Origin of the sequence: Dickeya aquatica (assembly GCF_900095885.1) — a bacterium.
Taxonomy (GTDB): domain Bacteria; phylum Pseudomonadota; class Gammaproteobacteria; order Enterobacterales; family Enterobacteriaceae; genus Dickeya; species Dickeya aquatica.
Genome location: NZ_LT615367.1, coordinates 2,364,282 through 2,479,624, shown reverse-complemented (window position 1 = coordinate 2,479,624; position 115,343 = coordinate 2,364,282). Strand labels below are relative to the sequence as shown.

Here is a 115,343-nt window from a genome sequence, read left to right as displayed (position 1 = left end):
ACGGTAGCAAAGATGTGTTCGTGCACTTCTCTGCAATTCAGGGCAATGGCTTTAAAACACTGGCTGAAGGCCAGAACGTTGAGTTTGAAATTCAGGATGGTCAGAAAGGCCCTTCCGCTGTGAACGTAGTGGCGCTGTAATTTCAGCTCACGCCATAAAACCCGCCTGGTGCGGGTTTTTTGCTTTTCTGAATGTTGTTTCGATTTACTCAAGAGTGTTATGCAAAATTCTTCCGTGCCTTATCAGTGCCCTTTATGCCAGCAGCCCTTACATCATGCGTCAAACCGCTGGTCGTGTGGTCGTCATCATTTCGATTGTGCCCGTGAAGGGTATGTCAACCTGTTACCTGTGCAGTTTAAACGTTCAAAACAGCCTGGAGACAGCGCCGCGATGATGCAGGCGCGTCGGGCATTTCTTGATGAAGGGCACTATCAGCCTCTGCGTGATAGGGTGTCGATATTGATAGCCGATAACCTGCCATCCTCTGCTGCTGCGCTGCTGGATATTGGCTGTGGGGAAGGGTATTACACTGCCGCACTGGCGCAAGCGGTGGCATCACAAGGAGCCTCGGTGTATGGGCTGGATGTTTCCAAAACGGCCATTCAGCGGGCAGCCAAACGCTATGCGCAGGTCAGGTTCTGTGTGGCATCCAGTCAGCGACTTCCGTTTACTGACACGGCGTTGGCGGCAGTATTAAAAATCTATGCGCCCTGTAATCCTGATGAGCTTGCCCGGGTCATTCATCCAGGCGGAGTGCTGGTGACGGTTACCCCAGGGCCGAATCATTTACTGGCGTTAAAGGCCCGCATTTACAAGGATGTCAAACCACATCCTGAAAATGATGAGTCGTTTGCCGGGTTTACCCTTGAGGCTCAAGAGCGTTTGCAATATATGATGCCACTGAATGGCGTTTGTGCTGCAAACCTGCTCCAGATGACGCCATTTGCCTGGCGTGCGACACCTGAAGTGAAAGCGACACTGGGTGCAGAAGCCCATTTTTCGTGTGAAACCGATTTCTTAATTCGGCTGTATCGACGCAACGCATAGGCTGGTGCGGGGGATCCCCGCACCGGTTATATCAGGCAAGGTCCAGCAGGTGTTCGTAGAGAATATTGCAGCCAATACCGATAAGCACTAATCCACCGATTATCTCTGCGCGCTTACCAAGGATGGGGCCGACATATCGGCCAATCATCATGCCAAGGGTGACCATTACCATCGTGGCACACCCGATAGCCATCGCGGTATGCACGATATTGACTTGCAGGAAGGCAAGCCCGACGCCAATTGCCATCGCATCAAGGCTGGTGGCGATAGCCGTGCATACCAGAATGAAAAAGCTGTGACGGGAGATTTTCTCGCCATCACTGCTGCTTTCACTTTTGAAACCTTCCAGAATCATGCGCCCGCCTAAAATCAATAGCAGGCTGAATGCCACCCAGTGATCCCAGGCGAGAATGAAGCGGCTGGCATAAAATCCGAGCGCCCAGCCAATCAACGGTGTCAGTGCTTCCACCAGGCCGAAGATAAGGCCAGTACGTAGCGCTTCACGAAAACGGGGATTGTGCAGAGCGGCACCTTTGCCAATAGAGGCAGCGAAAGCGTCCATGGACATGCCAAAAGCAAGAATAAGCGTAGCAGATAAGTTCATATGTAATAGCCTCGGCTGGGCGGTTCTCCATATCCACGCAACCCACCCCCAACCAGACGGCAGATAGCGTGTCTATGGTCTCGCCTGCTCGTTGGCCGCCCGCACCACGTTCAGAAAAGAACGAGTATGTTGATACGGGCATCCCTGAATTAAACTATTTCAGGAATCGGCTACTCCCCAATGACGGCGCAAAGATACCATATTACTTTGCCGTGAAACAACTATAAATAATATGGAAATTCTTCATGAAATTGAGAATTATTATCATCTTTTAGCGGAAAACTGATTGCCCGAAAATACATCAAGTATTGTGTGGTTAAAATAACAACGTTATTTTTAAGGGGAAGGATAACCGCGGGTACATCGGTTCTTTATTGTTAATTCCCGGATTTTTTATCATGAAATAATATGGTTTTTCATCACCACCAAGCGGTGTTGCCTCAGTAAATAAACGTCTATTCTCATTAATTTTTTTATCAAAAACCGGCTGGTATGCAATGCTTTTTTTAACACGAGAATAAACAATATGTTCAGGGATATATAATGAGATCTTATTTCTTTAAAAAACCATATGTTGGATAACGGATAAGGTTGGATAATACATCATGAATATTCAGCTGATGAGCACCCGCCGGGTGACGAGTGTTTCCGGTATCATACTTTTTTTATATCTCAGACGGACATCAGTGTGCGGAAAATCAGGACACTCGGGCGAGGCTTTGGTTGTAGCCGAGCGTGAAGGCGCAGTGGGCCATTATGGTATACCTCGTTGTGCCTTACGCTGAGGCGTCATGCGGGTGTAGCGTGTGCGACACATTTCGCAGGCTGATAAAATCGTTGTGGAAAATGCTATTAACTCTGTTAAAGTTGTCTTCCCTTTTATTACAGAGGAGTAACGGGCAAACGCCCTTCCCATGGACTGTCACCGACGATTCATTTCTCTTACCCCGGCGTTGCCCGGCGGTGGTTGTGATATAGCAGGCGCTTTACGCCATTCCCTGATCGGTAGTGATATTTCTTTATCACGTATTTCTTTATCACGTATTTTATTATCGCACCCCTCTCTTACACGATTACCGCACAATGCCACGGCATTGATGGCGTTCGCGCGTTCATTTTTCGGAGTCTGACATGGAATTTCTGCTGGATCCCTCAATCTGGGCAGGCTTACTGACGCTGGTAGTGCTTGAGATTGTGCTGGGTATCGACAATCTGGTGTTTATCGCCATTCTGGCGGATAAATTACCCCCTAAGCAGCGCGATAAAGCGCGTGTTATCGGGCTGTCGTTGGCGTTATTGATGCGCCTTGGTCTGTTGTCGCTGATTTCGTGGATGGTGACGTTAACACAACCCCTGTTTCATGTGGGCGAGTTCAGTTTTTCCGGGCGCGACCTTATCTTGCTGGCGGGCGGGATATTCCTGTTATTTAAAGCCACGATGGAATTACATGAACGGCTGGAAAACCGCCCGCATGATGCCAACACGAACCGTGCCCATGCCAGTTTCTGGGCCGTGGTCATCCAGATTGTCATTCTGGATGCGGTGTTCTCGCTGGATGCGGTGATTACTGCGGTCGGTATGGTTAACCACCTCGGGGTGATGATGACGGCCGTCGTTATTGCCATGAGCATGATGCTACTGGCCTCCAAGCCCTTAACGCGCTTTGTGAATGCGCATACCACGGTCGTGGTATTGTGTCTTAGCTTCTTGCTGATGATTGGCCTGAGCCTGGTGGCTGAAGGGTTTGGTTTCCATATCCCGAAAGGCTACCTGTATGCCGCGATTGGCTTCTCGATTCTGATTGAAATGTTCAACCAGATTGCCCGTCATAACTTTATGAAACATCAATCTCACCGGCCAATGCGTGAGCGCACTGCCGAGGCGATTTTGCGCCTGATGGGTGCACGCAACAAAGCCAGCGATGATGACGAGCAGACCCAGCCCAAACAGCCGCCGCAAGAGACGTTTGCCGAAGAGGAACGCTACATGATTAGCGGGGTGCTGACGCTGGCATCGCGCTCGTTGCGCAGTGTGATGACACCGCGAACCGATATTTCCTGGGTAGACAGTGAGCGTTCGGTGCAGGATATTCGCCTGCAATTGCTCGATACGCCGCACAGCCTGTTTCCTGTTTGTCGCGGGTCACTCGATGAGTTGGTTGGGGTGGTGCGCGCCAAGGATTTGCTGGTAGCATTGGATGAGCACATGGATGTTGAGCAGTTTGCTGCCGCTACGCCGCCTATTGTGGTGCCGGAAACACTGGATGTGATTAACCTGCTGCCGGTGTTACGCCGCGCCAAAGGGAGTCTGGTGATGGTGAGCAATGAATTTGGCGTGGTTCAGGGACTGGTTACGCCGCTGGATGTGCTGGAGGCGATTGCCGGTGAGTTTCCTGACGAAGATGAAACGCTGGATATCACTCAGGAAGGTGATGGCTGGCTGGTGCGCGGTGGGACAGATTTACACTCGCTGCAACAGGTTCTCGACATTCATGAACTGGTTGACCCAAAAGAGGATTACACCTCGCTGGCGGGGTTGTTGCTGGCCCACAGTGATGAATTCCCGAAAATTGGCGATCACCTGGTGTTGCATGGTTTAAATTTCCATATTCTTGCCGCATCCGATTACCGTATTGAGCTGGTGCGGATCACCCGCGGGCAAGAGGCGGCGATGCGAATGGCGTCATCATGACGCTTTGCCCCGGTGTACCGGGGCAAAAACGTTTTCGTGACAGGCCACCCGTGAGCGAAAACGCAGGATGAACGCGGTCAATCTGCGGCGTTCATCCTGCGTTTTGTGATTGCGTGATGATGGTCAGGCGCAGGGGCCAGTTGTGGCGTTAGTTGCCGGAGTATTACCTGTTACCTTAGTCGCACTGCACCTTGATAGCCAATCCACCGCGTGACGTTTCCCGGTATTTGGCATTCATGTCTTTACCGGTTTCATACATGGTTTCGATGACTTTATCGAGCGACACTCTGGCCTCCGTCGTGCGGCGAACGGCCATCCGGGTGGCGTTAATCGCTTTCACAGCGGCAATAGCGTTACGTTCAATGCAGGGCACCTGCACCTGACCGGCGACCGGATCACAGGTTAATCCCAGATTGTGCTCCATGCCGATTTCAGCAGCCACGCACACCTGTTCCGGGCTGGCCCCGAGCAGTTCGGCAAGGCCTGCTGCCGCCATCGAACAGGCCACACCCACTTCACCCTGACAGCCGACTTCCGCACCCGAGATAGACGCATTCATTTTGTATAGTGAACCGATAGCGCCAGCAGCCATGAAATAACGCAGATAAATGCCGGGGCCAACGGGTTCGATAAAATGATCATAGTAGGCCAGTACCGCAGGCACAATCCCGCAAGCGCCATTGGTCGGCGCTGTCACGACCCGGCCGCCTGCGGCGTTTTCTTCATTAACCGCCAGGGCAAACATGTTCACCCAATCCACCACGTTCATCGGGTCACTGGATAATTTGTCTGATGAGACCAGCATACGCCGCAGTGCTGCGGCACGGCGTGGAACGCGCAGCGGGCCTGGCAATACCCCTTCGGTGTTCATGCCTCTGTCCATGCAGGTGCGCATGGTTTGCCACACGGCGGCGAAATAGTCTTCTATTTCTTCTCGGCTATGCAGTGCCAGTTCATTGCGCATCATCATGCCCGAAATAGACAGGCCGCTTTGTTTACAATGACTGAGAATCTCTAGTGCCGAGCGATAAGGATGTGGCACGACACATTCGGACGCCTGCGGCTGGCCAAATTGCTCTTGCGTCACAATAAAGCCGCCGCCGATGGAGTAATAGGTCTGGCGGTATAGCGGCACATCGCCTGCAAGGGCTGTCAGCGTCATGCCGTTTTCGTGTAAAGGCAGGTTTTCGGCGCGAAAAACCATACCGCCTTCGCGGGGGAACGCCACCTCGTGGCAGCCCGCCAGCAGCAGGCGCTCATTGAGCTCCACGTCGCGGATAAACGCGGGAATGGCATCAATGTCTACGGTGTCGGGTTGGTTGCCAGCCAAACCAAGAATAATCGCAATATCGGTGTGGTGGCCTTTGCCTGTCAGCGCCAGTGAACCGTAGACGTCTACCTTAATGCGCTCTGTCCGGGTCAATAACCCCTGCTGTTGCAGTTCATCGACAAATTGTTTACCGGCTTTCATCGGTCCGACTGTATGAGAGCTGGAAGGGCCAATACCGATTTTGAACATGTCGAATACGCTTATCACGCTGGATACTCCTTTCAGGGGATGGCCTGTTAGTCTGGGTATAACACTTATTTGAGAGACAGTGGCATATTTATACGATTTATCGTTCGCCATCCGCTGATGTTCGCCACACGGTAATTGATGTGTAGGAGCGGGTTATCTGGCTTGCTTCTGGAATAAAATGCCATTCCAGAATAAAAATCTCTTTCCGTGCTATTGTATTGGATAATGTGCTGCCATATTCGGCTTTTCACATGAAATAAAGTTATGCTTTACCAAAGAATAACTTATGGCAGAGCCTGTGAGTTGGGTGGCTAGGCCACCTGTAATGCCAACTGCCGGATAATGGCCGCCGTCAGCCCCCAGACAAACTGTTGCTGATACCAGGAGAGATAAACGCGGTGGGTGCGCTGATGACGTTTAATATCCAGCGCATGGTAGCGCTGCAATGTAAACGCCTCGCGCAACGGCATTTCAAACAGTTCTGCCACTTCATCCGCATTCGGGTGAAAACGCACGGTGTCTGGCAGCAGGCCAACAACCGGTGTCACCCGATAACCGCTGGTGCTGTCAAACGCAGGCAGCGTGCCGAGAATGTCTACGGCATCAGGGGGAATGGCCACTTCCTCGTGTGCTTCACGCAGCGCGGTGGCAATGAGCGAGGCATCTTGTGGGTCAGCCGCTCCGCCGGGGAAGGCCACCTGGCCTGCGTGTTTGCGAAGTCTGGTGGAGCGACGGGTCAGCAGCAGGCAAGGGTCAGCCCGACGGATGACCGGCACCAATACCGCTGCTTCACGGACATGCTGTGTGGCGGGCAAAAACGGTGCCGCTTGTAGCTGAAAGCGAGTGATAAAGGCATCAAGATTATATTCACTGGCTTGATAAGCCGGGGTAAACGCGGGTAATCGTCGGGCATCAGACATGGTGATATTCCTGCTTATCGCGTTGTTGATACCGTTAATAACGGCAGGATGCGGCCAAGCTTGTCGAATGTTTCCTGATATTCTGCCTGTTCCTTGCTGTCGGCCACAATTCCGCCGCCGGCCCAGCAGGAAAGCACACCGTTGGCCGCGATCAGCGTGCGGATTGTAATATTGGTGTCCATCGTGCCGCACAGGCTGATGTAGCCAATGCTGCCGCAATAGGCATTACGACGGTGAGGCTCCAGTTCTTCAATAATCGTCATTGCGCGTACTTTGGGGGCTCCGGTAATTGAGCCGCCGGGGAAACAGGCACGCAGTAAATCGGTGGCGTGCAACGACGTTGGTAAGCGAGCCTCGATGGTACTCACCAAGTGATGCACGGCAGGGAACGGCTCGACGACAAACAGCTCAGGCACCCGCACGCTACCCGGTTCGGCAACACGGCCAATATCATTACGCAACAAATCGACAATCATCAGGTTTTCCGCCCGGTCTTTGGCGGACGTGGCCAGCCGGGCGGCCTGGCGTGCATCCTCCTCGGCCTGCGGCAGGCGTGGCAGCGTGCCTTTAATGGGGCGGGTTTGAATGTGGTGGTCATGCAGCCACAGAAAACGTTCCGGTGAAACGCTAAGTATCGCCCCCTGCGGCAGGCGTAAAAAGGCGGAAAACGGCGCACGATTGCTGGTTGAAAGGCGCAAAAACGCCTGCCATTCATCACCCTGATAGGGGGCCTGAAAACGCTGGGTGAGGTTTATCTGATAGCAGTCACCGGCGCGCAGATAATGCTGGATGCGGCGAAATTTCTCGCCATACTGCTCACGGCTCATGTTGGCCTGCCAGTCGCCGGTCAACTGAAAGGTTTGGCTGGGGCGCTTGGGCTGAGCATTTAACCATGCCAGCCGAGCCTGAACATCGCCGTGGGCCACCAGCGTCAGGCACTGGCGTTGATGATCGGCAATCAATGCCCAGTCATACAGGCCGACGGCCATATCTGGCTGGTCAATATCCCGCAAGGCAAGGTTTGGCAGTTGCTCTACCCGGCGACCCAAATCGTAACCAAACAGCCCCAGTGCGCCGCCCTGAAACGGATAATCAGGGTGAGGGTCAGCATGCAGGTTCAGTGCATCCATTTGCTGGTGTAGCAAGAAAAAGGGATCGTCAGATGACGTCGCTAATACGCGGCCGTTGCTGTCGGTCACCGTGGTGGTTTCTGCCACCGTTTGTAGCGTTACACGGGGTTGTGCGACCAGAATATCAAAGCGGTTATGAGGGTGTTCGGCAAAACCGGAGTGCAACAACATTGCCCAGGGCTGGTGCGACAGTGAGCCAAAAAGGTGTAACAGCGCATCGGGCTGATAGGGCAGAGCATGATAGACTAGCGATGTTGGCATAGCGGTATGAATACGGTTTCTCGACGGTGGTCTACCGGCAGCCGAATGCTGAACCGGCGGCATAAATGACAGCGATGGCAAGCGTATCACAAACCGTGTGGGTGCGCTGGCTTCCCCGGTATAAAAAGGTTTTAGGAGATAACGACATGTTTGCAGGTACCCCGGCACTGACCCATGAACAGCAGCAGCAGGCGGTAGAGAAAATACAACAGCTCATGGCGCAGGGGATGAGCAGCGGTGAGGCGATAGCACGGGTGGCGCAGGCGCTGCGTGAAAACCATCAAGGGGCAAAGGTGGTGGCGCGTTTTGAGGAGGAAGAGGGTGACGAGGACGAGAGTCAGGAGGGTGATTCACCGGCGTAATACGTGTCTGTGTCCGATAACGGCGACGCGGGTTGTCGTCTGTACACCCGGTGTTTAAAGGGCGCGTCGCGCCCGGCTGAGCGGTTAACCAACGGCCGCGATGGCTTTGATTTCCACCTTGAATTTCGGGTTCATCAGTTGGGCTTCTACCGTGCAACGCACGGGCGCGCTGCCAGCGACGACCCAGGCATCCCAGGCGGCGTTCATCGCGGCAAAATCGGCTTTATCTGCCAGAAAAATGGTCACATCCAGCAGACGGCTTTTATCAGAGCCCGCCTGTTGCAGGATGGCGTCCAGTGAAGCCAGCGCATTTTCTGTTTGGGCACGGGCATCCTCATCAAGGTTTTCCGGCACGCTGGTGTAATAGAGCGTGTTGTTGTAGATAACGGCATCAGACCAGCGAGCGTCAGGATGAATACGGGTGATAGACATACCATCAGTTTCCTTGTTGCGGCTAAAAGCAGGCAGACTAGCATATTTGCAAGACGAAGGTGATCGCTGCCTTGTCAGGCGAAAAATGTGAAGCGAGGTGGTGTCTGAGGTGGCGACTTGGCATAATCCGCTACTGGATATTCCACCAGCATCAGGCTCAGAACCGCCAGACAAGAGAGGCGCTGTGACAGCAGAGTGTTTAAACGATGATTTCGCCAATGATGGCGCGCTGGCGCGGGCGATAGCCGGTTTCCGGCCCCGGGAGCCGCAGCGTCAAATGGCGCAAGCCGTTGTCGCCGCCATTGATGCCCGGCGGCCACTGGTGGTGGAAGCGGGAACCGGTACAGGAAAAACCTACGCTTATCTGGCTCCGGCGCTGCGTGCGGGTAAAAAAGTGATCATTTCTACCGGCTCGCGGGCGCTGCAAGACCAGCTCTATAGCCGTGATTTGCCGATGGTGGCGCAGGCGCTGGCCTTTGGTGGCAAACTGGCGCTGTTAAAAGGCCGCTCCAACTACGTGTGTATCGAACGGCTGGAACAGCAGTCGCTGGTCGGTGGAGGGCTGGGGCCGGAGTTGCTGCACGAACTGGTGCGCTTGCGAAGCTGGTCGGCCCAAACCGACGAAGGCGATATCAGCCAGTGTGGCGAGGTGGCAGAAGACAGCGCCGTCTGGCCGCTGGTCACCAGCACTAACGACAATTGCCTTGGCAGCGATTGCCCAAACTATAAAGACTGTTTTGTGGTGAAGGCTCGCCGCCGGGCGCTGGATGCGGATGTGGTGGTGGTCAATCACCACCTCTATCTGGCGGATATGGTGGTCAAAGAGAGCGGGTTTGCTGAATTGATCCCCGATAGCGAGGTGGTAATTTTTGACGAAGCCCACCAAATACCCGATATCGCCAGTCAGTATTTTGGCCAGCAACTGACCAGCCGCCAGTTGCTGGATTTGGCAAAAGACATTGTGATTGCCTATCGCACCGAGGTGCGCGATGCCAGCCAGTTACAAAAAAGCGCTGACCGCCTAAGCCAGAGCACTCAGGATCTTCGTCTTGCCCTCGGCGACCCCGGCTTTCGCGGCAATTTACGCGATGTGATGAGTGAGACCTCATTGCAGCGGGCGCTCACGCTATTGGATGATGCGCTGGAGCTGTGTGCCGATGTGGCCAAACTCTCGCTTGGGCGTTCGGCGCTGCTGGATGCCGCTTTCGAGCGTGCCAGTCTCTACCGTGCCCGGCTAAAACGCCTGCGTGATGTTGAACAACCCGGTTACAGCTACTGGTATGAATGCAATGCCCGCCACTTTGTGCTGGCGCTGACGCCGCTTTCTGTGGCGGATAAGTTTCGTGAGGTGATGAAAGACAAGCCCGCCTGCTGGATTTTCACCTCTGCCACGCTGTCGGTTAATGATAACCTCACCCACTTTACCGAGCGTCTCGGCCTTGAGCAGGCACAGACCCTGCTGCTGCCGAGCCCGTTTGATTACGCCCGTCAGGCGCTGTTGTGCGTGCCGCGACACTTACCGCAAACCTATCGCCCGGATGCAGCCGGCAAACTGGCACAAATGCTACGCCCGCTGATAGAGGCTAATCAGGGGCGCTGTTTTATGTTATGTACCTCGCATCAGATGATGCGTGATCTGGCGGCTCAGTTTCGCGCACAGCTGACGCTGCCAGTGCTGGTACAAGGGGAAACCAGTAAGCCACAGTTGCTGACCCAGTTTTTAGCGGCTGGAAATGCCTTGCTGGTGGCGACCAGCAGCTTTTGGGAAGGGGTGGATGTGCGGGGGGATGCGCTCTCATGCGTGATAATCGATAAATTACCGTTTACTTCACCAGATGACCCGCTACTCAAGGCCCGCATGGAAGATTGCCGCCTGCGCGGTGGCGACCCGTTTGATGGCGTACAGTTACCGGATGCCGTTATCACCTTAAAGCAGGGAGTCGGGCGGCTTATCCGTGATGTGACGGACCGGGGCGTACTGGTAATTTGCGATGACCGGCTGGTGACGCGACCTTACGGTGAGGTCTTTCTCAAAAGCTTGCCGCCTGCGCCCCGCACCCGCAATCTGCAACGGGCGATGGATTTTCTCATGCACAAGCCGTGACGCTTACCGGCGCGGGCTGTTATCATGCGCGCCGTTGAAACTTTCCTGCCTGAGGTTGGCATGTCTACGCGAATTTTAGCGCTTGATACCGCAACAGAAGCCTGTTCCGTTGCGCTGTGGAACGACGGTGAAATTTTTTCCCTGTTTGAAATTTGCCCACGCGAGCACACCCAGCGCGTGCTCCCGATGGTACAACAGGCTCTGTCTGAGCATGGCATCACGCTCAACCAACTGGATGCGCTGGCGTTTGGGCGCGGGCCCGGCAGTTTTACCGGGGTACGTATCGGAATTGGTATCGCGCAGGGGCTGGCTCTGGGCGCATCACTGCCGATGCTGGGGATTTCCACGCTGGCGACGCTGGCGCAGGGTGCTCATCGTTTGAGCGGTGCAACGCAGGTGCTCACCGCGATTGATGCACGCATGGGCGAAGTGTACTGGGCGCAGTATCAGTTTGATGCCGCGCACGGCTGGCAGGGTGAGCAGAGCGAGGCGGTGCTGGCCCCGGCGCAATTACAGGCGCAGGCGGCATCCTGGCAGGGTGAATGGGCGACAGCGGGCACCGGCTGGCAGACTTACCCGGATTTAATTGTGCAACCGGGCCTGAACGTGCAGCACACCGAGGCGTTGCTGCCACAGGCGCAGGATATGCTGCCGCTGGCGCTATCGCTGTGGCAGCGTGGCGGCGCAGTCAGTGTGGAACTGGCGCAACCCTGCTATTTACGCAATGAAGTGGCATGGAAGAAGCTGCCCGGCCGTGAATAACCGCAGCGTATCATGCTGACAAACTTATCGTGTTGAAAACAGTCTAATCGGTGAGGCTGGCAGGGGATGGGGCCGCAATACCACGGTGTCACGCTCGCAGAGCGTCTCAGTGCAGGGGCGAAAACCCGTTTCGCTCCTGAAAAGCGGCCACATACGATACCCGATGCCGGCCATCACGGATAACCAGACAAAGGCGAGGTGACGATGCTGAACAGGTTCTCACATAAGAGGCTGGGGCGCAGGTCTAAGGCGATAGCCTATGCTGTGTTGGTGTTAAGCGTGCTCGGTGTGTCGGGGTGCGTGACGGTACCGGAGGAGATCCGCGGTACTTCGGCAACGCCACAGATGGATTTGCGCCGGGTGATGACCGATCCCAAAGTGTTTGTCGGCCAGGAGTCGCGTTTTGGCGGGCAGGTTGCAGAGGTGCGCAATGAAGCCAATCGCACCCGGCTGGAAATCGTCAGCCTGCCGCTTGATGACGGCGGCAGACCGACACTGGATTCGCCCTCGCCGGGCCGCTTTGTTGCTTACGTTAGCGGTTTTCTCGAACCCGTCGAGCTCAAGAATCAGCTTGTCACAGTGGTAGGGCCGATCGCGGGTGCGGAACAAGGTAAGATTGGTGACAGGCCGTATCGGTATGTGGTGATTGACGTGCGCGGTTACAAACGCTGGCGGGTGGTTCAGCAGGTAATGCTGCCGCCTCGTGTCTATGACCCGGTGTGGGATCGCCGTTATCACCGCACCTGGGGGCCAGGATGGGATCAGTGGTATGCTCCCGCCCGCGTTGAGTCGGTGGTCACGGAGTAAAGCGGTCAATCCGCGGCGTATTTGTTATCAGCCCGGCAACAAAACAGAGGCGGCTCCGGTCGCCTTATTTTTTGCGTTTATATTATGGCTTAGTGAGAAACCATTGAGAAATAAGTGATCGTCTTCTCAACCTTGAGATTGTTTATTTTGCCCTGACGGATATGGGTTAAAATATTGTTAAAAATCACTCGGATTTGGGATGCATGATGCCGCTTAAAAAATATCTCGGGAGTGACGTTTTGGAAAAAATCTGGTTAGCACGTTATCCGGCCGATGTCCCGGCGGACATTAACCCGGATCGCTATAGTTCGCTAATCGAGCTGTTTGAAGATGCCGTCGCACGTTATGCCGACCGGCCCGCTTTTATCAACATGGGCGAGGCAATGACCTTTCGCCAGCTGGAAGAACGCAGCCGCGCCTTTGCGGCCTACTTGCAACACCAGTTGAAGCTGAAAAAAGGTGAGCGCGTCGCGCTGATGATGCCCAACCTGTTGCAGTATCCGGTGGCGCTGTTTGGCGTGCTGAGAGCCGGGCTGGTGGTGGTGAATGTCAATCCGCTGTATACCCCACGAGAGCTGGAGCACCAGCTAAAAGACTGCGGTGCATCCGCGATTGTGATTGTCTCCAACTTCGCCCACACGCTGGAAAAAGTGGTGTACAACACGCCGATTAAACATGTCATTCTTACCCGCATGGGCGACCAACTGACGGCGGCCAAAGGCACGCTGGTGAACTTTGTGGTGAAGTACATCAAGCGGCTGGTGCCGAAGTATTATCTGCCGGATGCCATTTCTTTTCGTCAGGTCATTCAGCAGGGTAAAAAAATGCCCTACCTAAAACCGCAGATGAACAATCAGGATCTGGCCTTCTTGCAATATACCGGCGGCACAACCGGCGTGGCGAAAGGTGCGATGCTGACGCATCGCAATTTACAGGCCAACCTGATGCAGGCGAAAGCCGCCTATGGGCCGGTACTGAAAGAGGGGCAGGAGCGGGTGGTAACAGCGCTACCGCTCTATCACATTTTTGCGTTGACGGTGAATTGCCTGCTGTTTATTGAAATTGGCGGCACCAACTTGCTTATCACCAACCCCCGCGATATTCCCGGGATGATCAAAGAGCTTTCCCGTTATCCCTTCAGCGCCATTACGGGCGTTAACACACTCTTTAATGCGTTATTGAATAACCCGGCCTTTCATCAGCTTGATTTCTCTTCGCTCACGCTGTCGGTTGGCGGTGGTGCGGCGGTGCAACAGGCGGTTGCTGAACGCTGGGAAAAACTGACCGGCCGCCATTTACTGGAAGGCTATGGGTTAACCGAAAGCTCGCCGCTGGTGGCGGGTAATCCCTACGACCTTCAGCGCTACAGCGGCAGTATCGGCCTGCCGGTGCCCTCAACGGATGTGCGCATTGTTAATGATGACGGGCAGGATGTCGTGCCCGGTGAGCCGGGCGAGTTGTGGGTGCGCGGGCCACAGGTGATGTCTGGCTACTGGCAACAGCCTGCGGCGACCTGCGAGGTGCTCAAAGAGGGATGGCTGGCGACCGGTGACGTTGTTACGGTAGATGAGCAGGGGTTTTTGAAGATTATCGACCGGAAGAAAGACATGATTCTGGTGTCCGGGTTTAACGTCTACCCCAATGAAATTGAGGAAGTGGTGACGCGCCACCCGAAAGTCTCTGAAGCGGCGGCGATCGGTGTACCGAGCGAACTCACGGGCGAAGCCGTTAAAGTGTTTGTTGTCTGCCGTGACCCTTCATTAACGCAAGATGAGCTTATCAGCCACTGCCGTCGCAGCCTGACCGGCTATAAAGTGCCGCGCCTGTTTGAATTTCGCCGTGAATTGCCCAAGTCGAATGTCGGGAAAATTCTGCGCCGTGAGTTGCGTAATGAGCAGTCGGTGGCCTGATGGTTGCCTGTTGCAGGCATGACGGGTATGGTGGCGCATACCGTGCGCCACTGTGTTATGCGGTTTGCTTGTGATAACGCGCGTCTGTTTGTGATAAGCATTGAGTGTCATCACGGCGGCCACCGATGGTTTATGGCCGGTTCCCACCCCTATTTTCTGTCCCGGTCGTCCTGGTCCGGGCATTACCAAGAGAAGGTTGTTTTGAATTATCAGTTGATTACTACCGATGAAGGATTGTCGGCGGTCTGTGCGCTGGCGCGCGCGGTGCCCGACGTGGCGCTGGATACCGAATTTGTACGAACCCGTACCTACTACCCGCAACTGGGCCTGATTCAGCTGTATGACGGTGAAAACCTGTCGTTAATCGATCCGTTGACCATCACCGACTGGACGCCACTGCGCGCACTGTTGCAAGACCCGCAAGTGACCAAGTTCCTGCATGCCGGTAGCGAGGATCTGGAGGTGTGTCTGAAAGCGTTTGGCTGCCAGCCAGCACCGTTTATTGACACACAAATTCTGGCCGCCTTTCTCGGCAAACCGCTCTCTTACGGTTTCGCGTCGCTGGTGGCGGATTATTGTCAGGTAGCGCTGGATAAAAGCGAATCCCGCACCGATTGGCTGGCCCGTCCCCTCACGGAAAAACAGTGTCAGTATGCGGCTGCCGATGTGTTTTATCTGTTGCCGGTTGCCAGAACATTGATGGTGGAAATCGCCACCGCAGGCTGGCAAGAGGCGGCACTCAATGAGTGCGCACAATTGTGCCAGCGACGCCAGGAGGTGCTGGCACCGGAACTGGCTTACCGCGAGATAGGTAACGCCTGGCAACTGCGGGGCCGTCATCTGGCCTGTCTGCAAACGCTGGCGGCCTGGCGCTTGAACAAAGCCCGTGAGCGCGACAGCGCGGTGAATTTCATCGTGCGTGAAGAGCATTTGTGGCAGGTGGCCCGCTATTTGCCAGGTTCACTGGGTGAGCTGGATTCGCTGGGGTTAAGTGGCCCGGAGATTCGCTACCACGGTAAAACGCTGCTGGCGCTGGTGGCTGAAACTGCTGCATTGTGTGAGTCGGCCTATCCGCCGGTAGTACACAATTTGATTGATCAGCCGGGCTATAAAAGTGTGTTCAAAGCTATCAAGGCGCAGGTACAAACCGCGGCGCAACAGAGTGGGTTATCCGCGGAGCTGCTGGCGTCGCGTCGGCAAATTAACCGCCTGCTGAACTGGCACTGGAAACTGTCGCCTCAGGAGCAGGAGCCGGAATTACTGACAGGGTGGCGTGGCCGGTTGTTCGGTGAGGCGATAAAAGCAACACTTGCCGATTATTAGTCCACTGCGTGACTACGGCCCAGCGTAAACAGGCCCTTGCGGTTATGGCAAGGGCCTGTATCGTTCAGGTAGCGGTGTCAGCTCAACGCTCAGTGCATGACACCGGGCATCGGTTTATTTGGCCTGTGGCGAGGGTGATGTCGGGGCTTCATCCGTCTCCGGTAAGGTGACGTTGAGTTCCAGCACCGAAATATCATCACCTTTTTGTTCAAGCTGAACTGTCACCATTTCCGGGTCAATCTGCACGTATTTGCAGATAACATCGAGAATGTCGCGCTTTAACTGCGGCAGATAATGCGGTTCGCTATCGCCGCGGCGACGCTCTGCGACAATGATTTGCAGCCGCTCCTTGGCGATATTGGCAGTCGTTTTTTTGCGCGACAAAAAGAAATCGAGTAACGCCATGGTTTACCCCCCAAAGAGTCGTTTCAGGAAGCCTTTTTTCTCTTCCTCGATAAAACGGTAAGGCCGTTCTTCGCCAAGCAGCCGGTCTACCGTATCGGCATAGGCTTTGCCTGCGTCAGCCTCTTTATCCAGAATGACCGGTTCACCCTGGTTGGAGGCGCGAAGTACGGACTGATCTTCTGGGATAACCCCTATCAGGGGGATACGCAAAATTTCCAGCACATCCTCCATACTCAACATATCGCCCCGGCTGACCTCGCCCTGGGTTATAGCGGTGAGCAACAGGTGCTCTTTTATCGGGTCTTCGCCTTGCTCGGCGCGCCGCGATTTCGACGACAATATGCCTAAAATACGGTCAGAATCCCGAACTGACGACACTTCCGGGTTGGTGGTGATAACCGCTTCATCCGCAAAATAGAGCGCCATCAATGCGCCGGTTTCAATACCGGCTGGGGAGTCACACACGATGAATTCAAACCCCATCTCCGCGAGTTCATTGAGCACTTTTTCCACCCCTTCACGGGTCAGGGCGTCTTTATCACGGGTTTGCGAGGCAGGCAGAATGTAGAGATTCTCGGTGCGCTTGTCTTTAATCAGCGCCTGGTTGAGTGTGGCATCGTTCTGGATGACATTGACAAAATCATAGACGACCCGGCGCTCACACCCCATGATAAGGTCGAGGTTACGCAGGCCGATATCAAAATCGATAACCACCGTTTTCTTGCCTTTTTGGGCTAAACCGGTAGCAATGGCCGCGCTTGAAGTGGTCTTGCCAACGCCCCCTTTACCTGAAGTAACAACGATAATGCGTGCCATAAATAATTCCTTCCAAGGGCCTAATCTAGAGGTTGTATAATCAGTTCATGGTCAGGCGGGCTGAGTTTCAGGCGAGCCGCCTTTGCAAAATAATTTTTGGGTATCTGATCACTGAGCCAGTAGCGACCGGCAATGGATACCAGTTCGGCGGCCAACTGGGTGCAGAAGATTTGGCTGCTGACATCGCCCGAGACTCCTGCCAGTGCGCGACCGCGCATCATGCCATAAATGTGGATATTGCCATCGGCGATCACCTCAGCTCCTGCGCTGACATGACTGGTGACGATAAGGTCGCCATCCCGGGCATAAATTTGCTGCCCCGAACGCACCGGCGTCGTGACGACACGGGTTTTAACCGGTGCGGCTACTGGCGCGGGCGGTGGTGCAATCCGCCGGTCTTTCCCTTCACGCAACAACGGAAGACCGGCCGCCGCGATGGACTGACGGAGTTGCTCATCCTCACATCCGCACACGCCAACGACGTGCAAACCGGTTTGGGTAATGGCGTGCTGGAGCTTTGCCCAGTCGGCATCGACAGGCAGCGCGGCGACATTGACCACCACCGGGGCATTTTTCAGAAACGCCGGTGCCTGCTCTATTTTTTCCTGCAAGGCCTGGTGGATAACATCGGGTTGCGCATCATGCAGATGGACAACGGATAAAGTAAAGTTGCTGCCTTTTAACTCAATTGGCGTGTGTGACATCAGTCCTGACTCAGTTTCAGCATCTTTAAATCCCCAGAGTAGCATTTAAGGCATGATATTCCAGAGCACTTTAAGCATGTTATAGTCACATGAAAATACAGGCAAGACACCATTCCCCTTGTTCAGAGTAAAAAACATGTATTGTGTGATCTATAGAAGTTCTAAACGCGATCAAACGTATCTTTATGTCGAAAAAAAAGACGACTTCTCTCGCGTGCCGACCGCCTTGATGGAAAGTTTCGGTCAACCGCATCTGGTGATGATATTACCACTGGATGGCAGAAAGACGTTAGCTTCGGCAGATATTAACAAAGTAAAACAATCACTTGCTGAGCAGGGTTTTTATCTTCAGTTACCCCGCCGCCAGAAAATTTATTGGAAGAATTACGCTCGGCGGTAAAAAAATAATATTTGAATCACTTTCAGATAATGCTCAACGTGGCCAGCAAAGTTGGCCGCTGTTTTTTAATACAGCGGTATCGGAAATAACCCAGCCGATGCATTAACAGTATTCATGTTATTTATATACTGATTTATATACAGGTATCCTGAAATGTCCGATGAAATAATGCCATGTTCGGGCCTGAGCATAATTTCCTGGCGCTATGTGGCGTTATTGTGACGTCAATGCAGGCGTTGCGTTAATCATATGATAAATTTTAGAAACCCTTCGTGTACCAATCAGGCTTACTTTTTAGGTAGTAATGTCGGTATGATGACGCCACTACACCCGCGCACGAGCGGGTTCCCTTTGCTAACGACAGGTCAGGAGAAGCGACATGTATCAACACAGAGACTGGCAGGGCGCGTTACTGGATTTTCCGGTCAATAAAGTGGTGTGTGTGGGCAGTAATTATTCCGAGCATATCCGTGAGATGGGCAGTGCCAGTCCGGTTGAACCGGTGCTGTTTATCAAGCCAGAAACCGCCTTGTGTGACTTGCGCCAGCCCGTGGCTATCCCCAAGGCGTTAGGCTCTGTTCATCACGAAGTGGAACTGGCCGTGTTGATTGGTACACCGCTTAAACACGCGAATGAAGAGCGGGTGGCCCGCGCTATCGCCGGTTATGGTGTGGCGCTGGATTTGACGCTGCGCGATCTTCAGGCGGGTTTCAAAAAAGCCGGGCAGCCGTGGGAAAAGGCCAAGGGGTTTGATGGTTCCTGCCCGGTTTCCGGTTTTATTCCCGTCGCGGAATTTGGCGATCCGCAACAGGCGACCTTGGGGTTGTCTGTTAATAGTGAGGTGCGCCAGCTCGGCACTACCCGCGATATGATAACGCCGATACTGCCGCTGATTGCCTACATGAGCCGCTTTTTTACGCTGCGAGCCGGTGACATTATTCTTACCGGCACGCCGCAGGGTGTCGGGCCGTTGCAGGCTGGCGATGTATTGACCATCACACTCAATGAGGCCACATTGAGTACCCACGTTATTTGACGTCACCCGGGTGGCTCCATGCATGGCATGGTCTGCGGCGGTGGCGCTTATTGTCTATAAAAAGCAGGCTGCATCTGCGTTACGCGGCCTGCTTGCATGATGACCGGAATTAATTTTTATGAATTCAATGCCCTTTTGGCAAACCAAAACCCTTGAGCAGATGTCGGATGACGAGTGGGAAGCATTGTGCGACGGCTGTGGCCGCTGCTGTCTGCACAAGCTGATTGATGAGGACACCGATGAGCTCTATTTTACCAACGTCGCCTGCAACCAGCTCAATATTAAAAGCTGCCAGTGTCGCCATTATGCCAACCGGTTTGACTATGAGCCGGACTGCATCAAGCTCACCCGGGAGAATCTGCTGTCGTTTGACTGGCTGCCTGAAACCTGCGCGTACCGACGCCTGCATGAAGGCAAAGGACTCGCGCCCTGGCATCCGTTGCTGGCGGGGTCAAAAAACGCCCTGCATCAGGAGCGGATTTCTGTGCGTTACATTGCGGTGCGCGAAAGTGAGGTCGTGGACTGGCAAGACCACATTTTGAACAAGCCTGACTGGGCGCGTTAATGGCGGTTGTCAACGCATAACCGAAGCAATTCCCTGCCGCTCAAGATGCGCAGGACGTCATCAATAATGAGGTGACCCGACTGGCGGGGCCTCATTGTTAGCCTGCCGATTAAGACGATGCCGGGTAAGCAGGCGTTCTTGCAGATCAACTGTTTTGCCATCAAGCGAGCGTACTGGCGTGATGAGCGCAGGTATTATCAGTATCAATCCAAATTCGCAGGAACGTTTAATACCAGCTTTTATATTGTTAAGTGATTGAATCGTAAATCTCATGGGGGTTTTAATTTTAATCAATAAAAACAATTATTTATATATTTAATGTTTCCGGTGTACATGGTTATTATTATTCGTTTTATTGCTTTGTTTACAATATCTGGTGTTGTGTTTTTACTGAAACATAAATCTAACTCCCTCGTCATTTTTTATTATTAATCGCTTTTTTATTGTCACTTTTATTGTCACTACACCTGTGTGATGGCTGTATTTTCGTCTGGCATTATCCATTTTTCCGCATTGCTTATCCAAAATTAAACGTTTGTTTCAAACAAGCGTTGGGTTAATTTTCCCACAGAGTTAAACACCCGCCGTCTGCCGGAGTCTGCCCTGTCACCATGCGCTTGCGGCACGGATAATGACCGGGCATCACCCATTTCATCCAGGGATAACACCATGAATAATAAATCGCTTTTTGCGGCCTTGCTGGTGGCCGCATCGCTGTTTGGCGTGACGAGCCAGGCGGCGGAAACCGCACCCAACGCGGTGGCACGCTGAATTTTCTGGTCGAGCCGGAACCGCCCGTGCTGACGTCGCTGGTCAATAGCGGCGGGTCAGTTATCAAGGTCAACGCCAAGGTGATCGAAGGATTGCTGAACTACGACTTCAACATGAAGCCGACTCCACAACTGGCCACCAGCTGGTCGGTGAGCCCGGACGGCAAACAGTACACTTTCCACCTGCGCCAGGGCGTGAAATGGCACGATGGCAAGGATTTCACTTCCGCTGACGTGGCGTTCTCCATCCTGACGGTCAAGAAATACAATTCCCGCGGGCAGGGCACCTTTGCCAATGTCACCGACGTGAAAACGCCGGACCCTTACACCGCCGTTGTGGAACTGTCGCAGCCCGCGCCTTATCTCATCAGCGCGTTTTCTGCCAACGAAGCGCCGATCGTCCCCAAACACCTGTATGACGGCACCGATATCCGCACCAACCCCTACAACACAGCGCCGGTAGGCACCGGGCCGTTCATCTTCAAGGAGTGGGTGCGTGGCAGCCACATTGTGTACGAGCGCAACCCCAACTACTGGGATCAGCCGAAGCCGTATGTGGATCGTCTGGTAGTGAAATTCATCCCTGACGCCGCCACCCGTCTGATCGCCTTTGAGACCGGGGCGCTGGATCTGGGCAGTGAATCGCCGGTGCCGCTCAATGAGCTGGATCGCGTCAAGAAAAACCCCAGACTGGCGATTGAAACCGGCGGTTATGGCTACGGCCCGACGCAGACCCGCATTGAGTTTAATCTGGACAATCAGTACCTGAAAAACCTGAAGGTGCGGCAGGCGATCGCCCACAGCATCAACCGCGACGTGCTGCGTAACGTGGTGTGGTACGGCTACGCCGTCAACTCGCCGACGCCGATTACCCCGGAGCTGGCCCAGTTCCACGACAGCGCGCCGTCACCATACCCGTTCGATGTGAAGAAAGCCGAACAACTGCTGGACGAGGCCGGGTTTCCGCGTCAGGCCGACGGCATCCGTTTTCGTCTGGTGCATGACTACATGCCGTACGGTGATGGCTTCAAGCGCGTGGCGGAATACCTGAAATCTGCGCTGGCTAAAGTGGGGATCGAAGTCACCATCCGCTCGCAGGATTTTGCTACCTACGTCAAGCGCGTGTATACCGATAGGGATTTTGAATTCACCAACCACTCCATTTCCATGTTCCAGACCCGACAGTCGGCGTGCAACGGCTGTACTGGTCGCAAGCCTTTAAACCGGGTGTGGCGTTCGGCAACGGTTCGCATTACGCCAACCCGGAGGTGGACAGGCTGCTGGAGCAGGCGGCGGTGGAAACCGACCCGGCCAAACGCGTAGAGGAATTTCGCGCTTTCCAGCGCATCGTGGCGCAGGAACTGCCGGACATCAATCTGTTGCAGCTTAAACGCCTGACTATCTACAACACCCGCGTTCACAACCAACTGACCGATATTCAGGGTGCCAACGGCAGCCTGGCGGAAATCTGGCTGGATCAATAACCCGTGAACCCAGAGCGCGTCGGTATCCGCCGACGTGTTCCCGGTCGCTCCGTAAATGCTGCCTGTGCAGAGAAGGTGAGTGATGAGAAACATGGAACGCATCCGACGGGTGCTGTGGCGGACGTTGCTGCATGCGGTGCCGGTGGCCATCGGCATCGTGATCGTGGTGTTCTTTTGCTGCAACTGGTGCCGGGCGACGCGGCGGACGTACTGGCTGCCGAGGCGGGCAGCGCCACCGCCGAAACCACGGCGCAGATACGCCAGCAGTTCGGGCTCGATCTGCCGGTTTGGCATCAACTGTACAACTATCTGTCCAATCTGGCGCACTTCAGTCTGGGGTTTTCACCGCGCTACAACGCGCCGGTGACCGAATTGATCCTGTCCCGCCTGCCGCAGACGCTGTTGCTGATGTTGGCTTCACAACTGGTGGCAATCGTGGTCGGGATCGCCCTGGGGGCGGTGATGGCGGTGTGGGCAGGCAAATGGCCGGATCGGTTGCTGTCGCTGCTGGCGCTGTTGCTCTATTCCACGCCGGGGTTCTGGATTGGACTGATGGCGCTGATTCTGTTCTCGGTCCGGCTTGACTGGTTGCCGAGCGGCGGCAGCGCCACCATCGGTGTGGATCTGCACGGTTGGGCCTATCTTAGCGATCGGTTGAAGCATGCAGCACTCCCGGTCTGCGCCCTGAGCAGTTTTTTAATCGCCATTTACGCCCGGCTGACGCGTGCGGCGATGCTGGAAATCGACCGGCAGGATTTCGTGCGCACCGCGCATGCCAAGGGGCTGAGCCCGTGGCGGGTGACGCTGCGCCATATTCTGCGCTGCGCGCTGCTGCCGGTAACGACAGTCGCCGGGATGCACATCGGCAATCTGCTGGGTGCGGCGGTGGTGGAAACCGTATTTAGCTGGCCGGGGCTGGGCCGGCTGGCGCTGGAGGCGGTAATGGCGCGCGATTTTAACGTGCTGCTGGGTGTGCTGCTGCTGTCGGCGTTTCTGGTGATCGTCGCCAATATTCTGGTCGACATACTGCAAAGCTGGCTGGACCCCCGAATCAAGGCGAACTGAGATGAAAGAGACTGTTTCTTCCCGTACGGCCACTGCCGTCAACAAAGCGGCTCCGCCGCGTCACCGCGTGCGGCTGTCGCCGGAGCTGACGCTGTTTTTGCGCAATCCTTCCGGTATGGCGGGCGTCGCGCTGCTGTTGCTGGTGGTCGTGATGGCGCTGGCGGCACCGTGGGTCTACCCCGGTGACCCGCTGGACATGGTGGCACAGCCGTTTCTGTGGCCAGGGCAGGATCCTGCTTTCCCGTTAGGCAGCGATTCGCTGGGGCGTGATGTCGCTGCCGGAGTGGTACATGGCGCGCAGGTGTCATTGCAGATAGGCTTTTGCGCCGTGGCGGTCAGCCTGCTGATCGGCATGACCGTTGGTGCGATTGCTGGCTTCTTTGGCGGCAAGGTTGATCGCCTGCTGGTGCATGTCACCGAACTGTTCCAGACCTTTCCCACCTTTCTGCTGGTGGTGGTGCTGGTGGCCATTGGTCAGCCATCGGTGACGCTGATTTCCTGCGCCATCGGTATCGCTTCCTGGCCGACCATCGCCCGGCTGGTGCGGGCAGAATTCCGTACCTGGCGTGAAAGCGATTTCGTGCTGGCAGCGCGCAGTCAGGGGTTTTCCAGTCTGCGCATCATGGCGCAGGAGATCCTGCCCAACGCGCTGCCGTCGATTATCGTCACCACCTCGGTGATGGTGGCGTCGTCCATTTTGATCGAATCCGCGCTGTCGTTCCTCGGTTTTGGCGATCCGAACCGGGTGAGCTGGGGCAGCATGATCGGTGCCGGTCGTGAGTCGCTGCGCTCGGCGTGGTTTTTAACCGCGATCCCCGGTGGCGCGCTGGTGCTGACCGTGCTGGCGCTCAATCTGGTGGGGGATGCGCTCAACGACGCACTGAACCCACGCTCACGGAGGGAACGCGTATGACCCCGCTGTTGGAGATTCAGGATTTACGGGTGAGCTTCCCCGGTCATCAGGCGGTGCGCGGCCTCGATCTGGCGCTTCATCCCGGTGAAACGCTGGCGCTGGTGGGCGAATCCGGCTGCGGCAAATCCGCCACCGCGCTGTCCATCATGCGGCTGGTCAGTGCACCGGGGCAGGTCACCGGGCGCATTCTGTTCGCCGGGCAGGATCTTCTGGCGCTGCCGAACACCGCGATGCGTCAGCTGCGCGGCAACGCGATTTCAATGATTTTTCAGGAGCCGATGACCTCGCTCAACCCGGTGTTGACCATCGGCCAGCAGATCGTCGAAACCCTGCGCACGCACCAGCCGTTGACGCCGGCTCAGGCGCGGGCGCGTGCTATTGAGCTGCTGGATCTGGTGAAGATCCCTGAGCCACGACGGCGTATCGACGATTATCCGCACCAGTTGTCCGGTGGGCAGCGCCAGCGGGTGATGATCGCGATGGCGGTGGCCTGCCAGCCGAAGCTGCTGATTGCCGATGAGCCAACCACCGCGCTGGACGTCACCATTCAGGCGCAGATTCTGGCACTGCTGGATCAACTGCGGCGCGAGCTGTCGATGGGCCTGCTGCTGATCACCCACGATCTGGGGGTGGTGGAGCAGTGGGCGGACCGCGTGGCGGTGATGGTCGGCGGGCGCAAGGTGGAAGAGGCGTCAACCGATGTGTTGTTCCAGCAACCGCAGCACCCCTATACCCATGGGCTGCTGGCGACGTCACTGCATCTGGCCGATGACCTGCACTACCGGCAGCATCGCCTGCCGGAGATCCGCCATCCCGACAACGGCGACGCCGGGCAGGTAACGGTGGTGACACCGCCGCTGTGCCGCATACCCGTCCCGGATACCACCCGCACGCCGCTGCTGTCGCTGCATCGGGTGCATACCCGCTACGCCACCTCGCAGGGTGTGGTGAATGCGGTGAAGGATATCTCGCTGGACATTTATCCCGGCGAAACGCTGGGGCTGGTGGGGGAATCCGGTTGCGGCAAATCGACGCTGTCAAAGACCATTTTGCGCCTGCTACCCGTCGCTGAAGGCCGGATGCTGTTTGACGGCCAGGATATTACCCATCTGAACGAGTCGCAGTTGCAGCCGCTGCGCCGCCGGGTGCAGATGATTTTTCAGGATCCCTACGCGTCGCTCAATCCGCGTCACGACGTTCAGCGCATTCTGGAACGGCCGCTGATGGTGCACGGCGTCACCCAGCGCGCGGAGCGTCAGCGGTTGATCAATCAGGCGCTGGAACGGGTTCGTCTGCCGCAGAGCAGCCTCTGGCGTTATCCGCACGAGTTCTCCGGCGGTCAGCGTCAGCGCATCGGCATTGCGCGTGCACTGGTAGTCAACCCATCGCTGGTGATTTGCGACGAGCCGGTATCGGCGCTGGATGTGTCGATTCAGGCGCAGATCCTCAATTTGCTGGTGGAACTAAAGAGTGAAATGGGGCTATCGCTACTGTTTATTTCGCATGACTTGTCCGTGGTGCGCTACATCGCCGACCGGGTGATGGTGATGCAGCATGGCGAGTGTGTGGAAAGCGGCGATTGCCAGCAAATCTGGCGGCAACCGCAGCACCCGTATACTCGCCTGCTGCTGGACTCTGTACCGGGCAGGCAGCCGCTCACGGCGCACGCCAGTCATTTCTCTGTGGTTAACGCATAAGGGGTCTTTGATATGGATTTGGGTATTGCTGGCAAACGGGCGCTGGTATGGGGCGGCAGCCGTGGGCTGGGTAAAGCCGTTGGTCGTCAACTGGCGCAGGAGGGCGTGCAGGTCACGCTGCTGGCGCGCACCGGGGTTGCGTTGCGTCAGGCGCAGGATGACATCGAACAAGCGGTCGGCGTACGCCCGCAGGCAGTGGTGGCGGACATTACCCGCGACGAAGGGCGGCAGGCGGCGCTGGCGGCCTGCCCGCAACCGGACATTCTCATCAACAACGCCAGCGGCCCTGCACCGGGCGATTTTCGCCACTGGACGCGCCAGCACTGGCTGGAGGCGCTCGACGGCATGATGCTCGGCCCGATCGAGATGATGCGTTTGACGGTGGATGGCATGCGTCAGCGCGGCTTCGGGCGCATCGTTAACATCACCTCCCGCAGCGTGAAGGTCCCGCAACTGGAGCTGGGGCTGTCGAACAGTGCCCGTTCGGGGCTGACCGGTTTTGTCGCCGGGCTGTCCCGCACAGTGGTACGTGACAATGTCACTATTAACAATATTCTGCCGGGCATCTTCGATACCGACGGCCAGTGGCAGCACATTCAGTCGCTGGTGGCGCAGAGCGGCAAATCCTATGAGCAATTACATCAGGAACGGGCCGCGGCCAACCCGGCCGGGCGCTATGGGCAGCCGGAAGAGTTCGGTGCGGTTTGTGCGTTCCTGTGCTCGCGGCAGGCGGCGTTCATCACCGGGCAGAACTGGCTGATTGACGGCGGCAGCTATCCGGGCACTTTTTAACTGTTGCGCCCGCCGCCGACAGGCGCAGGCCAGAAGGAATACGACATGGCGGACTATGAACCGACGCTGCGGCAGATGATTCCGGTGCTGACCGGGATCCGCCGTCATATTCATCAGCACCCGGAAATCGGGTTTGAGGAGTTCGGCACCGCGGCGCTGGTGGCGGAGAAATTGCATGAGTGGGGGCTGGCGGTAACCACCGGCATCGGCGGTACCGGCGTGGTGGGGACGCTGCACGGGAAACAGCCGGGCGAGGGGGTCATTGGCCTGCGCGCCGATATGGACGCGCTGCGCCTGCAAGAGAAAACCGGCCTGCCGTATGCCTCGGTATACGACGGCAAGATGCACGCCTGCGGCCATGATGGCCATACCGCCATGTTGCTGGGTGCGGCGTGGTTGTTGTCCCGCCAGCCGGATTTCGCCGGGACGGTACATTTCATCTTCCAGCCCGCCGAAGAGGGGCTGGGTGGTGCGCGAGCGATGCTCGACGATGGCCTGCTGAGTCGCTTCCCGTGCCAGCGCCTGTTCGGGCTGCATAACAAACCCGGCATCGCGCCAGGGTGTTTTTCGTTGCGCAGCGGGCCGATGCTGTGCGCCAGTGACAGCTGGCGGGTGGTGTTCCGCGGCACCGGCGGCCACGGCGGTTCCGGTGCGCACCTGTCGATTGACCCGACGCTGCCCGCCGCGCAGTTTGTGCTGGCGTTGCAGACGGTGGTCAGCCGCAATGTCCCGGCGATGGAGGCGGCGGTGCTGAGCGTCGGGCATATCGGCGGCGGCGATCCGCTGGCACCCAACGTGATCCCTGACTGCGTTACCGTGACCGGTACCGGGCGTAGCTACTCACCGGCTATCCGCGAGCTGCTGGCCAAACGGTTGACCGCGCTGGCACAGCACAGCGCGCAGGCGTTCGGCGCGACGGCAGAGGTCGATTATGAATTTCAGTATCCGGTGCTGGTCAACGACCGGGAGATGGCCGGGCGTGCGAAGCAGGCCGCCGGGCGGGTTGCGGGTGCGCACGCGGTCGACAGTGACATGACGCCGCTACTGGGGGCGGAGGATTTCGCCTACCTGCTGGAGCAGCGCCCCGGCGCGTTCATCATGGTGGGCAATGGTGATGACGACGATGCCCACGGCCGACCGCTGCATACCCCGCATTACGATTTTAACGACGCGCTGATCCCGGTTGGGGTGCGTTACTGGGTGGAACTGGTACGTCAGGAACTGCCGCTCGCAGGAGGTATCGCATGAAGGTGATGGTGCTTGGCGCGGGCGTGGTGGGGGTCACCAGCGCCTGGTATTTGCATCAGCAAGGGTTTGAGGTTGAGGTGATTGACCGCCAGCCCGGCCCGGCGCTGGAGGCCAGTTTTGCCAACGCGGGCGGCATTTGTCCCGGTTTCGCCGGCCCCTGGGCGTCGCCCGGTATGCTGCTCAAGGCATTGCGCTGGCTGTTCGTGCCGCAGGCACCGCTCACATGGCACCCGGCACTTAGCCCGGCGCAGTGGCAGTGGCTGTGGCGTTTTGCCCGCAATTGCCGGCTGGACGCCTATCGCGCCAACAAAAGCCGGATGCAGCGTATCGCCCACTACAGCCAGCAGTGCCTGCACCAGTTGCGACACGAGCTGGAACTGGATTACGCCCAGTCGTCGCTGGGGGTGCTGCAACTGTTCGGCAATGAACAGGAACTGGCGATGGCGCATCATGCGTCGCAGGTGTTGACGCAGTTTGGCGTCAATCACCGACTGGTTGACCGTCAGGCGGTGACGCAGATCGAACCGGCGCTCTCGCAGGCGGACGCACCGCTGAGCGGCGGTCTCTATCTGCCAGATGATGAAGCAGGGGACTGTGCGCTCTTTACCCGGCAACTGGCGGCACTGTTGCAGCAGCGCGGCGTGCGTTTCCATTTTAATACCCCGATCGAGCGCCTGCGGGCAAGCGATGACCACCGTCGCGTCACCGGTGTGGCAACCGCTGGCGGTGAGCTAACGGCGGATGCCGTGGTGGTGGCGCTGGGGTGCGCGTCGGTGCCTTTGTTGCGTCAGGTGGACATCCGGCTGCCGATTTATCCGGTAAAAGGGTACTCGGTCACGCTGCCGATTGCCGACGATGCCGCCGCCCCACGGGTGTGCGTGATGTACGAGCATCATAAGGTGATGATCACCCGTTTGGGGAACCAATTGCGGGCGGCAGGGATTGCTGAAATTTCCGATTTCAGTACCCAGCCGGACGCGAAGAAAAGCGCCTTTGTGGCGAGCGTCGCGCAGCGGCTGTTTCCGGGCGCGGGCGACTATCAGACAGTAGGTCGCTGGTGCGGCCTGCGCCCGATGACGCCGGACGGCCCCGGCTATGTGGGCGCTACGCCGGTGGCCGGGCTGTTTCTGGCCTGCGGACAGGGCTCCAATGGCTGGACGCAGGCGGCAGGTGTTGGGCGTATCGTGGCGGATGTGATTGCCGGTCGAACGCCGGATATCGATCTGGACGGGTTGACGCTGGCGCAGCGTTAACCGGCTGACCAGATAGACCCGGATACGCCGCGGCGTGTGGATTCACTATCAAAGGACGACAAAAGGACCATCAATGAGTACAGCAGCCAAAGAAAAAGAGGGCGATGTCCGGCAACGCATCTTACACGAAGCGATGACGCGTTTCGCCCACAAAGGCAGCGAACTGACGACGGTGCGGGAGATTACCGAAGCGACGCAGGTCAACATCGCCGCCATCAACTACCACTTCGGTTCCAAAGATGGGTTGTTGCAGGCGGTGCTGGATGCCGTGCTGCAACCGCTGAACGCCGAGCGTAGCCGGTTGCTGGACGAGGTGGAACAGCGCTGGGGCGATTCGCCGCCGTTGTCGGCGTTACTCGATGCGCTGTTGCGTCCGCTGGTGCAGAGCGCCCGCACGCCGGACGGCGGGCGTATTGCCGTGCGGTTGTTGCAGCACCTGCGTGCTACGCCACAGGGCGAGGTATCGCTGCTGCTGTCTGACCGGTTCGATGGCACCGCCCACCGTTTTATTCAGGCGTTCAGCCGGGCGGTGCCGCATATTTCGCGCGCCGAGGCTATCTGGCGCTATGAGTTCGCCCGCGGCGCAGCCATGCACGTCTTGGCGGATGTCGATCCGCGTTCCGGGCGTTTATCGCTGTTATCGAAGGGCGTATGCGACAGCAACGACGACGAACAGGTGTTGCAGCAATTACTGCGGTTCGTCAGCGCAGGGTTTGCAGCCCCCTCGGCCGATACCGTGCCGACTGAATAACCGTTTTTTATGACAAATACATATCATCAGACAGGAATAGCTATGAGCAGAGAGAGAATTGAAGGGTCTTTTGTCGCGTTGATCACCCCGTTTAATGACAACGGCAGCGTGGATTTCGGCGCATTTGAAACCCTGTTGCAGTTTCAGGAACAAAACGGCACCGCGGCGGTGTTGATTATGGGGTCTACCGGTGAAGTATCTATGTTGTCGCCGGAAGAGCGCCGGGAAATCATTCGTCGTACCGCCGGTTTTAACAGCGGCAAAATGAAGATCTTTTTCGGTTGTACCGGCAACAATACCGATACCACCATCGACTATGTGCGCTTTGCCAAAGACAACGGGGCCGATGGTGCGATTATCGCCGCGCCCGCCTATATTTGCGCCAGCGAAAGTGACATCGAGCACTATTTTCTGGAGATCGCCGACGCCACCGACCTGCCGCTCGGTATCTATAACAATCCGCCGCGAGTGAAAACTGACCTGCACTGGACATCGCTGTTGCGTATCTTCAAACACCCGAATTACGTGATCCATAAAGAATCCACCACCCGCGTTGGTCAGGTGGCACAAGTGTTGGCAGGCAACCCCGACGTGTCGGTAATGTGCTGTGATTCGCCCAACCTCGGTCTGGTTGTTCCCACGATGTCGCTGGGTGGCCACGGCACCGCCAACATGACCGGTAATATCGCACCGGCGGAGCTGGCGGCGATCTCCCGGCCGTGGCGCGAGGCGGGTGACGCTGAACGTTTCCGCAACGCGTACCAGCATCTGTTGCCACTGCTGCACTACACCTATTCCGCCATCAATCCGGTGGCGGTGAAATCGCTGATGAAGGCGGTCGGCCTGCCTGCGGGTAGCCTGCGCCGCCCGCTGCGCGATCTGGACGGCGACGCGCTGGAGCGTGGGGTGCGCATTGTGGCGGAACTGGGACTGCGGGAAAAATACGGTTTTCGCTGACTGACAGCAACCGAACCGGGGCGCGGCCCCGGTTTTTTACGCCGTCAGTCGGGAAACCGATCAGGCTTCGATGAATGCCTGATACCACTGCCTGAGCTGTTCAGTGACAGTGCGGTTCGCTGCCTCAAACTCCCGGCCATCCAGCCTACGCACGGGCGTAATGCCCGCCAGTGTGCCGGTGACAAAGGCTTCGTCGGCGCTCAGCGCTTCCGCCAGCGTGAAATCCTCCACCCGCACCGTCAGGCCGCGGGCACGCGCCAGGTCTATCACCGTCTGACGGGTGATACCGTTAAAGCAATAGCGACCGCTGGAGGTCCAGAGTTCGCCGCGACGCACAATAAAAAAGTTGGTGGAGTTACAACTGGCGACGAAGCCGTGTGAGTCCAGCATCAGTGCTTCGTCAGCCCCGGCGTCGATGGCCTGTAACAACGCCTGAATCAGATTCAGACGGCTGTGGGAATTGAGCCGCAGGTCGAACACATCCGGCGTGCTGGTACGGTAACTGGAAGTGAACAGCGCCAGCCCGCGTTGTTTGGCCGTTTCATCCACCACTTTGTATTCCGCCACACACACCACCGTCGCGCCGCCGAGGATAAAGCGCGGATCCTGATTCGGGGTGCTTTTACGCCCACGGGTGATCATCAGCCGCAGGTGCGCGCCATCGGTCATGCCGTTGATAGCCAGCGTGCGCCGCATAATGTCGATTAGCTCCGCGCGGGTATGGCCGATATCCAGCCGGATGGCGGCTGCACCCGCGAGCAGGCGGTCCAGATGGGCATCGAGGGAGATCAGGCGGCCGTTAACCAGTCGCAGGCCTTCCCACACGCCATCACCGCAGACGTAACCTGAATCAAACACCGACACCACCGCCTGCGAGCGATGCACAAATTCGCCGTTGACGTACACCTGCACGTCGTCGTTGCGGGTATCGTGCCGGTAAGCCTGGCTGCTGGCGGCGGAAGGGGAGGAAACGCGCATGGTGACTCCTTAAAACGCACGTTCGGCGAAACGGGCCAGAAACGCCTGCGTGCGGGGTTGTTGGGGATGGCGCAGCACCTGCTCGGCGCTGCCCATTTCGTGAATCACGCCATCGGCAATGAAGATAACCCGGTCGGCGACGTGCCAGGCGAAACCCAGTTCGTGGGTCACCAGCAATAAAGTACGGCCCTCGTCCGCCAGGGCGCGAATGGTGTGCAGCACTTCGCCGACCCGTTCCGGGTCAAGCGATGAGGTGGGCTCGTCAAATAGCATGATCTCCGGCTCCATCGCCAGCGCACGGGCAATCGCCACCCGCTGTTGCTGGCCGCCGGACAGGTTGCTGGGACGGGCGTTAAGCTTGTCCGCCAGCCCGACTTTCTCCAGTTGCTGACGGGCGATGGCATCGGCCTCGGCGCGCGGTCGCTTTTTTACCGACAGCAGGGCTTCCTGCACGTTTTGCAATACGGTCTGATGGGGAAACAGGTTGAACTGCTGGAACACCATGCCGACACGCTGGCGCACCGCGCACAATTGCTTTTCCGGGTAACGGCGGCTGCCGTCCGGCAAGGGGTGCCCCAGCACCTCGCCGTCCAGTTCGATGGTGCCGCCGCTGGGTATTTCCATAAAATTCAGGCAGCGCAGCAGGGTGCTTTTGCCGGAGCCGCTGCCGCCGATAATGGCGATTTTCTCGCCGCGCCGTACCTCCAGGTCGATGCCTTTCAGCACCGGCTGACCGTGAAAGGATTTGGTCAGCCCGCGCAGCCGTAAAACGATATCCTGTGAATCAGTCATAGATAGTTACCGGGTTAATAAAAAATACCGGGGCGATAAAAAATTACCGCGTTGATAAAGGGGAACGCCAGCGCCGCTCCAGCCGCGCGGCCAGATAGCTGCCGGGCCAAATCAGCACGACGTAGAACAGCGCCACCACGGTGAGAATTTCCAGCGGGCGGTAGGTGTCGCTGCTGAGCAGTCGTCCCTGATACATCAGTTCATTGACCGCCAGCATTGACGCCAGCGAGGTGACCTTCGCCAGCTCGATCAATCGATTGGTCAGCGCGGGCAACATGCGTTGCAGCACCTGCGGCAGGATCACACGGCGCAGCGCCAGCGGATAAGACATGCCGAGCGCTTTGGCCCCTTCCCACTGGCTTTGCTCCATCGATTGCAGACCGGCGCGGAAGATTTCGGTGCTGTAAGCGGCGGTGTAGAGCGTCAGCGCCAGCACCGCGGCACCCGTGGTGCTGAACTGAATGCCAATCAGTACCGGCAGCGCGTAATAAAACCAGATCAACTGGATCAGCACCGGCGTATTGCGAAACAGTTCGACGAACGCCATTACCGGCAGGCGAACGGCGCGGCGGCGTGCGGTGCGGGCGATGCCCAGCAGCAACCCGAGTAACGTGCCGCCGATGCCCGCCAGCAGCCATAGCTCCAGTGTGACGCCCAGCCCGCGCAGCAGAACAGGTAACTGCTGCCAGATAAAGCCAAAATTCCATTGATAGTGCATCGGCGACCTCACTGTACACGGGCGTAAGACAGCCGCCGCTCGGCGTACTGGCCCAGCAGGCTAAGGACAAACAGCAGCGTGAAATAGAGCAGCGCCGCCAGGCTGTAGACTTCCAGCGGGCGGAAGCTCTGGCTGTTGATCTGCATTGCCTGATACAACAGCTCGCCGTAAGCCAGTGATGACGCCAGCGAGGTGGATTTAATCAGCTCGAACGAGCGCTCAATCAGCGGTGGGATCATGCGTCGCAACGCCTGCGGCAGGATAACGCGTCGCAGCGCCAGCGGGCGCGACATGCCGAGCGCTTTAGCCCCTTCCCACTGCCCCTTATCAATCGACTGAATGCCGCCGCGGTAGACTTCGGCGTAAAACGCGGCGGATTGTGCCGATAGCGCCGTTACCGCGGCGGCGAACGGCGACAGGGTCAGCGGGCTGATGACCGGCAGCGCGTAGTAAATCCAGAAAAAATGCACGATGGCAGGCGTGTTGCGGTAAAAGCCGATGAACAGGTGAGCGGGTAAACGCCACAGCCGGGTGGATGACAGTTTCATCGTGGCCAGTAGTGCACCGGCCAGCATGCCGATGATAATACTGGTAAACCAATACGCGCCGTTCCCCATAACCCGTCCAGCAGCAGCGGCCACCAGTGTGGCAGGGCGGAAAAATCCCATTGATAACGCATGTGTTTTTCCCTGATAACGCCAATGGCGTACGAATAGTGAACCCGACTACGATATTGTTATATCGATGGTGCTTTTTATATTCTCAGCATCTTAGCAGCCAAAAAATGTGATAAATAAATGCTAAAAAAGCGGATTGATAGCCGATATTTGGCTAAAGAAAGCGGGAAATTCGCTGAGGTTACGGGCGGAAAAATCGGGCTGCCGATGACAGCCCGGATGATGAGGGGGATTACGCCGTCTGGCCGGTGAACGCCTGTTGCAAATCGGCAATCAGGTCTTCCACATTTTCGATGCCGACCGACAGGCGCAGCAACTGCGGCGTGATACCGAGGTGCAAGCGCTGTTCCAGCGGCAAGGAAGCGTGGGTCATATTGAAAGGCTGGCTGATCAGGCTTTCCACGCCGCCCAGACTTTCCGCCAGCGTAAACAGCCGGGTGCGGGTAATCACCTCGAGGGCGTAGTCGGCGTCACCGCGCAGCCTGACGCTTATCATGCCGCCGAACGCACTCATTTGCTGGCGTGCCAGCGCGTGTTGCGGATGAGACGGCAGGCCGGGGTAATACACCTGTTCGACCTGCGGCTGTTGTTCCAGCCAGCGTGCCAGCGTCAGCGCGTTGTCGCTATGACGGGCGAGGCGCAGCGCCAGCGTACGAATGCCGCGCAGTGTCAGGAAACTGCTGAACGGATCGAGCACGCCGCCCACCGCATTTTGCAAAAACGCCAGTTGTGCCGCCAGGTCTTTATCGCGCCCGACCACCGCCAGCCCGGCGACCACATCAGAATGGCCGTTCAGGTACTTGGTGGCCGAATGCACCACGATATCGAAACCGAGATCCAGCGGGCGCTGCAACGCCGGAGACGCGAAGGTATTGTCTGCGACGCTTATCACGCCACGGCGCTGGGCAATGTCGGCAATGGCACGCAGGTCGGCCAGCTTCAGCAGCGGATTGGTGGGGGTTTCCACCCAGATCATCCGGGTTTGCGCGGTGATCGCCTGCTCCAGCGTAGTCAGGTCAGCCGGGTCAACATAGGTGACACTCAGCCCGGCTGTGCGCTTGCGCACCCGATCCAGCAATCGCCAGGTGCCGCCGTAAATGTCATCCACCGCGACGATGTGGCTGCCCTGATCGATCAGTTCCAGTACGGTGGCGCTGGCCGCCAGTCCGGAGGCGAAGGCAAAGCCCTGAATACCGCCTTCCAGCGCGGCGATGTTGGCTTCCAGTGCGTGACGGGTCGGGTTGCCGCTGCGTGAGTATTTCATACCCGGTATGCTGGCCGGGGCCGGTTGGGCAAAGGTAGATGTGGCGTAGATAGCGGGCATCACCGCACCGGTGCTATCCGGGGTGTAGCCCGCGTGAACGGTCAGCGTGTCGAAATGGCTCATGATGAATCCTTGTGGTAAACGGTAGAAAGGTCAGCGCACCCGATGCCGCCAGTGATTGAGCACATCGGTGCGGGTAATCAGGCCGAGGAAACGCGGGCCATCCAGAATGACGGCGACATGCCCGCGCGCAAACGTCTCGAGTAATGCCTCGAACGAGGCATCGTGTTGCAGGGTGTTGACCTGATCGGTCATCGCATCACGGGCCGTCAGCGAAAAATACGCCGGTGTGGCTTTGAGATGATGCAGCAGATCCCACTCGTCGATAACACCGATAACCCGATCGTTTTCCAGCACCGGCAACTGGGAAATGTCATAAAGGCGCATGCGGGCATGCACCACCGCCAGTGAGTCTGTGGGGGCAACACACACCGTGGCACCGTCATCGTGGCGATAGGTGATAAGATCGCGCAAGTCACCCTGTTTGGGGCGCTGCAACACGCCTTGTTCAATCATCCAGTAGTCGTTGAACATCTTCGACAGGTACTTGTTGCCGCTGTCGCACACCAGCGTCACCACCCGGCGCGGCTCAGTCTGGGCGCGGCAGTAGCGCAATGCGGCAGCCAGTAGTGTGCCGCTGGAGGAGCCGGCCAGCACACCTTCTTTGAGTAACAGTTCACGGGCGGCCTGAAACGATTCCCGATCGCTGATGCTATAGGCATGCCTGACCTGACTGAAATTGGCCAGCGCCGGTAAAAAATCTTCGCCGATGCCTTCCACCAGCCAACTGCCGGCCTCGCCAACGGTGCCTTGCTGCACATAATCGGTCAGAATCGACCCGGCCGGGTCGGCCAGTATCAGCTCAGTGTCAGGCGACACCTTGGCGAAGTAGCGACCCAGCCCGCCCAGCGTGCCGCCGGAGCCGACGCCGACCACAATGGCGTCGATATCCTGCGCCATCTGTTGCCACAGTTCCGGGCCGGTGGTGCGGTAGTGAGCCAGCGGATTAGCGGGATTATTGAACTGGTCGATGTAGAACGCGCCGGGGATCTCGTTTGCCAGCCGTTGCGCATAGTCCTGATAATAGTCCGGGTGGCCTTTGGCGACATCAGAACGCGTCAGGCGCACATCGGCCCCGAGTGCGCGCAGGTGGAAGATTTTCTCCCGGCTCATTTTATCCGGCACCACCAGAATCAGCCGGTAGCCTTTGAGTGCGGCCACCAGCGCCAGCCCCAGCCCGGTATTGCCCGCCGTTGCCTCAATCAGCGTGCCGCCAGGCGGTAATTTTCCTTGTCGTTCGGCGGCCTCAATCATCGAGAGCGCGACGCGGTCTTTTATCGACCCGCCGGGGTTCTGGTTCTCCAGTTTGGCAAATAACCGGCATGGGCCGGTATCAAGCTGTGTCAGTTCCAGCAGTGGGGTATTGCCGATCAGCGTGAGCACAGATGTAGGAATAGACATGGTCTTCACCTCGGAACATAAAGAGGTGACATGGTAGAACTCACGCGCAATGGCATAAAAATAATATAAATAACCATCTATATGCTATTTTTAGAAATAAAATCCTGAATGGCGGTAAAGCCATACGGACTGATAGCCGTTCAGGTAGATAGCCATATGGGATGATAGCCATACAGCCGTGCAGGTGCCTGAGTCCGGGCGCGGCGTTATGACGTTTGATGGCATCAGCCGGTGAAAATGGAATAAAACTATAATAAAACAGAGTGTTATCATGCAGGCATCGTGCTGCTGGCAGCCTAATCAAGCGGAAACCGAACATATGATGGCCCTTCGAGCCCAAGAGATTCGCTGACACTCACGCTGGCCCGCTTTGCCTGTGAGCTGACGCCAGAGGCGATCCCTGCGGTCTGGCGGCGAAAAATTCTGCTGCACCTGCTGGATGCGCTGGGGTGTGGCATCGCCGGGCGGGAGTGCGAGGTGTTTTTGCAGGCGCAACGCATGGCGCGTCAGCAGTATGCGGCGGGAACCTCGCCGGTGCTGGGCAGCCGGGAGCGGTTGTCGGCGCTGGGGGCGGCGTTTGTCAATTCGGTGGCAATGAATGCGCTCGATTACGATGATGGTCTTGAACTGGCAGGGCGGGGAATGGGACATCCCGGCGCTACGCTAGTGGCGGCGGCGCTGGCCGCATTGGGTGAACACCGGGTTTCGGGGGCGCAGTGGCTGTGTGCGCTGGTCGCTGGCTGGGAAATCAATGCCCGCGTGATCCTGTCTCAGCAACCCAGCCCGGAACGTTTTCAGCAGGTGTACGGCGTGTGCCAACACCAGTCACTTGGTGCGGCGGTCGCCTTCGGTCTGCTCTGCGGCTGCGATGCCGCCGGGCTGGAGAACGCCATCGGGCTGGCGGCGTCATTGACCCCGTTGCCGGGGTTGCACAAATACAACTGGCAGCAGCGGCCGCTGGTGGCGTTGAAGGACTATAACGCGCCGGCGACGGAAGCCGGGGTGCGCGGGGTGTTGCTGCACCGGGAAGGTATCATCGGGCCGCGCGATGTGCTGGCGGGCGAACAGGGGTTCTGGCGCATGGCAGGCTCTGACCAGTGCGATACCTCGCTATTGGTCGATGGGCTGGGAGATGACTGGCGCTTGCGTCATGCCAGCTTCAAGCGTTATCCGGCTTGCCGCTGGATGCACACCGCGCTGGCGGCGTTTGAGCAATGGCAGGCGCAACAGGCGCTGTCGCCATATAGGATAACGGGGATTCAGGTGACTGGCAGCCAGACACTGGTGCAGCAGTTCGCCGACACCCTGGTGCTAAGTGAAACCGATGCCCAGTTCAGTGTGCCGCATTGGCCTGCCTGGCCTACGGCATCCCTCGACAAAACTGGAGCGACGCGACCACGCGCCATAGTACGGCCTTGCGGGCGTTTGCCCGGCGGGTTGAGCTGGTGGTGGATGATGACCTGAGTCGGCTGATGGCCGGGCAGCGACGACCGGTGAGTCGCATCAGGGTTGAGGTTGACGGGCAGTGGCAACGCGTGCCGGAAGTGGTGTATCCGCCGGGGGTGAGGAAAACCCGATGACGGAGGCGGAGATTGTACGCAAGTGCCGCGATAATTTATCGCGGCATCTGGGGGAGAGCGAGCGTGAGCGCGTTATCGATAGCGTGCTTGACCTTGAACGTCAGCCCGATGTCGCACAAGTGCTGGCACCGCTGTTTGCAGGCTGATGCCCTGCGGCGCTGCGGTTATTTCCACGCTTCGCGGATAACCGGCGGCACTTTACTGATATCGACGCCACGCGCTTTCAGCGCCTGTTCGTAGAATTGCTGAATCTGGCCGGATTGATAGAGCTTACCGAATTCGTCGCTGAGAAATTGACGCAAGGCCGGGTCATTTTCTTTGCGGATTGCGCCGCTGGTACTGACCGCCACGATGGGTTTCGGCAGGATCAGGTTGCCCTTGCCGACTTTGGCCTGTTGCAGCGCCAGCGCCGGGTGGAAATAAGATAATGCATCCACTCTTCCGGCATAAAACGCCGCTACGCCCTCATCCATATTGGGGAAACGCACCAGTTGCGCGTTGGGCAGCGTTTTCGTCAACAGTAAATCCGGGCTGGAGCCTAGCGTGACGCCGATTTTGATATCCGGCCGGTTGAGGTCTTCCCAGTTGGTGACGCTGATGCCATCACGCACCAGTACGCCCTGGGCATACCAGAAGAACGGTTGTTCAGGGAAATCGACCGCTTTTTTGCGCTCGTCGGTGGGGTCAAGCACCAGCATGGTGTCTATCTGGCCGGTTTGCAGCGCGGCGACCGCGTTGCCCCAGGTGGTTTCCACCGCCACCAGCCTGACGCCAAGATCTTTCGCCAGCACCTTGCCAACCTGATAGCCGATACCATCCCATTCGCCGGTCGCCGGGTTCTTGAAGTACCAGGGTTCGCCCTGTGCTACGCCGATGCGTAACTCCCCGCGTTGCTTGATTTGCTGCCAGGTGGATGTGGGTGTGTCAGCCTGTGCCAGCCAGGCCGTGCCTGCCAACGCCAGTGCGGCGAACCAGGTGCCAAAAAATGAACGAAACGATAAATGCATAATGTCCCCGGATGTCAAAACTGCATCAAAACGATACTGCCTGTGGTCAGCCTGTATCGTCATATTGGTTTAAATACTGTTTGAATATCATCAGGATGATGATGAATAGCATCGGCAGTATTGCAGGAAAAGCGTAGCGACCTAAATGCGAAGAATGGCGGTATTTATGCCTGAACCGGCAAAGGGGGCTCACATGCCGGGAGCTTGAGAGAACCGGATTACAGCCAAAAACGGAAGGGACAAGAGAGCTCGGATGAAAAGCGAGTCCAGAGGCGATAAAACCGGGCGCAGCGGTGCGCCCGGTCAGTGCTGGCAGCAGGAATCAGAAAGATTCCCAGTCATGCTTGCTGCCGGACTCGGTCGCCAGCATCAGCGGTTTGCGGGCCGCAGTGGCAGCCACGCGGTTATGCGGCGCGGTTGCCCCTTCATTGCCAAGCCGGAACACCGAGACGGCCTGCGCCAGCGCGACGGATTGCTCCTCAAGGGAGTTGGCGGCCGCAGAGGACTCTTCCACCAGCGCGGCATTCTGCTGGGTGGTGGCATCCATCTCGGCGACGGCGGTGGAAATCTGGTTGATGCCGCGGCTCTGCTCATCGGAAGCGGAGGCGATTTCATCCATGATGTCGTGAACGTGAGAGATGGAGCGAATGATGTCATCCATGGTTTTGCCGGCGCTTTCGACCAGCCGGGAGCCGGTGTTGACGCGGGAAACCGATTCGCCAATCAGGGTTTCAATCTCTTTGGCGGCCTGCGCGCTGCGCTGGGCAAGATTGCGCACTTCACCGGCGACGACGGCAAAACCGCGGCCCTGCTCACCGGCTCTGGCGGCTTCCACGGCGGCGTTCAGGGCAAGAATGTTGGTCTGAAAGGCGATGCCGTTGATGACGGAGGTGATTTCGGAAATACGTTTGGAGCTGCCAGCGATATCGCTCATGGTTTTTACCACGTCGGTGACGATGGCACCGCCTTTACTGGCGTTGGTCGAGGCGTCGGCTGCCAGTTGCGAGGCGTGGTGGGCGTTATCGGCGTTCTGTTTAACGGTGGAGGTGAGCTGCTCCATGCTGGCGGCGGTTTCGACCACGGCGGCAGACTGCTGCTCGGTGCGAGAGGAGAGGTCGGTATTGCCGGCGGCAATTTCGGAGGCGGCGGAGGCGACGCTGTTGACGCCTTCGCGGATGGAGCCAATCATCTCGCGCAGCTTCAGGCTCATGTCATTCATGGCGTTCATCAGCTGACCGAGTTCGTCTTTACGCGACACGCTGAGAGAGGCGGAGAGGTCGCCATTGGCGATTTTCTCGGCCATCGACAGGCTTTGGTGCAGCGGGCGGGTAAGCTGTAACGTTATCCGCCAGGCCATCAGGATACCGGCGACGATAATCGCTATACCGATAAACAGTTGGCTGTACTGCGACTGTGTGATGATATTGGACACTTTAACCAATTGCGCCTGATAGAGCTGGTCAACCGCCTGATTAAGGGTGTTGGCAATGCTGGTCATCCGCTGCGCGGCATCAATTTCGGCCTGATAAGCGGCAGTGTAGAGAGTGACATCGCCATTGTAGGTGACAAACTGCTGCCAGACGCGGTTTAACCCATCTTGCTGCTCATTTGCAAAACGTGGCAGCAACTGGTTGATGAGCGTGCCGGTGTCGGTAAGCATTTTGCGCAGGCGGGCTTCGGTTTTGTCTGACTGGGTCAGCGTTAATTCATGTGCCAGATTGCGGATAGTGCTAAAACGCTCATGCAGTGCTAAATAGTCCAGGCGCAGGTCAGCGGGTAACGTAGCACGCTCAAACTGCTGGTGCAGGTTATCAATGGCTACGGTGATGGTGTCGTTATCCAGCTTTTTCGCGGCGTCATCGCGTTTTTGGCTGGCTGCAATCAGGTTTTCTCGTGTGGCTGCGTATTCTTTGAGGGTTTGAATGATTTTATCCAGCACCACGCGGGTGTCGGCATCCCATTTTAGCGTTTGCGCGGTATCCAGCTCGCGCGTTATTTTATTGATCAACTCACCATTTTTGTTGATAGCGGCGTAATCATGGGTGTATTGAAAGCGCAGGCGTTCCCGGCGCGCTTCCTCCAGATAGTTATTGACATTATTGCTGATGATCGATTTTTTTGAGTAAGCCTCAATATTGCGAAAACCATTTATCCCTGACAACATAATTATTGCCGCCATCAGCAATATCAATCCGAAGCCAATGGCAAGCTTTACGCCAACACGAAAATTGTTATAAGCACCAAGAACAGTATTCATCAGTCCTTCCTTTTCTTTTGATTGTGATGGGTATGACGAGTGAGAAATCGGCTTAAAAATGTCCTTGAGTAACCGCCGATGGCGGACGCATCCAATAACGTACTTTTCTTCTTATTTATTACCGCTAACGACGGTGGTGCAACGGCTTTACCACTTCTGAAAATTCATCATTCCGGCGGCTTCATCCGCCGTCTGACCATTCATGACTATGATAACTCCGTCATAAACATAAATAAAGTTAATGTGATATGGCTGTTGATTATTTCAGTAATCACCTAATTTATGACTGAAATGTGACAGGTCGCGTTGGCAGAGATGACCCGTTTGTCACACTAAAACAGGAAAGGTAAAGGATAGATATGTAAAGGATAGATATGTCCGCAGAGGCATTATTTAAATCGCGTTAAATAAATCTGAATTAGTTTGTCGGGTATCTTCCTGCAAGGCGTGAATTTCTAATTACCATTGCCCTAAAGGGTATTTAAAATGAATGAAGTGATGATGGTGGCAAAATAATAAAATAATATGGCACTTATCAATCACCCATGATGAAGGTGGGTGCGGTGAATAGCCCGCGGGTTAATGCGGGCTATATTCAATACGTATTCTTACCGGTCAGTGAACATCAAAATGCTTCCCAGTCATCTTTGCTGCGGGTTGCGCCGGGGCGGCGATGGTGGGCTGTCTGACGCTGTGGCGCACTGGTCGCCAGCATCAGCGGTTTGCGGGCCGCAGTGGCAGCCACGCGGTTATGCGGCGCGGTTGCCCCTTCATTGCCAAGCCTGAATACCGAGACGGCCTGCGCCAGCGCGACGGATTGCTCCTCAAGGGAGTTGGCGGCCGCAGAGGACTCTTCCACCAGCGCGGCATTCTGCTGGGTGGTGGCATCCATCTCGGCGACGGCGGTGGAAATCTGGTTGATGCCGCGGCTCTGCTCATCGGAAGCGGAGGCGATTTCATCCATGATGTCGTGAACGTGAGAGATGGAGCGAATGATGTCATCCATGGTTTTGCCGGCGCTTTCGACCAGCCGGGAGCCGGTGTTGACGCGGGAAACCGATTCGCCAATCAGGGTTTCAATCTCTTTGGCGGCCTGCGCGCTGCGCTGGGCAAGATTGCGCACTTCACGGCGACGACGACGGCAAAACCGCGGCCCTGCTCACCGGCTCTGGCGGCTTCCACGGCGGCGTTCAGGGCAAGAATGTTGGTCTGAAAGGCGATGCCGTTGATGACGGAGGTGATTTCGGAAATACGTTTGGAGCTGCCAGCGATATCGCTCATGGTTTTTACCACGTCGGTGACGATGGCACCGCCTTTACTGGCGTTGGTCGAGGCGTCGGCTGCCAGTTGCGAGGCGTGGTGGGCGTTATCGGCGTTCTGTTTAACGGTGGAGGTGAGCTGCTCCATGCTGGCGGCGGTTTCGACCACGGCGGCAGACTGCTGCTCGGTGCGAGAGGAGAGGTCGGTATTGCGCGGCGGCAATTTCGGAGGCGGCGGAGGCGACGCTGCTGACGCCTTCGCGGATGGAGCCAATCATCTCGCGCAGCTTCAGGCTCATGTCATTCATGGCGTTCATCAGCTTACGAGTTCGTCTTTACGCGAAACGGCAAGGGAAGCGGAGAGGTCGCCGCTGGCAATTTTCTCGGCCATCGAGAGGCTTTGGGTGCAGCGGGCGGGTAAGTTGCAAGGTAATGCGCCAGGCCATCAGTACGCCCAGCGCAATAATAATCAGGCCGGTTATCAGCAACTGCCACTCGGAACGCGTTGTGGTATCACTGACCAGGGCTAATTGATGCGCGTATAAATCGTTGGATGCGCTATCCAGAATACTGGCGGCATTTTGCATGGCCTGGGCGGCATCGCTCTCATCACGAAAGGCTCGCATATAGTCATCAAGATAGCCGCTGTAGGCGGAGAAAAACTGCCAGCTCTGGTTGAGCCACCCCTGCTGTTCGCTGTTAAAAGAGGTTTGTGCCTGGCTAAATGTTGTCGCGGCTGTGCTGATGGCTTTGCGCAGTTTGGCTGCCCGCTGGTCTGACGGTTGCAACACCAGTTCATGGGTCAGGTCGCGTACCTCAGAGAGTTGCTCAAACACGCTAATGAACTGCAAGCGTAATTCTGGTGTTATGGCGCTGTTGTTAAAGCGGGTGCGCAGCGTGTTCAGCACCTCGGCACTGCTTTCCTGACTGAGTTTTTGTGCTACGCATCACGCTGCTGGCTGGCTTTGATCAGCAACTCTCTGGCCGGAAGATAGCGGTTATAGGCTTCATTTAACTGGTCCAGTAAGGTTTGTGAACCGGGGGACCAGCTAAAACTCACGCGTCTGGTTGAGCGACTGGCCGACCTTGGTCATCAGGTCGCCGACTTTATAATTGCGGTGTAATCGTGAGTATATTGAAACGTGAGGCGGGCACGTCTGGCCTCATTCAAATTGTTATTAATGTCATACTGATGATGGATTTATTGACATACGTGTCAATGTTACGAAAGCCATTTACGCCTGATAGCATAATAAATGTGGACATAAGTAAAATGAGTCCAAAACGATAGCCAGTTAATACCGACAGTCAGATTGTTATAACTATTAAGAATTGTAGTCATTCAGTGATTCCTGTAAGGCTAAGAGCGTTGACGAGTCAAAGTCAACAGAGGCTAACCATCTTTAACATCCGTGTTATTGCCAAATAAGAGATGGTTTTTTTCAATGCAGAGAAAAACATGTGAATGTTATCACATTTTTCAGGTGTGTGAATGGCTGGTAACATAATGAAATAACAAACTATTTGTGTTTTTTCCAGATTTTTCTTGCGTATTTTTTATTTTATTTGGTAATCAATCATTCGTCTTCATGTACTAGTGGTATGGTTCAAGGGCACAGCCTTTTCTCCATACTTATTCAAAAAATTGTTTTTAAATTGCCTTACTAGACCCTATTTTTTCATTTTTTGTCTGCCGGGAAAATAATGGCTGCGTCATGACGTTAATTCGCCATTTTTCATTCACCATCAGTTAAAAAGGGGCAGATAAAATATCTGTTTGGTGACAGCCAGGCGAAAGCCTTGGTGAGCGGTAATGGTATTCCGCGTTGCCGTTATGACAACGCAGAATCGGTATCACGGATTATCCAATATTGGCGGGGGGTTCGTGGTTTGCGGCATATCCTGAATCGCTGATTCAAAACTGCGCAGGCGTTTATAGATAGACATCATTTCGACGATAACCGTCCATGAATTAATCAGGTATTGAAAAGAACTGCGCACCTGATCGAACACGTTGGTAATTTGCGTCATCAGGCCAAGTGTCAGGCTGCCTGCCACGATAGGGTAACAGCATGATAATGCCGAACACATTATCGTTTGCAGGTACAGCACCCGGGCGATGTTGAAATAGGTGTAGTGAAAATAGAGCCGAAATAGTCTCTGCGCACATGGGTAAAACAGCGACGTTAAGGTTGGCGGGCTGGCCCGGCTGCCATCGTCCTCGCCGTAGACCAGCTCTTTACGATAGGCGGCTTCTACCCGCTGATTATTAAAACCCAGTCCCGGCAGCTTGATACCGATTAACGCCAGCACACCGGTTCCCAGTAACGACCAAACCAGTGCCGCAATGACCAGCCCGTAAGGAATTTCACCAAGCAACGGCAGGGATTTGACGTGCGACGAGAGGCTGACCAGCACTGGTAAAAAGGCAATCAGCGTCATCAGTGACTTCACTAAATCTACGCCAAGGCTCTCCACCGTGGAGGCAAAGCGCATTATGTGTCTTCCTGAATACTGCGCGGCCCCCTCAATGTGGCGCAACTGCTGCCAGTGCCCGGTGTAGTAATCGTTCATGGCAGTGCGCCAGCGAAACACATAGTGGCTGACGAAAAACATATTCAGTACCCCGACGGTGACCGCAGTCAGCGCGATACCGAGGAAAATCAGCAATTGCTGATAAAACGCCTCAATGGTCACGGCGTTAGGGCTGCTGAGCGCTTTTTGAATCAAATCGTAAAACGGCACATACCAGTCGTTCACCGCCACCCCGACTTCCACCGAGAAATAGGTGACAAAAATAATCAGTGCCGTGCCAAGAATCGACCAGCGTTGCCACGGATGGGGCCGCAGCCAGGCCCAGAGCGCGGCGAACAGGCCGACGCAGAGCACGTAATAGCCGTAAAACCACAAAAAAGCGGGTGAAATAAAGCGTATTGCCCCTTGTGGCAAAGCTGCGTCGATGTGAAACAGCGACTCGCCGAGCGGTTTATAGGCGTTGTACCAGATAATGACCGCCATTAATGACCAGAGTAGTGCGGAGGAGAAAAACAGTTTTGGGTTAGGAAAAAACGATTTGAACATGGCAGCACTTTTATCCGTAAAAAGGGAATAACCGTCGTAATAGCAAATATTTAACGCGAGTGCAGGCCTATATTGAAACGATTTTTAACGGCGGCGGCCTTTTCTTTACGTAACCCTCATCCGCTCACGCTGTGGAGACGGTGTGAGCGGCGGATATCGCTGTGCCGGGCCGGTCACTCCAGCTCGATAATCTCTTGTGCAGGCAGGCTGCGGTCAAGCTGTCGTAATACCCGGTAGACCTGGGCGACCGGTTGCAGCGTATCGCGTGGAATGTAGTGACCTTCCGGCATGCGGTAGAGGGTACGGGTCAGCCAGATAAAGCGAATAACCGGTACGCCAGCCTGATGGGCGCGGGCGATGAGCGCTTTTGCCTGAAAATCTTCGCCTTTAAGCAGGATACGCGGCAGCGGGGTTTTGCCGGGGCGGTAGAACAACGCCACGGCGTAGTGCGTTGGGTTAACCAGCAGTAAATCGGCCTCTTCCACACGGGCTTTGCGCGGGCTGGCCGGTTCATTGAGAATTTCCTGCGCCAGCGCTTTGCGGTGGCCTTTCATGTGTGGGTCGCCTTCCGAGTTCTTGTATTCGTTGCGAATGTCTTCATGGCTCATGCGCTGTTGCTTGAGAAAGTAGTATTTCTGCAAGCCAAAATCGAGGTACCCCAGTGCCAGCAGTGCGCCAAGCGTGGTGCGGGCCACGCTTTTGAATACCGCCTCGACCCCTTTCCAGAATCCATTAAGGTCGCCATAGGCCAGCTCTACCAGCCACTCCAGCTGTGGTACAACCACCAGCCAGAACACCAGGCCGATGGTGGCGGCCTTGAGCAGGTTGGTCAGCATGTCGGTCAGCTTACGCATACTGAACATCTGTTTTATCTGGTTGACCGGGTTTAAGCGGTTAACGTCAAGCTGGAGCGCGTCTACGGCGAACAGCGGGCCGTACTGGATCCAGCCGCCGACAATACGCATCAACAATGCGAGGCTAATGGTCAGCAGGCAGAAGGTGCCCAGCAGTGTCAGCGCGGCGCTGAATACTTCGTCGGCGGCGTGGCCGAACGCGTCACTGATGCGGCTCAGGGGCAGTTGCATCAAGGCCTGCAACTTACTCATTCCGCTCTCGCTTAACGCGATGATCATCTCCAGCAGCGCGACGCTTATCAGCAGTTTCGGCACATCCTGACTCTGCCCGACTTCCCCTTTTTTGCGCGCATCCTGCAATTTTTTGGGGTGGGTTTTTCCGTTTTCTCACTCACCGGCGTGACCTCATGGTTAGCGTGTCAGGGGGCGGTCTGAAAAAAGAGCGCCAGCAGGGGTTTCAGGTCGGCCAGCGCATGAAGACGGCCTTCGCTGAGAAACTGTAATACCGGCATGTAAAGTACGAAAAAAGCCATGCCTGCCAGACATTTGGCGGGGGTGGATAACACGTAGACCTGTAATTGCGGGCTGTAGAGGCTGAGAATGGCGATGCTGAATTCCAGCAACAGCAGCAAGGCCACCAGCGGCCCGGCATACACAATCATGTGCCGAAACGTCTCCTTGAGCAGATCAAGGTAGGTATGAAAGCCAAGCTCCGATAATGGCGGCAGCCAGGTCAGCACCGGCCAGAGCTGGTAGCTGTCCCACAGTAACTGGGTCATGCCGGAAAAGCCGATGCTCATCACCAGCATCATCATAAACAGCTCTTTTAGCATGTGACCGAGCGGCGTCGCATCGCTGCCGAGCGCCGGGTTAAGCTGGCCGCCGGTCAGTGCGCCGCGCTGGTTATCAAATAGCGCGCCGACGGATTCGAACAACCAAAACGGCATCGCCAGCACCACGCCGAGCAACAGGCCGATCACCGCTTCTTTGAGCAATAAGGCGGGCAGCATCGGCCAGGTAAGTGGGGTGGTTAACAGCTGTTGCTGAATCGCGCTGGCGGGTACCAGCGCCAGCGCCAATACCACCGCATTACGTAACATCCCTTTGAGGATGGAGAACGAAAACAGCGGCACCAGAAACAGGCACGGGTAAAGCCTGGCCACGCCAAGGGTCATGGCATAAATAAAATCATACAGTTGCTGGATACTGGCCAGAGAGAGCATGGTGCGTCACGCCCGTGTTTGTTCAATCATGTTAAAGGCCAGCATGGTCAACTGGATAAGTTCAACGCCAATCCAGCGCCCGGTCATTGCCAGCGCCAGGCCCACCGCCACCAGTTTGACGGCAAAGGGCAGCGTTTGGTCTTGTAACTGCATCACCGCTTGCAACAGCGAGATAAGCACGCCCACAATCACCGCCACCAGCAGCGGCGGGGCGGAGAGCATCACCACCAGCACCATCGCTTGTCGAAATAAATTCAGGGTTTCCATGGCAACCTCACAGATAACTGTAGAACAGACCATCCAGCAGGCGTGTCCAGCCGTTGACCAGCACGAACAGCAGCATTTTGAGCGGCAGCGATAAGGTGGTGGGCGCGACCATTTGCATCCCCAGCGCCAGCAGGACGTTTGAGACAATCAGGTCAATGACGATGAACGGGATATAAATCAAAAAGCCGATTTTGAACCCGGCCTGCAATTCGGAAAGCACGTAGGCAGGCAATACCAGCAACACGTTTTGCGTGGTGACTTTCTCCGCCATTGCCGCAGGCCACATACGCAGGCTGTTCTCATGCAAGTGGGTGAGGATGTCCGGGTCGGTATTGCGTGACATAAATTTCTGTAGCGGCTCAATGCCTTTGCTCACGCTGCTTTCCAGCGCATCCAGATTGCTGAAGTTTACCGGGTTGTCCTGAAAGCGCTGTTTGATGTCGTTGAATACCGGAGCCATCACAAACAGGGTCGCGGCCAGCGCGATGCCATACAGCGCCATGTTTGGCGGCACCTGCTGTACCCCGATGGCGTTACGGGTGATCATCAGCACCATCGAGATCTTCAAAAAACAGGTGCAGATAATCATCATCAGCGGGATCAGTGACAGCGAGCCCAGAAACAGGGCAAACATCACCGGATCAAAGCCACCGGCGGTCATGGCGCAGGCTCCAGAGGCGGCGCGGCGGTCGGCGTATTCAGACAATGGGTTATCTGGAGCCCGAGGCGGCCTGCCACATCCACCAGTTCGCCGTGCGCCAGCGCCTGCTCACCGTGATACAACGTGGCTTCGCCGGGAACGGCCTGTTGCAGCGTGAGCACCGAACCGGGGGCCAGTTGCTGCAAATCCTGTAGCGTCAGCGTCAGGTAGCCACAGCGTACCGTTAACGCCAAAGAGAGCGGCGGCAGGCGCACTGGCATACCCGTTTGCCAGCGTATGGTGCGGCCCGCCCAGGCCCGCGTCTGTGGCTGCGGCGGGGTAGCCAGCATCGGCCAAAACGCGCGGTTCTTCAACCGGGGGCTATCGGCAAAAGGAGACGGGTCATCAAAAACGGTTGTCACGGGGCATTCCTCCAGTTCTGTTACGGTAAACCGGTAAGGGGCAAGCCCATCCACGGTGAGCTGCCCGCTCAGTCGCCAGCCTGCCAGCGTCACACTGCCTGTTCCGGCTACTGAGAAGTACAGTTTGAGTGGGCAGATAACGTCACCCGGTTCCCGTGCGGCCCATTGTTCGAGTGACAACGTCACTTCTGCCAGCGTCAGTGGCACGCGAATGGCTAAATAATCAGGCAGCGCAGCATAGGTGCGCTGCCAGCCGGGGTGAGCGAGCCATACCTGTAACGTCCCGGCACCCACCCATAGCCGGGCCGAGAAATGCCTGTCACCACACACCACGCTCAGCCACAGCGCCAGCGCGTTATCCGGGATGGTATGACCCTGCTCCTGCGGCGGAGCCGGGCGAATCTCCCCGAGCCAGTCCCGCAATTGCGGGCTGAGATAGTGGTTGTAAAGCATCCAGTAACCGTGCCAATCCTGCGCATCCACCGCGGGGAGGGGCTCGATGGCCGGACAGGCGCTCAGGAGCGATAACAGCGGCCCGGCGTGTTCCAGCCAGAACGCGCCCGCCTGGCAATGCCAACTGCCGATCGTTTCCTGTGCGATGGGGCGGGCAACCGGGGCCAGTTGTAAACGTAGCTCACCCGGTTCGTTATCCACCTGGAATGCAAAGCGCTGTGGCATCGCCAGTTGACGAGAGGCGCGGGCCTGAGCGAGGCTCACCGGGCGAGGCGTGAATCGTGTGCAACCCTGTGCCGTCATTCATCGTCCTCCCGGCTTTCAAATTGCAGCAAAACCGGGGCGCGCAAGGTGCCCGCCAGCGACCGGCGGCAGTCGTCACGCTGGTTTTTCAGTTGCTCATAGGCGCGTTTGCCAAAACGCAGCGATACCTCCCAGCCTTGCGCAGGTTGTGTCACCATGCGCACATCGACATGACCCAGTTGCGGCAGTTGCAGGCTAAAAGAGAGCGGCTCGCCGTGGCGTAGCATCGGCATTTCCGTCAGCGAAGAGGCCAGCGCAGGCCAGAAGGCGGGCCGCGCCGGTTCCGTTTGCTCTGCGGCGGACAACGCCTCGTCAGGCAGCAGCGGATGCAGCGCCAGCGGCGGGCCGAACGGCAGCCAACTGGCATCAGGGAAGGGCGGTTGCGTGTCATCGGTGTCGCCCAGCAGCGCCCAGAATGGGGTGTCCGCGTTATCGGCGAACGCGGACGGCTCCGCTGAGGCCAGCGGGTGCGCAGGAGACAGCGTAGTCTCCTGGGAAACAGGCAGTTGAGGGGTCATATGGCCTCCTGATAGGTGGTTAACAGAAATTCCAGTTTTTCAACGGCTTTTTGGCACAGCCGCACGGCTTCTCGCGCCTCGCTGGCCTGTTGTTGCCAGTACAGATATTGCTGTTGCCAGTCGGTACACAGCAGTACCTGCGCCTGTATTTGACGAATCTGCTTTTGCTCCTGCTCCAGCTGATTTTTGAGCGATTCCAGCGTTTGTGTTTTTCCCAGCGCGTCACGCAAAAAAATCGCCCGCTGCTGTTGCCAGTCGGTTTTCATTTGCGTCAGCCGGGCCTGTTGCTGATGTAGCGAGACTTCGGTTTGCTGTAACCGCCGCCCGGTTTCACGCCAGTGGCGTTCGGCGCGGCTTAAACGCTGGCGGCGAATGGGCAGCAGCGCGTTAACAACCCACTGTAATTCCAGCATGCTGTTGTCGGGCTGCTCTTCTTCCACGGCCACGGGGGTTTTTATGGGGTTAGAGGCTGGCATGCTGACTCACCTCGGCAAGGTGTAATTGAATATGCTCGAACGATTGCGGCTCGCGCATCGCTTGCTGTAAGAAACGGTTGATGTCGTCATTGGCGTTGACGGCGGCATCGGTAAAGGCATCGTGCCCCGGCTGGTATTCGCCGAGTCGAATTAACATCTCGACCTGTTTATACGCGGCCATCAGGCGGCGCACGGCATTGGCATGGGCGGTGTGATCGCGCCCGACCACGTTACTCATGGTACGGCTCAGGCTCATCAACACATCAATGGCCGGGTAGTGATTACGTTCGGCCAGGCGGCGCGATAACACGATGTGGCCGTCAATCAATGAACGCACTTCATCGGCCACCGGGTCGTTCATTGAATCCTGCTCAATAAGGACGGAATAGAGCGCGGTAATCGCGCCCTGTCGGGTTTGCCCGGCGCGCTCCACCAGCCGGGGCAGCAAGGTATAGACCGACGGCGGCAGGCCGCCCCGGCCTTGTGGCTCGCCCAGTGCCAGGCCAATTTCGCGCTGGGCGCGGGCAAAACGGGTTAACGAATCGATAATCAGCAGTACCTGTTTTCCGGCGGCGCGAAACGCTTCGGCAATCGCCGTGGCGGTAAACGCCGCACGGGCGCGCTCCATGCTGCTGCGATCTGAGGTTGAACACACCAGAACGGTGCGCTGGCGCAGTTCATCATCGAGCTCGTGGTCGAGAAATTCGCGCAGTTCACGGCCACGTTCGCCAATCAGGCCAAACACAATGGCATCGCACGGCGTGTTGCGCGCCAGCTCCGCCAGCAGTGTGGTTTTACCGCACCCGGCACCGGCGAACACGCCAACCCGCTGGCCGCAGCCCAGGGTCAATAAACCGTCAATCGCCCGCATACCCGTAGTCAGTGGGGTGGCAATACGCGGGCGTTCGGTGGGCGGCGGCGCATCGCCAATGACCGGCATTGGGTGCTCAGCCAGCGTGCCTGGCTCAACAAACGCGCTGTGCCCGCCTGCTTCCAGCGGGCGACCAAACCCGTCAAGTACGCTGCCAAACAGCGCATCTGACACCTGTACGCAGTGCGGCTGATAGAGCGGAGTGACCCGTGCGCCCTGTGCGATGCCATCAAGCGCACCGAGCGCGGATAAATAGGTGTTGTCTTGATTAAACCCGACAATTTCCGCCAGAACCTGCGCTTCATCATTGCGTGCAACCAGGCACAGGTCACCAATGCGGGCGTTTGGCAGGCTGGATTCGAGTAAAATCCCGTTGATACCGACTATTTGCCCCTGCTGCGTTACCGGCGAGTAGGCGGCCAGCCGCCGCCGCTGTTGTGCAAGCCAGTGCGCTAGTTGCGGATAGCGATCGTCTGAAGTGGCTGAGGTCATCATCACCAGTTCACCTTGATTTGCTGTTTGCCGCGAAACTCTATCTGGCTGTCATTGATGCTCACCAGGCGCAGGTTATCTACTTCGTCGCCGACGAAAATGCGCCGCCCGTCCGAGGTGACGACGTTAGCGCGCGGCCCGCTGGTGACTTGTACTATCTGAAACGGCAGCGATTCGTTTTTGACCGTGGTGCGGTTATCAACCTGTAGCGCGGTGACGTAGCGCTGGTGAAACTGCACCAGCATGCGCGCCAGTCGGGTGTGTTGTCCGGCGGGCAGTTCACCGCTCAGTACCACCCGGTCATGCTCCTGACGGGCGCTGACCAGCGGCTCCAGCTCGCGCTCGGCCAGCATGGTTTGTAGCGTGCTGCTTAATTGCGCCGGGGTGCCGAGCGGCAGGCGATTGTCCTGTGGCGCGGGCGCGGATGGCATTGCCGCCGTTTCCTGTAACATCCAACTGCCGAAAATGACAAACAGCAGTACGCCCAGCAGCAGATAACAAAATTTGGCCCACAGCGGCAGGCGTGCCTTGGCAGGGCGCGACGCGACGGATGGCGGCGCAACCAGGCTCGGCTCGTCAGGGTCGGCGGGCACCTCGGGGGCGCTCTGCGGCGGTGTCTCCGTCGGGGAGGCGGCGGTTTCTTCATCCTGCCACGGGGTATCGGCACTGACCACACACAGCCAGATACCACCCGCAGCAAACGGCGTGCCGGGCTGGATCAGCAGTGGCTCGGTCAGGGCATGGCCTTCACCGTTACTGACCGGGCCATCGAGTGATGACAGTAACCAGCCCTGCGGCTGTTGTTCCAGCAGGCAATGCTGGTCGCGGATGCCAGGGTCATACAGCACCATATCCGCCTCATCGGCGCAGCCGATGCGCCATGCGGTTCCGCTCAGTGGCAGCGCGGCTCCACGGTGTAATCCGGTCAGAACACGTAGCTCAAACATGTTGCTTCATCCTGTGCGTTAAAGGTGTATGGGGGGAGTGCAGCTTTTTGCATTTCCGTTTTCGGTGTCGCTTTCCTTGCGTGTCATGCGGTCATCAGGCAGTAAAAGGGTTAGCCGTGTCATGCAGGTCGATGCGCCCGACGACGTTGATAGCCAGATGTGATTCCAGCTCGGTAAAGGACAACACCGGCACATGGTGGAACTCATCTTGCAGCAGAATGCGCAGCGGGCTGCGCAGATCCTGGGCCACCAATATCAGCGCACCCAATGCAGCCATAGGCGGGAAGGCGCGGCGCAATTGCGTGAGCAGGGCCGCGGCATACTCCTGGGAGAGCGCAAAAAAGACATCGCTTTGCGTCTGGCGCAGCGCATCACGCAATAACTCTTCGGTTTCTGGCGTCAGCAGCCAGACGGTGAGGCTGTCATCCTGGCTGTACTGGTGGCAAATCTGGGCTTTGAGCGCCAGCCTGACGTAGTCCGTCAGGGCGTTGATGTCGCGCTCATGCTGGCCGACGTCTATCAGCGCTTCGGCAATCGGCCGCACGGAGCGTAGCGGCACGCGTTCGGAGGCCAGGCGCTGCAACACGCTGGCAAAACGTGACAGCGGCATGATGCGCTGTAACTCTTGCGCCAGCTCGGGCTGTTCGCTCTCAAGCCAGGCGAGAATAGACTTGGTTTCCTGCAAGCCGATGAACTGCGCGCCGCTGCGATGAATGGCATTTTCCATGCGCGAGAGGATCAAGGTATCCGGGTGCCAGACGGCCAGCTCCGGTTGTTGCAACAGCGGATGATCCGGCGTGAGCCACAGCAAATGTTGCTCATCACGGCTCGGCAGACCGGGGAAAATCTGGTCATCGTCGATGTCTGGCGGGAACTGGCTGCGGGAAGCGGCCAGCATGACGATGCCGAAACTGGCGCGTAACTGCGGAATTTCATAAACGCAAAAGCGAAACTCATCTTCAGGAACGGCCGGACTGAACTCAATATCAAATGACGGCAGCGTAAAGCCGAAGTGATAGACCAGCCGGTTACGCAAACGGCGAATGTCTTGTACCAGCGTGGAAGCAAGCGTGGTGTTCTGCCAGATAATGTTGAACTGCAACAGATAGGCGCGCGTCGGGTTGAAGCGCCGTAAATCCTGATAACCGTTCTGCTCGGCAGGCAGGTTATCGGCATCCTGTAACGCTTCTTGTAATCCACTCTGTTTGACCCGCCAGAGCTGAAACAGGCCGCTGCCAAGAGACAGCAGGCTGATAACCAGAAAAACCAGCGTTGGCATACCGGGCAGCAGGGCAAAACCGAGCATCCCTACCGAGGAGATGATCCACGCTTTAGGCTGACTGGTGAGCTGCTCGGCAATTTCCCGGCCGATATTGTTATCCATTTTCTGGCCGTCGGCAGAAACACGGGTGATTATCATCCCGGCGGTCAGGGAGATAAGCAGCGCCGGGATCTGGGCAATCAGGCCGTCACCGATGGTCAGTACCGAGTAAATGTGCATCGCGTCACCGGCGGCCATACCGTTTTGCAGCACACCGATGGCGAACCCGCCTATCATGTTGATGAAAACAATCACCAGGCTGGCGATGGCATCCCCTTTGACGAACTTCATCGCGCCGTCCATCGCCCCGAACAGTTGGCTCTCTTTGGCGAGATTTTCACGCCGCTGGCGGGCCTGCTGGGCATCGATCAACCCGGCACGCAGGTCACTGTCGATAGACATTTGTTTGCCGGGCATCGCATCGAGGGTAAAGCGTGCTGCCACTTCGGCGACGCGCTCGGAGCCTTTGGTGATAACCAGAAAGTTCACCACCGTCAGGATCAGGAAAATAACCAGCCCCACCGCCAGATTACCGCCCACCACGAAGTTACCGAATGCTTCCACCACATGCCCGGCATCTTGTTGCAGCAGAATTTGCCGGGTGGTGGAAATCGACAAGGCCAGCCGAAACATGGTGGTGAGCAGCAGCACCGCCGGAAAGGTAGAAAATGCCAATGGTTTAGGCAGGTACATCGCCAGCACGATCAGCAAGGATGAAATGCAAATGTTAAAGGCAATCAGCACGTCAATCAGGTCGGTCGGCAGCGGGATTATCATCATGAACACAATCGCCATGACAATAACGGCACCGACCACTTCTGAGCGCTGCATGGCGCTGATGGCAAAACGGTTAAGCCAGACTATCAACACGGCCATGCGTCATCCTCCGTACTGGGAACGCGAGTTCAGCGGTGATGAGGCGTCTTGCTGTTGTTTTTCATAACGGGCGAGATCGCCAATCAAACCGCGGATCAGTTGCAGCGCGGTCAGGCGGTTTTTCGCATCTCGCCACAGCGGGTGCGGTAAATCGTTGACCAGTGGCAGCAAGCCGTTAAAAAACCACTGCTGGCGTTGCACATCCTGCCCGGCCACTTCACGGCCCAGATTGTGCAAGTCACGGGCATAGGCACCGTTCGCGCTCAGGCCAATCAGCCGCCGGGTCAGTTCGACGGCGCTGAGCGTGCACGCCGGCATTTTGGCGGCCAGACGCGCGAGCAATGCCTGGCTTGCTGAAAGCGTGTGGCTGAGCTGGCGCGAGTCATTTAAGCCATTGAGCATTTTCGTCAGCGCACTTTTGGCAATGGACGGTGCCAGCGAGGCGATATCGGCGGCGAGGGCCCGCTGCAAGGTGCGTAAACCGGCAGCAAAATGCTGGGCATCAAAGCGTTCCAGTAAGGCATCAAGCAGCGCACTGGGCGATTGCTGATGAACGATACGCTGGTAGTAAAGCTCGCGCAGCGCCTGCTTTTGATTCGGGTCGGTACTGAACAGCGAAATGGCCCCGGCGGTGTTCAGGCCTGCGCGAACCTCCGGCCCTTTTTCCTGATGCAGGTGGTTGAGACTCTGGGTTGCAGCGAGGGCCAGCGACGTCTCTTGCTGTTGCTGCGCCTGATTGATCACATGGCGCAGCACAATGTCGCTGCGTGCGGCATCGCCGCCTGCGGCCTGAAGAATGTCATCCAGCGTCGGTGGTGTGGCCTGCCCCAGTAAAGCCTGCATGTGGCGGATTTGCTGGTCGAGCGTTGGATGTTTGGGGTTTTCCAGTAACTGAAATAATTCGGTGAGTTTTTCAATGCGTTCGATATTGGCCAGCATCCGGCTTTGCGGCTGACTGACTTGCCGCCGGTTTATCGCCTTGCTTTTTCGCTCGACCTGCTCACCGAAGCTGGCGGTGACTTCCTCCATCGCATCATTCAGGGCTTTATCGTGCGATGGTCTGGGCGCACTGGTGTTGACCGGTGAGTTGACCGGTTCTTGATCGTCAATGTCGTTGGCGGTGTTGCTGCTGCCGGTATTGAGTATGGGAGAAACGGTATTGAGAGAGATCATTATCCTGTCCTGCCTGATGCAGCCTCTGCTTTAACGGTGTGCAGTTATGTGGCAAGACCGTGAACCGGGTTCCCATCAAAGAATACAACCTCAAAATAAACTATAACTTTCAACAACTATCATCACATGAACCATTAGTCAGATCTTGATTGCAAGAGATTGCAATCAAGGCCACTTTTTACCGGCAAAAAATGGCGTAAAAGCGGTGTTCTTTAAAAAATAAATCAATTAAAAACAACTGTTTATTTTGTTTTTTGTGGCTGGCACAGCCTTTGCTCTCCTTGATGCGCCAATTGGGGCATCACGATGGAGAGTTAATGAAATGGACACTGTTGCGCTGAAACAAACGGACTCGTATCAGACCTATACCCCCGCCAATCCCGTGGACTGGGAGCAGGTTTTCCGCCTGCATGGCAAGCGGCTGCAAAATTTCATTCGTAAGCGGGTATCAAACCGTGAAGATGTGGAAGATTTACAGCAGATGACCTATCTGGAAGTGCTGAAAAACCGTGAAAAATTCGCCGGGGCGTCGCGCCCGGAAACCTGGGTATTCGGCATTGCCCTGAATCTGGTGCGCAATCATTTCAAGCAGTCCCGCCATCGCTTTAATGACATCAGTGATGAGGCGCTGGAAGTGGCTGAGGTGCTGTCTACCGATATCGACCCGAGCCGGATAACCGAGGGCGATCATTCACTTAATCGCGCACTGAGCGCCAGTAAGCACCTGCCGGAGGAGACGCGCAAGATGCTGATGATGCTACTGGATACAGATGTCAGCTATCAGGAGATTGCCGAGCAACTCAACATTCCTATTGGTACGGTGCGTTCGCGTCTTTCTCGTGCCAGAGGATATCTGCGTCAGGCCGTTGATGCATAAGCCCCGCGCCTGCGTCTTGCATGTCAGTACGCAGGCCCGCTTATATTGCCACGCCCGAAGGGCATCTTTGCTGAATGAGCAGGGGATAGCGCAACCTGTCAGTCAGTTTTTGGCGGCACGCCGCCTAACAGGGTCGCAGGTCCTCTTCCTGCGAAGGCGATCTCTGCGACTTTTCCTTTCTGCTGCTGACATCAGATGCAAAGGGTGTTGGCGGGCTTTAGCACGAGCAAGGAGATGGCAATGTTATATACCACACCACACCCCCGGCCTGAAGATGATGCGCCGCCGCTGGGCCTGGTGGATTTCGCGTTTAGTCGTATTAAGGATGCCATTTATATTGTTAATGATTCTGAGCATTTTTGCTACGCCAATGACGAGGCGTGCCGGGTGCTGGGCTACAGCCGCTGCGAATTTCGTCGCATGCGAATGCGGGATATTGACCCCGGTTGGGAGAGGGAGGATACGCATCGCCACTGGTGCGATCCGCGCACCTGGAAGCGCGGGCTGACCTTTGAAACCCGACATCAAACCCGCCTGGGCGTGATTGTGCCGGTAGAGGTCAGTGTCAATCATTTCAGACACAAAGGACGAAAATACAGTATGTGCGTAGTCAGGGATATTCGTGAACGTAAGCATATCGAACAATTGGCCTACGCCCGTGAACAGGAGTTCCGCGCGTTAGTGGAAAATACCCCGGATTTGATCGTGCGCTTTGACCCGCAACTGAATTGCCAGTATGCCAACCCGGCGACGCTGACCCATTTGCGATTTACCGCCGAACAACTGCACGGACGCTTGTTGACCGATTTATTGCCCCAGGCGCGCTGTGCTCAGCGGATTTTGCAACTGGTGAAGCAGGTGGTGGATACACAAAGCCCAATTGAAAGCGAACTGGAGGAAGACATTGGCCTGACCGAGGAGCGCCATCGGGTGATTCACCATATCCGCTGTGTGCCTGAGTTTGACCAAAGCGGCACACTGACCTCGATTTTGACGGTAGGGCGCGACATCACCGCGATGCGCTATGCAGAAAAAAAACTGGAGCATTCACACATGCAGCTACGGCTGCTGGCGCGTCAGCGGGAAATTTCGCGTGAAGAGGAACGCAAGCATATCGCTCGTGAAATTCATGATGAACTGGGCCAGCATTTGACGTCAATGCGTATGAGTCTGTCGCTGATGCGTATGCAATTTGCCCGCGATAACCCACACATGATGACGCAGTTACAGAATTTAATGTCGTTATCCGATAAAACCATCCAGGTGGTGCGCAACGTGGCGACGCGCCTGCGCCCCAATGTGCTGGATATGGGGCTGACACCAGCACTGGAGTGGCTGCGTGACGAATTTATTCGCCAGTATCGCTGCGCGTGTTTGTTGCTGGCACCGGAACCTGAGGTGGTTCTCAATGACGAATGCGCGACAGCGGCATTTCGGGTGGTGCAGGAGTCACTGACCAATATTGCCCGTTATGCCGAAGCGTCACGGGTGGTCATCACCCTGGAGAACTGCGCGGGTTTGATAGTGTTAAGTGTGCGTGATAACGGCAAAGGGTTTGATGCCAGAACCCCTAAGCCGCATGCCTTTGGCCTGATGAGTATGAAGGAGCGAGGCCGGATGCTTGGCGGGGAGGTGGTGGTTGAAAGCCAGCCCGGCGCGGGGACGTTGGTCAGGCTGACATTTCCAAAAGAGAGTGCGTAGGATGGGTTTTCGCTAAAGAGGACAATGATGCTGATGGACAGACGTATAAAGCTGATGATCGCCGATGATCATGTGATCATGCGTGAAGGACTAAAACAGATCTTCGCGCTGGATGATGCGCTGGAAGTGGTGGCGGAAGCGGGAACAGGCTCACAGGTATTGGTGCAACTGCGGGAGGTTCACATTGATCTGCTGCTGCTGGATATGAGCATGCCGGGCATTTGCGGTGAGGAGTTGATTATCCGCATTGTCGCGCAGTATCCGCGGCTGCCGATTTTAGTGCTGAGCATGTACAGTGAGCCGCAAATTGCCCGCCGGGTGCTAAAAAGCGGTGCCCTGGGCTATATCACCAAGGATAAAGATCCAGAAGCGCTGCTGTCGGCGATTCGCCGGGTCGCTCAAGGCACCCGCTATATTGACCACAGCATTGCCGAACAGATTGTGTTTGCTGATTGTCAGTTCAATGGTCATGGCCGTCATGAGCTGCTCACGGCCCGCGAACACCAGATAATGGTGATGCTGGCGCAGGGGCAGGGTGTCAATGCGATTGCGCAGGCGCTGGCCATCAGCAATAAAACGGTCAGTACCCACAAATCCCGCCTGATGGAAAAAATGCAGTTCACCACCAATGCCGATATCGTGAAGTACGCATTGAGTCAGCGTTTAATCGCCTGATAATAACGTTGACCGATAGGTAAAATAGGTGGCGCTATAGTTTGTATCCAGCCTGGCGGGCTATAGCGCCTGTTTGCCCGCAGCATGCGGCGCGGTCATGGTGCTGCGCCCGGTCGGGGTCAGATTATTCCTACGTTTAACTCCTCAATTCCTACCCTAACTTCAGTCGTTGGCTGATGGTTTGTTAACGCATTGCCGGTAATGCTTACGGCTACCATCAATGCTTTGTTAAAAAACGCATTTTTACAGCAGAAAATCGTCAGGATGGCGAGATGGGTGCCCGTGGTGAACGGATTGCACGCCGTGCAACATGCTCCCGCCGGGCAGAGTGCTAATGGAAGACCTCAAGATTACAGGAGTTATCATGATAATAAGGAATAGCAAACCATCGATGTCACCGCCCATAACGCCATGCCACCATGCTGCGGATACCGGGGCGGTACTCTCTCTTTCACCAGGTATGACCGCTTGCGATGCACACCGCGTCGAGGATATTCACGATTCGCTCACGTCGCTGATTCACACCATTGCGCCACTGAATGTGGATATTGTGCTGGAGGGCGAAACCGGCACCGGCAAAGACACGCTGGCGCGGCGCATTCATCAGTTGTCCGGTTGCGCAGGCCCGCTGGTGGCGGTGAACTGCGCCGCCGTGCCGGAAACGCTGGCAGAAAGTGAGCTGTTTGGCGTGGTGTCCGGTGCCTATACCGGCGCTAACCGCTCTCGTGCCGGGTATCTGGAAACCGCCGATAAAGGCATTCTGTTTCTGGATGAAATCGACAGTATGCCACTGACGCTGCAAGCCAAAATGCTGCGGGTGCTGGAAAGTCGCGGTATTGAGCGGCTGGGGAGCACACAGTTCAAACCGGTGGACATGCGTGTCATCGTTGCCACGCAGACACCGCTGCATCAGCTGGTCGAGGCCGGGCGTTTTCGGCGTGACCTTTACTTCCGTCTGGACACGGTAAAAATTCAACTGCCGACGTTGCGCGCTCGAACCGAGGTGATTTTGCCGCAGTTTCAGCGCTTTGTGCATGCGGCCGCCGCGCGCCTCAAACGCCCGATACCGGGGCTCCCGGTGCGCATTCAGGAGCAACTTCTGATGCACGGCTGGCCGGGCAACCTGCGCGAACTTAAAGCGGCGGCAGAACGCTGGGTTCTGGGGTTATCACCGGTGCCGATGGCCAATGCCGCGGCTCTGGCTCCCGATAACGAATCGCTGACCTCGTTAAAAGGGCGTTTACGACGTATCGAGCGCTTTCTGATTCAGGAAGCCTTGCAGCGTAATGACCACTGTATCGATACCGTGGTAAATGAATTGGGTATCCCTAAACGGACGCTGTATCACCGTATCAAGCTGCTCAATGTAGCCGCGCGGGGACTGTAATTTTCAGGGTATCACCCTGTTATCACCACCAGGGGAAAAAAAGTGAATCGCTATCGGAACCACCTCAGGCTATCTCCTACTTAACTTATGAACACGATGACTGTGTCAGTCGCAACGTTCAGCAGCGAAACTCATTTATCAAGCAATTCAATCAATTGTTAACTGGAGATATCTATCATGATGGGACTTTCTAACGCAGCAGCAATGGCTTCCATGGCAACTCTGGACAAAACCATGGCACAGACTACCGCGATGACCACCGCCGCTCAGTCACAGAAAATGAAAACAGACGCCATCAGCTCAATCACGGACGGCCAGATGGACTCCGCCACCAAAGCCATGAACTCCGGGCAGAAAGCGGCCAAAGCCATCCAGTTCTGATATTGCGCAGGTCGTCGACTACCGGGGGAATTCCCCCGGTTTTTTATCCTGTCAACATCCATCGAGAGGAACGGACTCATGATGAAAATCAACCGCGTCAACGAATTTCAGGGAACGATCGGTGAGGGGGAAGCGCGCAGTGCCGATGTGCCTGCGCAGTCGGATGTCGCCTGGTTTAGCGCGGCGCTGGATCCGGCAGCGGCTGCCCCCACCGCTCCGGCGGCTGACAACAACGCCTTGCTGGGGGCGCTGGCGGCAAAATCTGACAACCTGGACAACATGTTACAGAAAGCGGAGCGTCAGGTCGGCAAAAGCATCAACAGCAATAACCCCAAAGATGTCATGGATGCCACCCGCACCTTATCGTCGTTTTATCTGGAGAGCCTGCTAAATGCCAAGGTGGTGGCCAAAAGCGTCCAGAGTCTGGAAAAACTCACCAACCTGCAATAAGTCTGCTCACTGTAATCCTCAACACACAATCAATGGCGGCATGATGAGTAAATTCGTTCTGCATCGACTCCTCCTGTTGTGGCTGGTTCTTCTGCTGGCGGGCTGCGGCGATCGCGTTGAACTGCACCGTGGTCTGAGTGAAAACGACGCCAATGAAGTGATTGCCGCCCTTGGGGGTATCGCATCGGGGCGGAAAAACGCACCGATAAAAGCGGTGGTTACGATCCTGATTGACGTAAAAGATATCGAACGGGCGGTGAATATTCTCAATGCCGCCGGATTACCCCGCCAGACCCGTACCAACCTGGGCCAGGTGTTCCAAAAGACCGGGGTTATCTCAACACCGCTGGAAGAACGCGCCCGGTATATTTATGCCCTGTCACAGGAAGTGGAATCTACCCTGACACAAATTGACGGCGTGCTGGTGGCGCGCGTGCATGTGGTGTTGCCCGAGCGGATCGCCCCCGGAGAGCCGGTTCAACCCGCGTCTGCCGCAGTGTTTATTAAATACCGGCCAGAGCTTGAGCCAGACAGCATTGAACCGCGCATTCGTCGCATGGTCGCCAGCAGTATTCCGGGGTTGGCGGGAAAGAGCGACAAAGAGTTGGCTATCGTGTTTGTGCCGGCAGAACCCTATAAAGACCATATTCCCAAAGTGTCGCTGGGGCCGTTTCAGCTCACACCACAGGCGATGAACCAATTACAGTGGCTGGCAGCCTTGCTGGCCTTGACGCTGGCCGGGGTGCTGGGCTGGCGTTTTGGCAAACCGTGGTGGGCGCAATTTCAGGCACGGAAAAAAGCCGTGCAGCCGGATGCCGGAGCCTGACACATGCATAACGACAGTGGCGTTGACAGTGCAGTTAATGAACGCGCATTTAATGGCGTAACGCTCAATGACACACAGGCAAACGACCTGCTGCTCTGGTACCGCTGGTGGTGCTACGGCTGTTTGCAGCAGGCGCATTCAAGCTGGCATAGCGGGCGCTATCATCACCGTGAGATGGCGCTGGCCGCGGTACACCACGCTGCACTGTGTCATCGCCTGGGTATCACGCCCACGTTGCCACCAGCCCCGCAACCTGCGCTACGACAACTGGCACAGCTCAACGAACCGCAACGAGATCGCGTCCTGATGCTGATGGCGACCGTGTGCCGGGAAGGGGGATATCCGCTACCGGATGCGCTCTCGCTCTGGTGCCGGCGTTTGGCAAAGGCGCTGCGTCCTGGCCTGTGGTTGCCTGCGGCACTGCGCTTTGACCAGCAGCTCCGGCAGGATGCTCTGGCCATTCTGCACTGCCGTTTCCCGGCCTCCTGCGGGTCACGCCTGCAATTGCTTTACCCGCGCGAAGAGGGGCGGGCGGTTATCGGGTCATGGCGTGATAACGTGCCGCAGAGTCGGGTATCAGCATTGTGCGATGCCATTATCTGGAAAGCCGCGGATGATACCGCCTTTGCTGGCGTATAACCGGCCGCTGAACGGAGGTGGTCGGTTCAGTGCAAAATAGTTTACTTGGTAAACTAATTTTGATGGGCTTATTGTACGACTTGAACGCATTGTGCAAGTAACGCCTTGCGCAGCTAAAGCATGACGGGGTAGTGCGGCTTTAACGCACCCCGATGTCATCAACATCAGGGAGTGGAGTTATGTTGACGAAAAGGCAGTTAGCGCTGGTTGCAGGTACGGATGTTCAACACAGGCAGGTGATCCCGGCTGGCCAATTACAACAACATCAGCAGGGGCTGACCGTGATGGACGCTGCCCGCCAGCAGGCGCAAGTTATGCTGGAAGAGGCCGCGCAGCAGGCGCAGCAAGCTGTTATTCATGCAACCCGTCAGGCAGAACAGCAGTTCTGGCAACAGGCGGATGATATTTTGCACGGCTGGCAGCAAGAGCGCGAACAAACGGAGGCCTGGCTGGTGTCACAGTGCGCTCAGTTGCTTAATGAAGCCATGACACAGTTATTAACGGCCGTACCGGATGCCGAACGTTACCCGGCCTTGCTGCGACAGTTATTGCGCACGCAGGGCGGCGATGGGCGTGGCAGGCTCTATTGCCACCCGGAACGACAACCGGAGGTGTCGGCCTGGCTGGCAGAACATACCCACCTGGGCTGGACATTGACTGGGGATGATTCATTACCCCACGACGCGCTGAAGCTGGTAACGCCACAAGGGGTGATGAGCCTAAGCTGGCAGCAGGCGGTGGCGCAGTTACTACCGGCCACGCCGCCCCTCTCGCAGCCTGAAAATGCCGTCCCCTGATGACAAAATAACGTACCACCGCTCACACAACGCCCGGTATGTTAACGTTACAGGTCAATCTGCTAAGGTCATCTCACAGCGCCACAGCAATCGCTAACGGGGGGTTGGATAACCCGCGGCGCTGACTCGTTATCGCAATGAATTCGGCTTTGCAGCCAGGTGCATCGGCAACGGACGGCGTTTGACACAGCGGTATCGCCACCCCATCTGTTTACCTCAGTCTCAGGGGGCCAATACTGCTTTCACCATTGCTGCCTGAAAGGGCGTGATTTTGCCCAATCCTGCCATCCTTGCTCTCGTTACATTGTGCCGGTTCATTGCCCTGACGAACATCTTTCGTATTGTAACTGTAACGAGGTTAATCATGGAAAAAGTACTTATTTGGTTTTGTGGTACCGGGACCACCCAGCAGGATTTCCTGTCGAATGTTGAAATCAGCGGGTTTAACACGATTGTCGCCATTGACGGCATCGGCACTGCCGCCATGCTGACCAAAACCCAGGTGCTGGCAAAACGCGAAACCTGGACAGGCACCTTCGCGGATATGAGCAACAAACTGGGTGTGCTCTACGATCAGGTCAATGGTTATGATGACCGTGCCGATGTGGTCACGCTCAACAGCCTGTTCCCGCTGGTCGATCATCTGCAAACGCTCAATGAATACCAACTGGTGATCGGCGGGCATAGCCGCGGGGCGGCTGTCGGTTTAACCGAATTCCTGGCTGAACTGTATCAACTGGCCGGGCTGAATCAGGCTCCCGGCGTCTGGGCCAAGGCCAAAACCATTCGTCTGGTGGTGGTTGACCCGGTACAGGGCCAGCAGGATTCCGATAAAGACACCAATGCCTTCAACGCCATTTTGAAAAACAAAACGCTGGCACAGATTCTGGCTGAGCTGGAAAGCAAGTGGTTTGGCGGCCGTGAGGTCTTTGAAACCTTTGTCTACAGTGCCCGCTACGATGCGCGCTCAAGTTTCGCATTTGACTACCGCTGGTATCACTTCATCACCGAACAGATGGGCAAAGTCGCAGGGCCAGCCAAACGTGCCAAACTGGTGATGGCCGGTTTCCGTCACTCGGCACCGGTCAGCAAGGAGGATGAAATCTCCGCGTTGTATCAGGGGAAAGGTGTGGCACCGATTGCGTTCTTACAGCAACTGGTGTCGTTTGACCCGAACTGGGAAGCCTCGGCTCGCCAGTTGAGCCAGCTTGAAAACGACTATCTCAACGCACTCGCCGCAGGCAGTAAAAGTGACCTTATCAGCCAGCTGGACAAACAGACCAGCCTGTTGTCCTACGGCATTACCGGCCTGATTGGCGGCAAGTCACTGCAAAAAACGCTGGCCTCGGATAACCCGAAGAAACCGGAGTATCGCCGTTTTTACCGTTACCAGTATGGCAGCACGCCATTTTAAGGTACTGAGGTCATCTCACCGGCTGCAATGGGCATTGCAGCCGTTTTTACCGGGTTGATACCCGATTCCTCGGCATTTGCCATCCTGCGTTTTACGGGGCACAACAGGTTCAAAGCATTTTTTCGCCTCTCTTTTCACCCTGCCCGGAACTCCTCCCGCCCTCCTGCCACACAACAACAGGTCAATTGGCCGGTTAACGTTACGGGAGTACGCGATTATGTCTTCATCTTCACCTATTCAGCGTCGGCTGGACAGCGCGTTTGTTGATGCGCAGTCCCGGCTTGACGACATCGCCCTGAGCGTCTCGCAAGGGGAGGTCAGCCTGTCTGACAGCTATGCCTTTTATGAAGCCAGCATGGATTACTCGAATGCCAACTGGGCAGCCGGGCAAATGCTGAGCGTCAAACACGGGCTGGCGAAGGCCATCATCAATGACTTCAACTGAGTGGGTCACGCTCATTGAACGCTGGCTTAACAGTACCTCGGGCCAACTGACGCTCCACATTGACGATGGCGAGGTGCTGCTGGCCCGTCACCCTAACGGAATAGGCGCAGCGGCGGCAATAAATCTGCCCTACAGGATAGATGAACGCGAGCTGTACACGGCACTGCGTTACTCCTGTGCGGCGGTACTGCGCCTTGGCAGGGAGGCCGCCTCGCTCAGCTTATCGGCTGACGGGCAATTATGGTTACTGACGCGCCATGAACCGGATGACCCGGTACGGCTGTGTCAAACCCTGGAAGCGCTGGTTAATCAGCGGGATGCGTGGCAAGGACTGCTGGCCCCGGCAACCCGGTCGGTGTCATCGCTACCGCGGAATCTGAAAACACTGGCTTTTTTGCAAGGAGATCAGCATGCGTAACGCACTGTATGCATTTTTATTGACGGTTTATCGCCTGTTTTGCTGGTCGGTGGTGCTGGTGGGCATGATGCCGATGGCACATGCGCTAACGCCGTCAGACTGGAGTAAAGGCGCTTATGCCTATTCCGCTGAACAGACGCCGCTGTCGGTCATTTTGCAGGATTTTGCCACCAGTCACGGCGTCGATCTGGTGCTTGGTAACATTGATGATGTCAATATCGAGGCCAAAATCCGGGCGGATAACGCCGTCGCCTTTCTTGACAGGCTGGCGCTGGAGCACCGGTTTCAGTGGTTTGTCTATAACAATGTGCTGTATGTCAGCCCGCAAGACGCCCAAACCTCGGTACGTATTGACGTCTCGCAAGATGCGGCACCGGATATGAAACAGGCGCTCACCGGTATCGGGTTGCTGGATGCGCGCTTTGGCTGGGGAGAGCTGCCGGAAGAGGGGGTGGTGCTAGTGACCGGCCCGGCGGAATACGTCAACCTGATCCGTCATTTTAGCCAGCAGCGTGAAACCAAAGACGATCGCCGCAAAGTGATGATCTTTCCTCTGCGTTATGCCTCTGTTTCCGATCGCACCATTCAATATCGCGATCAAAAGCTGGTTATCCCCGGTGTGGCGACGATCTTAAATGAGCTGATGGACGGTAATCACGGCAACCCGGCGGGGGCGGCGGCAACCAGCGGTATCGGCAGCGAGGGCAACATGGCGGCGGCAAACAGCATTGCCGGTGGGCCGGATGCCAGTCAGGCCATCGAGATGAATGCCCGCACCATGCTGGCCAGGCTTGCGAGCCGCAACAGCGGCAGCGCCGGACGTAACAAGAAAGATCAACTTAACGGCAAAGTGTCGGCAGATGTGCGTAACAATGCCTTACTGGTGCGTGATGATGAAAAACGCCGCGAGGAATATCAGCAACTGATCGACAAAATCGACGTGCCGCAAAATCTGGTGAATATCGATGCCATTATTCTGGATGTGGATCGCACCGCGCTCTCAAGGCTGGAAGCCAACTGGCAGGGGAAGCTGGGGGCCGTGACCGGTGGCGCGAACATGATGTCGGGCTCCAGTACGCTGTTTGTCAGTGATTTCAAACGCTTCTTCGCCGATATTCAGGCGCTGGAAGGGGAAGGCACCGCCTCGATCGTCGCCAACCCCTCGGTGTTGACGCTGGAAAACCAACCAGCGGTGATTGATTTCAGCCGCACCGCATTTATTACTGCCACAGGCGAACGCGTCGCCAATGTGCAGCCCGTGACCGCAGGCACCAGCCTTCAGGTGACGCCGCGTGTGGTAGGGCGCGGCAGCCTGAGCAGTATCCAGTTGGTTATCGATATTGAAGACGGCCAGGTAGAAACCAACACCGAAGGCACCGCCTCGGGCGTGAAACGTGGCACCGTCAGCACTCAGGCACTGATTGGCGAAAACCGGGCGCTGGTGCTGGGCGGTTTTCACGTTGAGGAGAGCGGCGATCGTGATAAACGAGTACCGCTGCTGGGCGACATCCCGTGGATCGGTAAATTATTTACCTCCCGCCAGCACGAAGTGTCCCGGCGGGAACGGCTGTTTATCCTCACGCCGCACCTGATTGGCGATCAAAACGATCCCACCCGCTTTGTCTCGGCGGATAACCGCCGCCAGCTCAACGATGCCATGGGGCGCGTTGCCGAGCGCAACAGTAAAACCAACCTGTTTGGCATGGTGGAAGGCGCACTGCGCGACCTGGCTGGCGGTCAGACGCCAGCGGGTTTTACGATAGACCACAGCGGTGCACGCTTATCCGAGATCTGCCGCAGTTCACCGTCGCTAAGTTATCAGCCTGGCCGCCATCAGTGGTACAGCAATCTTTCCATCAGCCTGGCCGTTGGCGTAGTCAAGAACACCGGCCACCAGCCACAGCGGTTTGACGAAGCGAACTGTGCCAGTAACCGCACGCTGGCGGTGGCGGCCTGGCCGAAAACCACGCTGGCTCCCGGTGAGTCCACCGAAGTGTATCTGGCGTTGTTGCCAGCTAAAAATGCACAGCCCGTGCGAGCGTCACTGCTTAACCCGTAATACGCCATAACCCTGTAAGTGATGACCGCGCATCAACGTATGTACCCGAGTCATCGCTTCATTTTCCGTATCCGTAGGGAGAAAAATCATGCGTTATCCGCTGCTTGCACTGTTGTGCGCCACCTTGCTACTCAGCGCGTGTACTACGACGCGAGCCCCGTCATTGACTTGCAATAACGTCAGTTGCCGCCCGGAGCCGGAATCGCGGCAAATGGTGATTTGGTGGCAAACCGATTTGCGTCCGGGCGCAGCCGATTTCACCCAGGTGAGCGTGCCATGACCGACACCCTCCTGCCATTTAGTAGCGCGGCGAGCTGGATGGCCGCGCTGGCCCGGCATCAGCCGGGGCGCTGGTCGCCGCAACCGGGCGTGGAGTTGGTGTGTCAACCCGGTGAAGCGGGCTGGGAGGTGATGTTACACATTCAGCCCGCGCAGCAGCCTCCCGGCCTGTTACGCACGTTACTGAACCGCCGCTATCAACAGGCCGAGCGCTATGAAGGCAGTCACCTGTGCCTGAATGGCCGCAACGTCTTGATCATTTGGTGGCCGCTGCCCCAGGAGCCTGCGAGCTATGCCCAGGTGGTGGAACAGCTGTTTGCGCTGGCGGGATTGCCGCCCGCGCCCTTCGTGGTGTAGCCCGTCTCTCGCAGCGGCTGACAGAGCAGGCCCGCGAACCGTCGTTGCTGAAAAACGCCATTTTTGCAGCAAAAAAAAGCAATGTCTGGAACCGTTTTAAGGCCGTTATCACTCAGTAATCAAGTATCCAGCATGATGCCGACATCAAGCCTGGCGTCGGCATCCGTTGCAGATACTTACGCCAATACCTGACATCAATAAGGAAATGAAATTATGCAAATTACTATCAAAGCGCACATCGGCACCGATCTGGGCGTTGTGGGATTGGGGCTGGGTAATCAGGGGCTTAAGGGGCTGAATTCTGCCGCTTCATCCCTCGGCTCAAGCCTGGATAAGCTCAGCGGTACACTCGACAAACTAACGTCCGCACTGACCTCGCTGATGTTTGGCGGCGGCACAGGCGCGGCGCAATCTGGGAAAAATGCGCTGTCCTCTGCGTTTAGCCCGCAGGGTAACACCGCCGGTGGCAGTAACCTGTTATCGACCCCGAAATCCGGCAACGATGCCCTGTCAGCGATGTTTGACAAAGCGCTTGATGACCTGCTCGGCCATGACACCGTGACTAAACTGACCAACCAAACCAACCAACTGGCGAACAGCCTATTGAATGCCAGCCAGATGACACAAGGCAACATGGACGCCTTTGGTGGTGGCCTCAATAATGCACTGTCGTCTATTCTGGGCAATGGCCTGAGTCAGGCTACGGGCGGTTTCTCTCCATTATCGCTTGGCGCTGGTGGCCTTCAGGGGCTGAGCGGCGCTGGCGCATTCAGCCAACTAGGTAATGCTATCGGCATGGGGGTGGGGCAAAACTCGGCGCTGCATGCACTGAGCAACGTCAGTACGCATGTCGATGGCAATAATCGCCACTTTGTGGACAAAGAAGACCGTGCGCTGGCAAAAGAAGTCGGCCAGCTTATGGATCAATACCCCGACGTATTTGGCAAACCGCAATACCAAAAAGATGGCTGGAGCTCACCGAAAACGGATGATAAATCCTGGGCGAATGCACTGAGTAAACCTGATGATGACGGCATGACCGGTGCCAGCATGGATAAATTCCGCCAGGCATTAGGCATGGTCAAAAGCGCCGTCGCCGGTGATACCGGCAACAGCAACCTCAGCCTGCGCGGGGCCGGTGGTGCCTCGCTTGGCATCGATGCGGCCGTCGCCGGTGATAAAATCGCCAGCCTGGCACTGGGGAAACTGGCGTCCTGATTCTCCCCGACAATCGTTATCCACCAAGAGACGGCTCCCCGTCTCTTTTTTTATGGCGCGAGCCCTGAGCGGCGTCTGCCGGGCAGCCGGAACGGCGTGCCAAAAAAACTTTAAGAGTATTTTGGTTTTTGTTTACCTCTGAAAATAACAAAAAATTATTAGGTGAATTTTTGTAAGTTTTTGTATTGTTTTTGAAAATAGGGCGCATTACTATCCGGCCACTTTTTTTTCCTTCGGGCTTTTTTTTCATCAGGGACGACGCTATGCGTGTCAGCATCAGGACGACGGGCAGGGCATGTGCCCTGCTGTGGGGCGCAGCCCTGTTATATGGCGCGGGCGCACAGGCCGCCCCGCTTACCCCGGCGGAGCGCCGCGAGAGCGCGCAGCACCAGTCAGATCTTATCGGGCAGGCGCGCCGTGATCGCGAGGCGCTGCTGCCGCTCACGGCGGTCACGGCCGCGCCCCCGGCCGCGGGCACGGCGGACGCCGGCCCCTGTTTTCCCCTTCATCGCATCCATTTTCATCACAGCACCCTGCTGGACGCCGGCGACCGGGCGCGGCTCAGTGCGCCCTATGTCGGGCAGTGCGTGCAGCTGGCGCAGATAAACCAGCTGGTGCACGACGTCAGCAACTGGTACATCGAGCGGGGCTATGTCACCAGCCGGGCTTTTTTACGCGAGCAGGATTTGTCGGGCGGCGAGCTGCAACTGGAGATCCTGGAAGGGCGGGTGGAGGCCATCACGGTCAACCAGGCGACGGCGGGGCTGACGCGGGCGGCGTTTGCGGGCATGGAGGGGCAGGTGCTGAACCTGCGCGACATCGAGCAGGGCATGGAGCAGATGAACCGGCTGCCGTCACAGCAGGTGACGGTGGAGATAGCGCCGGGCCGCGAGGCGGGGTACTCGCGGGTGAACCTGACGCGGGCGGTGCGCGGGCCGGTGAGCGGCAGCGTGACGCTGGACAACAGCGGCCAGCGCAGTACCGGGGTGTGGCAGCTGTCGGGCAGTCTGGTGGTGGATAACGTGCTGGGGGTGGCAGACCAGTGGTTTGTCAGCCCGGGGCACAGCAGCCGGTTTGCCAGCAGCCACGATGCGCGCAGCGTACAGGCGGGGATGACGGTGCCGTGGGGGTACTGGACGCTGGGGTACAGCTACTCGCAGAGCCACTACCGCAACATTTTCATCAACCGTGACTACCCGTGGGACTCGGCCGGGAGAAGCGACACGCACCGGCTGTCGCTGTCGCGGGTGGTGTACCGCAACGCGCGCATGAAGACGGCGCTGTCGGCAACGGTGAGCCGGCGCAGCAGCCGGCACACGCTCAACGGCACGGTGCTGCCGTCGGGGCGGCAGTTCAGCAGCGTGTCGCTGGGCCTGGGTCACAGCCAGACGCTGTGGGGCGGGCTGGCGACGTTCAACCCGGGTTACAGCCGCGGGGTGCGCTGGCTGGGCGGGGAGACCGACGCGGGGCGTGAGGCGGGCGCGCCGCGGGCGGCGTTCAACAAGTGGACGCTGTCGGCGAGCTACGCCCACCCGCTGGCCGACGGGGTGGGCTACCTGGGGAGCCTGTACGGGCAGTATGCGGCGGACCGGCTGTACGGCGTCGAGCAGCTGACGCTGGGGGGAGAATCGTCAGTGCGGGGTATCAGGAGCCAGTACACGGCGGGCAACCGGGGGCTGTACTGGCGCAATGAGATGACCTGGCAGGCGGGTCAACTGCCGGGGCTGGGGGCGATAGGGGTGCTGGCGGCGCTGGACGGCGGTCAGCTTTACAACCACCGTCAGGACACGGAGACGGCGGCGTCGCTGTGGGGCGGGGCGGTGGGGCTGACGGCCTCGGGCGGCGCGCTCAGTCATCAGGTGACGGTGGGGTGGCCGCTGGCGTACCCGGCGTGGCTGGAGCCGGACCGGGTGGTGGTGAGCTACCGGGCGGGCGTGGCGTTCTAGCGGGCCTGCCGGGCGGACTGACGCCCGGGAACAGCGTGAACGATTGAACAGAGTGAACAGACAGACACGGGTGAGGCGATGAATCAGGGGTCAGGGACGAAGACGGTGGCGGTGTGGCAGCGGGCGCTGGTGTGGGCGCTGGTGTGGCTGACGGGGATGCAGCCGGTACTGGGCGCGCGGGCGGCCGGGGTGACGGTGGCCGCGGGGGCGACGACGGTGGAGGCGGCGGGCAACGGGGTGCCGGTGGTGAACATCGCCGCGCCGGATGCCACGGGGCTGTCGCACAACCGCTACCAGTCGTTCAGCGTGGACGGCCGCGGGCTCATCCTGAACAACGGCACGGCGTCGCTGACGGCGACACAGCTGGGCGGGCTTATCCAGAACAACCCGAATCTGGTGGCGGGAGGCCGGTCGGCGGGGGCGATACTCAACGAGGTGGTGTCGCCGGCCCGCAGCGAGCTGGCGGGGTATCTGGAGGTGGCGGGGCCGGCGGCGTCGGTGGTGGTGGCGAACCCGTACGGCATCACCTGCAACGGCTGCGGGTTTATCAACACGCCGCGCATCACGCTGACGACGGGGGTGCCGCAGCTGAATGCCTCGGGCGGTCTGGCGGGGCTGGATGTGCGCGGCGGCGACATTCTGGTGACGGGCGCGGGGCTGGATGCGAGCCGGAGCGACTATTTTGCGCTGATAGCGCACACGGCCAGCCTGCAGGCGGGGTTGAATGCCGGTGGCGAGGCCCAGGTGGTGCTGGGGACGAACCGGGTCGGGGCGGACGGCGAGGTGAGCGCGCAGGCGTCACCGGCGGGCGGGCCGGCGCTGGCGCTGGACACGGGGGCGCTGGGGGGCATGTACGCGGGGCGCATCAGTCTGGTGTCGACGGGTCAGGGCGTGGGGGTGAACACGTCGGGGCTGGGGGCGCGGCAGGGTGACATCACGCTGACGGCGGACGGGCATCTTCAGGTCGGGACGGCGGTGGCGCAGGGGGCGCTGACGGCACAGGGCCGGACGCTGACACTGACGGGGCAGCAGCAGGCGGAGGGCGATATCCGGCTGCGGGGCGGGCAGGGCGTGGCGCTGACGACGAGCGGGGTGCGCGCGGGCGGCGGGCTGACGGTGGAGAGCGGCGGTGCGGTGACGGCGACGGCGGCGCAACTGAGTGCGGGTGTGACGGCGGCCGGAGAGGTGCAGCCGGGTTACGGGGTGACGCTGTCGGGGACGGCGCTGAGTCTGGGGCAGAGCCGGCTGAGCGGCGACCGGTTATCGCTGCGGGCGGCTGACGGGGTGAGTCAGGCGTCGGGCGGGGCGTGGCGGGCGCAGAGCGGGCTGACGGTGAGCGGCGGGGCGCTGGTGCTGGACGGGGAGGCGGGGGCGCAGACGCTGGACCTGAGCGGGGAGACGCTGGGGGGCCGGGGTCGCTGGCAGTCGGCGGGGTCGCTGACGGCGCAGGGCTTTACGCACGCGGGCTGGGACGGCGAGCTGCTGGCAGGCGGGCCACTGACGATGACGGCGCAGTCGCTGGAGAACCGGGGCACGCTGGCGGGGGGCGAGCTGAGGCTGACGACGCCGGCGCTGACCAACCGGGGGACGGTGAGCGGCCGGCAGGTGACGGTGCAGGCGGGCCGGCTGCAAAATGGCGGCACGCTGGCGGCGGATACGTCACTGACGGTGACGGCGGACGGCGTGGAGAACGGCGGTCAGCTGCTGGCGGGGGGCGCGCTGACGGTGAGCGGCGGGGCGGTCTCGAACCGGGGCACGGTGTCGGGCGGGACGGTGACGGTCAGCGGGTCGTCGCTGGAGAGCCAGGGGATGGTGCAGGGCCGCGAGCAGGTGCAACTGACGGCGACGGGGGCGCTGAATCAGGGCGCATCGGGCCGCCTGAGCAGCGGCGGGCTGTTGCAGGTATCGGGCGGGTCGCTGTCGGACGCCGGGACGACGCAGGCGCGGCGGATGGCGCTGACGACGGGCGTGTGGCAGCACAGCGGCAGCCTGAGCGTGACGCAGGACGGGCAGCTGTCGGCAGTGTCGCTGGCCAACGACGGCACTGTCGCCGCGGGCGGGCCGCTGTCGCTGACCGGCGACTATCAGGGGTCGGGCAGTCTGTACAGTGACGGGGCGCTGTCGCTGACCGGCAACACACAGATTGGTGCGGGTGGCCGCTGGCAGGCAAACGGCCTGACGGTCACGGGCGGCACGCTGGCGAATGCCGGGCAGGTGAATGCGGCCGGGGCACTGACGCTGACACTGACGGACGGGCTGACCAACAGCGGCACGCTGGCGGGCGGCACCACCGCGGTGCAGGCCGGGTGGCTGGACAACCGCGGGCTGCTGAGCGGCCGCGACGGGCTGACGGTCACGCTGCCGTCGGGCACGTCTCTTCTTTCCTTGTTGTCATCCTCTCCCTCTTCTTCTGCGGCGGCACCGGGCGCGCTGCGTAACAGCGGGCGGCTGGAGGGTCAGCGGCTGGCGGTCAATGCGGCTTCGCTGTCCGGTGGCGGCACGCTGCTGGGGGTGGATGCGCTGACGCTGGCCATCACTGGGGCGGCGAACAACGGTGCAGGCGGTCAGTGGCTGAGTGGCGGGGCGCTGGGCGTCACTGCTGCCACGCTGGACAACGCCGGTGAGGTGCAGGGCGACACGCTGGCGCTGCGGGCCGGGCGGGTAACGAACCTGGGCCGCCTGCTCGGCCTGAGCGGGCTGACGCTGGAGGCGACCTCGCTGGAGACGGGTCATGACAGCCAGTTGCTGAGCGCCGGGGCGGCGGTACTGCGGGCCTCAGGTATTAGCAGTGACGGGGTGTGGCAGGCGGGTCGCCTGCTTATCCGTGGCGGCGAGATGCACAACGCCGGGCAGCTGGAGAGCGACGGCGGGCTGGACATCACGCTGACCGGCGGCCTGAACAACCGCGGGGCCCTGCGCGCCAACGGCGCGGCACAGTGGCAGGCCGCGACACTGGCCAACAGCGGCGAGGTGTCGGTGCGCGGGGCGCTGACGGCACAGGCGCTGTCGCTGGCCAACGACGGCACTGTCGCCGCGGGCGGGCCGCTGTTGCTGACGGGCGACTATCAGGGGTCGGGCAGCCTGTACAGTGACGGGGTGCTGTCGCTGACCGGCAACACCGCCATCGGTGCGGGTGGCCGCTGGCAGGCAAACGGCCTGACGGTCACGGGCGGCACGCTGGCGAATGCCGGGCAGGTGAATGCGGCCGGGGCGCTGACGCTGACACTGGCGGACGGGCTGACCAACGGCGGCACGCTGGCGGGCGGTACCACCGCGGTGCAGGCCGGGTGGCTGGACAACCGCGGGCTGCTGAGCGGCCGCGACGGGCTGACGGTCAGCCTCTCTGCGGCCGATCCCGCTTCTGATCATGCCGCGTTGTCGGCTGCTGAGGCGTCATCAATTGCTAATGTACCATCTTCGACGCGTCCCGCGGGCGATCGCCCGGCGGGGCTCAACACAAACACCGGCACGGCGGGCAGCCTGAGTAACACCGGGCGGCTGGAAGGGCAACGGCTGGCGGTGAAGGCGGCCTCGCTGAACGGCCGCGGCACGCTGCTGGGGGTGGATGCGCTGACGCTGGCCATCACCGGGGCGGCAGTTAACGGCACGGGCGGGCAGTGGCTGAGTGGCGGGGCATTGGGCGTCACCGCCGCCACGCTGGAGAACGCCGGTGAGGTGCAGGGCGACACGCTGACGCTCTCGGCCGTTGACCTGACCAGCCGTGGCCGACTGCTTGGCCTGAACGGGCTGACGCTGGAGGCCACCACCCTGACCACCGGGCACGACAGCCAGTTGCTGAGTGCGGGCACGGCGTGGCTTCGCGCCGCCAGCCTGACCAGTGACGGGGTGTGGCAGGCGGGTCGCCTGAGCCTCACCGGCGGCGAGATGCACAACGCCGGCCAACTGGAGAGTGACGGCGGGCTGGACATCACGCTGACCGGCGGCCTGAACAACCGCGGGGCCCTGCGCGCCAACGGCGCTGCGCAGTGGCAGGCCGCGACCCTGAGCAATACCGGCGAGGTGTCGGTGCGCGGGGCGCTGACGGCACAGGCGCTGTCGCTGGCCAACGACGGCACTGTCGCCGCGGGCGGGCCGCTGTCGCTGACCGGCGACTATCAGGGAGCGGGCAGTCTCTACAGTGACGCGGCGCTGTCGCTGACCGGCAACACCACTATCGGGGCCGGGGGCCGCTGGCAGGCGGACAGCCTGACGCTGACCGGCGACACCCTCATCAATGCCGGGCAGGTCAACGCGGCGGGGGCACTGACGCTGACATTGGCGGACGGGCTGACCAACAGCGGCACGCTGGCAGGTGGTACCACAGAGGTGCAGGCCGGGTGGCTGGACAACCGCGGGCTGCTGAGCGGCCGCGACGGGCTGACGGTCAGCCTCTCTGCGGCCGATCCCGCTTCTGATCATGCCGCGTTGTCGGCTGCTGAGGCGTCATCAATTGCTAATGCGCCATCTTCGACGCGTCCCGCGGGCGATCGCCCGGCGGGGCTCAACACAAACACCGGCACGGCGGGCAGCCTGAGTAACAGCGGGCGGCTGGAAGGGCAGCAGCTGGCGGTGAAGGCGGCCTCGCTGAGCGGCCGCGGCACGCTGCTGGGGGTGGATGCGCTGACGCTGGCCATCACCGGGGCGGCAGTTAACGGCACGGGCGGGCAGTGGCTGAGTGGCGGGGCATTGGGCGTCACCGCCGCCACGCTGGAGAACGCCGGTGAGGTGCAGGGCGACACGCTGACGCTCTCGGCCGTTGACCTGACCAGCCGTGGCCGACTGCTTGGCCTGAACGGGCTGACGCTGGAGGCCACCACCCTGACCACCGGGCGCGACAGCCAGCTGCTGAGTGCGGGCACGGCGCTGCTTCGCACCGCCAGCCTGACCAGTGACGGGGTGTGGCAGGCGGGTCGCCTGCTTATCCGTGGCGGCGAGATGCACAACGCCGGGCAGCTGGAGAGCGACGACGCGCTGGATATCACGCTGACCGGGAGCCTCGGCAACCGCGGGGCACTGCGCGCCAACGGCGCGGCGCAGTGGCAGGCGGCCACCCTTGCCAACAGCGGTGAGGTGTCGGTACGCGGGGCGCTGACGGCGCAGGCGCTGTCGTTCACTAACGACGGTACAGTGGCTGCCGGCGGGCCACTGTCGCTGACCGGCGACTATCAGGGCGCGGGCCGTCTGTACAGTGACGCGGCGCTGTCGCTGACCGGCAACACCACTATCGGGGCCGGGGGCCGCTGGCAGGCGGACAGCCTGACGGTGAAGGGCGGCAGTCTGACCAGCGCCGGGCAGGTCAACGCGGCCGGGGCACTGACGCTGACACTGACGGACGGGCTGACCAACAGCGGCACGCTGGCAGGTGGTACCACAGAGGTGCAGGCCGGGTGGCTGGACAACCGCGGGCTGCTGAGCGGCCGCGACGGGCTGACGGTCAGCCTCTCTGCGGCCGATCCCGCTTCTGATCATGCCGCGTTGTCGGCTGCTGAGGCGTCATCAATTGCTAATGCGCCATCTTCGACGCGTCCCGCGGGCGATCGCCCGGCGGGGCTCAACACAAACACCGGCACGGCGGGCAGCCTGAGTAACAGCGGGCGGCTGGAAGGGCAGCAGCTGGCGGTGAAGGCGGCCTCGCTGAGCGGCCGCGGCACGCTGCTGGGGGTGGATGCGCTGACGCTGGCCATCACCGGGGCGGCAGTTAACGGCACGGGCGGGCAGTGGCTGAGCCGCGGTGCGCTGGATGTTTCGGCGGCGAGGCTGGATAACGGCGGCGAGATGCAGGGCGACACGCTGGCGCTGCGGGCCGGGCAGATAACGAACCTGGGCCGCCTGCTCGGGCTGAACGGGCTGACGCTGGAGGCCACCACCCTGACCACCGGGCGCGACAGCCAGTTGCTGAGTGCGGGCACGGCGCTGCTGCGTGCCGCCAGCCTGACCAGTGACGGGGTGTGGCAGGCGGGTCGCCTGCTGATTCATGGCGGCGAGATGCACAACGCCGGCCAACTGGAGAGTGACGGCGCGCTGGATATTACGCTGACCGGGGGCCTTGGCAACCGCGGGGCCCTGCGCGCCAACGGCGCGGCGCAGTGGCAGGCCGCGACCCTGGCCAACAGCGGCGAGGTGTCGGTACGCGGGACGCTGACGGCGCAGGCGCTGTCGTTCAGCAACGACGGCACACTGGCCGCCGGCGGGCCACTGTCGCTGACCGGCGACTATCAGGGCGCAGGCCTGCTGACCAGTGACGCGTCGCTGTCGCTCACCGGCAACACACAGATTGGTGCGGGTGGCCGCTGGCAGGCAAACGGCCTGACGGTCACGGGCGGCACGCTGGCGAATGCCGGGCAGGTGAATGCGGCCGGGGCACTGACGCTGACACTGACGGACGGGCTGACCAACAGCGGCACGCTGGCGGGCGGCACCACCGCGGTGCAGGCCGGGTGGCTGGACAACCGCGGGCTGCTGAGCGGCCGCGACGGGCTGACGGTCAGCCTGCCGTTGACTGACACCGCTTCTGTTAATACTCATACCGCGTTGTTGGCCGCTGAGGCGTCATCAATTGCTAATGCGCCATCTTCGACGCGTCCCGCGGGCGATCGCCCGGCCGGGCTCAACACAAACACCGGCACGGCGGGCAGCCTGAGTAACACCGGGCGGCTGGAAGGGCAGCGGCTGGCGGTGAAGGCGGCCTCGCTGAACGGCCGCGGCACACTGCTGGGGGTGGACGCGCTGACGCTGGCCATTACCGGGGCGGCGGCGAACGACGCAGGCGGTCAGTGGCTGAGTGGCGGGGCGCTGGGCGTTTCGGCGGCGACGCTGGATAACGGCGGCGAGATGCAGGGCGACACGCTGGCGCTGCGGGCCGGGCGGGTAACGAACCTGGGCCGCCTGCTCGGCCTGAACGGGCTGACGCTGGACGCTTCCACCCTGACCACCGGGCACGACAGCCAGCTGCTGAGTGCGGGCACGGCGTGGCTTCGCGCCGCCAGCCTGACCAGTGACGGGGTGTGGCAGGCGGGTCGCCTGCTTATCCGTGGCGGCGAGATGCACAACGCCGGGCAGCTGGAGAGTGACGGCGGGCTGGACATCACGCTGACCGGCGGCCTGAGCAACCGCGGCGCGCTGCGCGCCAACGGCGCGGCGCAGTGGCAGGCCGCGACCCTGGCCAACAGCGGCGAGGTGTCGGTGCGCGGGGCGCTGACGGCGCAGGCGCTGTCGCTGGCCAACGACGGCACTGTCGCCGCGGGCGGGCCGCTGTCGCTGACCGGCGACTATCAGGGAGCGGGCAGTCTGTACAGTGACGGGGCGCTGTCGCTCACCGGCAACACCGCCATCGGTGCGGGTGGCCGCTGGCAGGCAAACGGCCTGACGGTCACGGGCGGCACGCTGGCGAATGCCGGGCAGGTCAACGCGGCCGGGGCACTGACGCTGACACTGACGGACGCGCTGACCAACAGCGACACGCTGGCGGGCGGCACCACCGCGGTGCAGGCCGGGTGGCTGGACAACCGCGGGCTGCTGAGCGGCCGCGACGGGCTGACGGTCAGCCTCTCTGCGGCCGATCCCGCGTCTGGTCATGCCGCGTTGTCGGCTGCTGAGGCGTCATCAATTGCTAATGCGCCATCTTCGACGCGTCCCGCGGGCGATCGCCCGGCGGGGCTCAACACAAACACCGGCACGGCGGGCAGCCTGAGTAACAGCGGGCGGCTGGAAGGGCAGCGGCTGGCGGTGAAGGCGGCTTCGCTGAACGGCCGCGGCACGCTGCTGGGGGTGGACGCGCTGACGCTGGCCATTACCGGGGCGGCGGCGAACGACGCAGGCGGGCAGTGGCTGAGCCGCGGTGCGCTGGATGTTTCGGCGGCGAGGCTGGATAACGGCGGCGAGATGCAGGGCGACACGCTGGCGCTGCGGGCCGGGCAGATAACGAACCTGGGCCGTCTGCTGGGCCTGAGCGGGCTGACGCTGGAGGCCACCACCCTGACCACCGGGCACGACAGCCAACTGCTGAGTGCGGGCACGGCGCTGCTGCGTGCCGCCAGCCTGACCAGTGACGGGGTGTGGCAGGCGGGTCGCCTGAGCCTTACCGGCGGGCAACTGAGCAACGCCGGGCAGCTGGAGAGTGACGGCGCGCTGGACATCACGCTGACCGGCGAGGCGAATGGCGGTGGTGTGCTGGTCAACACCGGCACGGTGGTGGCGCGCGGCGACGGGCAGTTCCGGGTCAGCCGGCTGGACAACGCCGGGGCGCTGGCCGCGGGCACGCTGACGCTCGGGGCCGGGCAGGTGAACAACACCGGTCGCCTGCTGGCGGACGGGGCGATGACGGTCACGGCCGGGCAACTGACGAATGACGGCCGGCTGGAGAGCGGCGCGCTGACGGTGACCGGCGAGCGGCTGGTGAACCGGGGAAGCCTGCTGGCCGACCAGGGCGGCGGGCTGCTCCTGAGCGGGGCGCTGGAAACCGGGGCGGCGAGTCAGTGGCTCAGCAACGGCGACTGGCAGGTGCAGGCCGGCACGGTGGTGCATCAGGGGATGTGGCAGGGCAACCGCCTGACGCTGGGGGCACAGCAGATGGACAACCGCGGGGTGCTGCGCGGGGTGAACGCCGTGTCGCTGACGCTGGCACAGGGCTACCGGGGCGAGGCGGGCAGCGAGGTGCTGAGCAACGGCCGGGTGTCGCTGGAAACCGGCACGCTGTGGCAGCAGGGGGACATCGGTGGCGGGCAGCTGTGGCTGACGGCGGACACGCTCAGCAACGGCGGGCGGCTGGTGGGGCTGTCGCAGCTGGACATCCGCAGCCGGGGGCAACTGGACAATGGCGGCAGCGTGCTGGGGAACGGCGCGGTGAACGTGTACGCGGCGGGGCTGGACAACAGCGGCGTGCTGCAGGGCGACACGCTGACGCTGCAGGGCGGGCGCGTCATCAACCGGGGGCGGCTACAGGGCAGCGCGGCGCTGACCCTGAGCGGGCTGTCGCGCTATGACGGCACGGCGGGTAGCCAGCTGCTGAGCGGCGGCACGGCGACGCTGTCGGCGGGGGACGCGGTGAATGACGGGGTGTGGCAGGCGCAGTCACTGTCGCTGGATGCCGGCACGCTGACCAACCGCGGCACCGTGTCGGGGCTGGAGCGCCTGCGTCTCGGGGTGAGGCAACTGACCAACGCCGGGCAGGTGCAGGGCGGCGCACAGACCACGCTGACCGGGGCGGTCTTTGAGAACAGCGGCACGCTGCTGGCGCAGGGCGGGCTGACGGCGGACTACCGCGAGCGGGTGAGCAACGGCGCGGGCGGGCGGCTGCTGAGCGGCGGCGGCGGGACGCTGACGACCGGGACGCTGGACAACCGCGGGCTGTGGCAGTCGTCACAACTGGGGCTGACGGCCGGGTCGCTGGTGAACGGCGGCACGCTGCTGGGGGTGAACGGGGCGACGCTGACGCTGGGCGGCGACTACACGGGGCTGGCGGGCAGCGAGCTGCTGAGCAACGGGGCGCTGGGGCTGTCGGCCTCCGGGGTGGACAACGCCGGTCAGGTGCAGGGGCAGACGGTAACGCTGCGTGCGGGACGGCTGCGCAATCAGGGCGGGCTGACGGGCACCGGCCAGCTGACGACGACGCTGGACGGGGCGCTGGAGAACCTGTCGGGGGCGGTGATACGCGGCGGGGCGGTGACGCTGGACGCCGGGACGGTGTGGAATGCCGGGCGGCTGGAAGGGCAGCGCGAGCTGGGGGTATTCAGCCGGGGGGCGGTGAGCAACCCGGGCGAGCTGGTGAGCGGCGGCACGCTGTCGCTGTCGGGTTCGCAGCTGGCCAACACCGGCTGGCTGCAGGGGCCGGCGGTGTCGCTGTCGGTGGGGCAACTGGAGAACAGCGGCACGCTGCAGGCGGGGCAGTCGCTGACGCTGCACCTGCCGCAGTGGACGAATACCGGACGGGTGCAGGCCGACCGGCTGACGGTGATAACCGACGGGGTGCTGGAGAACCGGGGCACGCTGCTGGGGCTGACGCAGCTGGCGTTGCAGGCGGCGGCCCTCAACAACACCGCCACGGGGCGGCTGTACAGTGCGGGCGGGCTGCAGCTGAGTACCGGTTCGCTGGCGCAGGACGGGCAGCTGGTGGCGCTGGGCGACCTGCGGGCGGACATCGGCAACCCGCTGATGTTCACGCGCACGCTGGCGGCGGGCGGGCAGCTGACGCTGAACGTGGCGGGCGACCTGGTGCAGGCGGGCACGTTACAGGGTAATGGCGTGACGGTGACGAGCACCGGCAGGCTGACGCAGCAGGGGCGCATTGTGGCGGGCGGGGGTGAGAGCCGGCTGACGGCGGCGTCGCTGGTGCAGGAGGAGACGGGCACGATACAGGCGGGCGGGCCGCTGAGTCTGGTCTCGGGCAGTGACCTGGTGAACCGGGGCTTTATCGGCACGGCGGGCGACCTGCTGCTGCGGGCGGCGGGGCGGATAGAGAACGGCAGCCTGCTGTATGGCGGGGGCAACGTGCTGCTGCTGTCAGACGCGCTGGTGAACCGGTTGGGTAACATTCTGGCGGGCAACAGCCTGTGGATACAGCGTGACGAGGCGGGGAACGCCAGCGGCAGCGTGCTGAACAGCTCGGGGACGATAGAGACGCAGCGCGGGGATATCACGGTGCGCACCGGCACGCTGACCAACCAGCGCGAGGGGCTGACGGTAACGGAGAGCGGCAGCACAGCGGCGGAGATACCCTCATGGGCGGGCGGGACTACGGCGGATATACACGCTGATTCTTTTAAACCAGGAGAGGTCGTAGAATCTGTAGTTAAAGATGATTATTGCCATACAGTAGGCGGCCATGATGACGGCCGTGATGTTTGTAGCACTCGTACCTTTATTCAAAAAAAATTATCTGTTAGCGCAGTTACTCAGTTTGTTGCTGTTGATCAAAAGAGCATTACCGTCAGTGCAACCGGAGGCGTTGCACAGCTAAATTCGGCAGGCCACATCAATATCGCCGCTGATGTGCTGAATAACAACGCTTCGGCCATCACCGGCCGGGGTGATGTGTTCTTGACCGGAGGACAGCTTAACAACCAGTCATTCCAGGCAGGGGTATCAGGAACAAAACTGAAGTATGTCTATCAGGATCGTTTAGGCGATGATGTCTTTAGGTTCAAATTGGTCGGCGAACCCATCACCGAATTTACCCCCGGCCAGTCCTATACCGCCACCATTCAGGCGGGCGGTTCAATTAACGCCAGTTTCTCACAAAATATCAGCAACACCAGCCTGCAACCGGGCAGTGGCGGGTTTATGCCGTCCCTGTCTGCGCCGTCGCTGGGCGGCGTGGCGGCGCTGAGTACCGAAACGGCCCAGTCTGACCGGGGGCTGTCGGGTGCGGCGGGCGGCATCAGTACGACCGCCGTGGGCGGGGCAGGCAGCGTGGCGCTGGCGGGCAGCGGTGCCGGGCTGAACACCGGTTACAGCGCGGTGGCGCGCAGCGGCGGGCTGCCGGGCAGCAGCAGTGCCCTGCCGGGGCAGACAGCGGTCGGCCTGAGCAGCGTGCCGGATGGCGGCGCACGCCCGGTGACGGGGGCGACGGTGAGCCTGCCGGGGGCGGTGACAACCGGCGGCCTGAGCGGCGTGCCGGATGGCGGCACGCGCCCGGTGACGGGGGCGGCGGTAAGCCTGCCGGGGTCGGTGACAACCGGCGGCCTGAGCGGCGTGCCGGATGGCGGCACGCGCCCGGTGACGGGGGCGGCGGTGAGCCTGCCGGGGTCGGTGACAACCGGTGGCCTGAGCGGCGTGCCGGATGGCGGTACGCGCCCGGTGACGGGGGCGGCGGTGAGCCTGCCGGGGTCGGTGACAACCGGTGGCCTGAGCGGCGTGGCGGCTGACGGTACGCGCCCGGTGACGGGGGCGGCGGTTTCCCCGCTGGCGGGGCTGAGCGCCGGGCAGGCGCAGCAGGCCCTCACCCAGGCGCTGGCCCCGGTATCCGGCCCGGCGCTGACCGACTACCCGCTGCCGGCCTCGCAGAACGGCCTGTTTGTGGCGGACACCGCCCGCGACAGCCGTTACCTGATACGCAGCAACCCGCTGCTGGAGCAGCTCGGCCAGGTGGACAACCGGCTGTTTGCCGACCTGCAGGGGCTGCTGGGGCAGACACCGGCCACCACGGTGCCGGTGGAGACGAATCCGCAACTGACCGACCGCACGCAGATACTGGGGTCAGCCTACCTGCTGGGCAAGCTGAACCTGGATGCGGAGCACGACTACCGTTTTCTCGGCGATGCGGCGTTTGACACGCGCTACATCAGCAATGCGGTATTGAGCCAGACCGGGCAGCGCTACCTGGGGGGCTCGGCTCGGAGCTGGCGCAGATGCAGTGGCTGATGGACAACGCGGCGGCGGCGAAAACGGCGCTGAACCTGCAACTGGGGGTGAGCCTGAGCCCGGCGCAGGTGGCGGGGCTGAGCCACAGCATCCTGTGGTGGGAGTCGGTCAGCGTGGGCGGGCAGACGGTGCTGGCCCCGAAACTCTATCTGGCGCAGGCGGATAAAAGCAACCTGCAGGGCAGCCGCATCGTGGCGAACCGCGTCAGCCTGACGGCGGGCGGCGACATCGACAACCGGGGCAGCACGATGCAGGGCGGCGAACAGCTGGCGCTGCACGGCGGCGGCACGGTGAGCAACCGGGAGGGCGGGCTGCTGTCGGCGGACGGCAGCCTGAACGTGGTGGCGTTCGGCAACCTGACCAACACCAGCGCGACGGTGACGGGCGGGCAGGTGACGCTGGCGAGCGTCACCGGGGACATCCTCAACCGCACCACGCTGAACACCTGGCAGACGGCGGCGAAGGACGGGCGCGGCACCGGGTCGCTGCTGCGTACCGACGTGGGGCAGGCGGGGTTGATTCAGGCGCGCGACGGGCTGACGCTGCAGGCCGGGCGCGACCTGGAGCTGGCGGGCGCACAGCTGGCCTCCGGCGGGGCGATGGCGCTGTCGGCGGGGCGTGACCTCCGGCTGACGGCGCTGACCACCGAGCGCGGGACGGTGAACGTGCAGGGCGGCGACACGCACGAGCGCCGCGAGCAGGGGCTGTTGCAGAGCCAGCTGGCCAGCGGCGGCAGCCTGAGCCTGCAGGCCGGGCAGGATATCCGCGCCACGGCGGCGGCGCTGTCCGCCGGCGGGGCGATGGCGCTGTCGGCAGGGCGTGACCTGAGCCTGCTGTCGGGCAGCGAATCGCAGTTCAGCCAGAATGCGTGGAACCGGCATCTGGACTGGCAGCAGACGCAGACGCAGCAGAGCACGGCGCTGACGGCGGGCACGGGGCTGAGTCTGCAGGCCGGTCAGGACATCCGGGTGCAGGGCTCGTCGCTGCAGGCGGGCGGGGCGCTGACGGCGCTGGCGGGGCGCGACCTGAGCCTGCTGTCGGCAACGGAACGTCAGCATGACTTTTTTGAAGAAACCACGGTGAAGAAGAAGGCCTTCTCGAAGACCGTGACGCACACGGTGCGCGACACCGAGCAGAGCACCGAGAAGGGGACGCTGCTGTCGGCGGGCAGTGTGTCGCTGCTGGCGGGACGGGACATCGGGGTGACGGGCTCGGCGGTGGCGGCGGACGGCGACCTGACGCTGGCGGCGGGGCGTGACCTCACCACCTCGGCGGGCACCGAGACGTACCGGCAGTTTGAAGAGGTGAGCCGCAAAAAGAGCGGGATATTCAGCGGCGGCGGCCTCGGGTTCACGATAGGCAGCACGTCGCTGCGCCAGACGCTGGACGCGGCGGGGGTGACGCAGAGCCAGAGCGTGAGCACGCTGGGCAGCACCGGGGGCACGGTGCGCCTGAGTGCGGGGCAGCAGGTGAGCCTGACGGCCACCGACGTGATGGCGGCGCGGGACATTCAGGTGACGGGTGAACGCGTCACCCTGGACCCGGGCCACGACCAGCACAGCCAGACACAGCGCCTCGAGCAGAAAACGGCGGGCCTGACGGTGGCGCTGTCAGGCGTGGTGGGCGCGGCCATCAACGCCGGGGTGCAGGCGGTGCAGGCGGCGCGGACGCAGAGCGACAGCCGGCTGCGGGCGCTGGAAGGGATGAAGGCGGCGCTGTCGGGGTATCAGGCGTATCAGGGCACACAGCTGGATACCAATAATCTGGGGGCTTCGTCGTTTGTTGGCATCAGCGTGTCGCTGGGGTCGCAGCGCGCGGCGAGCAGCCAGACCCACGAGCAGTGGCAGAGTTTTGCCTCGACGCTGAACGCGGGCCATGATATCAGCGTGGTGGCGCGCGAGGGGGATATCACCGCCGTCGGCAGCCAGATGAAGGCGGCCAACAATGTGGCGCTGAACGCGTCGCGGGCGATTAACCTGCTGTCGGCGCGCAACACCGAGTCGATGAGCGGCAGCAATCACAGCAGCGGCGGGAATATCGGTGTCAGCGTCGGCCTGAGCAATGGCGGGGCCGGGTTCAGCGTGTTTGCCAACGGCAATGCGGCCAGCGGCCGTGAGCTCGGCAGCGGCAACAGCTGGTCGGAGACCACGGTGGATGCGGGGCATCAGGTGAGCCTGACCAGCGGCGGCGACACGCGGCTGACCGGGGCGCAGGTGAGCGGCGAGCGCATTGTGGCGAACGTGGGCGGCGACCTGCGGCTGGCGAGCCAGCAGGACAGCAACCGCTATGACTCGACGCAGACCAGCGTGTCGGCGGGCGGCAGCCTGACCGTTGGCAGCATGACCGGCAGCGCCTATCTGGGGGCCAGCCGGGACACACTGCGCAGCCGTTTTGACAGCGTGCAGCAGCAGACCGGGCTGTTTGCCGGTCAGGGCGGGTATGACGTGCGCGTGGACGGGCACACCCAGCTGGACGGCGCGGTGATAGGCTCGACGGCCAGCGCGGAGAAAAACCGGCTGGAGACGGGCACGCTGGGCTTTGGCAATATTGACAACCGGGCCGAGTTTTCGGTGTCGCACAGCGGCGGCGGGATAAGCCTGAGCGCGGCGCCGGGGCTGATGGATGCGCTGAAAACGGCGGCGATGACCACGCCGTCGGCGCTGATGTCGCTGGGGCGGGGCGGTAACGCCAGCAGCACCACGTACGCGGCGGTGAGTGAGGGGGCGCTGGTCATCCGCAATCCGGGCGGTCAGCAGCAGGACGTGGCGGGCCTGAGCCGGGATGCGGCACACGCGGCGAACGGGCTGAGTCCGCTGTTTGACAAGGAGAAGGAGCAGCAGCGCTTGCAGCTGGCGCAGTCGGTGGGGGCGCTGGGCGGGCAGGTGATGGAGGCGGTGCGCACGGCGGGGGACATCCGGGCGACGCAGGCGGCCGGGGGGCAGGTGGCGAAGCCGGATGAGGCGACGCTGAAGACGCAGGAGGAGAAGGAGCAGGCGTGGACGAATTACCGTAAGGCGCTGACGGACACGGCGGCGTACAAGGCGGTGATGGCGTCGTACGGCACGGGCAGCGACGTGCAGCGCGGGTTGCAGGCAGCAACGGCGGCGTTGCAGGCGCTGGCGGGCGGCGGCAACCTGCAACAGGCGCTGGCGGGGGCCTCGGCCCCGTATCTGGCGCAGCTGGTGAAACAGGCGACGATGCCAGCGGACGAGAAGAACGCCACGGCCTCGGACATTGCGGCGAATGCGATGGGCCATGCGCTGGTGGGGGCCGTGGTGGCACAGGTATCGGGCCGTGATGCGGTGGCGGGAGCCGCGGGCGCGGCGGGCGGCGAACTGGCGGCGCGGCTGCTTATCATGCAGGCGCTGTACCCGGGTCGTGACAGCAACACGCTGACGGAAACGGAGAAACAGTCGGTGAGTGCGCTGGCTTCGGTGGCAGCGGGCCTGGCAGCGGGAATAGCCTCAGGGAGTGTGGACGCCGCCGCCACGGGGGCACAGGCCGGGCGCAATGCGATCGAGAATAACTTCATGGCACCGCCACCGGCGGCCCCTGTGGCTGTCGGCGGTGAAGCGGCAGCGGTCGCCGGTGCGGTCGGTCAGGGCGTTCGTCAGGGAAGCGGTAAAGGCGACGACGAGGAGATGGGAGGAAGCTGTGAAGGCACCCGCGAGCAGTGCGCGGTGCGTGACGGCACCCGTGGGCCGGGGCATACGGAGTTACCGATAGCAGATAAAGATCCGACCGGCGGCAAGCTGGAAAACCCGGCCCCGACGGAGAGCACGGCCACCACGCTGACGACGCCGGATCAGTCGGATAACAATAGAGCCAGCCATACCGGAAATACCGATGGCGCACCGTCTACTGCCGGAAATACCACCACGACGCCGATCCCGGATGGGCCGAATAAGGATGATTTGGCTTATAAGTCAGAAGGTAATCGCCCTGAAAATTTATCGCCAGAAGGTGCGGGTAGATCCGGTGCTTTCAATGAAGCAAAACGCAGATCGGGAATACCAGTGAGTCAAAGTCCAGATAGGGTATTGCCTAATGTGGATAAAAGAGGAAATTCTCAACCGGGAAAAATTTATGAGTTTGATGTACCTAAATCTGGAGGTGGTACTCAGACAATTCAAATTAGGGATGATGCAAACGGGCATTTTTTTGGTGAAAGTGATATACAGAACCGAGGCCCACATTTCAATGATCAAAAGGGCAACCATTATGACTATTGATTATATTGTTAGGGTTGCAGAGGATATTTATCAGCCAAATGAAATTGCTAATTTCAATTCATTGGGCATTGCTGAAAAAAATATATCCGCTGTAAGCTGGGAGTTGCATAAACATGGACGTGGAGACGGAACAATAAATCTTCTTGGTCGGATGGCTGAAAGGCTTTGTGCTAACAATGAGATGGCGGATTTTTTTGTTTTTTTACAATTATCTGGTTATCAGCCTGATAATCGGATTATAAGATATAAGAAAACATGGGGCTTGCTGAAGGCAAGAGGTTACGATGTTGAGAATTTACTTGATAAAATTGATGTTATAACAGATATGGATAAAGGTTTGATTTTGTCTGGTTTTTGTCGTTTATCTTTATCTCACCTTAATGATCTAAAGCCATTAATAAACTCTGAAAAAAATATTTCTTTTGGGCTTTTTGTTGGTTCTGGTAAAGAAAATTGATTTTAATGTCAGAACTAGATCTGATTGGATGAAACTAATTTGGTTAAATGGTGGTGTGGTTTTTTATATATTAGGTGCTTTAGATGAATCTGATTGTGAAGTCGTAGCGTTGGGTGAATATAAACATATCTCTGCTCTGATATGATAATTTACTGTAGTGAAAAGATCCCGGCCTGCGCCGGGATCGTCGTTTTTACCGGTTAGATCCTAATCTCCGCCTCAATCACCAGCCGCCCGCGCTCGACGGTGACAATCACCGGTTGGCCGGTGTTAAAACCGAGGTCTTCCAACCATCGGCCCTTCAGCGTGAGTTGTGGCGGCGGGTTGCCTGAAAATACTTAAACCCCCGGACAGGAAATGTTTTGTGGCCACCGCCAGTGTGCCGTGCCCCCAAAACCACCCGGTCAGGGCCATGCCCCGACACCCTCGCATTAAAACAAAAAACCCCCGGCGCGGGCCGGGGGTGGTGTTGATTACTCGGCGAACTTAAGGCCGCCGGGGTAATGCCTGATCCAGTTGGCGGCGGCAGTCGGGTCAATGCGTTCGATGCTAAAACGCCTGCGCGTAACGTTGACGGGAATAAACCGTGCTGTGCCCGCTGCGGTTGTCGGGGAATATAACTGATGGCGAGGCCGTAAGTCAGCGGCAGCGTCGGGCGGTAGCATGGCATTTTACCGCGAGCAGCAGACCGGGCTGTTTGCGGGTCAGGGCGGCTATGACGTGCGCGTGGGCGGGCACACCCAGCTGGACGGCGCGGTGATTGGTTCGACGGCCGGCGCGGATAAAAACCGGCTGGAGACGGGCACGCTGGGCTTTGGCAATCTCGACAACCGGGCCGAGTTCTCGGTGTCGCACAGCGGCGGCGGGCTGAGCCTGAGCACGGCCCCGGGGCTGATGGATGCGCTGAAGACGGCGGCGATGACCGCGCCATCGGCGCTGATGTCGCTGGGGCGGGGCGGCAATGCTGCCAGCACCACGTACGCGGCGGTAAGCGAGGGGGCGCTGGTCATCCGCAATCCGGGTGGGCAGCAGCAGGACGTGGCGGGCCTGAGCCGGGATGCGGCACACGCGGCGAACGGGCTGAGTCCGCTGTTTGACAAGGAGAAGGAGCAGCAGCGGCTGCAACTGGCGCAGTCGGTGGGGGCGCTGGGCGGGCAGGTGATGGAGGTGGTGCGCACCGAAGGGGAAATTCGTGCGACGCGGGCGGCAGAAGCCAGTGGCAAGGTGGATCGCCTGCCGGATAACGCCTCCGAGGCAGCGTGGGATAAATACCGGAAAGACCTGACGGACACGGCAGCGTACAAGGCGGTGATGGCGTCGTACGGCACGGGCAGCGACGTGCAGCGCGGGTTGCAGGCAGCAACGGCGGCGTTGCAGGCGCTGGCGGGCGGCGGCAACCTGCAACAGGCGCTGGCGGGGGCGTCGGCCCCGTATCTGGCGCAGCTGGTGAAACAGGCGACGATGCCAGCGGATGAGCGCAACGCCACGGCCTCGGACATTGCGGCGAATGCGATGGGCCATGCGCTGGTGGGGGCCGTGGTGGCGCAGGTATCGGGCCGTGATGCGGTGGCGGGAGCCGCGGGCGCGGCCGGTGGCGAACTGGCGGCGCGGCTGCTTATCATGCAGGCACTGTACCCGGGCCGTGACAGCAACACGCTGACGGAAACGGAGAAACAGTCGGTCAGCGCGCTGGCTTCGGTGGCCGCGGGCCTGGCGGCGGGGATAGCCTCAGGGAGTGTGGACGGCGCAGCCACGGGGGCACAGGCCGGGCGCAATGCGGTGGAGAATAACTATCTGAGCAGCACGGACAAGAGCCGCCAGACGTATCTCAACCACAAAGAGAACCTGACCGAGCAGGAAAAACAGGAGCGCGATGCGCTGAACCGTAAGGATGCGCAAACCAGTAAGGAACTGGTCACTGCCTGTATGGATGGCAGTGCTTCAGCTTGTAGTGCCGCCCGTCAGGATGCACTGGAAAAACAGGCGACCTATCAAAATCTGGGCTATCAGAATCCGAAGGAAACGCAGGACGGTTATCAGCAGATACAGCAGTTACTGGTGAGCACTGGCGAGGAAGCGAAACAGACGCGGGAACTGTTCAACGGTATGGTTGCGGCGTATATGCGCACCGGGATGAGTGAAGAAGCGGCGAAATCGGCGGTGGGCTACCAGATGGGGGCGATGTATATCGCCGGTGGTCTGGCTGGAGTCGGCGCGGGTAAAGCGGCGGAGGAAGGATTAACGCCGGGAGTGAAGCCTTCGGCATCATCAGAAAACCGGGAGCAGGCAGTACTCAGACAGAAGGTAAACCATCGAGCGGCGCGGAGAACGCGGCAACCTATCCGAAGCTCAAAGAGGATTTGGTGCAGCAAAATCTGGACAATATTGCGAAGCAGGATCCGAGACTGGCAGCGGTGGTTCAGGGTGATAACGGGAAGCTGAATTATGGTGTTGGTTCTGGCACCAAAGCAGAAGCGGATCGATTAGGCCAAATCTGGGTTGGTGATGGGCCAAATTGGTAACTAATCAAAAAGATTGTCCAGGATGTTTAATTAGTGCCGATGGATTACGTATTTATAGACCGCCATCTGAAAAGCCCAATGCACCAGAACATTTAAATCCGACAGGAATACAGGCTAATTTTGTCCAACAAAAAGACGGAAAGATCACTGGCAACGCGCATATGAGTATTGAGAAATGAAAGCGATCTTAAAGGGTATATGGGTTGATTCTCCAGATTTCAGTTTGGAAAGTTATCAGCCCGAAGAAAAAAACTGTTTTATCCTATTGGTCAATTTGAGAATAGGTCCAGAAAACGAAGAGGGGATAAATTATTTCCATCTAAATATCTGCACCCCTGAATGGCTCTGCAAGCACCGATGGTTGCCGGAACTGATGCGGCACACGTTGCTGGTTCGTAAATACGATCTGGATGAGATTAAAAAGACCATCACAGACTATATCGATCAGTGCGAAGGTGACGACTGGATGGAGATCGCGCAGAAGCTCTCCCGTGTTTTTGCCTGGGAATATGAGGATTACCAGCCTTGATCAAGATCCCGGCCCCGCGCCGGGATCGTCATTTTTACCGGTCAGACTCTCCGTGCCGCTGTCATCTTGCCGTCCTTGAGCCTGAATGGTGACAGTGACCGAAAATACTTAAACCCCCGGACAGGAAATGTTTTGTGGCCACCGCCAGTGGGCCGTGTCCCCAAAACCACCCGGTCAGGGCCACGCCCCGACACCCCAGCCATAAAACAAAACCCCCGGCGCGGGCCGGGGTGGTGTTGATTACTCAGCGAACTTAAGGCCGCCGGGGTAATGCCTGATCCAGTTGGCGGCGGCGTCCGGGTCAAAGGGTTCAATGCTGAGACCTTCGAGACAGTGCCACAGCTCGCGGGTGTTCTGGGCGGTGATGACCATGCAGCCGGGCATGACCCGTATTTTTAGCGGCATCCCGTCGGTAAACCCGGCCTCGGTAAGCCAGGCGCCTTGCAGGGACACCGCGTGAAAGCGGGCGCGTGCATAGCGTTCGGCTTGGGAAATGCGTTGTATTGCCTTATCATCGCGTACAGCCATAGTAACTACCTCTTTAGTTGCTTGTGGTGAGCAGGGGTGATGAGGTGCGAACTCATCGCCCCCGCGTTAAAAAACCTGTCTTCTTAGCTGTCCAGTCCGTCCGCTCCTGCCTGTTGCGCCTGAGCAATCACAGCGTCGAGCATCTCCGACACCAGCTTCTGCCTGCTTCTGGGCAACTGGCCTATCACCTGAATCTGCTGCTCCAGTCGTGACGCCGGGCCGCGCTTGCGCGGTGTCGGGGTATGGCTGTCGCCCAGCAGGGCATCAAGAGAAACGGAAAGCTGTCTTGCCACGGCAGGCAGCGCTGAAATCTGTATCCGCCGCCGCCCGGACTCCCATGACTGAACAGCCTGCTGGAAACGTTCAGTGCCTGTGCAAGCTGAACCTGAGTGAGTCCGGCGTCTTTACGCAGGGCGGTGATACGCTGCCGAGTTCGGTCATAAAGCGTTGTTCTTCACTACTGATAGATGCCGCCATCGTGGATGAACCCTGTGCTGGTAAAGTCCTGATGGCCATAATCTACCTCTTGTTTTACATCTCACTGTTGTAAATACTACTCACTGCGGTATATGCTTGTCGAGTTATTTTTACTGAAACCCTATTGACAGGTTTTTGACAGGAGCAGCGGAAATGGGACGACTGACACCGGCAGAGCTGGAGCAACTGAAACGCGGGGTGTCGCTGCGGGCGGTGGCGCAGTCTCAGGGGCATCGGCTGAAAAAACAGGGTGCGGACAGCTATGTGTGCCGGTGCCCGTTCCATCAGGAAAACACGCCGTCCTGCGTCATCACGCCGTCGAAGAACCTGTATCACTGCTTCGGCTGCGGGGCGTCGGGGTCGGTGCTGGACTGGCTGCAACACACCGAGCGGCTGACCTACCCGCAAACGCTGCTGCGGCTGCGGGAGCTGGCCGGTTCGGCTTCTTTTTTAGCCGCCGCCCCGGAGTTGTCTTCCCCGCCGGCTTCGCCGCCCCGCCAGAAACTCGCCGACCTGGATGATGACGGTCAGGCGCTGCTGGATCAGGTTATCCACTTCTACCACCAGAGCCTGCTGGCGAGCCCGGAGGCGCAGCAGTGGCTGGCCGGTCGCGGGCTGGATCATCCCGAGCTGGTGAGCCACTTCCGGCTGGGGTTCGCCGGTCATCACGGTATCGGCGGCAGCGCGGGGCTGCTGCCGTCCTCGTCGAGCCAGGAGGGCAAGCGGCTGCGTGAGAAACTGGCCGGGCTGGGGGTGCTGCGCGCGGCCACCAGACAGGACCACTTCCGGGGCTGCGTGGTGATGCCGGTTATCGGCTGGGCGGAGTCGGCGAATGTGGCGCAGCGTGGCCGGGTGATGCAGTTGTACGGGCGTCGGGTGCAGCCGGACCACAAAATCCTCAAAGGCTCGCCGAAGCACCTGTATCTGCCGTCGCCGCTGGCCGGGGTGTGGAACGAGGCGGCGCTGAAGGCGTCGCCGGACCTTATCCTGTGCGAGTCGCTGATCGATGCGATGACGTTCTGGTGTGCCGGGTTCCGCAACGTGACCACGGCGTACGGGGCCAACGGTTTTAGCGCCGACCATCTGGCGGCGTTGCAGTACCACGGCGTGAAGCGGGTGCAGATAGCCTATGACCGGGACGCGGCGGGCGACCGGGGCGCGGAGAGCGTGGCGGCGGCGCTGCTGGAAGCGGGTATCGGGGCGTGGCGGGTGCGGTTCCCGCCGGGGCTGGATGCGAATGCGTATGCGCGCAACAGTGGCAGCCCGGAATCGGCGTTAGGGCTGGCACTGGAGCAGGCGGCATGGATGGGGAACGGGTCCGGCCCCGGCGTGGTGTTCCGCGCTGACACAGTGGTAAACGGTGAGTCTGAACCTTCTTCCTTAACCGCCCCGGCGGGCGTACCGGCACCGACGGTGGCGGGGGAGTTAACCCCGTCCGGCGACCTGCTGCTGACCCACGGCCCGCGCGTGTGGCGGGTGCGGGGCTGGCAGAAAAACACCGTACAGGACGTGATGAAAGTGAACGTACAGGTGCGGGACGAGAGCACGGGCGCGTTCCATGTGGACAGTCTGGATATGTACAGTTCACGTCATCGTCAGGGGTATATCAGCGCGGCGGCGGCAGAGCTTGAGTGCGAGTCTTCGGTCATCAAACGCGAATGCGGGCGGGTGCTGCTGATGCTGGAGCAGCAACAGGCGCGTCAGCGGCAGGCGGCGGAGCAGGCCGAACGCGCTCCGGCGGTGACGCTATCTGCGGAAGACGAGGCGGGCGCACTGGCGTTACTCAAGTCCCCGGACCTTGCCGCACGTATCGTGGACGACCTCGCCGCCTGCGGGGTGGTGGGAGAATCGACCAATCTGCTGACCGGGTATCTGGCGGCGACGTCGCGCAAGCTGGATAAACCGCTGGCCGTGCTTATCCAGTCATCAAGCGCTGCCGGGAAAAGCAGCCTGATGGAGGCGGTGCTGGGGATGATGCCGGAAGAAGAACGTATCCAGTACAGCGCGATGACCGGGCAGAGCCTGTATTACCTCGGTGAAACCTCGTTACAGCACAAAATCCTGGCCATCGCGGAAGAAGAAGGGGTGCGGCAGGCGGCGTATGCCCTCAAGTTGCTCCAGTCGGACGGGGAACTGAAAATCGCCAGTACCGGCAAGAACGAGCAGAGCGGGGAGCTGGTGACGCGGGAATACAAGGTACAGGGACCGGTGATGCTGATGCTGACCACCACGGCCAGCGACGTGGACGAAGAGCTGCTGAACCGTTGCCTGGTTCTCACCGTGAACGAGTCGCGGGAGCAGACGCAGGCGATACACGCGATGCAGCGCCACGGTCAGACGCTGGCCGGGCTGCTTCAGTCTTCAGAAAAGCAGTACCTGACCCGGCTGCACCAGAACGCGCAGCGGCTACTGCGGCCACTGAAGGTGGTGAATCCGTATGCCGACCGGCTGACGTTCCTGTCGGACAAGACCCGCACCCGGCGCGACCATATGAAGTACCTGACGCTGATACAGGCCATCGCGCTGCTGCATCAGTACCAGCGTGAAGTGAAACGGGTGACGCACCGGGGGCAGGTTATCGAGTATATCGAGGTGGAAAAAAGCGATATCGCGCTGGCCAATCAGCTGGCCCACGAGGTGCTGGGCCGGACGCTGGATGAAATGCCGCCGCAGACGCGCAAGCTGTTGCGGCTGATACAGGCAATGGTGGGCGAACAGGCGCAGCGTCAGGGCTGCCAGCCCGGCGAAGTGCGGTTCACGCGGCGGGATATCCGGGCCTGGACGAACTGGAGCGACAGCCAGCTCAAGAACCACTGTCTGCGGCTGGCTGAAATGGAATACCTGCTGCTGCACGGCGGCAGCCGGGGCCACCTGTTGCAGTATGAGCTGCTGTGGGACGGAAAAAGCGGTGATGACCCGCACCTGTGCGGGCTGCTGGAGGTGGACGAGCATGAGGGCAGCGAACGCAAGTCTGGCCCGGTGGAAGAAAAGTCTGGCTTAAGTCTGCCTCAGGTCCGGGCCAGGTCTGGCGTGGAAAAACCGGCGTCAGGCCAGACGGCACAAGGGCTGGATGCCGAACCAGTCGGGGCTGAGTCAGACGCAGTAATCAGGGGAAAAGGAAAATCGCCATCCGCACCGCTGCCTGTGACCGGGAAAACGGGGGTGACACATGGCCAACCGTAAACCCCGTGCCGATGCACTGCTGACGGTGGATGACGTCTACCGAAAACCCATCGGCCCGGCCAGCGACCCGAAGAGCCTGTACGCGCTGCTGCTGCGGTTCGTGGCGTGGCGTCGGGAGCGGAACTGGTCAGAAACCACGCTGAAGACGCAAACCCATCACCAGTACCGGTTCATCCTGTGGGCGGCGGAGCGCGGGCTGCACTATGGCCGGGACATCACCTTACCGATACTGGAGCACTATCAGCGCCACCTGTACCAGTACCGCAAACCGAACGGGGAGCCACTGAGCACGCGGACGCAGCGCAGCCAGCTGGGGCCACTGGTGGTGTGGTTCGGCTGGATGACGCGGCATCATCTGCTGCTGGCCGACCCGGCGTCGGGTCTGGTGTTGCCCCGGCTGGAAAAGCGGCTGCCGCGTCATATCCTGAGCGTGGCGGACGTGGAGCAGGTACTGGCGTTGCCGGACCTGACCACGCTGCAAGGCATCCGTGACCGGGCGCTGATGGAGCTGCTGTGGTCAACCGGGATACGGCGGGGTGAAGTGGCGATGCTGGAGGTGTACAGCGTGGACGCGAGCCGCCATATCGTGACCATCGTGCAGGGCAAGGGGAAGAAAGACCGGGTTATCCCGGTCGGGCAGCGGGCGCTGCGCTGGCTGACGTATTACGTGCAGGCGGTGAGGCCGCAACTGCTGGTGAACCCGCACTGCCCGGCACTGTTCGTGGCACTGGACGGGGTGGAAGGACTGACGCCGAACGGCATCACCAATCTGGTCAGTCACTACATCAAAGCGTCGGGGATAGCGAAATGGGGAAGCTGCCACCTGTTCCGGCACGCGATGGCCACACAGATGCTGGAGAACGGGGCGGACCTGCGGTGGATACAGGCGATGCTGGGCCATGCGAGCGTGGAGAGCACGCAAATCTACACGCAGGTCTCAATCCGGGCGTTGCAGGCGGTCCATGCGAGTACCCATCCGGCAGAGCAGTCGGACAGTGAGGAAACCGGGCTGCTGGCCGACCTGATGGCGGCGGAGCAGCCGGACACCCCGGAGCCGGACGACACGCCCGCGTGGCCGGACAGCCCCAAAAGTTAGCGCTCTCCGGTTGAGTGCGGCGGGAGCGGGTTCGGCAGACAGCCCGTCGGGCTGACTGCCGTCATGCCACGTCGCGGGCGGGGGTAAACGTCCGCCCGGCCCGCGTTGTGCGGCGGAGCTCCGTGTCACCCCGGCGGCTGGCCGGTCAGCCGTTCAACATAATGCGGGGGATTATACGACGCTCGCCGGTCAAGCCCACTGCACCTTCCCACCGCGAAGTGCGGCTCGTATCGTATAATCCGCATTATGTCTTGCGCCCCCGCCATTGGCATCGCGGGTGAGGCGCGGCGCGCAAGGCGCTGCCTTCCGCTGTCGGCGGCGGTGTGCGTTCTTCGGCTTCCTGGCCGCCTTGTGTTGCCGGAAACACCGGCGTCGAGTCCATACGTCATCCGATATCTCCCCCTTGCGTTATCCTCAACAGCCACCCCAAAGAAGAAGTCGGCCCGTCGGGCCTCTGCTGAAGGGCTTCATGCCCACCCGCTGCATCTGTCCGTCACGGCTCGCAGTCGGTTCCCGCCTTGCTCGTTCCCGTGCCGGCCAGCCTTCGCCCCCGCCCCGGTATGGCGTGGTCATGCAGGGGCGTCTTCTCCTTAACCGTCGGAGCCACAGAGCGCCGCAGGGCGTCGCTTGCGGACTCTGTGCCGTCCGCGCCGGCAGAACCCGCGCCGGAGCCACAGGCAAGCTGTGGCCCCGTCACGGGTTGCGATGGAGAACCCCCAACACCGGATGGCAGCGGCTGCCGCCGCTGCTATGATGCGTGGGTTGCAGGCGAAAGCCCCGGCAGGGCGGTAGCATGTCGGGGGCCAAAACCGCGTATCGGGGCTTCGGTGTCCGGTTATCGAAATGCATCAGGGAAAACTGGCTGTAACCGGCTGATGGAACAGGGAAAAAGTGGGTTCGGCGGCTGACTTCGCAACGGATGACGTTGTTGTGGAGAATAACTATCTGAGTGCAACGCAGTCCCTTGCGTTCGACAAAGAAATGCAGGCGTGTAAAGCATCAGGTGGTGACTGCCAGACAGTTATTGATAAGTGGAAACAAATCAGTGATAAGCAAAGTGCAGAAACCGCTCAGAAGCTGAAAGATAACCCACTGGAAGCCGTAGTTATTGATAAAGAACTGGCTCAGGGTGGCATTGAGATGACAGAAAGGCCCGGTTGGTTGGGCAGCATTCCTAGCGTGGATGTGATGAGCAGCGAAGAAGCCAAAGCTTATGTCCAGCAGTGGAATAGTCAGGATCTGGTTAATATTGATGTAAACAGCCCCGGCTGGATGAGTTTTGCATCATACGCATCAGATCCGGAGAATCAAGCAGCGCTAACATCTCTGGGAGTATTGGGTAAGGATCTGATTGCGATAGCAAAAAATAGCTTAACAACTAAATCATTATTCAAAGAAATGACAACTCAGGGTATTAAATTTACACCTGAAAATGTTGTTGGTGCGGCAAAAAATAATAGTGGAAAAATCATTTTCCTTGAGAAAGGTAATTCAAAATCAGGATTGCAACATATAGTGGAAGAGCATGGTAGCCAATTTGCACAAATTGGCGTATCAGAGGCACGTATTCCCGATGTCGTAATGAAGGCTGTTACTGACGGTAAAATTGTTGGTTATCAGGGTACTGGAACTGGCCGTCCAATTTACGAAACCATGATCGACGGTAAAAAATATAATATTGCTGTTACTGTAGGAAATAATGGATACGTAGTAGGAGCTAATTTGCGAGGTTCAGTAAAATGAAAGAAATAAAGTTAATGGCTGATTATTATTGCCATCCATTATGGGGAACAACTCCAGATGATTTTGGGGACATATCCCCCGATGAGTTGCCGATATCTTTGGAGTTAAAGGATAGCGTTGATGCTTGGGCAAAGCGATATGATGCCATACTCAATACAGATGATCCGGCATCATCTAGTTTTAACAGTATGGAAGAGGAAAAGCGATTTATTGATGATGGTTATAAATTAGCTGAACTTCTTCAGAAAGAGCTAGGAAGTACATATAAAATTATATATCACGCTGATTACTAAACCGTACTCAACTGCGGGACAGGAAATGTTTTGTGGCCACCGCCATACTGGCCGTGCCCCCAAAACCACCCGGTCAGGGCGATGCCCCGACACCCCGCGTTAAAACAAACACCCCCGGCGCGGGCCGGGGGTGGTGTTGATTACTTAGCGAACTTAAGGCCGCCGGGGTAATGCCTGATCCAGTTGGCCGCCGCGTCCGGGTCAAAGGGTTCAATGCTGAGTCCTTCGAGACAGTGCCACAGTTCGCGGGTGTTCTGGGCGGTGATGACCATGCAGCCGGGCATGACCCGTATTTTTAGCGGCATCCCGTCGGTAAACCCGGCTTCGGTAAGCCAGGCCCCTTGCAGCGACACCGCCTGAAAGCGGGCGCGTGCATAGCGTTCGGCTTGGGAAATGCGTTGTATTGCCTTATCATCGCGTACAGCCATAGTAACTACCTCGTTTAGTTGCCTGTGGTGAGCGGGGGTGATGAGGTGCGAACTCATCGCCCCCGCGTTAAAAAACCTGTCTTCTTAGCCGTCCAGCCCGTCCGCTCCTGCCTGTTGCGCCTGAGCAATCACGGCGTCGAGCATCTCCGACACCAGCTTCTGCCTGCTTCTGGGCAACTGGCCTATCACCTGAATCTGCTGCTCCAGTCGTGATGCCGGGCCGCGCTTGCGCGGTGCCGGGGTATGGCTGTCGCCCAGCAGGGCATCAAGAGAAACGGAAAGCTGTCTTGCCACGGCAGGCAGCGCTGAAATCTGTATCCGCCGCCGCCCGGACTCCCATGACTGAACAGCCTGCTGGGAAACGTTCAGTGCCTGTGCAAGCTGAACCTGAGTGAGTCCGGCGTCTTTACGCAGGGCGGTGATACGCCTGCCGAGTTCGGTCATAAAGCGTTGTTCTTCACTACTGATAGATGCCGCCATCGTGGATGAACCCTGTGCTGGTAAAGTCCTGATGGCCATAATCTACCTCTTGTTTTACATCTCACTGTTGTAAATACTACTCACTGCGGTATATGCTTGTCGAGTTATTTTTACTGAAACCCTATTGACAGGTTTTTGACAGGAGCAGTGGAAATGGGACGACTGACACCGGCAGAGCTGGAGCAACTGAAACGCGGGGTGTCGCTGCGGGCTGTGGCGCAGTCTCAGGGCCATAAGCTGAAAAAGCAGGGGGCGGACAGTGTTGTGTGCCGGTGTCCGTTCCATCAGGAGAACACGCCGTCCTGCGTCATCACGCCGTCGAAGAACCTGTACCACTGTTTCGGCTGCGGGGCGTCGGGGTCGGTGCTGGACTGGCTGCAACACACCGAGCGGCTGACCTACCCGCAAACGCTGCTGCGGCTGCGGGAGCTGGCCGGGACAGCCTCTTCTTTAGCCGCCGCTCCTGCTCCGGTTCCGGCTTCGTCAACCGTGGCCCGTACCCCACTCGCCGACCTGGACGATGACGGTCAGGCGCTGCTGCATCAGGTTATCGACTTCTACCACCAGAGCCTGCTGGCGAGCCCGGAGGCGCAGCAGTGGCTGGCCGGTCGTGGTCTGACGCACCCGGAACTGGTGAGCCACTTCCGGCTGGGGTTCGCCGGTCATCACGGCATCGGCGGCAGCGCGGGGCTGCTGCCGTCCTCGTCGAGCCACGAGGGAAAACGGCTGCGTGAGAAGCTGGCCGGGCTGGGGGTGCTGCGGGCGACCACGAAGCAGGACCACTTCCGGGGTTGCGTGGTGATGCCGGTTATCGGCTGGGCGGAGTCGGCGAGCGTGGCGCAACGTGGCCGGGTGATGCAGTTGTACGGGAGGCGGGTGCAACCGGACCACAAAATCCTCAAAGGCTCGCCGAAGCACCTGTATCTGCCGTCGCCGCTGGCCGGGGTGTGGAACGAGGCAGCGCTGAAGGCGTCGTCGGACCTTATCCTGTGCGAGTCGCTGATCGATGCGATGACGTTCTGGTGTGCCGGGTTCCGCAATGTGACCACGGCCTACGGAGCCAGCGGCTTTACCGCTGACCATCTGGCGGCGTTGCAGTACCACGGGGTGAAACGGGTGCAGATAGCCTATGACCGGGACGCGGCGGGCGACCGGGGCGCGGAGAGCGTGGCGGCGGAGCTGCTGGAAGCGGGTATCGAGGCGTGGCGGGTGCGGTTCCCGCCGGGGCTGGATGCGAATGCGTATGCGCTGAACAGTGGCAGCCCGGAAAGCGCGTTAGGGCTGGCACTGGAGCAGGCGGCATGGATGGGCAAGGGAACCGGGCCGGGGGTGGTGTTCTCCCGTGAGATGCCGGTGAGTGGCGAGCGTGAACCTTCTTCCTTAGCCGCCCCGGCGGGCGTACCGGCACAGCCGGTGGCGGGGGAGTTAACCCCGTCCGGCGACCTGCTGCTGACCCACGGCCCGCGCGTGTGGCGGGTGCGCGGCTGGCAGAAAAACACCGTCGCCGAGGTGATGAAGGTCAACGTGCAGGTGCGGGACGAGAGCACGGGCGCGCTGCATGTGGACTCGCTGGACCTGTACAGCGCCCGGCAGCGTCAGGGGTATGTGGCGGCAGCGGCGGCGGAGCTGGGCTGTGAGGCATCGGTCATCAAACGCGAATGCGGGCGGGTGCTGCTGATGCTGGAGCAGCAACAGGCGCGTCAGCGGCAGGCGGCGGAGCAGGCCGACGCGACCGCCGCGGTCACGGTGAGCGCGGAAGACGAGGCGGCGGCGCTGGCGTTACTCAAGTCCCCGGACCTTGCCGCCCGTATCGTGGACGACCTGGCCGCCTGCGGGGTGGTGGGGGAAAGCACCAATCTGCTGACCGGGTATCTGGCGGCGACGTCGCGCAAGCTGGATAAACCGCTGGCCGTGCTGATACAGAGCAGTTCGGCGGCGGGGAAATCGTCGCTGATGGAGGCGGTGCTGGGGATGATGCCGGAAGAAGAGCGCATCCAGTACAGCGCGATGACCGGGCAGAGCCTGTATTACCTCGGTGAGACCTCGTTACAGCACAAGATACTGGCCATCGCGGAAGAAGAAGGGGTGCGGCAGGCGGCGTATGCCCTCAAGCTGCTCCAGTCGGACGGGGAACTGAAAATCGCCAGTACCGGCAAGAACGAGCAGAGCGGCGAGCTGGTGACGCGGGAATACCGGGTGCAGGGGCCGGTGATGCTGATGCTGACCACCACGGCCAGCGACGTGGACGAAGAGCTGCTGAACCGTTGTCTGGTTCTCACCGTGAATGAGAGCCGGGAGCAGACGCAGGCGATACACGCGATGCAGCGTCACGGTCAGACGCTGGCCGGGCTGCTGGCCACGAGTGAGAAAGGCTACCTGACGACGCTGCACCAGAACGCGCAACGGCTGCTGCGACCGCTGAAGGTGGTGAATCCGTATGCCGACCGGCTGACGTTCCTGAGTGATAAAACCCGTACCCGGCGCGACCACATGAAGTACCTGACGCTGATACAGGCCATCGCGCTGCTGCATCAGTACCAGCGTGCGGTGAAGCGGGTCGGGCACCGGGGGCAGGTTATCGAGTATATCGAGGTGGAAAAAAGCGATATCGCGCTGGCGAACCAACTGGCTCACGAGGTGCTGGGCCGGACGCTGGATGAAATGCCGCCGCAGACGCGCAAGCTGTTGCGGCTGATACAGGCGATGGTGGGCGAACTGGCACAGCGTCAGGGCTGCCAGCCCGGCGAAGTGCGGTTCACGCGGCGGGATATCCGGGCATGGACCAACTGGAGCGACAGCCAGCTCAAGAACCACTGTCTGCGGCTGGCTGAAATGGAATACCTGTTGCTGCACGGCGGCAGCCGGGGCCACCTGTTGCAGTATGAGCTGCTGTGGGACGGAAAAAGCGGTGATGACCCGCATCTGTGCGGGCTGCTGGAGGTGGATGAGCATGAGGGCAGCGAGCGCAAGTCTGGCCCGGTGGAAGAAAAGTCTGGCTTAAGTCTGCCTCAGGTTCGGGGCAAGTCTGGCGTGGAAAAACCGGCGTCAGGCCAGACGGCACAAGGGCTGGATGCCGAACCGGTCGGGACTGAGTCAGACGCGGTAATAAAGCGAAACCCAACATCGCCTGCCGCGCCGCTGCCTGCGGTTAGCGCGGATGTGCGGCGGTGGCAGGGCAGCGAGCGCAAGTCTGGCCCGGTGGAAGAAAAGTCTGGCTTAAGTCTGCCTCAGGTCCGGGGCAAGTCTGGCGTGGAAAAACCGGCGTCAGGCCAGACGGTACAAGGGCTGAGGGCGGAAGTGGTCGGCGCTGAGTCAGACGCAGTAATCAGGGGAAAAGAAAAATCGCCATCCGCACCGCTGCCTGTGACCGGGAAAACGGGGGTGACAAATGGCCAACCGTAAACCCCGCGCCGATGCACTGCTGACGGTGGATGAGGTGTACCGAAAACCCATCGGCCCGGCCAGTGACCCGAAGAGCCTGTACGCGCTGCTGCTGCGGTTCGTGGCGTGGCGTCGGGAGCGGAACTGGTCAGAGACGACGCTGAAGACGCAAACCCATCATCAATACCGGTTCATCCTGTGGGCGGCGGAGCGCGGGCTGCACTATGGCCGTGACATCACCTTACCGATACTGGAGCACTACCAGCGTCATCTGTACCAGTACCGCAAACCGAACGGTGAGCCACTGAGCACGCGGACGCAGCGCAGCCAGCTGGGGCCACTGGTGGTGTGGTTCGGCTGGATGACGCGGCATCATCTGCTGCTGGCCGACCCGGCGTCGGGTCTGGTGTTGCCGCGACTGGAAAAGCGGCTGCCGCGCCATATCCTGAGCGTGGCGGATGTGGAGCAGGTACTGGCGTTGCCGGACCTGACCACGCTGCAGGGCATCCGCGACCGGGCGCTGATGGAGCTGCTGTGGTCAACCGGGATACGGCGGGGTGAAGTGGCGATGCTGGAAGTGTACAGCGTGGACGCGAGCCGCCATATCGTGACCATCGTGCAGGGCAAGGGAAAGAAGGACCGGGTTATCCCCATTGGCAGGCGGGCGTTAGGGTGGATAGCGCACTATGTGCGTGAGGTGAGGCCGCAACTGCTGGTGAACCCGCACTGTCCGGCACTGTTCGTGGCCCTGGACGGGGTGGAAGGGCTGACGCCGAACGGCATTACCAATCTGGTGAGTCACTACATCAAAGCGTCGGGGATAGCGAAATGGGGAAGCTGCCACCTGTTCCGGCACGCGATGGCGACGCAAATGCTGGAGAACGGGGCGGACCTGCGGTGGATACAGGCGATGCTGGGCCATGCGAGCGTGGAGAGCACGCAAATCTACACGCAGGTGAGCATCCGGGCGTTGCAGGCGGTTCATGCCTCGACGCATCCGGCGGAGCGTGACCCTGAAGAGGAAACCGGGCTGCTGGCTGACCTGATGGCGGATGAGGTGCTGGATGTTGAGCGTGACAGGCCGGAAAACAGCTTGCATAATGACAACACAAATGACACCACAAGGGTGAGGAGATGATGGGAACAATCCACTTCAGAATAGACGAGGAAACCAAGCGTCTGGCGATGCAGGCGGCGGAAAGACAGCGAATGAGCCTGACGGAGGTGATGCGTCAGCGGGCAGAAGAGCTGGCCGCAGAGGAGCGTCGCTATCAAAACAGTGAGCATGAGGGCTGGCTGGAGCAGCAGATACTGGATGCGTTCAGCCGCTATGAGGACGGGGAAGGCGAGTTTATCAGCAACGAAGAAATGAACCACCGCATGAATGAACTGAAAATGCAGGCAGCACGAGGCAAACTGTGACATCAGCCGTTCAGTGGGAAAAGCAGGCACAGGCGGATCGCGAGGCCATCTTCCGTTATCTGTACAAAGAAGCGGGGTTAGCGGTAGCCAGTGCCACGGATGATCGGTTCGTCAGCATGGCCGACATCCTTCAGGATAATCCGCAGGCGGGGGTGAAGGCCGGGAAGACGGAGAAACAGCGGAAACTGGTGGTTCCACGCTTCCCGTTCATCATCGTGTATGCTGTTGAAGAGCAGGTGGTTCGTATACTGCGTGTACTGCATACCTCGCGAAAAATAGCGGGACATTACCGTAAGAGTTAGCGCTCTGCGGGCGAGTGCGCCGGGAGCGGGTTCGGCAGACAGCCCGCCGGGCTGACTGCCGTCATGCCATGTCGCGGGCGGGGGTAAACGTCCGCCCGGCCCGCGTTGTGCGGCGGTGCTCCGTGTCAACCCGGCGGCTGGCCGGTCAGCCGTTCAACATAATGCGGGGGATTATACGACGCTCGCTGGGCAAGCCCACTGCACCTTCCCGGCGCGTAGTGCGGCTCGTATCGTATAATCCGCATTATGTCTTGCGCCCCCGCCATTGGCATCGCGGGTGAGGCGCGGTGCGCAAGGCTGTGCCTTCCGCTGTCGGCGGTGGTGTGCGTTCTTCGGCTTCCTGGCCGCCTTGTGTCGCCGGAAACACCGGCGTCGGCGTCGAGTCCAGACGTCATCCGATATCTCCCCCTTGCGTTATCCTCAACAGCCACCCCAAAGAAGAAGTCGGCCCGTCGGGCCTCCGCTGAAGGGCTTCATGCCCGCCCGCTGCATCTGTCCGTCACGGCTCGCAGTCGCAGGCTCCTTGCTCGTTCCCGTGCCGGCCAGCCTTCGCCCCCGCCCCGGTGTGGCGTGGTCATGCAGGTGCCTCTTCACCTTAACCGTCGGAGCCACAGAGCGCCGCAGGGCGTCGCTTGCGGACTCTGTGCCGTCCGCACCGGCAGACCCCGCGCCGGTGCCACAGGCAAGCTGTGGCCCCGTCACGGGTTGCGATGAAACCCCAAACCGAACCCCAACACCGGATGGCAGCGGCTGCCGCCGCTGCTATGATGCGTGGGTTGCAGGCGAAAGCCCCGGCAGGGCGGTAGCGTGTCGGGGGCCAAAACCGCGTATCGGGGCGTCGGTGTCCGGGTATCAAAACGCCTCAGGGAAAACCGGCTGTAACCGGCTGACTGCACAGGGAAAAAGTGGGTTCGGCGGCTGACTTCGCAACGGATGACGTTGTTATCGAGAATAACCATCTGAGCCAGCCTCAGCAGCAAAGCCGCAGCGAAGAGCTGGTTGCCTGTAACGGAAATGCCACCTGCCGTGCCGAGGTTAGGGAAAAATACGCGGCTGAGTACGACAAGTTACAGAATGAGATAGCGAATTGTTCCTCACCAGAACAGTGTGTTGCCCTGGCAAAAGAGTTAAAAGGATGGCAAGGGGATTACAGCGCTCGCATGACCGAGCTGGAAAATAAAGAGCGGAATGAGGGAATAAGTGCGCTGACTGAGGCGGAGGTTCAGGAATGGGCTAACCTGCGTGGTGCGATGTCGAATATTGATGCATCGCGCAATTTGTTGATGAACCGTGCTCAGTTGCTGGGGGGGTCTGAGGATACCTCGGCAGAAGTTGCCAATATCATGGGACATGCCGGAATCGCCAGTGCAGCGGGGATTGCAGGGGGCGTAAGTAAGGCTGGTTCTTCGGGTAAAGGGCAATCAGGAACAGGAAGCGCAATACCTGTTCCTGAGTCAGTAATCGCGTCAAATGGATTAAAATATAAATCTAATCCTAAGCATACTCTTGGTGGTGATGGAAACCGCCCTAACGCAGGAATTGAGCCGAAAGATTCATTGGATCTTTTTGCGCAATCTATTCCAAGTTCAAAGCAATATCCAAATAAAGAAGTTCGGTTCTCTGTGGATGGTCAAGGTAATGTTCATCGTTTTGAAGGGACTAATGGTGAATATCACTGGAATGGTAGTTCTGGTGATGAAAAAAATAAACTGACAGGTAAGCAGATACCAAGTGATATTCAGAAACAGTTGGGGGTTAGGATAAAATGATTTATGGTGATCCATTCTATTTTGCGCTCCAGTTCGACGTTATTGAACATTGGAGTTCTCCTGGTGATATTTGGAAAAATGGACTGTTTTCTTTGTATCTTGATGGAAGGAGGATCTTTGATGTTGTTGATGTATTTGAGTTAAAAACTACGTTTGGTTTTTATTCCAAGTCGCCCGTGGATGGGTTGATTGTTAATGATTTAATTGTGGATGCAGTAACCCTATATAGGAATGCAGAGAGTTATTTTACTGGCGACGGTGATGTTCTTATTGATGGGTTGTTTGATTTGACATGCACAGCTATGGGCGATAATGGATATTATCTTTATTTTATGAAAACGAGTTCTAATGATCGTTTGGTATGGAGTATTGATGATGGAAAAGAAATCAATGAGGTGCTTCTTCCATCAGGTACAATATGTAATGTAATTAATGAGCTACGAGATACTGACTTATAAAAAATCCCAGCCTCTGCGCCGGGATCTTTGTTTTTACCGGTCAGATCCTAATCTCCGCCTCAATCACCAGCCGCCCACGCTCGACGGTGACGATAACCGGCTGGCCGGTGTTAAAACCGAGGTCTTCCAGCCTGCGGCCCTTCAGCGTGAGTTGCGGCGGCGGGTTGCCAGAAAATACTTAAACCCCCGGACAGGAAATGTTTTGTGGCCACCGCCAGTGGGCCGTGTCCCCAAAACCACCCGGTCAGGGCGATGCCCGACCCCCTGCGCTAAAGCAAAAAAACCGGTGCTGGCCGGGGATAGAACGTGTAGTTACTCGGCGAACGTCAGGCCGCCGGGGTAATGCCTGATCCAGTTGGCGGCGGCAGTCGGGTCAATGCGTTCGATGCTAAAACACCTGCGCGTAACGTTGACGGGAATAAACCGTGCTGCGCCCGCTGCGGTTGCCGGGGAACATAGCTGATGGCGAGGCCGTAAGTCAGCGGCAGCATGGCATTTTACCGCGAGCAGCAGACCGGGCTGTTTGCCGGTCAGGGGGGCTACGACATTCATGTCGGCAACCACACCCAGTTGGACGGCGCGGTGATAGGCTCGACGGCCGGCGCGGATAAAAACCGGCTGGAGACGGGCACGCTGGGCTTTGGCAATATCGACAACCGGGCCGAGTTCTCGGTGTCGCACAGCGGCGGCGGGATAAGCCTGAGCACGGCCCCGGGGCTGATGGATGCGCTGAAGACGGCGGCGATGACCGCGCCATCGGCGCTGATGTCGCTGGGGCGGGGCGGCAATGCTGCCAGCACCACGTACGCGGCGGTGAGCGGGGGGCGCTGGTCATCCGCAATCCGGGCGGTCAGCAGCAGGACGTGGCGGGCCTGAGCCGGGATGCGGCGCACGCGGCGAACGGGCTGAGTCCGCTGTTTGACAAGGAGAAGGAGCAGCAGCGGCTGCAACTGGCGCAGTCGGTGGGGGCGCTGGGCGGCCAGGTGATGGAGGTGGTGCGCACGGCGGGGGACATCCGGGCGACGCAGGCGGCCGGGGGGCAGGTGGCGAAGCCGGATGAATCGACGCTAAAGACGGAAGAAGAGAAGGAAAAGGCGTGGGATAGTTACCGTAAGGCGCTGACGGACACGGCAGCGTACAAGGCGGTGATGGCGTCGTACGGCACGGGCAGCGACGTGCAGCGCGGGTTGCAGGCAGCAACGGCGGCGTTGCAGGCGCTGGCGGGCGGCGGCAACCTGCAACAGGCGCTGGCGGGGGCGTCGGCCCCGTATCTGGCGCAACTGGTGAAACAGGCGACGATGCCAGCGGACGAGAAGAACGCCACGGCCTCGGACATTGCGGCGAATGCGATGGGCCATGCGCTGGTGGGGGCGGTGGTGGCGCAGGTATCGGGCCGTGATGCGGTGGCGGGAGCCGCGGGCGCGGCGGGCGGCGAACTGGCGGCGCGGCTGCTTATCATGCAGGCGCTGTACCCGGGTCGTGACGGCAACACGCTGACGGAAACGGAGAAACAGTCGGTGAGTGCGCTGGCCTCGGTGGCAGCGGGCCTGGCGGCGGGGATAGCCTCAGGGAGTGTGGACGGCGCAGCCACGGGGGTACAGGCCGGGCGCAATGCGGTGGAGAATAACTTCCTGTCCAGCGATATGTATTCACTGGACAGAAAAGTGAAAGCGGCCAAAGAAAAGGGAGAGGATATAGCTCCCATTCTTGAAGCGGCGCGTAAGCAGGCAGAAAAAGACAGAGAGAAACAGATAGCATCCTGTCAGGACAACCCTGATACCTGTGCATTTGGCCGAGATGTCGCAAATGATGCGTATAATGCGTATCTTGAAAACGGGTTCTTACAGGGAATCGACTCGGATGTTGCCCGGTTTGTCCAGCAGGAAACGGCGAAAGATAATGCGGTCATAGACCAATATGCCAGTGAGTTTGGTAAAGGTATGGCGGTTGCATCCGAGGGTGCAGCGTGGCTTGCTGGGGCCGGGGTTGGTGTCGCTTTACCGGGTAAAGCAGGTGGTTCAGCCAGAGATTCAAAATTAAGCCAATCTAAAATAAATGAGATTGTTAACACTCCTAAAGGACAGCGGCCTGAACCATCAACATACATGTCAAAAGCTGAAATAGATTCGCATTTGGCTAAGTTTGACGATGGGGCAGTGAGATTTGCCTCAATGGATGATGTGAAAAAGTATGGAACTCTTGGTCCTGATAGTGGTTTTGTGATGCCTAAATCTGAGTTCGACAAATTGATAAAAGAATCAAGTGGTAATCTCAGGGTTGTAGAGCAAAAACTGGGATTGGAATCTGGTTACTTAGGTAATTCAAATACGGGTATCTTTTATATTCAGAAACAAGATCTTAAGAACTTGAAAATCCCATCAGGGAACGAACCTGGCGCAAATCAGTTTTGGTTGCCTGGAGGAAAGACATCAGGTGGTATTTCTGAGGCTGTAATGGATTTTTCACACAAACCAAATGCTCAGTTGATTGATTTGAATAAATACAATGGTGGTAAGTGAAATGAATGATATGGATAAATACTACACAATGAAATCATTTTCATATCCTGAAAAGACTCCGTTGGCAGATGGCGAGTTCTCAACCGAGAATTGGTGGAGAGTAAGGAAATTAAATGATTATCAGTATATTTTTTTCTGTTTATCAGGAACTCAGGGAACTGAAGAACAGAAAGTGGAAATTACAGAGAGCGAATATAATCAGTTAATTAATGGTGATTTAACAGCAAATGATATTTGTTTGAAATATAAAATTGGTTAATAGGGAGGGGGCTATACGAATGCTGTAAATAATTCTGTGTAGCAGAGACTGTAATTAAAATTGTGTAATTGCCTGTTTTTGATATGTTCACTCCAACAGCGGAGACAGGCAAAGTATGGACGAAAAGACACTCAAAGCCCTTGCGGCTGAACTGGCTAAAGGCCTTAAAACGCAAGCAGACCTCAACCAGTTTTCACGTATGCTGACCAAACTCACCGTCGAAACAGCACTCAATGCTGAGCTGACTGACCATCTCGGGTATGAGAAAAATGCGCCTAAAAAAGGGTCTAATACCCGTAATGGCTACTCGTCAAAAACGCTGCTTTGCGATGACGGCGAGATTGAGCTCAGCACGCCGCGTGACCGCGAAAATACCTTTGAACCTCAGCTAATCAAGAAAAACCAGACGCGTATCACCCAGATGGACAGCCAGATTTTATCCCTGTACGCCAAAGGCATGACGACCCGCGAAATCGTCGCTACGTTCCAGGAAATGTACGATGCGGATGTGTCACCCTCGCTGATATCCAAAGTCACCGATGCGGTTAAAGAGCAGGTGGCAGAATGGCAAAGCCGCCCACTGGATGCGCTCTATCCCATTGTTTATCTTGACTGTATTGTTGTCAAAGTCCGACAAAACGGCAGTGTGATAAACAAGTCGGTCTTTCTGGCGCTGGCTATCAACACCGAAGGCCGAAAAGAACTGCTGGGGATGTGGCTGGCCGAAAACGAAGGGGCGAAGTTCTGGCTGAATGTGCTGACCGAACTGAAGAACCGGGGACTTCAGGATATCCTGATAGCCTGCGTCGACGGCCTGAAAGGTTTCCCGGATGCGATAAACAGCGTGTATCCGCAGGCCCACATCCAGCTCTGCATTATCCATATGGTGCGCAACAGCCTGAAATACGTGTCGTGGAAGGATTACAAAGGGGTGACCAGCGGGTTGAAAGCGGTATATCGTGCCCCCACAGAGGAAGCGGCGCTAATGGCGCTGGAGGATTTCGCAGCGGTCTGGGATGAAAAATACCCGCAAATCAGTAAAAGCTGGCGTACACACTGGGAAAATCTCAATACGTTTTTTGGCTACCCGCCCGACATCCGTAAAGCCATCTACACGACGAATGCCATTGAATCACTGAACAGCGTTATCCGCCAGGCGATAAAGAAACGCAACGTATTCCCAACGGACGACTCGGTGCGGAAGGTGATTTATCTGGCGATACAGTCGGCCTCGAAAAAATGGAGTATGCCGATCCAGAACTGGCGGCTGGCAATGAGCCGTTTTATTATCGAGTTCGGTGATCGCTCAGCCGGTCACCGGACTCGATAATAAAACGGGATCGTCATTTTTACCAGTTAGATCCTCAGCGCCGCCTCAATCACCAGCCACCCGCGCCAGACGGTGACGATAACCGGCTGCCCGGTGTTAAAACCGAGATCTTCCAGCCAGCGGCCCTTGACGGTGAGTTGCGGCGGCGGGGTGCCACCCGCTGTTACCGCGTTAACTCATTGTTATCCCTCCATCTTAATCCATCTTAAATGACGCTGAGGTGTGTGGTGCTGCATGACCAAATGACAAGGTCATTGGACACTATCTGACCATAAATCATTATCAATAAGTTGGAGACATCGTACGTTAACCATTTATTGGCTATGCAAAGCCAATAACAGTATTTGTTTTGTTGGTGAGTCACGCATAAAAATTGAGGAAACAATTTATCCAAATCTATAGCGTGTATTTGAGAGGAAAACATTATGTCGGAGTTAGGAGAATTAATGTTTATTTCTCAAAGAGATAATCATTGGCATCTTGATGGGGTCGTTGACGGATTACGTCGAGTCCGTCAGCAATGGCGTGACAGTTTTTCTCAGAGTGATTATCAGAATAAGCGGTTACTGCCTTCAAAACAGAATGTCCATAGCGTTGTTGATACGTTGATTAAAGTATTGTATCCCATGCGATTGGGATCCACCGATTTGCGTAAAGAGGGTGAAGATTACTACGTTGGCTATCTGCTAGGGACGGCGCTTGATGCGCTTTCGCAAGAGGCCGCATTTGAATTGCACTACCTTGCAGGCACCCCAACTCCCCATGGCGTCAGCTCACCTGAATGGCAGGAAGCAGAACAGCGTATTCGCAAGTTCGCCACGCGTTTGCCTGCGGTTCGAAAACGTTTGGACAGCGACATTCAGGCTGCATATCAGGGTGACCCTTCTGCACGAAGCCGAGATGAAGTGCTGCTGTGCTACCCTGGTATTCATGCAGTGATGCATTACCGGCTGGCCCATGAATTGTATCAATTGGGGTTCCCTTTATTGGCGCGAATCGTGACGGAAAAGGCGCATAGCGAAACCGGCATTGATATCCACCCTGGAGCGCAAATCAGTGAAGGTTTTTTTATCGATCACGGTACTGGCGTAGTGATAGGCGAGACGGCGATTATCGGCAAACGCGTGCGGCTTTATCAGGCTGTCACGCTCGGTGCTAAACGCTTTGCCACGGATAATGACGGCCAGTTGCAAAAGAACTATCCCCGTCATCCGATAGTGGAAGACGATGTGGTGATTTATGCCGGTGCCACGATATTAGGCCGGATTACTATTGGTGCGCGTTCCAGCATTGGCGGCAACGTTTGGCTGACGCAGGATGTTTTGCCGGATAGCAATGTGCGTCAGGCGAGGGTGTTGCATACCCAATATCAAGATGGCGATGGCATTTAAAGCGTTATTCCATGAAGTCGTATTTTGCGCAGTAAAATGATAGTCAGCGAAAAAAGTTATTCTTTAATTCGGTATGGATTATGAAAAAATAATAAACCACCGTTGGTCTAATTATATCGTTCATTATTTTTAAAATCATTTATCCAATAATAATCATGCACCCTGCATATGGATGTAATCATGACTATTCTTGATAAGGTGGGTAATACGCCATTAATTGCCTTGCCCTTATTTTCTAATGTTGCGCCCGGGGTATCGTTATGGGCGAAAGCGGAGTTTATGAACCCCAGCGGTTCGGTAAAAGATCGTGCGGCAAGAGCCATGGTGCTGGAGGGCATTGCGCGTGGCGCGCTGACGCCAGAAAAAACCATCATTGATGCGACCAGCGGTAATACGGGCATTGCTTATGCCATGATCGGTGCAGCGTTGGGCTATAAGGTGGTGCTGTATATGCCGCAGAACACCAGCGCAGAACGTAAACAGATCATTCGCCACTATGGTGCAGTGATTGTAGAAACCGATCCGCTAGAAGGGTCTGATGGCGCTTATCTGGCGGTTAAAGCTCTGGTCGCATCCGATCCGGCGCGCTATTTCTATCCTGACCAATACAACAACCCGGTCAATCCTGCGACTCATTTTGCCTCCACGGGAGTGGAGATCTGGCAACAGACGCAGCAGCGCGTCACTCACTTTATTGCCGGTATGGGCACTTCTGGCAGTTTTGTCGGCATTGCCCAGCGGCTCAAGCAGGAAAACCCGCGGGTGCAAACGCTTGCTGTGCAGCCCGCCTCGCCGTTTCACGGTATTGAAGGCACCAAGCACATGGCGAGCAGCATCAAGCCCGGCATTCTGGATGAAACCTTACAAGATGGCGTCATCACCGTCACCACCGAAGAGGCTTACGCCACCACGCGGCGATTGGCTCGCCGGGCGGGCGTTTTTGTCGGGGTTTCCTCCGGCGCTAATGTCGCGGCGGCCGCCAAACTGGCAAGCACGTTACCCGCTGGCGCGGTGGTGGTGACGCTTTTGTGCGACACCGGCTCCCGCTACCTTGCAGACCCTTTTTGGAATGAAACCGATGATTGAGTTAACCACTGATATTGCGCATCAGATTAGGCAAGAAGGTGAAAAAGCCTATCCCAATGAGTGCTGCGGCGCTCTGTTGGGCCATTTTTCAACCAATGGGGATGCCCGGGTCACTGCAATTTTACCCATCGTAAATGCGCGGGAATCCGAAGAGCAATACCACCGCTTTGTGATAACCGCCGACGACTCATTGCGGGCTGAACGCACGGCATTGGCGCAGGGCGTTGATGTGGTGGGTTTTTACCACTCGCATCCCGATCATCCTGCCATTCCGTCCGGGTATGACCGTGAGCACGCTCTGCCTTTTTACGCCTACATCATTGTGGCGGTTGCCGAACGGCAGGCTGGGGATCTGACCAGCTGGCGATTGACGCCGAACAGACAACATTTTGAACAGGAGCGTGTGCAAACGGTGCCGTGACATGACGCGCCGAACAGCGAAGACACGCTTTTATCACCCTATAGAACAGACAGAGAGAGAAGCAATGGCAGCCACATTATTAATTCCTACTGCATTACGTGCGTTTACCGAGG

General features: G+C 59.0%; 96 protein-coding genes, 10 pseudogenes and 1 riboswitch (2 of these 107 cut by a window edge). Of the genes and pseudogenes, 65 read left to right on the top strand and 41 right to left on the bottom strand.

Going from position 1 to position 115,343, the window contains the following annotated elements; genetic code table 11:
* Together cspE and rlmA are read left to right on the top strand one after the other, a co-directional pair.
* A protein-coding gene (cspE, locus tag DAQ1742_RS11135; RefSeq protein ID WP_012769694.1) for a transcription antiterminator/RNA stability regulator CspE crosses the window boundary here: on the top strand, positions 1 to 140 show its 3' portion. 70 nt of this gene lie to the left of the window's left edge; only the last 140 of its 210 coding nucleotides appear in the window; its start codon lies beyond the left edge, outside the window; the stop codon is at positions 138 to 140.
* Between the two features lie 94 nt (positions 141 to 234).
* Positions 235 to 1,047, top strand: coding sequence for a 23S rRNA (guanine(745)-N(1))-methyltransferase (gene rlmA, locus DAQ1742_RS11130; protein WP_035345934.1), 813 nt, complete (start codon positions 235 to 237; stop codon positions 1,045 to 1,047).
* A gap of 31 nt (positions 1,048 to 1,078) precedes the next feature.
* Here rlmA and mntP read toward each other — a convergent pair whose 3' ends face one another.
* Positions 1,079 to 1,651: a manganese efflux pump MntP gene (gene mntP / locus DAQ1742_RS11125; RefSeq protein WP_035341632.1), complete on the bottom strand. Its 573-nt coding sequence runs from the start codon at positions 1,649 to 1,651 to the stop codon at positions 1,079 to 1,081.
* Between the two features lie 7 nt (positions 1,652 to 1,658).
* A riboswitch (yybP-ykoY riboswitch) is annotated at positions 1,659 to 1,842 on the bottom strand.
* Between the two features lie 940 nt (positions 1,843 to 2,782).
* On the opposite strand from mntP, the gene DAQ1742_RS11120 reads away from it, so the two are divergent.
* Positions 2,783 to 4,342: a TerC family protein gene (locus DAQ1742_RS11120; RefSeq protein WP_035341634.1), complete on the top strand. Its 1,560-nt coding sequence runs from the start codon at positions 2,783 to 2,785 to the stop codon at positions 4,340 to 4,342.
* 175 nt (positions 4,343 to 4,517) lie between these two features.
* On the opposite strand, the gene DAQ1742_RS11115 is transcribed toward DAQ1742_RS11120, so the two are convergent.
* From DAQ1742_RS11115 to pabB, 3 genes are all read right to left on the bottom strand, one after another.
* On the bottom strand, positions 4,518 to 5,879 hold the full coding sequence (locus tag DAQ1742_RS11115) for an L-serine ammonia-lyase (protein WP_035341636.1): 1,362 nt from the start codon (positions 5,877 to 5,879) through the stop codon (positions 4,518 to 4,520).
* A 293-nt stretch (positions 5,880 to 6,172) separates the two neighbouring features.
* Positions 6,173 to 6,781: a CoA pyrophosphatase gene (locus DAQ1742_RS11110; RefSeq protein ID WP_035341639.1), complete on the bottom strand. Its 609-nt coding sequence runs from the start codon at positions 6,779 to 6,781 to the stop codon at positions 6,173 to 6,175.
* 14 nt (positions 6,782 to 6,795) lie between these two features.
* Positions 6,796 to 8,172 carry an aminodeoxychorismate synthase component 1 gene (pabB, locus tag DAQ1742_RS11105; protein WP_035341641.1) on the bottom strand — a complete coding sequence of 459 codons (1,377 nt, stop codon included), beginning with the start codon at positions 8,170 to 8,172 and terminating at the stop codon, positions 6,796 to 6,798.
* A 146-nt stretch (positions 8,173 to 8,318) separates the two neighbouring features.
* Between pabB and DAQ1742_RS11100 the strand changes: the two genes are divergently transcribed.
* Positions 8,319 to 8,534: a YoaH family protein gene (locus tag DAQ1742_RS11100; RefSeq protein WP_035345936.1), complete on the top strand. Its 216-nt coding sequence runs from the start codon at positions 8,319 to 8,321 to the stop codon at positions 8,532 to 8,534.
* Positions 8,535 to 8,618: 84 nt separating this feature from the next.
* Here DAQ1742_RS11100 and DAQ1742_RS11095 read toward each other — a convergent pair whose 3' ends face one another.
* Positions 8,619 to 8,966, bottom strand: a complete 348-nt coding sequence (locus DAQ1742_RS11095; RefSeq protein ID WP_035341643.1) for a RidA family protein — start codon at positions 8,964 to 8,966, stop codon at positions 8,619 to 8,621.
* 184 nt (positions 8,967 to 9,150) lie between these two features.
* Here DAQ1742_RS11095 and DAQ1742_RS11090 point away from each other — a divergent pair, with 184 nt between their 5' ends.
* The 5 genes from DAQ1742_RS11090 (at position 9,151) to rnd (ending at position 15,872) form a co-directional block, all read left to right on the top strand.
* On the top strand, positions 9,151 to 11,070 hold the full coding sequence (locus DAQ1742_RS11090) for an ATP-dependent DNA helicase (protein WP_035341645.1): 1,920 nt from the start codon (positions 9,151 to 9,153) through the stop codon (positions 11,068 to 11,070).
* A 60-nt stretch (positions 11,071 to 11,130) separates the two neighbouring features.
* Positions 11,131 to 11,832 carry a tRNA (adenosine(37)-N6)-threonylcarbamoyltransferase complex dimerization subunit type 1 TsaB gene (gene tsaB / locus DAQ1742_RS11085; RefSeq protein ID WP_035345938.1) on the top strand — a complete coding sequence of 234 codons (702 nt, stop codon included), beginning with the start codon at positions 11,131 to 11,133 and terminating at the stop codon, positions 11,830 to 11,832.
* Positions 11,833 to 12,036: 204 nt separating this feature from the next.
* Positions 12,037 to 12,639 carry a Slp family lipoprotein gene (locus tag DAQ1742_RS11080; protein WP_067486913.1) on the top strand — a complete coding sequence of 201 codons (603 nt, stop codon included), beginning with the start codon at positions 12,037 to 12,039 and terminating at the stop codon, positions 12,637 to 12,639.
* A 239-nt stretch (positions 12,640 to 12,878) separates the two neighbouring features.
* Positions 12,879 to 14,549, top strand: coding sequence for a long-chain-fatty-acid--CoA ligase FadD (gene fadD / locus DAQ1742_RS11075; protein ID WP_035345940.1), 1,671 nt, complete (start codon positions 12,879 to 12,881; stop codon positions 14,547 to 14,549).
* A 201-nt stretch (positions 14,550 to 14,750) separates the two neighbouring features.
* Positions 14,751 to 15,872, top strand: a complete 1,122-nt coding sequence (rnd, locus tag DAQ1742_RS11070) for a ribonuclease D (protein ID WP_035345942.1) — start codon at positions 14,751 to 14,753, stop codon at positions 15,870 to 15,872.
* Positions 15,873 to 15,986: 114 nt separating this feature from the next.
* On the opposite strand, the gene minE is transcribed toward rnd, so the two are convergent.
* From minE to minC, 3 genes are read right to left on the bottom strand one after another with little or no spacing between them, the layout of a single operon-like run.
* Complete coding sequence (gene minE, locus DAQ1742_RS11065) at positions 15,987 to 16,277, bottom strand: cell division topological specificity factor MinE (protein WP_035341649.1); 291 nt, start codon at positions 16,275 to 16,277, stop codon at positions 15,987 to 15,989.
* 3 nt (positions 16,278 to 16,280) lie between these two features.
* Positions 16,281 to 17,093 carry a septum site-determining protein MinD gene (gene minD / locus DAQ1742_RS11060; RefSeq protein WP_180706116.1) on the bottom strand — a complete coding sequence of 271 codons (813 nt, stop codon included), beginning with the start codon at positions 17,091 to 17,093 and terminating at the stop codon, positions 16,281 to 16,283.
* 20 nt (positions 17,094 to 17,113) lie between these two features.
* Complete coding sequence (minC, locus tag DAQ1742_RS11055) at positions 17,114 to 17,797, bottom strand: septum site-determining protein MinC (RefSeq protein ID WP_035345945.1); 684 nt, start codon at positions 17,795 to 17,797, stop codon at positions 17,114 to 17,116.
* 136 nt (positions 17,798 to 17,933) lie between these two features.
* Here minC and DAQ1742_RS11050 point away from each other — a divergent pair.
* The 12 genes and pseudogenes from DAQ1742_RS11050 (at position 17,934) to DAQ1742_RS10995 (ending at position 30,728) form a co-directional block, all read left to right on the top strand.
* Positions 17,934 to 18,205, top strand: a pseudogene (locus tag DAQ1742_RS11050) (YcgL domain-containing protein).
* 371 nt (positions 18,206 to 18,576) lie between these two features.
* Positions 18,577 to 19,233 (top strand): fumarylacetoacetate hydrolase family protein, encoded by a 657-nt coding sequence (locus tag DAQ1742_RS11045; protein ID WP_035341655.1) that lies wholly within the window; start codon positions 18,577 to 18,579, stop codon positions 19,231 to 19,233.
* A gap of 118 nt (positions 19,234 to 19,351) precedes the next feature.
* Positions 19,352 to 19,798 (top strand): YcgN family cysteine cluster protein, encoded by a 447-nt coding sequence (locus tag DAQ1742_RS11040; RefSeq protein ID WP_180706115.1) that lies wholly within the window; start codon positions 19,352 to 19,354, stop codon positions 19,796 to 19,798.
* A 669-nt stretch (positions 19,799 to 20,467) separates the two neighbouring features.
* Positions 20,468 to 22,052 (top strand): annotated as a pseudogene (locus DAQ1742_RS11035) (ABC transporter substrate-binding protein).
* 82 nt (positions 22,053 to 22,134) lie between these two features.
* Positions 22,135 to 23,117, top strand: a pseudogene (locus tag DAQ1742_RS11030) (ABC transporter permease).
* 1 nt (position 23,118) lies between these two features.
* The gene (locus tag DAQ1742_RS11025) at positions 23,119 to 24,030 is read left to right on the top strand and encodes an ABC transporter permease (protein ID WP_035341663.1); all 912 of its coding nucleotides are present in this window, start codon (positions 23,119 to 23,121) and stop codon (positions 24,028 to 24,030) included.
* Entirely contained in the window at positions 24,027 to 25,727 is a 1,701-nt protein-coding gene (locus DAQ1742_RS11020; RefSeq protein WP_035341665.1) for an ABC transporter ATP-binding protein, read from the top strand. The genes DAQ1742_RS11025 and DAQ1742_RS11020 overlap by 4 nt, the downstream gene beginning before the upstream one ends.
* A 12-nt stretch (positions 25,728 to 25,739) precedes the next feature.
* Positions 25,740 to 26,519, top strand: a complete 780-nt coding sequence (locus DAQ1742_RS11015) for an SDR family oxidoreductase (RefSeq protein WP_035341667.1) — start codon at positions 25,740 to 25,742, stop codon at positions 26,517 to 26,519.
* A gap of 45 nt (positions 26,520 to 26,564) precedes the next feature.
* On the top strand, positions 26,565 to 27,767 hold the full coding sequence (locus DAQ1742_RS11010; RefSeq protein ID WP_035341669.1) for an amidohydrolase: 1,203 nt from the start codon (positions 26,565 to 26,567) through the stop codon (positions 27,765 to 27,767).
* Positions 27,764 to 29,020, top strand: coding sequence for a D-amino acid dehydrogenase (locus DAQ1742_RS11005; RefSeq protein ID WP_035341671.1), 1,257 nt, complete (start codon positions 27,764 to 27,766; stop codon positions 29,018 to 29,020). The genes DAQ1742_RS11010 and DAQ1742_RS11005 overlap by 4 nt, the downstream gene beginning before the upstream one ends.
* Positions 29,021 to 29,093: 73 nt before the next feature.
* Positions 29,094 to 29,771: a TetR/AcrR family transcriptional regulator gene (locus DAQ1742_RS11000; RefSeq protein ID WP_035341673.1), complete on the top strand. Its 678-nt coding sequence runs from the start codon at positions 29,094 to 29,096 to the stop codon at positions 29,769 to 29,771.
* A 42-nt stretch (positions 29,772 to 29,813) separates the two neighbouring features.
* The gene (locus DAQ1742_RS10995; RefSeq protein WP_035341675.1) at positions 29,814 to 30,728 is read left to right on the top strand and encodes a 4-hydroxy-tetrahydrodipicolinate synthase family protein; all 915 of its coding nucleotides are present in this window, start codon (positions 29,814 to 29,816) and stop codon (positions 30,726 to 30,728) included.
* A 60-nt stretch (positions 30,729 to 30,788) separates the two neighbouring features.
* Here the strand turns inward: DAQ1742_RS10995 and DAQ1742_RS10990 are convergent, their stop codons facing one another.
* The 6 genes and pseudogenes from DAQ1742_RS10990 to DAQ1742_RS10965 all read right to left on the bottom strand — a co-directional run bounded on the left by DAQ1742_RS10990 (position 30,789) and on the right by DAQ1742_RS10965 (position 36,678).
* Positions 30,789 to 31,706, bottom strand: coding sequence for an aminotransferase class IV (locus DAQ1742_RS10990; protein WP_035341677.1), 918 nt, complete (start codon positions 31,704 to 31,706; stop codon positions 30,789 to 30,791).
* Positions 31,707 to 31,715: 9 nt separating this feature from the next.
* On the bottom strand, positions 31,716 to 32,498 hold the full coding sequence (locus DAQ1742_RS10985; protein ID WP_035341679.1) for an amino acid ABC transporter ATP-binding protein: 783 nt from the start codon (positions 32,496 to 32,498) through the stop codon (positions 31,716 to 31,718).
* Positions 32,499 to 32,541: 43 nt separating this feature from the next.
* Positions 32,542 to 33,216, bottom strand: a complete 675-nt coding sequence (locus DAQ1742_RS10980) for an amino acid ABC transporter permease (RefSeq protein ID WP_035341681.1) — start codon at positions 33,214 to 33,216, stop codon at positions 32,542 to 32,544.
* An 8-nt stretch (positions 33,217 to 33,224) separates the two neighbouring features.
* Positions 33,225 to 33,895: pseudogene (locus DAQ1742_RS10975) on the bottom strand (amino acid ABC transporter permease).
* Between the two features lie 230 nt (positions 33,896 to 34,125).
* On the bottom strand, positions 34,126 to 35,280 hold the full coding sequence (locus DAQ1742_RS10970) for a trans-sulfuration enzyme family protein (RefSeq protein ID WP_180706114.1): 1,155 nt from the start codon (positions 35,278 to 35,280) through the stop codon (positions 34,126 to 34,128).
* Positions 35,281 to 35,310: 30 nt separating this feature from the next.
* Positions 35,311 to 36,678, bottom strand: a complete 1,368-nt coding sequence (locus DAQ1742_RS10965; RefSeq protein WP_035341688.1) for a pyridoxal-phosphate dependent enzyme — start codon at positions 36,676 to 36,678, stop codon at positions 35,311 to 35,313.
* A 348-nt stretch (positions 36,679 to 37,026) separates the two neighbouring features.
* Here DAQ1742_RS10965 and DAQ1742_RS10960 point away from each other — a divergent pair.
* A pseudogene (locus DAQ1742_RS10960) lies at positions 37,027 to 38,404 on the top strand (MmgE/PrpD family protein).
* An 18-nt stretch (positions 38,405 to 38,422) separates the two neighbouring features.
* On the opposite strand, the gene DAQ1742_RS10955 reads toward DAQ1742_RS10960, so the two are convergent.
* On the bottom strand, positions 38,423 to 39,265 hold the full coding sequence (locus DAQ1742_RS10955) for a transporter substrate-binding domain-containing protein (RefSeq protein WP_051124038.1): 843 nt from the start codon (positions 39,263 to 39,265) through the stop codon (positions 38,423 to 38,425).
* A 322-nt stretch (positions 39,266 to 39,587) separates the two neighbouring features.
* Positions 39,588 to 41,522, bottom strand: a complete 1,935-nt coding sequence (locus DAQ1742_RS10950; protein WP_180706113.1) for a methyl-accepting chemotaxis protein — start codon at positions 41,520 to 41,522, stop codon at positions 39,588 to 39,590.
* A gap of 78 nt (positions 41,523 to 41,600) precedes the next feature.
* Here DAQ1742_RS10950 and DAQ1742_RS10945 point away from each other — a divergent pair, with 78 nt between their 5' ends.
* Complete coding sequence (locus DAQ1742_RS10945; RefSeq protein WP_035341692.1) at positions 41,601 to 41,801, top strand: hypothetical protein; 201 nt, start codon at positions 41,601 to 41,603, stop codon at positions 41,799 to 41,801.
* Positions 41,802 to 42,147: 346 nt separating this feature from the next.
* Here the strand turns inward: DAQ1742_RS10945 and DAQ1742_RS20880 are convergent.
* The 13 genes and pseudogenes from DAQ1742_RS20880 to sctW all read right to left on the bottom strand — a co-directional run bounded on the left by DAQ1742_RS20880 (position 42,148) and on the right by sctW (position 56,698).
* Positions 42,148 to 44,123, bottom strand: a pseudogene (locus DAQ1742_RS20880) (methyl-accepting chemotaxis protein).
* Between the two features lie 512 nt (positions 44,124 to 44,635).
* Entirely contained in the window at positions 44,636 to 45,862 is a 1,227-nt protein-coding gene (sbmA, locus tag DAQ1742_RS10930; RefSeq protein ID WP_180706111.1) for a peptide antibiotic transporter SbmA, read from the bottom strand.
* A gap of 173 nt (positions 45,863 to 46,035) precedes the next feature.
* Positions 46,036 to 47,111 (bottom strand): annotated as a pseudogene (gene sctU / locus DAQ1742_RS10925) (type III secretion system export apparatus subunit SctU).
* A gap of 24 nt (positions 47,112 to 47,135) precedes the next feature.
* Complete coding sequence (sctT, locus tag DAQ1742_RS10920) at positions 47,136 to 47,939, bottom strand: type III secretion system export apparatus subunit SctT (protein WP_035341700.1); 804 nt, start codon at positions 47,937 to 47,939, stop codon at positions 47,136 to 47,138.
* 6 nt (positions 47,940 to 47,945) lie between these two features.
* On the bottom strand, positions 47,946 to 48,206 hold the full coding sequence (gene sctS / locus DAQ1742_RS10915; RefSeq protein ID WP_035341702.1) for a type III secretion system export apparatus subunit SctS: 261 nt from the start codon (positions 48,204 to 48,206) through the stop codon (positions 47,946 to 47,948).
* 7 nt (positions 48,207 to 48,213) lie between these two features.
* Positions 48,214 to 48,867 (bottom strand): type III secretion system export apparatus subunit SctR, encoded by a 654-nt coding sequence (gene sctR / locus DAQ1742_RS10910; RefSeq protein ID WP_035341704.1) that lies wholly within the window; start codon positions 48,865 to 48,867, stop codon positions 48,214 to 48,216.
* Positions 48,864 to 50,024: a FliM/FliN family flagellar motor switch protein gene (locus DAQ1742_RS10905; RefSeq protein WP_180706110.1), complete on the bottom strand. Its 1,161-nt coding sequence runs from the start codon at positions 50,022 to 50,024 to the stop codon at positions 48,864 to 48,866. Before DAQ1742_RS10905 ends, sctR begins: the two co-directional genes overlap by 4 nt.
* Complete coding sequence (locus DAQ1742_RS10900; protein ID WP_035341706.1) at positions 50,021 to 50,542, bottom strand: type III secretion system HrpP C-terminal domain-containing protein; 522 nt, start codon at positions 50,540 to 50,542, stop codon at positions 50,021 to 50,023. The genes DAQ1742_RS10905 and DAQ1742_RS10900 overlap by 4 nt, the downstream gene beginning before the upstream one ends.
* Positions 50,539 to 51,018, bottom strand: coding sequence for a hypothetical protein (locus tag DAQ1742_RS10895; RefSeq protein ID WP_051124040.1), 480 nt, complete (start codon positions 51,016 to 51,018; stop codon positions 50,539 to 50,541). Before DAQ1742_RS10895 ends, DAQ1742_RS10900 begins: the two co-directional genes overlap by 4 nt.
* Positions 51,005 to 52,384: a type III secretion system ATPase SctN gene (gene sctN, locus DAQ1742_RS10890; RefSeq protein WP_035341708.1), complete on the bottom strand. Its 1,380-nt coding sequence runs from the start codon at positions 52,382 to 52,384 to the stop codon at positions 51,005 to 51,007. Before sctN ends, DAQ1742_RS10895 begins: the two co-directional genes overlap by 14 nt.
* The gene (gene sctD, locus DAQ1742_RS10885) at positions 52,384 to 53,328 is read right to left on the bottom strand and encodes a type III secretion system inner membrane ring subunit SctD (protein WP_067486919.1); all 945 of its coding nucleotides are present in this window, start codon (positions 53,326 to 53,328) and stop codon (positions 52,384 to 52,386) included. Before sctD ends, sctN begins: the two co-directional genes overlap by 1 nt.
* A 94-nt stretch (positions 53,329 to 53,422) precedes the next feature.
* On the bottom strand, positions 53,423 to 55,525 hold the full coding sequence (gene sctV / locus DAQ1742_RS10880; RefSeq protein WP_035341712.1) for a type III secretion system export apparatus subunit SctV: 2,103 nt from the start codon (positions 55,523 to 55,525) through the stop codon (positions 53,423 to 53,425).
* 3 nt (positions 55,526 to 55,528) lie between these two features.
* Positions 55,529 to 56,698, bottom strand: a complete 1,170-nt coding sequence (gene sctW, locus DAQ1742_RS10875; RefSeq protein WP_035341714.1) for a type III secretion system gatekeeper subunit SctW — start codon at positions 56,696 to 56,698, stop codon at positions 55,529 to 55,531.
* 322 nt (positions 56,699 to 57,020) lie between these two features.
* Here sctW and DAQ1742_RS10870 point away from each other — a divergent pair, with 322 nt between their 5' ends.
* From DAQ1742_RS10870 to hrpN, 16 genes are all read left to right on the top strand, one after another.
* Positions 57,021 to 57,575 carry an RNA polymerase sigma factor gene (locus DAQ1742_RS10870; protein ID WP_035341716.1) on the top strand — a complete coding sequence of 185 codons (555 nt, stop codon included), beginning with the start codon at positions 57,021 to 57,023 and terminating at the stop codon, positions 57,573 to 57,575.
* A 240-nt stretch (positions 57,576 to 57,815) separates the two neighbouring features.
* Positions 57,816 to 59,276, top strand: coding sequence for a PAS domain-containing sensor histidine kinase (locus DAQ1742_RS10865; RefSeq protein WP_035341718.1), 1,461 nt, complete (start codon positions 57,816 to 57,818; stop codon positions 59,274 to 59,276).
* Positions 59,277 to 59,309: 33 nt separating this feature from the next.
* Entirely contained in the window at positions 59,310 to 59,951 is a 642-nt protein-coding gene (locus DAQ1742_RS10860; RefSeq protein WP_035345956.1) for a response regulator transcription factor, read from the top strand.
* Positions 59,952 to 60,411: 460 nt separating this feature from the next.
* Positions 60,412 to 61,338: a sigma 54-interacting transcriptional regulator gene (locus tag DAQ1742_RS10855; RefSeq protein WP_051124041.1), complete on the top strand. Its 927-nt coding sequence runs from the start codon at positions 60,412 to 60,414 to the stop codon at positions 61,336 to 61,338.
* Positions 61,339 to 61,512: 174 nt separating this feature from the next.
* Positions 61,513 to 61,719 (top strand): hypothetical protein, encoded by a 207-nt coding sequence (locus DAQ1742_RS10850; protein ID WP_035341720.1) that lies wholly within the window; start codon positions 61,513 to 61,515, stop codon positions 61,717 to 61,719.
* 78 nt (positions 61,720 to 61,797) lie between these two features.
* Complete coding sequence (locus DAQ1742_RS10845) at positions 61,798 to 62,169, top strand: EscI/YscI/HrpB family type III secretion system inner rod protein (RefSeq protein WP_035341722.1); 372 nt, start codon at positions 61,798 to 61,800, stop codon at positions 62,167 to 62,169.
* A 40-nt stretch (positions 62,170 to 62,209) separates the two neighbouring features.
* On the top strand, positions 62,210 to 62,995 hold the full coding sequence (gene sctJ / locus DAQ1742_RS10840; protein WP_408609406.1) for a type III secretion system inner membrane ring lipoprotein SctJ: 786 nt from the start codon (positions 62,210 to 62,212) through the stop codon (positions 62,993 to 62,995).
* 3 nt (positions 62,996 to 62,998) lie between these two features.
* On the top strand, positions 62,999 to 63,634 hold the full coding sequence (locus DAQ1742_RS10835) for a serine kinase (protein WP_232046444.1): 636 nt from the start codon (positions 62,999 to 63,001) through the stop codon (positions 63,632 to 63,634).
* A gap of 179 nt (positions 63,635 to 63,813) precedes the next feature.
* A complete protein-coding gene (gene sctL / locus DAQ1742_RS10830) occupies positions 63,814 to 64,431 on the top strand; it encodes a type III secretion system stator protein SctL (RefSeq protein ID WP_035341726.1) in 618 nt (205 codons plus the stop codon).
* A 364-nt stretch (positions 64,432 to 64,795) separates the two neighbouring features.
* Complete coding sequence (locus DAQ1742_RS10825; RefSeq protein WP_035341727.1) at positions 64,796 to 65,845, top strand: hypothetical protein; 1,050 nt, start codon at positions 64,796 to 64,798, stop codon at positions 65,843 to 65,845.
* A gap of 217 nt (positions 65,846 to 66,062) precedes the next feature.
* Positions 66,063 to 66,290 carry a type III secretion protein HrpF gene (locus tag DAQ1742_RS10820; protein ID WP_035341728.1) on the top strand — a complete coding sequence of 76 codons (228 nt, stop codon included), beginning with the start codon at positions 66,063 to 66,065 and terminating at the stop codon, positions 66,288 to 66,290.
* Positions 66,277 to 66,708, top strand: coding sequence for a type III secretion system chaperone (locus tag DAQ1742_RS10815; RefSeq protein ID WP_035341729.1), 432 nt, complete (start codon positions 66,277 to 66,279; stop codon positions 66,706 to 66,708). The genes DAQ1742_RS10820 and DAQ1742_RS10815 overlap by 14 nt, the downstream gene beginning before the upstream one ends.
* The gene (gene sctC, locus DAQ1742_RS10810; RefSeq protein WP_067486923.1) at positions 66,701 to 68,767 is read left to right on the top strand and encodes a type III secretion system outer membrane ring subunit SctC; all 2,067 of its coding nucleotides are present in this window, start codon (positions 66,701 to 66,703) and stop codon (positions 68,765 to 68,767) included. The genes DAQ1742_RS10815 and sctC overlap by 8 nt, the downstream gene beginning before the upstream one ends.
* An 88-nt stretch (positions 68,768 to 68,855) precedes the next feature.
* A complete protein-coding gene (hrpT, locus tag DAQ1742_RS10805; RefSeq protein ID WP_035341734.1) occupies positions 68,856 to 69,047 on the top strand; it encodes an HrpT family type III secretion system protein in 192 nt (63 codons plus the stop codon).
* Complete coding sequence (gene hrpV / locus DAQ1742_RS10800; protein WP_035341736.1) at positions 69,044 to 69,403, top strand: HrpV family type III secretion system protein; 360 nt, start codon at positions 69,044 to 69,046, stop codon at positions 69,401 to 69,403. The genes hrpT and hrpV overlap by 4 nt, the downstream gene beginning before the upstream one ends.
* A gap of 213 nt (positions 69,404 to 69,616) precedes the next feature.
* Entirely contained in the window at positions 69,617 to 70,621 is a 1,005-nt protein-coding gene (hrpN, locus tag DAQ1742_RS10795) for a harpin HrpN (RefSeq protein WP_035341738.1), read from the top strand.
* A gap of 16 nt (positions 70,622 to 70,637) precedes the next feature.
* On the opposite strand, the gene DAQ1742_RS10790 is transcribed toward hrpN, so the two are convergent.
* Positions 70,638 to 70,871: a hypothetical protein gene (locus DAQ1742_RS10790; RefSeq protein ID WP_145916178.1), complete on the bottom strand. Its 234-nt coding sequence runs from the start codon at positions 70,869 to 70,871 to the stop codon at positions 70,638 to 70,640.
* Positions 70,872 to 70,884: 13 nt separating this feature from the next.
* Here DAQ1742_RS10790 and DAQ1742_RS10785 point away from each other — a divergent pair, with 13 nt between their 5' ends.
* The gene (locus DAQ1742_RS10785; RefSeq protein WP_180706109.1) at positions 70,885 to 72,567 is read left to right on the top strand and encodes a ShlB/FhaC/HecB family hemolysin secretion/activation protein; all 1,683 of its coding nucleotides are present in this window, start codon (positions 70,885 to 70,887) and stop codon (positions 72,565 to 72,567) included.
* Positions 72,568 to 72,645: 78 nt separating this feature from the next.
* Complete coding sequence (locus DAQ1742_RS10775) at positions 72,646 to 84,924, top strand: two-partner secretion domain-containing protein (protein WP_331886446.1); 12,279 nt, start codon at positions 72,646 to 72,648, stop codon at positions 84,922 to 84,924.
* Here the strand turns inward: DAQ1742_RS10775 and DAQ1742_RS10770 are convergent.
* Positions 84,879 to 85,202, bottom strand: coding sequence for a hypothetical protein (locus DAQ1742_RS10770; protein WP_180706092.1), 324 nt, complete (start codon positions 85,200 to 85,202; stop codon positions 84,879 to 84,881). The two genes, DAQ1742_RS10775 and DAQ1742_RS10770, sit on opposite strands and share 46 nt — an antisense overlap.
* Before the next feature lie 12 nt (positions 85,203 to 85,214).
* Between DAQ1742_RS10770 and DAQ1742_RS10765 the strand changes: the two genes are divergently transcribed.
* Both DAQ1742_RS10765 and DAQ1742_RS10760 read left to right on the top strand, forming a co-directional pair.
* Positions 85,215 to 89,156 carry a hemagglutinin repeat-containing protein gene (locus DAQ1742_RS10765; RefSeq protein WP_180706091.1) on the top strand — a complete coding sequence of 1,314 codons (3,942 nt, stop codon included), beginning with the start codon at positions 85,215 to 85,217 and terminating at the stop codon, positions 89,154 to 89,156.
* Entirely contained in the window at positions 89,146 to 89,613 is a 468-nt protein-coding gene (locus DAQ1742_RS10760) for a hypothetical protein (RefSeq protein ID WP_180706108.1), read from the top strand. Before DAQ1742_RS10765 ends, DAQ1742_RS10760 begins: the two co-directional genes overlap by 11 nt.
* A 200-nt stretch (positions 89,614 to 89,813) precedes the next feature.
* Here the strand turns inward: DAQ1742_RS10760 and DAQ1742_RS10755 are convergent.
* Together DAQ1742_RS10755 and DAQ1742_RS10750 are read right to left on the bottom strand one after the other, a co-directional pair.
* Positions 89,814 to 89,939: pseudogene (locus DAQ1742_RS10755) on the bottom strand (SymE family type I addiction module toxin); the annotation flags it as partial.
* Between the two features lie 147 nt (positions 89,940 to 90,086).
* The gene (locus DAQ1742_RS10750; protein ID WP_145916179.1) at positions 90,087 to 90,278 is read right to left on the bottom strand and encodes a hypothetical protein; all 192 of its coding nucleotides are present in this window, start codon (positions 90,276 to 90,278) and stop codon (positions 90,087 to 90,089) included.
* Between DAQ1742_RS10750 and DAQ1742_RS20715 the strand changes: the two genes are divergently transcribed.
* A complete protein-coding gene (locus DAQ1742_RS20715) occupies positions 90,277 to 92,055 on the top strand; it encodes a VENN motif pre-toxin domain-containing protein (protein WP_269472537.1) in 1,779 nt (592 codons plus the stop codon). The genes DAQ1742_RS10750 and DAQ1742_RS20715 overlap by 2 nt on opposite strands.
* 255 nt (positions 92,056 to 92,310) lie before the next feature.
* The gene (locus DAQ1742_RS10740; RefSeq protein WP_035341750.1) at positions 92,311 to 92,664 is read left to right on the top strand and encodes an immunity 8 family protein; all 354 of its coding nucleotides are present in this window, start codon (positions 92,311 to 92,313) and stop codon (positions 92,662 to 92,664) included.
* A gap of 240 nt (positions 92,665 to 92,904) precedes the next feature.
* Here DAQ1742_RS10740 and DAQ1742_RS10735 read toward each other — a convergent pair whose 3' ends face one another.
* Both DAQ1742_RS10735 and DAQ1742_RS20795 read right to left on the bottom strand, forming a co-directional pair.
* Entirely contained in the window at positions 92,905 to 93,192 is a 288-nt protein-coding gene (locus tag DAQ1742_RS10735; RefSeq protein WP_145916180.1) for a SymE family type I addiction module toxin, read from the bottom strand.
* 83 nt (positions 93,193 to 93,275) lie between these two features.
* Positions 93,276 to 93,485, bottom strand: coding sequence for a hypothetical protein (locus DAQ1742_RS20795; protein ID WP_331886440.1), 210 nt, complete (start codon positions 93,483 to 93,485; stop codon positions 93,276 to 93,278).
* A 44-nt stretch (positions 93,486 to 93,529) separates the two neighbouring features.
* Here DAQ1742_RS20795 and DAQ1742_RS20790 point away from each other — a divergent pair, with 44 nt between their 5' ends.
* The 3 genes from DAQ1742_RS20790 to xerC (DAQ1742_RS10720) all read left to right on the top strand — a co-directional run bounded on the left by DAQ1742_RS20790 (position 93,530) and on the right by xerC (DAQ1742_RS10720) (position 97,948).
* A complete protein-coding gene (locus DAQ1742_RS20790; RefSeq protein ID WP_331886438.1) occupies positions 93,530 to 93,742 on the top strand; it encodes a hypothetical protein in 213 nt (70 codons plus the stop codon).
* A gap of 80 nt (positions 93,743 to 93,822) precedes the next feature.
* Positions 93,823 to 96,852, top strand: a complete 3,030-nt coding sequence (locus DAQ1742_RS10725; protein WP_067486508.1) for a CHC2 zinc finger domain-containing protein — start codon at positions 93,823 to 93,825, stop codon at positions 96,850 to 96,852.
* Complete coding sequence (gene xerC, locus DAQ1742_RS10720) at positions 96,839 to 97,948, top strand: site-specific tyrosine recombinase XerC (protein WP_067486505.1); 1,110 nt, start codon at positions 96,839 to 96,841, stop codon at positions 97,946 to 97,948. The genes DAQ1742_RS10725 and xerC (DAQ1742_RS10720) overlap by 14 nt, the downstream gene beginning before the upstream one ends.
* A gap of 244 nt (positions 97,949 to 98,192) precedes the next feature.
* On the opposite strand, the gene DAQ1742_RS20565 is transcribed toward xerC (DAQ1742_RS10720), so the two are convergent.
* Positions 98,193 to 98,330 carry a hypothetical protein gene (locus DAQ1742_RS20565; RefSeq protein WP_232046442.1) on the bottom strand — a complete coding sequence of 46 codons (138 nt, stop codon included), beginning with the start codon at positions 98,328 to 98,330 and terminating at the stop codon, positions 98,193 to 98,195.
* Between the two features lie 548 nt (positions 98,331 to 98,878).
* Here DAQ1742_RS20565 and DAQ1742_RS20390 point away from each other — a divergent pair.
* Complete coding sequence (locus DAQ1742_RS20390) at positions 98,879 to 99,691, top strand: hypothetical protein (RefSeq protein ID WP_456298318.1); 813 nt, start codon at positions 98,879 to 98,881, stop codon at positions 99,689 to 99,691.
* Complete coding sequence (locus tag DAQ1742_RS10700; RefSeq protein WP_035345576.1) at positions 99,688 to 99,984, top strand: hypothetical protein; 297 nt, start codon at positions 99,688 to 99,690, stop codon at positions 99,982 to 99,984. The genes DAQ1742_RS20390 and DAQ1742_RS10700 overlap by 4 nt, the downstream gene beginning before the upstream one ends.
* Positions 99,985 to 100,124: 140 nt before the next feature.
* Here DAQ1742_RS10700 and DAQ1742_RS10695 read toward each other — a convergent pair whose 3' ends face one another.
* Entirely contained in the window at positions 100,125 to 100,412 is a 288-nt protein-coding gene (locus DAQ1742_RS10695) for a SymE family type I addiction module toxin (RefSeq protein ID WP_145916140.1), read from the bottom strand.
* A gap of 84 nt (positions 100,413 to 100,496) precedes the next feature.
* Complete coding sequence (locus tag DAQ1742_RS10690; protein WP_232046441.1) at positions 100,497 to 100,931, bottom strand: helix-turn-helix domain-containing protein; 435 nt, start codon at positions 100,929 to 100,931, stop codon at positions 100,497 to 100,499.
* Positions 100,932 to 101,045: 114 nt separating this feature from the next.
* On the opposite strand from DAQ1742_RS10690, the gene DAQ1742_RS10685 reads away from it, so the two are divergent.
* The 7 genes from DAQ1742_RS10685 to DAQ1742_RS10655 all read left to right on the top strand — a co-directional run bounded on the left by DAQ1742_RS10685 (position 101,046) and on the right by DAQ1742_RS10655 (position 108,224).
* A complete protein-coding gene (locus tag DAQ1742_RS10685; protein ID WP_180706107.1) occupies positions 101,046 to 104,294 on the top strand; it encodes a CHC2 zinc finger domain-containing protein in 3,249 nt (1,082 codons plus the stop codon).
* A complete protein-coding gene (gene xerC, locus DAQ1742_RS10680) occupies positions 104,281 to 105,411 on the top strand; it encodes a site-specific tyrosine recombinase XerC (protein ID WP_067486962.1) in 1,131 nt (376 codons plus the stop codon). The genes DAQ1742_RS10685 and xerC (DAQ1742_RS10680) overlap by 14 nt, the downstream gene beginning before the upstream one ends.
* Complete coding sequence (locus tag DAQ1742_RS10675; RefSeq protein ID WP_035342200.1) at positions 105,411 to 105,695, top strand: damage-inducible protein J; 285 nt, start codon at positions 105,411 to 105,413, stop codon at positions 105,693 to 105,695. The genes xerC (DAQ1742_RS10680) and DAQ1742_RS10675 overlap by 1 nt, the downstream gene beginning before the upstream one ends.
* Positions 105,692 to 105,997: a type II toxin-antitoxin system RelE/ParE family toxin gene (locus tag DAQ1742_RS10670; protein ID WP_067486959.1), complete on the top strand. Its 306-nt coding sequence runs from the start codon at positions 105,692 to 105,694 to the stop codon at positions 105,995 to 105,997. Before DAQ1742_RS10675 ends, DAQ1742_RS10670 begins: the two co-directional genes overlap by 4 nt.
* 287 nt (positions 105,998 to 106,284) lie before the next feature.
* Positions 106,285 to 106,464, top strand: coding sequence for a hypothetical protein (locus tag DAQ1742_RS10665; protein WP_180706106.1), 180 nt, complete (start codon positions 106,285 to 106,287; stop codon positions 106,462 to 106,464).
* A gap of 438 nt (positions 106,465 to 106,902) precedes the next feature.
* Entirely contained in the window at positions 106,903 to 107,766 is an 864-nt protein-coding gene (locus tag DAQ1742_RS10660) for a hypothetical protein (protein ID WP_051124051.1), read from the top strand.
* The gene (locus DAQ1742_RS10655; protein ID WP_035342197.1) at positions 107,763 to 108,224 is read left to right on the top strand and encodes an immunity 42 family protein; all 462 of its coding nucleotides are present in this window, start codon (positions 107,763 to 107,765) and stop codon (positions 108,222 to 108,224) included. The genes DAQ1742_RS10660 and DAQ1742_RS10655 overlap by 4 nt, the downstream gene beginning before the upstream one ends.
* A 40-nt stretch (positions 108,225 to 108,264) precedes the next feature.
* Here DAQ1742_RS10655 and DAQ1742_RS10650 read toward each other — a convergent pair.
* Both DAQ1742_RS10650 and DAQ1742_RS10645 read right to left on the bottom strand, forming a co-directional pair.
* Positions 108,265 to 108,378, bottom strand: a pseudogene (locus DAQ1742_RS10650) (SymE family type I addiction module toxin); the annotation flags it as partial.
* A gap of 172 nt (positions 108,379 to 108,550) precedes the next feature.
* Entirely contained in the window at positions 108,551 to 108,715 is a 165-nt protein-coding gene (locus tag DAQ1742_RS10645) for a hypothetical protein (protein WP_180706105.1), read from the bottom strand.
* Here DAQ1742_RS10645 and DAQ1742_RS20710 point away from each other — a divergent pair.
* The 4 genes from DAQ1742_RS20710 to DAQ1742_RS10630 all read left to right on the top strand — a co-directional run bounded on the left by DAQ1742_RS20710 (position 108,714) and on the right by DAQ1742_RS10630 (position 112,332).
* Entirely contained in the window at positions 108,714 to 109,100 is a 387-nt protein-coding gene (locus DAQ1742_RS20710) for a hypothetical protein (protein ID WP_269472536.1), read from the top strand. The two genes, DAQ1742_RS10645 and DAQ1742_RS20710, sit on opposite strands and share 2 nt — an antisense overlap.
* Positions 109,088 to 110,743: a VENN motif pre-toxin domain-containing protein gene (locus DAQ1742_RS20705; RefSeq protein WP_269472535.1), complete on the top strand. Its 1,656-nt coding sequence runs from the start codon at positions 109,088 to 109,090 to the stop codon at positions 110,741 to 110,743. Before DAQ1742_RS20710 ends, DAQ1742_RS20705 begins: the two co-directional genes overlap by 13 nt.
* A gap of 1 nt (position 110,744) precedes the next feature.
* Entirely contained in the window at positions 110,745 to 111,002 is a 258-nt protein-coding gene (locus DAQ1742_RS10635) for a hypothetical protein (RefSeq protein WP_035342194.1), read from the top strand.
* Between the two features lie 115 nt (positions 111,003 to 111,117).
* The gene (locus DAQ1742_RS10630) at positions 111,118 to 112,332 is read left to right on the top strand and encodes an IS256 family transposase (protein ID WP_035342192.1); all 1,215 of its coding nucleotides are present in this window, start codon (positions 111,118 to 111,120) and stop codon (positions 112,330 to 112,332) included.
* A gap of 26 nt (positions 112,333 to 112,358) precedes the next feature.
* Here the strand turns inward: DAQ1742_RS10630 and DAQ1742_RS10625 are convergent.
* A pseudogene (locus DAQ1742_RS10625) lies at positions 112,359 to 112,469 on the bottom strand (SymE family type I addiction module toxin); the annotation flags it as partial.
* A gap of 288 nt (positions 112,470 to 112,757) precedes the next feature.
* On the opposite strand from DAQ1742_RS10625, the gene epsC reads away from it, so the two are divergent.
* From epsC to DAQ1742_RS10605, 4 genes are all read left to right on the top strand, one after another.
* Positions 112,758 to 113,723, top strand: a complete 966-nt coding sequence (gene epsC / locus DAQ1742_RS10620) for a serine O-acetyltransferase EpsC (RefSeq protein ID WP_074384644.1) — start codon at positions 112,758 to 112,760, stop codon at positions 113,721 to 113,723.
* Positions 113,724 to 113,903: 180 nt separating this feature from the next.
* A complete protein-coding gene (locus tag DAQ1742_RS10615) occupies positions 113,904 to 114,809 on the top strand; it encodes a PLP-dependent cysteine synthase family protein (protein WP_051124049.1) in 906 nt (301 codons plus the stop codon).
* A complete protein-coding gene (locus DAQ1742_RS10610) occupies positions 114,793 to 115,230 on the top strand; it encodes a Mov34/MPN/PAD-1 family protein (RefSeq protein WP_232046439.1) in 438 nt (145 codons plus the stop codon). The genes DAQ1742_RS10615 and DAQ1742_RS10610 overlap by 17 nt, the downstream gene beginning before the upstream one ends.
* A gap of 64 nt (positions 115,231 to 115,294) precedes the next feature.
* On the top strand, positions 115,295 to 115,343 hold the beginning of the coding sequence (locus DAQ1742_RS10605) for a MoaD/ThiS family protein (protein ID WP_035342189.1). 242 nt of this gene lie beyond the right edge of the window; 49 of the gene's 291 nt are visible here — the first part of the coding sequence; its start codon is at positions 115,295 to 115,297; the stop codon falls past the right edge of the window.

What these genes read in the sequence shown, in the direction of transcription:
- mntP (WP_035341632.1), bottom strand. Translation starts at nt 1,651, where the DNA reads ATGAACTTATCTGCTACGCTTATTCTTGCTTTTGGCATGTCCATGGAC.
- DAQ1742_RS11120 (WP_035341634.1), top strand. Translation starts at nt 2,783, where the DNA reads ATGGAATTTCTGCTGGATCCCTCAATCTGGGCAGGCTTACTGACGCTG.
- DAQ1742_RS11110 (WP_035341639.1), bottom strand. Translation starts at nt 6,781, where the DNA reads ATGTCTGATGCCCGACGATTACCCGCGTTTACCCCGGCTTATCAAGCC.
- pabB (WP_035341641.1), bottom strand. Translation starts at nt 8,172, where the DNA reads ATGCCAACATCGCTAGTCTATCATGCTCTGCCCTATCAGCCCGATGCG.
- DAQ1742_RS11100 (WP_035345936.1), top strand. Translation starts at nt 8,319, where the DNA reads ATGTTTGCAGGTACCCCGGCACTGACCCATGAACAGCAGCAGCAGGCG.
- DAQ1742_RS11095 (WP_035341643.1), bottom strand. Translation starts at nt 8,966, where the DNA reads ATGTCTATCACCCGTATTCATCCTGACGCTCGCTGGTCTGATGCCGTT.
- tsaB (WP_035345938.1), top strand. Translation starts at nt 11,131, where the DNA reads ATGTCTACGCGAATTTTAGCGCTTGATACCGCAACAGAAGCCTGTTCC.
- DAQ1742_RS11080 (WP_067486913.1), top strand. Translation starts at nt 12,037, where the DNA reads ATGCTGAACAGGTTCTCACATAAGAGGCTGGGGCGCAGGTCTAAGGCG.
- minE (WP_035341649.1), bottom strand. Translation starts at nt 16,277, where the DNA reads ATGGCGTTACTCGATTTCTTTTTGTCGCGCAAAAAAACGACTGCCAAT.
- minD (WP_180706116.1), bottom strand. Translation starts at nt 17,093, where the DNA reads ATGGCACGCATTATCGTTGTTACTTCAGGTAAAGGGGGCGTTGGCAAG.
- minC (WP_035345945.1), bottom strand. Translation starts at nt 17,797, where the DNA reads ATGTCACACACGCCAATTGAGTTAAAAGGCAGCAACTTTACTTTATCC.
- DAQ1742_RS11045 (WP_035341655.1), top strand. Translation starts at nt 18,577, where the DNA reads ATGTATCAACACAGAGACTGGCAGGGCGCGTTACTGGATTTTCCGGTC.
- DAQ1742_RS11040 (WP_180706115.1), top strand. Translation starts at nt 19,352, where the DNA reads ATGAATTCAATGCCCTTTTGGCAAACCAAAACCCTTGAGCAGATGTCG.
- DAQ1742_RS11025 (WP_035341663.1), top strand. Translation starts at nt 23,119, where the DNA reads ATGAAAGAGACTGTTTCTTCCCGTACGGCCACTGCCGTCAACAAAGCG.
- DAQ1742_RS11020 (WP_035341665.1), top strand. Translation starts at nt 24,027, where the DNA reads ATGACCCCGCTGTTGGAGATTCAGGATTTACGGGTGAGCTTCCCCGGT.
- DAQ1742_RS11015 (WP_035341667.1), top strand. Translation starts at nt 25,740, where the DNA reads ATGGATTTGGGTATTGCTGGCAAACGGGCGCTGGTATGGGGCGGCAGC.
- DAQ1742_RS11010 (WP_035341669.1), top strand. Translation starts at nt 26,565, where the DNA reads ATGGCGGACTATGAACCGACGCTGCGGCAGATGATTCCGGTGCTGACC.
- DAQ1742_RS11005 (WP_035341671.1), top strand. Translation starts at nt 27,764, where the DNA reads ATGAAGGTGATGGTGCTTGGCGCGGGCGTGGTGGGGGTCACCAGCGCC.
- DAQ1742_RS11000 (WP_035341673.1), top strand. Translation starts at nt 29,094, where the DNA reads ATGAGTACAGCAGCCAAAGAAAAAGAGGGCGATGTCCGGCAACGCATC.
- DAQ1742_RS10995 (WP_035341675.1), top strand. Translation starts at nt 29,814, where the DNA reads ATGAGCAGAGAGAGAATTGAAGGGTCTTTTGTCGCGTTGATCACCCCG.
- DAQ1742_RS10990 (WP_035341677.1), bottom strand. Translation starts at nt 31,706, where the DNA reads ATGCGCGTTTCCTCCCCTTCCGCCGCCAGCAGCCAGGCTTACCGGCAC.
- DAQ1742_RS10985 (WP_035341679.1), bottom strand. Translation starts at nt 32,498, where the DNA reads ATGACTGATTCACAGGATATCGTTTTACGGCTGCGCGGGCTGACCAAA.
- DAQ1742_RS10980 (WP_035341681.1), bottom strand. Translation starts at nt 33,216, where the DNA reads ATGCACTATCAATGGAATTTTGGCTTTATCTGGCAGCAGTTACCTGTT.
- DAQ1742_RS10970 (WP_180706114.1), bottom strand. Translation starts at nt 35,280, where the DNA reads ATGAGCCATTTCGACACGCTGACCGTTCACGCGGGCTACACCCCGGAT.
- DAQ1742_RS10965 (WP_035341688.1), bottom strand. Translation starts at nt 36,678, where the DNA reads ATGTCTATTCCTACATCTGTGCTCACGCTGATCGGCAATACCCCACTG.
- DAQ1742_RS10955 (WP_051124038.1), bottom strand. Translation starts at nt 39,265, where the DNA reads ATGCATTTATCGTTTCGTTCATTTTTTGGCACCTGGTTCGCCGCACTG.
- DAQ1742_RS10950 (WP_180706113.1), bottom strand. Translation starts at nt 41,522, where the DNA reads ATGAATACTGTTCTTGGTGCTTATAACAATTTTCGTGTTGGCGTAAAG.
- DAQ1742_RS10945 (WP_035341692.1), top strand. Translation starts at nt 41,601, where the DNA reads ATGGCGGACGCATCCAATAACGTACTTTTCTTCTTATTTATTACCGCT.
- sbmA (WP_180706111.1), bottom strand. Translation starts at nt 45,862, where the DNA reads ATGTTCAAATCGTTTTTTCCTAACCCAAAACTGTTTTTCTCCTCCGCA.
- sctT (WP_035341700.1), bottom strand. Translation starts at nt 47,939, where the DNA reads ATGCTCTCTCTGGCCAGTATCCAGCAACTGTATGATTTTATTTATGCC.
- sctS (WP_035341702.1), bottom strand. Translation starts at nt 48,206, where the DNA reads ATGGAAACCCTGAATTTATTTCGACAAGCGATGGTGCTGGTGGTGATG.
- sctR (WP_035341704.1), bottom strand. Translation starts at nt 48,867, where the DNA reads ATGACCGCCGGTGGCTTTGATCCGGTGATGTTTGCCCTGTTTCTGGGC.
- DAQ1742_RS10905 (WP_180706110.1), bottom strand. Translation starts at nt 50,024, where the DNA reads ATGACGGCACAGGGTTGCACACGATTCACGCCTCGCCCGGTGAGCCTC.
- DAQ1742_RS10900 (WP_035341706.1), bottom strand. Translation starts at nt 50,542, where the DNA reads ATGACCCCTCAACTGCCTGTTTCCCAGGAGACTACGCTGTCTCCTGCG.
- DAQ1742_RS10895 (WP_051124040.1), bottom strand. Translation starts at nt 51,018, where the DNA reads ATGCCAGCCTCTAACCCCATAAAAACCCCCGTGGCCGTGGAAGAAGAG.
- sctN (WP_035341708.1), bottom strand. Translation starts at nt 52,384, where the DNA reads ATGATGACCTCAGCCACTTCAGACGATCGCTATCCGCAACTAGCGCAC.
- sctD (WP_067486919.1), bottom strand. Translation starts at nt 53,328, where the DNA reads ATGTTTGAGCTACGTGTTCTGACCGGATTACACCGTGGAGCCGCGCTG.
- sctV (WP_035341712.1), bottom strand. Translation starts at nt 55,525, where the DNA reads ATGGCCGTGTTGATAGTCTGGCTTAACCGTTTTGCCATCAGCGCCATG.
- sctW (WP_035341714.1), bottom strand. Translation starts at nt 56,698, where the DNA reads ATGATCTCTCTCAATACCGTTTCTCCCATACTCAATACCGGCAGCAGC.
- DAQ1742_RS10870 (WP_035341716.1), top strand. Translation starts at nt 57,021, where the DNA reads ATGGACACTGTTGCGCTGAAACAAACGGACTCGTATCAGACCTATACC.
- DAQ1742_RS10865 (WP_035341718.1), top strand. Translation starts at nt 57,816, where the DNA reads ATGTTATATACCACACCACACCCCCGGCCTGAAGATGATGCGCCGCCG.
- DAQ1742_RS10860 (WP_035345956.1), top strand. Translation starts at nt 59,310, where the DNA reads ATGGACAGACGTATAAAGCTGATGATCGCCGATGATCATGTGATCATG.
- DAQ1742_RS10855 (WP_051124041.1), top strand. Translation starts at nt 60,412, where the DNA reads ATGACCGCTTGCGATGCACACCGCGTCGAGGATATTCACGATTCGCTC.
- DAQ1742_RS10845 (WP_035341722.1), top strand. Translation starts at nt 61,798, where the DNA reads ATGATGAAAATCAACCGCGTCAACGAATTTCAGGGAACGATCGGTGAG.
- sctJ (WP_408609406.1), top strand. Translation starts at nt 62,210, where the DNA reads ATGATGAGTAAATTCGTTCTGCATCGACTCCTCCTGTTGTGGCTGGTT.
- DAQ1742_RS10835 (WP_232046444.1), top strand. Translation starts at nt 62,999, where the DNA reads ATGCATAACGACAGTGGCGTTGACAGTGCAGTTAATGAACGCGCATTT.
- sctL (WP_035341726.1), top strand. Translation starts at nt 63,814, where the DNA reads ATGTTGACGAAAAGGCAGTTAGCGCTGGTTGCAGGTACGGATGTTCAA.
- DAQ1742_RS10825 (WP_035341727.1), top strand. Translation starts at nt 64,796, where the DNA reads ATGGAAAAAGTACTTATTTGGTTTTGTGGTACCGGGACCACCCAGCAG.
- DAQ1742_RS10820 (WP_035341728.1), top strand. Translation starts at nt 66,063, where the DNA reads ATGTCTTCATCTTCACCTATTCAGCGTCGGCTGGACAGCGCGTTTGTT.
- DAQ1742_RS10815 (WP_035341729.1), top strand. Translation starts at nt 66,277, where the DNA reads ATGACTTCAACTGAGTGGGTCACGCTCATTGAACGCTGGCTTAACAGT.
- sctC (WP_067486923.1), top strand. Translation starts at nt 66,701, where the DNA reads ATGCGTAACGCACTGTATGCATTTTTATTGACGGTTTATCGCCTGTTT.
- hrpT (WP_035341734.1), top strand. Translation starts at nt 68,856, where the DNA reads ATGCGTTATCCGCTGCTTGCACTGTTGTGCGCCACCTTGCTACTCAGC.
- hrpV (WP_035341736.1), top strand. Translation starts at nt 69,044, where the DNA reads ATGACCGACACCCTCCTGCCATTTAGTAGCGCGGCGAGCTGGATGGCC.
- hrpN (WP_035341738.1), top strand. Translation starts at nt 69,617, where the DNA reads ATGCAAATTACTATCAAAGCGCACATCGGCACCGATCTGGGCGTTGTG.
- DAQ1742_RS10790 (WP_145916178.1), bottom strand. Translation starts at nt 70,871, where the DNA reads ATGAAAAAAAAGCCCGAAGGAAAAAAAAGTGGCCGGATAGTAATGCGC.
- DAQ1742_RS10785 (WP_180706109.1), top strand. Translation starts at nt 70,885, where the DNA reads ATGCGTGTCAGCATCAGGACGACGGGCAGGGCATGTGCCCTGCTGTGG.
- DAQ1742_RS10775 (WP_331886446.1), top strand. Translation starts at nt 72,646, where the DNA reads ATGAATCAGGGGTCAGGGACGAAGACGGTGGCGGTGTGGCAGCGGGCG.
- DAQ1742_RS10760 (WP_180706108.1), top strand. Translation starts at nt 89,146, where the DNA reads ATGACTATTGATTATATTGTTAGGGTTGCAGAGGATATTTATCAGCCA.
- DAQ1742_RS20715 (WP_269472537.1), top strand. Translation starts at nt 90,277, where the DNA reads ATGGCATTTTACCGCGAGCAGCAGACCGGGCTGTTTGCGGGTCAGGGC.
- DAQ1742_RS10750 (WP_145916179.1), bottom strand. Translation starts at nt 90,278, where the DNA reads ATGCTACCGCCCGACGCTGCCGCTGACTTACGGCCTCGCCATCAGTTA.
- DAQ1742_RS10740 (WP_035341750.1), top strand. Translation starts at nt 92,311, where the DNA reads ATGAAAGCGATCTTAAAGGGTATATGGGTTGATTCTCCAGATTTCAGT.
- DAQ1742_RS10735 (WP_145916180.1), bottom strand. Translation starts at nt 93,192, where the DNA reads ATGGCTGTACGCGATGATAAGGCAATACAACGCATTTCCCAAGCCGAA.
- DAQ1742_RS20790 (WP_331886438.1), top strand. Translation starts at nt 93,530, where the DNA reads ATGACTGAACAGCCTGCTGGAAACGTTCAGTGCCTGTGCAAGCTGAAC.
- DAQ1742_RS10725 (WP_067486508.1), top strand. Translation starts at nt 93,823, where the DNA reads ATGGGACGACTGACACCGGCAGAGCTGGAGCAACTGAAACGCGGGGTG.
- xerC (WP_067486505.1), top strand. Translation starts at nt 96,839, where the DNA reads ATGGCCAACCGTAAACCCCGTGCCGATGCACTGCTGACGGTGGATGAC.
- DAQ1742_RS20565 (WP_232046442.1), bottom strand. Translation starts at nt 98,330, where the DNA reads ATGGACTCGACGCCGGTGTTTCCGGCAACACAAGGCGGCCAGGAAGCC.
- DAQ1742_RS10700 (WP_035345576.1), top strand. Translation starts at nt 99,688, where the DNA reads ATGAAAGAAATAAAGTTAATGGCTGATTATTATTGCCATCCATTATGG.
- DAQ1742_RS10695 (WP_145916140.1), bottom strand. Translation starts at nt 100,412, where the DNA reads ATGGCTGTACGCGATGATAAGGCAATACAACGCATTTCCCAAGCCGAA.
- DAQ1742_RS10690 (WP_232046441.1), bottom strand. Translation starts at nt 100,931, where the DNA reads ATGGCCATCAGGACTTTACCAGCACAGGGTTCATCCACGATGGCGGCA.
- DAQ1742_RS10685 (WP_180706107.1), top strand. Translation starts at nt 101,046, where the DNA reads ATGGGACGACTGACACCGGCAGAGCTGGAGCAACTGAAACGCGGGGTG.
- xerC (WP_067486962.1), top strand. Translation starts at nt 104,281, where the DNA reads ATGGCCAACCGTAAACCCCGCGCCGATGCACTGCTGACGGTGGATGAG.
- DAQ1742_RS10675 (WP_035342200.1), top strand. Translation starts at nt 105,411, where the DNA reads ATGGGAACAATCCACTTCAGAATAGACGAGGAAACCAAGCGTCTGGCG.
- DAQ1742_RS10655 (WP_035342197.1), top strand. Translation starts at nt 107,763, where the DNA reads ATGATTTATGGTGATCCATTCTATTTTGCGCTCCAGTTCGACGTTATT.
- DAQ1742_RS20710 (WP_269472536.1), top strand. Translation starts at nt 108,714, where the DNA reads ATGGCATTTTACCGCGAGCAGCAGACCGGGCTGTTTGCCGGTCAGGGG.
- DAQ1742_RS10645 (WP_180706105.1), bottom strand. Translation starts at nt 108,715, where the DNA reads ATGCTGCCGCTGACTTACGGCCTCGCCATCAGCTATGTTCCCCGGCAA.
- DAQ1742_RS10635 (WP_035342194.1), top strand. Translation starts at nt 110,745, where the DNA reads ATGAATGATATGGATAAATACTACACAATGAAATCATTTTCATATCCT.
- DAQ1742_RS10630 (WP_035342192.1), top strand. Translation starts at nt 111,118, where the DNA reads ATGGACGAAAAGACACTCAAAGCCCTTGCGGCTGAACTGGCTAAAGGC.
- epsC (WP_074384644.1), top strand. Translation starts at nt 112,758, where the DNA reads ATGTCGGAGTTAGGAGAATTAATGTTTATTTCTCAAAGAGATAATCAT.
- DAQ1742_RS10615 (WP_051124049.1), top strand. Translation starts at nt 113,904, where the DNA reads ATGACTATTCTTGATAAGGTGGGTAATACGCCATTAATTGCCTTGCCC.
- DAQ1742_RS10610 (WP_232046439.1), top strand. Translation starts at nt 114,793, where the DNA reads ATGAAACCGATGATTGAGTTAACCACTGATATTGCGCATCAGATTAGG.